At 70.4% G+C, this 115343-nt stretch carries 99 protein-coding genes, 2 tRNA genes and 1 riboswitch (2 of these 102 cut by a window edge); of the genes, 60 read left to right on the top strand and 41 right to left on the bottom strand.

Features of this window, described 5'->3' with window-relative positions; all coding sequences use genetic code 11:
- Positions 1-1143, bottom strand: partial view of a type I polyketide synthase gene (locus D457_RS31685; RefSeq protein ID WP_017578894.1) — the 5' end (the start) only. 1335 nt of this gene lie to the left of the window's left edge; the window shows 1143 of its 2478 coding nt (coding positions 1-1143); it begins with the start codon at positions 1141-1143; the stop codon falls past the left edge of the window.
- A complete protein-coding gene (locus D457_RS31680; RefSeq protein WP_051072833.1) occupies positions 1140-5543 on the bottom strand; it encodes a non-ribosomal peptide synthetase in 4404 nt (1467 codons plus the stop codon). The genes D457_RS31685 and D457_RS31680 overlap by 4 nt, the downstream gene beginning before the upstream one ends.
- Positions 5544-6314: 771 nt before the next feature.
- A riboswitch (adenosylcobalamin (AdoCbl) riboswitch) is annotated at positions 6315-6462 on the top strand.
- Between D457_RS31680 and D457_RS0101625 the strand changes: the two genes are divergently transcribed.
- The 6 genes from D457_RS0101625 to D457_RS0101600 all read left to right on the top strand — a co-directional run bounded on the left by D457_RS0101625 (position 6461) and on the right by D457_RS0101600 (position 12445).
- Positions 6461-7960: a CoA-acylating methylmalonate-semialdehyde dehydrogenase gene (locus tag D457_RS0101625; RefSeq protein WP_017578892.1), complete on the top strand. Its 1500-nt coding sequence runs from the start codon at positions 6461-6463 to the stop codon at positions 7958-7960. (Overlaps the previous riboswitch by 2 nt.)
- On the top strand, positions 7957-9099 hold the full coding sequence (locus tag D457_RS0101620; RefSeq protein ID WP_017578891.1) for an acyl-CoA dehydrogenase family protein: 1143 nt from the start codon (positions 7957-7959) through the stop codon (positions 9097-9099). Before D457_RS0101625 ends, D457_RS0101620 begins: the two co-directional genes overlap by 4 nt.
- A complete protein-coding gene (locus D457_RS0101615; RefSeq protein WP_017578890.1) occupies positions 9099-10226 on the top strand; it encodes an enoyl-CoA hydratase/isomerase family protein in 1128 nt (375 codons plus the stop codon). The genes D457_RS0101620 and D457_RS0101615 overlap by 1 nt, the downstream gene beginning before the upstream one ends.
- A complete protein-coding gene (gene mmsB, locus D457_RS0101610) occupies positions 10223-11158 on the top strand; it encodes a 3-hydroxyisobutyrate dehydrogenase (RefSeq protein WP_017578889.1) in 936 nt (311 codons plus the stop codon). Before D457_RS0101615 ends, mmsB begins: the two co-directional genes overlap by 4 nt.
- A gap of 156 nt (positions 11159-11314) precedes the next feature.
- A complete protein-coding gene (locus tag D457_RS0101605) occupies positions 11315-11746 on the top strand; it encodes a hypothetical protein (protein ID WP_017578888.1) in 432 nt (143 codons plus the stop codon).
- A 207-nt stretch (positions 11747-11953) separates the two neighbouring features.
- The gene (locus tag D457_RS0101600) at positions 11954-12445 is read left to right on the top strand and encodes a hypothetical protein (protein WP_017578887.1); all 492 of its coding nucleotides are present in this window, start codon (positions 11954-11956) and stop codon (positions 12443-12445) included.
- Between the two features lie 87 nt (positions 12446-12532).
- Here D457_RS0101600 and D457_RS0101595 read toward each other — a convergent pair whose 3' ends face one another.
- On the bottom strand, positions 12533-13711 hold the full coding sequence (locus tag D457_RS0101595; protein ID WP_017578886.1) for a beta-1,3-glucanase family protein: 1179 nt from the start codon (positions 13709-13711) through the stop codon (positions 12533-12535).
- A 141-nt stretch (positions 13712-13852) separates the two neighbouring features.
- Positions 13853-14896, bottom strand: coding sequence for a methyltransferase (locus D457_RS0101590; RefSeq protein WP_017578885.1), 1044 nt, complete (start codon positions 14894-14896; stop codon positions 13853-13855).
- A gap of 172 nt (positions 14897-15068) precedes the next feature.
- Here D457_RS0101590 and D457_RS0101585 point away from each other — a divergent pair, with 172 nt between their 5' ends.
- Positions 15069-15953: a dienelactone hydrolase family protein gene (locus tag D457_RS0101585; protein ID WP_017578884.1), complete on the top strand. Its 885-nt coding sequence runs from the start codon at positions 15069-15071 to the stop codon at positions 15951-15953.
- 67 nt (positions 15954-16020) lie between these two features.
- Here the strand turns inward: D457_RS0101585 and D457_RS0101580 are convergent, their stop codons facing one another.
- Positions 16021-16701 (bottom strand): class I SAM-dependent DNA methyltransferase, encoded by a 681-nt coding sequence (locus tag D457_RS0101580; protein ID WP_017578883.1) that lies wholly within the window; start codon positions 16699-16701, stop codon positions 16021-16023.
- A 416-nt stretch (positions 16702-17117) separates the two neighbouring features.
- Here D457_RS0101580 and D457_RS0101575 point away from each other — a divergent pair, with 416 nt between their 5' ends.
- Positions 17118-18128, top strand: coding sequence for a CPBP family intramembrane glutamic endopeptidase (locus D457_RS0101575; protein WP_152514107.1), 1011 nt, complete (start codon positions 17118-17120; stop codon positions 18126-18128).
- 281 nt (positions 18129-18409) lie between these two features.
- Here the strand turns inward: D457_RS0101575 and D457_RS0101570 are convergent, their stop codons facing one another.
- The 4 genes from D457_RS0101570 to D457_RS0101555 form a co-directional block, all read right to left on the bottom strand.
- The gene (locus D457_RS0101570) at positions 18410-19348 is read right to left on the bottom strand and encodes a hypothetical protein (protein ID WP_193374414.1); all 939 of its coding nucleotides are present in this window, start codon (positions 19346-19348) and stop codon (positions 18410-18412) included.
- Between the two features lie 120 nt (positions 19349-19468).
- Entirely contained in the window at positions 19469-20749 is a 1281-nt protein-coding gene (locus tag D457_RS0101565) for a hypothetical protein (protein ID WP_239645977.1), read from the bottom strand.
- A 21-nt stretch (positions 20750-20770) separates the two neighbouring features.
- Positions 20771-21433 (bottom strand): hypothetical protein, encoded by a 663-nt coding sequence (locus tag D457_RS33960; RefSeq protein ID WP_152514106.1) that lies wholly within the window; start codon positions 21431-21433, stop codon positions 20771-20773.
- A 69-nt stretch (positions 21434-21502) separates the two neighbouring features.
- Positions 21503-22252: a hypothetical protein gene (locus D457_RS0101555; RefSeq protein WP_039830861.1), complete on the bottom strand. Its 750-nt coding sequence runs from the start codon at positions 22250-22252 to the stop codon at positions 21503-21505.
- A 324-nt stretch (positions 22253-22576) separates the two neighbouring features.
- On the opposite strand from D457_RS0101555, the gene D457_RS0101550 reads away from it, so the two are divergent.
- The 3 genes from D457_RS0101550 to D457_RS0101540 all read left to right on the top strand — a co-directional run bounded on the left by D457_RS0101550 (position 22577) and on the right by D457_RS0101540 (position 26042).
- Positions 22577-23908, top strand: a complete 1332-nt coding sequence (locus D457_RS0101550) for a GAF domain-containing protein (protein WP_017578878.1) — start codon at positions 22577-22579, stop codon at positions 23906-23908.
- 200 nt (positions 23909-24108) lie between these two features.
- Positions 24109-25632, top strand: a complete 1524-nt coding sequence (gene exaC, locus D457_RS0101545) for an acetaldehyde dehydrogenase ExaC (RefSeq protein ID WP_017578877.1) — start codon at positions 24109-24111, stop codon at positions 25630-25632.
- Entirely contained in the window at positions 25632-26042 is a 411-nt protein-coding gene (locus tag D457_RS0101540) for a DUF779 domain-containing protein (RefSeq protein ID WP_017578876.1), read from the top strand. Before exaC ends, D457_RS0101540 begins: the two co-directional genes overlap by 1 nt.
- A 75-nt stretch (positions 26043-26117) precedes the next feature.
- Here the strand turns inward: D457_RS0101540 and mnhG are convergent, their stop codons facing one another.
- The 6 genes from mnhG to D457_RS0101510 are packed head-to-tail and all read right to left on the bottom strand — an operon-like array spanning position 26118 to position 32897.
- Positions 26118-26528: a monovalent cation/H(+) antiporter subunit G gene (mnhG, locus tag D457_RS0101535; protein WP_017578875.1), complete on the bottom strand. Its 411-nt coding sequence runs from the start codon at positions 26526-26528 to the stop codon at positions 26118-26120.
- Entirely contained in the window at positions 26521-26844 is a 324-nt protein-coding gene (locus D457_RS0101530) for a monovalent cation/H+ antiporter complex subunit F (protein ID WP_017578874.1), read from the bottom strand. The genes mnhG and D457_RS0101530 overlap by 8 nt, the downstream gene beginning before the upstream one ends.
- Positions 26841-27452 (bottom strand): Na+/H+ antiporter subunit E, encoded by a 612-nt coding sequence (locus tag D457_RS0101525; RefSeq protein ID WP_017578873.1) that lies wholly within the window; start codon positions 27450-27452, stop codon positions 26841-26843. The genes D457_RS0101530 and D457_RS0101525 overlap by 4 nt, the downstream gene beginning before the upstream one ends.
- Positions 27449-29110, bottom strand: a complete 1662-nt coding sequence (locus tag D457_RS0101520; protein ID WP_017578872.1) for a Na+/H+ antiporter subunit D — start codon at positions 29108-29110, stop codon at positions 27449-27451. Before D457_RS0101520 ends, D457_RS0101525 begins: the two co-directional genes overlap by 4 nt.
- A gap of 2 nt (positions 29111-29112) precedes the next feature.
- Positions 29113-29943, bottom strand: coding sequence for a Na(+)/H(+) antiporter subunit C (locus D457_RS0101515; protein WP_017578871.1), 831 nt, complete (start codon positions 29941-29943; stop codon positions 29113-29115).
- Positions 29940-32897, bottom strand: a complete 2958-nt coding sequence (locus tag D457_RS0101510; RefSeq protein ID WP_017578870.1) for a Na+/H+ antiporter subunit A — start codon at positions 32895-32897, stop codon at positions 29940-29942. The genes D457_RS0101515 and D457_RS0101510 overlap by 4 nt, the downstream gene beginning before the upstream one ends.
- Positions 32898-33145: 248 nt before the next feature.
- Here D457_RS0101510 and D457_RS0101505 point away from each other — a divergent pair, with 248 nt between their 5' ends.
- The 3 genes from D457_RS0101505 to D457_RS0101495 all read left to right on the top strand — a co-directional run bounded on the left by D457_RS0101505 (position 33146) and on the right by D457_RS0101495 (position 35105).
- Positions 33146-33661: a MarR family winged helix-turn-helix transcriptional regulator gene (locus D457_RS0101505; protein WP_017578869.1), complete on the top strand. Its 516-nt coding sequence runs from the start codon at positions 33146-33148 to the stop codon at positions 33659-33661.
- Between the two features lie 173 nt (positions 33662-33834).
- Positions 33835-34497 (top strand): ClpP family protease, encoded by a 663-nt coding sequence (locus tag D457_RS0101500; RefSeq protein WP_026116221.1) that lies wholly within the window; start codon positions 33835-33837, stop codon positions 34495-34497.
- Positions 34494-35105 (top strand): ATP-dependent Clp protease proteolytic subunit, encoded by a 612-nt coding sequence (locus D457_RS0101495; protein ID WP_017578867.1) that lies wholly within the window; start codon positions 34494-34496, stop codon positions 35103-35105. The genes D457_RS0101500 and D457_RS0101495 overlap by 4 nt, the downstream gene beginning before the upstream one ends.
- A 127-nt stretch (positions 35106-35232) precedes the next feature.
- Here the strand turns inward: D457_RS0101495 and D457_RS0101490 are convergent, their stop codons facing one another.
- Positions 35233-35667: a helix-turn-helix domain-containing protein gene (locus D457_RS0101490; protein WP_017578866.1), complete on the bottom strand. Its 435-nt coding sequence runs from the start codon at positions 35665-35667 to the stop codon at positions 35233-35235.
- 165 nt (positions 35668-35832) lie between these two features.
- On the opposite strand from D457_RS0101490, the gene D457_RS0101485 reads away from it, so the two are divergent.
- Both D457_RS0101485 and D457_RS0101480 read left to right on the top strand, forming a co-directional pair.
- Positions 35833-36780 (top strand): ABC transporter substrate-binding protein, encoded by a 948-nt coding sequence (locus tag D457_RS0101485; RefSeq protein ID WP_017578865.1) that lies wholly within the window; start codon positions 35833-35835, stop codon positions 36778-36780.
- A gap of 872 nt (positions 36781-37652) precedes the next feature.
- A complete protein-coding gene (locus D457_RS0101480; protein ID WP_017578864.1) occupies positions 37653-37919 on the top strand; it encodes a GlsB/YeaQ/YmgE family stress response membrane protein in 267 nt (88 codons plus the stop codon).
- A gap of 38 nt (positions 37920-37957) precedes the next feature.
- On the opposite strand, the gene D457_RS0101475 is transcribed toward D457_RS0101480, so the two are convergent.
- Positions 37958-38893, bottom strand: coding sequence for a Gfo/Idh/MocA family protein (locus D457_RS0101475; RefSeq protein WP_017578863.1), 936 nt, complete (start codon positions 38891-38893; stop codon positions 37958-37960).
- Positions 38894-39516: 623 nt separating this feature from the next.
- On the opposite strand from D457_RS0101475, the gene D457_RS33955 reads away from it, so the two are divergent.
- Entirely contained in the window at positions 39517-40707 is a 1191-nt protein-coding gene (locus D457_RS33955; protein ID WP_017578862.1) for a tetratricopeptide repeat protein, read from the top strand.
- A gap of 203 nt (positions 40708-40910) precedes the next feature.
- On the opposite strand, the gene galK is transcribed toward D457_RS33955, so the two are convergent.
- The 4 genes from galK to D457_RS0101450 are packed head-to-tail and all read right to left on the bottom strand — an operon-like array spanning position 40911 to position 44880.
- The gene (galK, locus tag D457_RS0101465) at positions 40911-42092 is read right to left on the bottom strand and encodes a galactokinase (RefSeq protein WP_026116219.1); all 1182 of its coding nucleotides are present in this window, start codon (positions 42090-42092) and stop codon (positions 40911-40913) included.
- Positions 42093-42103: 11 nt separating this feature from the next.
- Positions 42104-43066, bottom strand: coding sequence for a UDP-glucose 4-epimerase GalE (galE, locus tag D457_RS0101460; protein WP_017578860.1), 963 nt, complete (start codon positions 43064-43066; stop codon positions 42104-42106).
- A gap of 3 nt (positions 43067-43069) precedes the next feature.
- Positions 43070-44095 carry a galactose-1-phosphate uridylyltransferase gene (gene galT / locus D457_RS0101455; RefSeq protein WP_017578859.1) on the bottom strand — a complete coding sequence of 342 codons (1026 nt, stop codon included), beginning with the start codon at positions 44093-44095 and terminating at the stop codon, positions 43070-43072.
- Positions 44092-44880 (bottom strand): DeoR/GlpR family DNA-binding transcription regulator, encoded by a 789-nt coding sequence (locus tag D457_RS0101450; RefSeq protein ID WP_017578858.1) that lies wholly within the window; start codon positions 44878-44880, stop codon positions 44092-44094. Before D457_RS0101450 ends, galT begins: the two co-directional genes overlap by 4 nt.
- A gap of 203 nt (positions 44881-45083) precedes the next feature.
- Between D457_RS0101450 and D457_RS0101445 the strand changes: the two genes are divergently transcribed.
- Positions 45084-47270 (top strand): alpha-galactosidase, encoded by a 2187-nt coding sequence (locus D457_RS0101445; protein ID WP_017578857.1) that lies wholly within the window; start codon positions 45084-45086, stop codon positions 47268-47270.
- A gap of 24 nt (positions 47271-47294) precedes the next feature.
- Here the strand turns inward: D457_RS0101445 and D457_RS0101440 are convergent, their stop codons facing one another.
- Together D457_RS0101440 and D457_RS0101435 are read right to left on the bottom strand one after the other, a co-directional pair.
- Complete coding sequence (locus D457_RS0101440) at positions 47295-48254, bottom strand: EamA family transporter (protein WP_017578856.1); 960 nt, start codon at positions 48252-48254, stop codon at positions 47295-47297.
- Positions 48251-48526 carry a nitroreductase family protein gene (locus D457_RS0101435; RefSeq protein ID WP_017578855.1) on the bottom strand — a complete coding sequence of 92 codons (276 nt, stop codon included), beginning with the start codon at positions 48524-48526 and terminating at the stop codon, positions 48251-48253. The genes D457_RS0101440 and D457_RS0101435 overlap by 4 nt, the downstream gene beginning before the upstream one ends.
- A gap of 90 nt (positions 48527-48616) precedes the next feature.
- On the opposite strand from D457_RS0101435, the gene D457_RS0101430 reads away from it, so the two are divergent.
- Positions 48617-49123, top strand: coding sequence for a MarR family winged helix-turn-helix transcriptional regulator (locus D457_RS0101430; protein ID WP_017578854.1), 507 nt, complete (start codon positions 48617-48619; stop codon positions 49121-49123).
- A gap of 99 nt (positions 49124-49222) precedes the next feature.
- Here the strand turns inward: D457_RS0101430 and D457_RS0101425 are convergent, their stop codons facing one another.
- From D457_RS0101425 to D457_RS0101415, 3 genes are all read right to left on the bottom strand, one after another.
- Positions 49223-49417: a CsbD family protein gene (locus D457_RS0101425; RefSeq protein WP_017578853.1), complete on the bottom strand. Its 195-nt coding sequence runs from the start codon at positions 49415-49417 to the stop codon at positions 49223-49225.
- Between the two features lie 110 nt (positions 49418-49527).
- Positions 49528-50331 carry a bifunctional hydroxymethylpyrimidine kinase/phosphomethylpyrimidine kinase gene (gene thiD, locus D457_RS0101420; protein WP_017578852.1) on the bottom strand — a complete coding sequence of 268 codons (804 nt, stop codon included), beginning with the start codon at positions 50329-50331 and terminating at the stop codon, positions 49528-49530.
- A 181-nt stretch (positions 50332-50512) separates the two neighbouring features.
- Positions 50513-51811 carry a flavin monoamine oxidase family protein gene (locus D457_RS0101415; RefSeq protein ID WP_017578851.1) on the bottom strand — a complete coding sequence of 433 codons (1299 nt, stop codon included), beginning with the start codon at positions 51809-51811 and terminating at the stop codon, positions 50513-50515.
- Between the two features lie 175 nt (positions 51812-51986).
- Between D457_RS0101415 and D457_RS0101410 the strand changes: the two genes are divergently transcribed.
- From D457_RS0101410 to D457_RS0101390, 5 genes are all read left to right on the top strand, one after another.
- Positions 51987-52622, top strand: a complete 636-nt coding sequence (locus D457_RS0101410) for a TetR/AcrR family transcriptional regulator (protein ID WP_017578850.1) — start codon at positions 51987-51989, stop codon at positions 52620-52622.
- Position 52623: 1 nt separating this feature from the next.
- Positions 52624-53835: a DUF418 domain-containing protein gene (locus D457_RS0101405; protein ID WP_017578849.1), complete on the top strand. Its 1212-nt coding sequence runs from the start codon at positions 52624-52626 to the stop codon at positions 53833-53835.
- A 134-nt stretch (positions 53836-53969) separates the two neighbouring features.
- Positions 53970-55070 (top strand): hypothetical protein, encoded by a 1101-nt coding sequence (locus D457_RS0101400; protein ID WP_026116218.1) that lies wholly within the window; start codon positions 53970-53972, stop codon positions 55068-55070.
- A 420-nt stretch (positions 55071-55490) separates the two neighbouring features.
- Positions 55491-55883, top strand: coding sequence for a hypothetical protein (locus tag D457_RS0101395; RefSeq protein WP_017578847.1), 393 nt, complete (start codon positions 55491-55493; stop codon positions 55881-55883).
- A 101-nt stretch (positions 55884-55984) separates the two neighbouring features.
- On the top strand, positions 55985-56710 hold the full coding sequence (locus tag D457_RS0101390) for a DUF6882 domain-containing protein (RefSeq protein ID WP_017578846.1): 726 nt from the start codon (positions 55985-55987) through the stop codon (positions 56708-56710).
- 22 nt (positions 56711-56732) lie between these two features.
- Here the strand turns inward: D457_RS0101390 and D457_RS0101385 are convergent, their stop codons facing one another.
- Entirely contained in the window at positions 56733-57548 is an 816-nt protein-coding gene (locus tag D457_RS0101385; protein WP_017578845.1) for a TIGR03084 family metal-binding protein, read from the bottom strand.
- A gap of 160 nt (positions 57549-57708) precedes the next feature.
- Between D457_RS0101385 and D457_RS0101380 the strand changes: the two genes are divergently transcribed.
- Genes D457_RS0101380 through D457_RS0101370 form a run of 3 tightly spaced genes read left to right on the top strand, consistent with a single transcriptional unit; the run spans position 57709 to position 60069 of the window.
- On the top strand, positions 57709-58872 hold the full coding sequence (locus D457_RS0101380) for an acyl-CoA dehydrogenase family protein (protein ID WP_017578844.1): 1164 nt from the start codon (positions 57709-57711) through the stop codon (positions 58870-58872).
- 40 nt (positions 58873-58912) lie between these two features.
- Positions 58913-59563 carry a TetR/AcrR family transcriptional regulator gene (locus D457_RS0101375; RefSeq protein WP_026116217.1) on the top strand — a complete coding sequence of 217 codons (651 nt, stop codon included), beginning with the start codon at positions 58913-58915 and terminating at the stop codon, positions 59561-59563.
- Between the two features lie 44 nt (positions 59564-59607).
- Complete coding sequence (locus D457_RS0101370; protein WP_017578842.1) at positions 59608-60069, top strand: DUF2000 domain-containing protein; 462 nt, start codon at positions 59608-59610, stop codon at positions 60067-60069.
- On the opposite strand, the gene D457_RS0101365 is transcribed toward D457_RS0101370, so the two are convergent.
- Positions 60044-60901, bottom strand: coding sequence for an AraC family transcriptional regulator (locus tag D457_RS0101365; RefSeq protein ID WP_017578841.1), 858 nt, complete (start codon positions 60899-60901; stop codon positions 60044-60046). The two genes, D457_RS0101370 and D457_RS0101365, sit on opposite strands and share 26 nt — an antisense overlap.
- A 539-nt stretch (positions 60902-61440) precedes the next feature.
- On the opposite strand from D457_RS0101365, the gene D457_RS31665 reads away from it, so the two are divergent.
- On the top strand, positions 61441-62832 hold the full coding sequence (locus D457_RS31665) for a heparan-alpha-glucosaminide N-acetyltransferase domain-containing protein (protein WP_152514102.1): 1392 nt from the start codon (positions 61441-61443) through the stop codon (positions 62830-62832).
- Between the two features lie 115 nt (positions 62833-62947).
- On the opposite strand, the gene D457_RS0101355 is transcribed toward D457_RS31665, so the two are convergent.
- Positions 62948-63406 (bottom strand): GNAT family N-acetyltransferase, encoded by a 459-nt coding sequence (locus D457_RS0101355; protein ID WP_017578839.1) that lies wholly within the window; start codon positions 63404-63406, stop codon positions 62948-62950.
- Between the two features lie 261 nt (positions 63407-63667).
- On the opposite strand from D457_RS0101355, the gene D457_RS0101350 reads away from it, so the two are divergent.
- Positions 63668-65065 (top strand): CoA transferase, encoded by a 1398-nt coding sequence (locus D457_RS0101350; RefSeq protein ID WP_017578838.1) that lies wholly within the window; start codon positions 63668-63670, stop codon positions 65063-65065.
- 92 nt (positions 65066-65157) lie between these two features.
- Here the strand turns inward: D457_RS0101350 and D457_RS31660 are convergent, their stop codons facing one another.
- From D457_RS31660 to D457_RS0101335, 3 genes are all read right to left on the bottom strand, one after another.
- Positions 65158-67509 carry a WD40 repeat domain-containing serine/threonine protein kinase gene (locus tag D457_RS31660; protein WP_017578837.1) on the bottom strand — a complete coding sequence of 784 codons (2352 nt, stop codon included), beginning with the start codon at positions 67507-67509 and terminating at the stop codon, positions 65158-65160.
- A 112-nt stretch (positions 67510-67621) separates the two neighbouring features.
- A complete protein-coding gene (locus D457_RS0101340; RefSeq protein WP_017578836.1) occupies positions 67622-68617 on the bottom strand; it encodes a small ribosomal subunit Rsm22 family protein in 996 nt (331 codons plus the stop codon).
- Positions 68618-68729: 112 nt separating this feature from the next.
- Positions 68730-69542 (bottom strand): hypothetical protein, encoded by an 813-nt coding sequence (locus D457_RS0101335; protein WP_017578835.1) that lies wholly within the window; start codon positions 69540-69542, stop codon positions 68730-68732.
- A 315-nt stretch (positions 69543-69857) separates the two neighbouring features.
- Here D457_RS0101335 and D457_RS0101330 point away from each other — a divergent pair, with 315 nt between their 5' ends.
- Together D457_RS0101330 and D457_RS0101325 are read left to right on the top strand one after the other, a co-directional pair.
- Positions 69858-70139: a cory-CC-star protein gene (locus tag D457_RS0101330; protein ID WP_017578834.1), complete on the top strand. Its 282-nt coding sequence runs from the start codon at positions 69858-69860 to the stop codon at positions 70137-70139.
- Positions 70130-71089 (top strand): ArsA family ATPase, encoded by a 960-nt coding sequence (locus tag D457_RS0101325; protein WP_017578833.1) that lies wholly within the window; start codon positions 70130-70132, stop codon positions 71087-71089. Before D457_RS0101330 ends, D457_RS0101325 begins: the two co-directional genes overlap by 10 nt.
- Here the strand turns inward: D457_RS0101325 and D457_RS0101320 are convergent.
- Positions 71051-71536: an Lrp/AsnC family transcriptional regulator gene (locus D457_RS0101320; RefSeq protein WP_017578832.1), complete on the bottom strand. Its 486-nt coding sequence runs from the start codon at positions 71534-71536 to the stop codon at positions 71051-71053. The genes D457_RS0101325 and D457_RS0101320 overlap by 39 nt on opposite strands.
- Before the next feature lie 65 nt (positions 71537-71601).
- Entirely contained in the window at positions 71602-72174 is a 573-nt protein-coding gene (locus D457_RS0101315; protein WP_017578831.1) for a GNAT family N-acetyltransferase, read from the bottom strand.
- 261 nt (positions 72175-72435) lie between these two features.
- On the opposite strand from D457_RS0101315, the gene D457_RS0101310 reads away from it, so the two are divergent.
- The 8 genes from D457_RS0101310 to D457_RS0101275 all read left to right on the top strand — a co-directional run bounded on the left by D457_RS0101310 (position 72436) and on the right by D457_RS0101275 (position 79399).
- Entirely contained in the window at positions 72436-72981 is a 546-nt protein-coding gene (locus tag D457_RS0101310) for a hypothetical protein (protein ID WP_026116215.1), read from the top strand.
- 74 nt (positions 72982-73055) lie between these two features.
- Entirely contained in the window at positions 73056-73853 is a 798-nt protein-coding gene (locus D457_RS0101305) for a DUF4097 family beta strand repeat-containing protein (protein WP_026116214.1), read from the top strand.
- 28 nt (positions 73854-73881) lie between these two features.
- On the top strand, positions 73882-74847 hold the full coding sequence (locus D457_RS0101300; protein ID WP_017578828.1) for a daunorubicin resistance protein DrrA family ABC transporter ATP-binding protein: 966 nt from the start codon (positions 73882-73884) through the stop codon (positions 74845-74847).
- On the top strand, positions 74844-75632 hold the full coding sequence (locus D457_RS0101295) for an ABC transporter permease (RefSeq protein ID WP_017578827.1): 789 nt from the start codon (positions 74844-74846) through the stop codon (positions 75630-75632). Before D457_RS0101300 ends, D457_RS0101295 begins: the two co-directional genes overlap by 4 nt.
- An 86-nt stretch (positions 75633-75718) precedes the next feature.
- Complete coding sequence (locus D457_RS0101290; RefSeq protein ID WP_394297027.1) at positions 75719-76897, top strand: cytochrome P450; 1179 nt, start codon at positions 75719-75721, stop codon at positions 76895-76897.
- Positions 76898-77127: 230 nt separating this feature from the next.
- On the top strand, positions 77128-77790 hold the full coding sequence (locus tag D457_RS0101285; protein WP_204367436.1) for a TetR/AcrR family transcriptional regulator: 663 nt from the start codon (positions 77128-77130) through the stop codon (positions 77788-77790).
- Positions 77738-78490, top strand: coding sequence for a maleylpyruvate isomerase family mycothiol-dependent enzyme (locus tag D457_RS34410; protein ID WP_083926629.1), 753 nt, complete (start codon positions 77738-77740; stop codon positions 78488-78490). The genes D457_RS0101285 and D457_RS34410 overlap by 53 nt, the downstream gene beginning before the upstream one ends.
- A 99-nt stretch (positions 78491-78589) precedes the next feature.
- On the top strand, positions 78590-79399 hold the full coding sequence (locus D457_RS0101275; RefSeq protein WP_017578823.1) for an MBL fold metallo-hydrolase: 810 nt from the start codon (positions 78590-78592) through the stop codon (positions 79397-79399).
- Between the two features lie 157 nt (positions 79400-79556).
- Here the strand turns inward: D457_RS0101275 and D457_RS0101270 are convergent.
- Positions 79557-79641 (bottom strand) — tRNA-Leu (locus D457_RS0101270).
- Positions 79642-79777: 136 nt separating this feature from the next.
- Between D457_RS0101270 and D457_RS0101265 the strand changes: the two genes are divergently transcribed.
- The 6 genes from D457_RS0101265 to tmk all read left to right on the top strand — a co-directional run bounded on the left by D457_RS0101265 (position 79778) and on the right by tmk (position 90825).
- Positions 79778-81100: a M20/M25/M40 family metallo-hydrolase gene (locus D457_RS0101265; RefSeq protein WP_017578822.1), complete on the top strand. Its 1323-nt coding sequence runs from the start codon at positions 79778-79780 to the stop codon at positions 81098-81100.
- 244 nt (positions 81101-81344) lie between these two features.
- On the top strand, positions 81345-82397 hold the full coding sequence (locus D457_RS0101260; RefSeq protein ID WP_017578821.1) for a hypothetical protein: 1053 nt from the start codon (positions 81345-81347) through the stop codon (positions 82395-82397).
- 157 nt (positions 82398-82554) lie between these two features.
- Entirely contained in the window at positions 82555-83163 is a 609-nt protein-coding gene (locus tag D457_RS0101255; protein WP_017578820.1) for a chaplin family protein, read from the top strand.
- A 320-nt stretch (positions 83164-83483) separates the two neighbouring features.
- Positions 83484-84863: a hypothetical protein gene (locus D457_RS0101250; protein WP_017578819.1), complete on the top strand. Its 1380-nt coding sequence runs from the start codon at positions 83484-83486 to the stop codon at positions 84861-84863.
- A gap of 693 nt (positions 84864-85556) precedes the next feature.
- The gene (gene topA, locus D457_RS0101245) at positions 85557-88403 is read left to right on the top strand and encodes a type I DNA topoisomerase (protein ID WP_017578818.1); all 2847 of its coding nucleotides are present in this window, start codon (positions 85557-85559) and stop codon (positions 88401-88403) included.
- 304 nt (positions 88404-88707) lie between these two features.
- Entirely contained in the window at positions 88708-90825 is a 2118-nt protein-coding gene (gene tmk, locus D457_RS0101240; RefSeq protein ID WP_017578817.1) for a dTMP kinase, read from the top strand.
- Positions 90826-90943: 118 nt separating this feature from the next.
- On the opposite strand, the gene D457_RS0101235 is transcribed toward tmk, so the two are convergent.
- Together D457_RS0101235 and D457_RS37875 are read right to left on the bottom strand one after the other, a co-directional pair.
- A complete protein-coding gene (locus D457_RS0101235) occupies positions 90944-91720 on the bottom strand; it encodes a hypothetical protein (protein WP_017578816.1) in 777 nt (258 codons plus the stop codon).
- A gap of 410 nt (positions 91721-92130) precedes the next feature.
- Complete coding sequence (locus D457_RS37875; RefSeq protein ID WP_239645976.1) at positions 92131-93441, bottom strand: hypothetical protein; 1311 nt, start codon at positions 93439-93441, stop codon at positions 92131-92133.
- Positions 93442-93676: 235 nt separating this feature from the next.
- Between D457_RS37875 and D457_RS0101225 the strand changes: the two genes are divergently transcribed.
- From D457_RS0101225 to D457_RS0101195, 7 genes are all read left to right on the top strand, one after another.
- Entirely contained in the window at positions 93677-94849 is a 1173-nt protein-coding gene (locus D457_RS0101225) for a DNA polymerase III subunit delta' (protein WP_017578814.1), read from the top strand.
- Positions 94850-94992: 143 nt separating this feature from the next.
- Complete coding sequence (locus D457_RS0101220) at positions 94993-96540, top strand: alpha/beta hydrolase (RefSeq protein WP_017578813.1); 1548 nt, start codon at positions 94993-94995, stop codon at positions 96538-96540.
- 92 nt (positions 96541-96632) lie between these two features.
- Positions 96633-96705, top strand: a tRNA-Thr gene (locus D457_RS0101215).
- Between the two features lie 140 nt (positions 96706-96845).
- Positions 96846-98489, top strand: coding sequence for a right-handed parallel beta-helix repeat-containing protein (locus D457_RS0101210; RefSeq protein ID WP_017578812.1), 1644 nt, complete (start codon positions 96846-96848; stop codon positions 98487-98489).
- Positions 98490-98584: 95 nt separating this feature from the next.
- Positions 98585-101914: an AAA family ATPase gene (locus D457_RS0101205; protein ID WP_017578811.1), complete on the top strand. Its 3330-nt coding sequence runs from the start codon at positions 98585-98587 to the stop codon at positions 101912-101914.
- Between the two features lie 197 nt (positions 101915-102111).
- On the top strand, positions 102112-105510 hold the full coding sequence (locus D457_RS0101200) for a right-handed parallel beta-helix repeat-containing protein (RefSeq protein WP_017578810.1): 3399 nt from the start codon (positions 102112-102114) through the stop codon (positions 105508-105510).
- Positions 105511-105824: 314 nt separating this feature from the next.
- A complete protein-coding gene (locus D457_RS0101195) occupies positions 105825-106178 on the top strand; it encodes a hypothetical protein (RefSeq protein WP_017578809.1) in 354 nt (117 codons plus the stop codon).
- 11 nt (positions 106179-106189) lie between these two features.
- On the opposite strand, the gene D457_RS36340 is transcribed toward D457_RS0101195, so the two are convergent.
- Together D457_RS36340 and D457_RS0101185 are read right to left on the bottom strand one after the other, a co-directional pair.
- Complete coding sequence (locus D457_RS36340) at positions 106190-106345, bottom strand: hypothetical protein (RefSeq protein ID WP_017578808.1); 156 nt, start codon at positions 106343-106345, stop codon at positions 106190-106192.
- A 120-nt stretch (positions 106346-106465) separates the two neighbouring features.
- The gene (locus tag D457_RS0101185) at positions 106466-107299 is read right to left on the bottom strand and encodes an exonuclease domain-containing protein (protein WP_017578807.1); all 834 of its coding nucleotides are present in this window, start codon (positions 107297-107299) and stop codon (positions 106466-106468) included.
- A gap of 165 nt (positions 107300-107464) precedes the next feature.
- On the opposite strand from D457_RS0101185, the gene D457_RS0101180 reads away from it, so the two are divergent.
- Both D457_RS0101180 and D457_RS0101175 read left to right on the top strand, forming a co-directional pair.
- Positions 107465-107680, top strand: coding sequence for a hypothetical protein (locus D457_RS0101180; RefSeq protein WP_017578806.1), 216 nt, complete (start codon positions 107465-107467; stop codon positions 107678-107680).
- A gap of 58 nt (positions 107681-107738) precedes the next feature.
- On the top strand, positions 107739-108128 hold the full coding sequence (locus D457_RS0101175; RefSeq protein ID WP_017578805.1) for a hypothetical protein: 390 nt from the start codon (positions 107739-107741) through the stop codon (positions 108126-108128).
- A gap of 142 nt (positions 108129-108270) precedes the next feature.
- Here D457_RS0101175 and D457_RS0101170 read toward each other — a convergent pair whose 3' ends face one another.
- Complete coding sequence (locus D457_RS0101170) at positions 108271-108831, bottom strand: hypothetical protein (protein ID WP_017578804.1); 561 nt, start codon at positions 108829-108831, stop codon at positions 108271-108273.
- Positions 108832-109382: 551 nt separating this feature from the next.
- Between D457_RS0101170 and D457_RS0101165 the strand changes: the two genes are divergently transcribed.
- Positions 109383-109673: a hypothetical protein gene (locus D457_RS0101165; protein ID WP_017578803.1), complete on the top strand. Its 291-nt coding sequence runs from the start codon at positions 109383-109385 to the stop codon at positions 109671-109673.
- Between the two features lie 136 nt (positions 109674-109809).
- A complete protein-coding gene (locus tag D457_RS0101160; RefSeq protein ID WP_017578802.1) occupies positions 109810-110418 on the top strand; it encodes an RNA polymerase sigma factor in 609 nt (202 codons plus the stop codon).
- Positions 110419-110486: 68 nt separating this feature from the next.
- Here the strand turns inward: D457_RS0101160 and D457_RS0101155 are convergent, their stop codons facing one another.
- Positions 110487-111014, bottom strand: coding sequence for an inorganic diphosphatase (locus D457_RS0101155; protein WP_193374412.1), 528 nt, complete (start codon positions 111012-111014; stop codon positions 110487-110489).
- Positions 111015-111090: 76 nt separating this feature from the next.
- On the opposite strand from D457_RS0101155, the gene dacB reads away from it, so the two are divergent.
- The 4 genes from dacB to hpt form a co-directional block, all read left to right on the top strand.
- The gene (dacB, locus tag D457_RS0101150; RefSeq protein WP_017578800.1) at positions 111091-112446 is read left to right on the top strand and encodes a D-alanyl-D-alanine carboxypeptidase/D-alanyl-D-alanine endopeptidase; all 1356 of its coding nucleotides are present in this window, start codon (positions 111091-111093) and stop codon (positions 112444-112446) included.
- Positions 112447-112867: 421 nt separating this feature from the next.
- Positions 112868-113947, top strand: a complete 1080-nt coding sequence (locus tag D457_RS0101145; RefSeq protein WP_026116211.1) for a zinc-dependent metalloprotease — start codon at positions 112868-112870, stop codon at positions 113945-113947.
- A complete protein-coding gene (gene tilS, locus D457_RS36605) occupies positions 113944-114921 on the top strand; it encodes a tRNA lysidine(34) synthetase TilS (protein ID WP_017578798.1) in 978 nt (325 codons plus the stop codon). The genes D457_RS0101145 and tilS overlap by 4 nt, the downstream gene beginning before the upstream one ends.
- A gap of 108 nt (positions 114922-115029) precedes the next feature.
- Positions 115030-115343: the 5' portion of a hypoxanthine phosphoribosyltransferase gene (gene hpt / locus D457_RS36600; protein ID WP_017578797.1), read on the top strand. Its footprint extends 241 nt past the window's final position; 314 of the gene's 555 nt are visible here — the first part of the coding sequence; the start codon lies at positions 115030-115032; its stop codon lies beyond the right edge, outside the window.

Here is a 115343-nt window from a genome sequence, read left to right as displayed (position 1 = left end):
GTCCGAGAGGCGCTTGAGGACCACCGCGCCCACGCCCTCGGAACGGGCGATTCCGTCGGCCTCGGTGGAGAACGACTTGCATCGGCCGTCCGGGGCCAGCACCCCGATCTGGGAGAACCACACACTGGTGTGCGGCTCCAGGATCAGGTTGACCCCGCCCGCCACCGCCATGGAGCACTCACCCCTGCGGAGGCTCTCGCAGGCGTCATCGACGGTGATGAGCGAGGAGGCGCACACCGCTGTCGTGGTCACGCTGGGCCCGCGCAGGTCCAGGGTGTACGAGACGCGGTTGGCCGGGCCGTTGAGCGAGTTGCCCGCACCGAAGTGCGGGCCGATCGCGGAAGGGTCGACCCCGAACCGCGCGGCGTAGTCCACCGAGAACATGCCGGTGAACACCCCGGTCGCGGAACCGGCGAGGGAGTCGAAGGGGACCAAAGCGTCCTCCAGGGCCTGCCACACCACCTCCAGGAAGATTCTCTGCTGGGGGTCGGTGGCGGCCGCCTCGGCGGGGGAGAGGCCGAAGAAGGCGGCGTCGAAGGACTCCACGTCCTTCAGGAAGCCGCCCTCGCGGGAGGCGATCCGGCCCGGCTCGCCCGGTGCGCCGGCCAGCATCGCCTCCGCGTCCCAGCGGTTCGCGGGGATGGGGCCCGTGGGGTCGGTGTCACCGGTGAGCAGGTTCCAGAAGGCGTCCTTGCCGTCGGCTCCGGGGAAGCGGCAGCCGACGCCGATGATCGCGATCGGTTCCGGCGCGTCCGCGGAACCCGTGGTGTCCTGTTCCGGTGTCGTTCCGGCAGAGGCCGCGGGGGCGGCGGGCGCGCCGGGCCGCAGGGGTCCGGGATCGTTTTCGGGTGTGGCGGCGGCCGTCGTATGCGCGACGATCTCGGTGATGGTCGGATGTGTCCAGGTCAGGGTGTCCGGGACGGGTGTCCCTAACCGCTCCTCCAGGTCCAGCGCCAACTCCACGGCGTGCACCGAGTCCACGCCCAGCGACGACAGCGACGCCGTCACGTCCACCTCACGCTCGGCCAGGCCCGTCGCCCCGGCCACCCAGGCGATCACGAAGGCCCGTACCTCGTCCGGGTCCGCTACCCCGTCCGGTCCGGTGCCCGTCGGCCCGTGACTGCTCTCCCCGTGTGCGCTCATGCGCCCGTTCCTCCTTCACGCGGCGCCGCCGTCGGTGCGCCGTCCAGGTGTGTGTTGATCTCGTTGGCCAACGCCGCCACGTGTGGCGGGGCCAGGATCGTGTGGTGGGTGCCGGGGACCGGAGAGGTGCTCGCCGTTCCCCGGGTCAGCCGGGACCACCCCCAGTCGGGGTCGGCCCCGTGCGGGTGGTCGGCGAACTCGCTCACACGGCCGGTGTCCGCGCGCAACAGGTGGATACCGGCGTCGACCGGCTCGGGTCGGTAGGACCAGCACGCCGATACCACGCGCTCGAAAACCGTGAACAGCGCGCCGAGCCGCTCGCGGTCCACCTCTTGGCCCGACACCCCGCCCACGGCCTCGTGCAGGACGTCGAGCCGCTCCCCCAGAGAGTCCGCTGAGGCCAGGCGCCTCCCCAACGTGGCGTTCGTGGCGCCGGTCCCGGCGCCCAGGTCCTCCAGGAACCACAGCAGCAGCGTGATCTGGTCGAACCCACCCCCGGGGCCGGGTTCCAGGGGCGCAGGCGCGTCCATCACCAGCAGCCGTTCCACGATCTCGCCGGCCTCCTCGAGACGGCGGACCAGCTCCAGGGCGATGACCGCACCGGAGGACCAACCGGCGATCACGTAGGGGCCCGAGGGCTGTTCGGCGCGCAGGGCGGCCAGGTAGACGTCGGCGAAATCCTCGACGCGGTCCGGCACCTTCGCCCCGGTCAGGGGGTCGGGGGCCTGGAGTCCGTAGCTCGGCCGTCCCAGCAGCTCGGCGAGTTCGCGGTAGCAGAGCACGTTGCCGCCAGCGGGGTGCACGACGAACAGCGGCGCCCTGCGCGCGGGGGTCCCGAGCGCCGAAGGTTCGGTGTGGGCCGAGGGGCCAGTCTGGGCCGAAGGAGCGCCCGCGACCCCTTCGCCGAGGGCTACCAGCGGTGACCACGCACCACCCCCGCTCGTCTCGATGAGTGCGGCCAGCCCGGCGACGGTGCGTTCGGACAGCAGCGAGCCCAGGGTGATCTGGGCGCCCAGCGTCTGCCGGACCCTCGTCACCACCAGCAGCCCGGCGAAGGAGTGCCCGCCGACGGCGAAGAAATCGTCGTGCGCCCCGATGGGCCCGTGTTCCAGTACCGCTTCCCAGATCGCCGCCAGCTCCCGCTCCAGCCGGGTGCGTGGGGCGGTGAACGGTGGACGCTCCGCCTCCTCCGCTCTTGCCAGCCTGCCCAGAGCGTCTCGGTCGAGCTTGCCGTTGGGGGTCACGGGCAGTGCGTCGATCAGTGTCAACGACGAGGGCACCATGTAGTCGGGGACGTTCAGCGCGAGCGCGGCGCGCAGGGCCGCCGGGTCGAGGCCCTCGGCGCCGGGCCGAGGAACAACGAACGCGGCCAGTCGCTTCCCGGCATCCGCCCCGGTTCCGGAAACGGCCACCACGGCGGCGTCACGCACACGCGGGTCTGAGAGCAGGTGGTACTCGATCTCCCCCGGTTCCACCCGATAACCCTGGACCTTGACCTGGAAGTCGGCCCGGCCCAGCAGTTCGATGGTCCCGTCGGGCAGGTATCGGCCCAGGTCGCCGGTGCGGTAGATCCGCTCTCCGGTGCGCGGGTGGCGGACGAAGGCCGTGTCCGTTCTCTCCTTGTCGCCCCAGTAGCCCAGGGCCAGGCCCACGCCCCCGATGTGCAGGTGGCCGGTGGTCCACACCGGGCAGTCCCGGCCGCTCCCGTCCAGGACGAACCACGGCTGGTTGGTGAGCGGTCGCCCGTAGGGAATGCTCGTCCAGGCCGGGTCCACCTCGTCGATCGGATGGTGGATGGACCAGATGGAGGCCTCCGTGGCCCCGCCCAGGCTGATGACCCGCGCGTTGGGAGCGATCTCGCGGATCTGGTCCGGCAGGGTCACGGGGATCCAGTCACCGCTGAGCAGCACCGTCCGCAGGCCGGGCAGGCGCGTCCCGCTGGCCTGGGCGGCGTGGACCAGCAGCCGCATCAGGGGCGGCGCGGAGTTCCACACGCTGACCCGGTGGCGGAGCATCAGCTCCAGCCAGGCCTGGGGGGTCCAGTCGGTCGGGTCGGGCAGCACCAGGGTCGCACCCGCGTCCGCTGTCCCGAACACGTCGTACACCGACAGGTCGAAGCAGAGCGAGGAGACGCCCAGCACCACGTCGTCGGGGCCGATCCCGTGGCGCCGGTTGATGTCGGAGTTGGTGTTGACCGGTCCTCGGTGGTCGATGGCCACACCCTTGGGGCGGCCGGTGGACCCGGAGGTGTAGATGATGTAGGCGAGGTCGTCCGGAGCGCGGGTCTGGCCGTTGGGGACGTGAGCCCCACCCGGGGCGGCGCCCGGCGGGTCGAGCACGGTGACACCGTCGTAGCCCTCCGGGTTGATTGTCGATTCGGCCACGGCCACCCGTGCTCCGGAGTCGGTGAGCACCGATCGCACCCGCTCCGCCGGCCACGCCGGATCCACGGGGACGTATGCGCCCCCGCAGGCCAGGACTCCGTGCACCGCAATGATCTGGGCGAGGCACTTGGGCAGCACGACCGCGACCCGGTCGCCCGGTTCCACCCCCGCCAGCCGCAGTCGCTCGGCGAAACGGTCCGCGGCCCGGGAGAGCCCGGCGTAGTCCATCTCCCCGTCGGCGGCCACGAGCGCCCTCGCCCGAGGGCTGCCGGTGGCGGCTGTCCGCAAACCCGAGTGCAGCGGGCGGTCGGGCACGGGCGAGACGGGAACGAGTGACTCCCGCAGGGCCGGGGTGTGTTCGGGCAGCAACTCCAGACGCGGTTCCTCCCACAGCCGGGGTGTGTCGGCGAGCCGGTTCAGCAGGGTCTCGTAGGCGGCACACAGGTCCTCGAAGAACCCCTCGGGGAACGCCTCCTCAACCACGTCCCAGACGACCCACAGTCCGCCGTCCGGCAGTTCCCAGAACTGGTGGTCCGCCAGCGCCTGCGGGGTCTCCAAGCGACTGAACGAGGTCTGCGGCATGGGGGTGCCCGCCAGGCCCGGGGCGACCACGAAGGGGCAGGCGGCGGTGCCGGGGGAGCGGCGTCGCCGGTTCAGTTGCTCCAGCACGGCGACCCCGCCGACGTGCAGGTGCTCCATGTCCTCGCGAGCCCGTCGCTGGAGGGCCAGGGCGCGTTCGCCCAGCGGGGCCTCGCCTCGCCAGTCGAACTCCAGCGGGTACATGGACGAGAAGTTGCCGAAGGCCTCGGCCATCTCCTCGGGAAGGAGCAGTCGCCGGGTGATCTGGTTGTTGAGGATGAAGTGGTCCGAACCGCTCCACCCGCTCACAACCTCGCCGTACACGGCGAGCAGGGCGTAGACGGGGTTCAGTCCGCGTTGCCGGGCCGCTCGGCCGAAGGCCTCCCAGCGTTCGGGGGCGAGGATCACTTGGCGGCGGCGGAGTTCGTGCCCCAGGGCGTTCCCGCCTCCTGTCCCGGGGCGCCTTGGCAGGTCGGGCGGGCCGGGCATGGTTTCCACGCGTCGGGACCAGTACCGGCTTGCACGGGACCCCAGAGGGGACTCGGCTAGCTCGGCGAGGAACCGCGCCGCGTCACGAGCGCCGTAGGGGCGCGGGGCCGGCTCGGATCCGGGGGAGGCGTAGCAGGCCTCGATGTCGGCGAACAGGGACAGGCCTGAGGGCAGGTCCATGAAGAAGTTGCTCATGTTGGCGTGCAGTCGGCACTGTCCCTCGCCGTACAGGCTGAGCTGGAAGTCCACCCAGGGCCAGCGGTCGAACGGCAGGGGCGAGCCGGCCAACCGCTCCCTCAGCCGGTCCATTTCCCGCTGTTGTTCGGCGGTGGTGAGGCCGCGCAGGTCGTGGACGCGGACGAGGGGTGGGGTGAACTCCGGTAGCGGATGCAGGCGCAGGTCGTCACCGAGGGTGGCGAGCGAGTCCATGCGGTGCCGCAACGCCTCGTGAACGGCCTCACGGAAGCGTTCGGGGTCCAGCCCGGGGCGTTCCTGTTCGGCGTAGTAGTGCGGTTCGACGGTGAACTCCATGCCCGCACTCGCGCCGACGGCGAGCATGCGCTGCATGTCGGTGAGGTCGTAGGGACCGGTTTCGGTGGAGAGCGGGGGCGGGGGCCCGGAGGGCGGTGCGGCGCGCCGGCCGTCGGCCCGGGTGAGCACGAGCGCCACCAGGTCGTCCAGGGTGTCCTGGGAGAGCACTTCCTGGGCGGTGAGGTCGGCATCGAGGTCGCGCTGGATGAGGAAGCGCAGTCGCACGGCGGTGAGCGAGTCGAGCCCCAGTTCGCTGAGCCGGTTGTGTCGGGCGCGGACGGCCAGGTCCGCGGCCTCTTCCTCGCCGAGCCCGGCCAGGTGGGCGGTGTGTTCCACCAGGGTTGTGCGGACGTCCTCGGCCGAGTGGGGTGAAGCGTCGTCCCGGGGGTCCGCCGTCGCAGTCGTGTCAGACGCCATCCCCGAGGCATGGATCTTATCAATGTTCATTGGCAAGTATTCCGCCTCCCATGTATTGCCTGAGCGTAATAGCAGATGCGCTATTAGTGATGAATCAATGAAAATGGGAGGTGGTGGGGGGTGCATGGGAATCCATGCATCACTCGGGGCTGGGAATAGCACTCCACCACTCCATGGGGATGGACGCTACCAGGCAGTAGTATTACGTGTCCAGGGATTCCTTCGTGCCTTCTGGGGGTGGGAATGGGGAATTATTTGATTCTCCCTCGGGGTGAAATGCGAAGACTTGGCTGATTCTTTTCCCTGCTGTTCGCCGGAGTCTCATGGGCTTCATGCCGCTCCTGTGGCCCCTGATATGCCGGGCATCACGAATTTCCTACTAATCCGATCTACTTTACTTGGAATTCGGGTAGTGTTGCGCCTGTGTGGCTGGTCGGATTGTTGGGGTCTCTAGGGGATGGTGGCGGAAAAAATTCTCTCGCAGGCCCTGGCGGAAAAGGTCTTTCTGCTTGTTTTGCGAGACAGAATAATTTTTCTGTGCTCGTCTTAATGATTCTTTTGGCGAACTGTTTTCGCTGTTTTCTGATGCTCCTGGCGGATGATGATCAAGGAGGTCGTGGGGGAGAATTCCCAGATCAGCGGGAGTGTCCGGGTCGGTTCATCGCGACATGTGTACGTACTCTGCGGCGGCCACGCTTTTGCCCTCCGGTGGTGGAGGCGGGGCTTCTTGGCATGTTCGGTGTGTCGAGGGCTAGATTTAGTAGGACGTCCAACTATATGGTGAGGGTGCCGAGGAGCGGGGAAGCTGGTGCGAATCCAGCACGGTCCCGCCACTGTGACCGGGCAGAACGTCCGGAAGTCAGGCCACCGCTCGCGGCCCGAGAGTCGTGTGATCCACGAGGATGGAGTGAACACGTATGGTCAGCGAGCTGACGCATTTCGTGCATGGCAAGAACGTCCCCGGCCGGACCGGCCGCTTCGGTGACGTGTACGACCCCAACACCGGTCAGGTGCAGGCGCGTGTCCCCCTGGCGGACCGGGCGGAGACCGAGGCGGTCATCGCCGACGCCGTACAGGCCCAGGTCGAGTGGGGTTCCTGGAGCCCCCAGCGCAGGGCCCGGGTCCTGCTGAAGTTCCTCCAGCTGGTCGAACCCGAGCGTGAGGCCATCGCCCGAACCCTGTCCGCCGAGCACGGCAAGACCGTCGCCGACGCGCACGGCGACCTCCAGCGCGGACTCGAGGTCGTGGAGTTCGCCGCCGGTATCCCACACCTGATCAAGGGCGATTTCACCGACAACGCGGGATCCGGGATCGACGTCCACTCCCTGCGCCAGCCCCTGGGCGTGGTCGCGGGCATCACCCCCTTCAACTTCCCCGCGATGATCCCGCTCTGGAAGGCCGCCCCCGCGCTGGCCTGCGGCAACGCGTTCATCCTCAAGCCCTCCGAGCGAGACCCCTCGGTGCCGCTGCGGCTGGCCGAGCTGTTCCTCGAGGCCGGGCTGCCCCCGGGCGTGCTCAACGTGGTCAACGGCGGCAAGGAGACGGTGGACACCCTGCTCACCGACCCCCGTGTGGCCGCCGTGGGCTTCGTGGGCTCCACCCCGATCGCCGAGTACGTCTACTCCACGGCCACCGCGCACGGCAAGCGCGCCCAGTGCTTCGGCGGGGCCAAGAACCACATGATCGTCATGCCCGACGCCGACCTCGACCAGGTCGCCGACGCCCTCATCGGCGCCGGTTACGGCTCTGCGGGCGAGCGCTGCATGGCCATCTCCGTCGCGGTCCCGGTGGGCGAGGAGACCGCGGACGCCCTCGTCGCCAAGCTCACCGAACGCATCGCCAGGCTGACCGTCGGCGCCTCGGACGACCCCGACGCCGACTTCGGCCCCCTGGTCTCCAAGGACGCCCTGGAGCGGGTCGACGCCTACGTCGGGCTGGGCATCGAGGAAGGCGCCGAGCTGGTCGTGGACGGGCGCGGTCACAAGGTCAAGGGTTACGAGGACGGCTTCTTCACCGGGGCCTCGCTGTTCGACCGCGTCACCCCGGACATGCGCATCTACCAGGAGGAGATCTTCGGCCCGGTGCTCTGCGTGGTGCGCGCCGACGACTATGAGCAGGCCCTGCGCCTGCCCAGTGAGCACGAGTACGGCAACGGCGTCTCCATCTTCACCCGGGACGGCGATACCGCCCGCGACTTCTCGCAGCGGGTCAACACCGGCATGGTCGGCGTGAACGTGCCCATCCCGGTGCCGGTCGCCTACCACACCTTCGGTGGCTGGAAGCGGTCCGGGTTCGGCGACCTCAACCAGCACGGACCGGACTCCATCCGTTTCTACACCCGCACCAAGACCGTCACCTCGCGCTGGCCCTCCGGGGTCAAGGAGGGCGCGGAGTTCACGATCCCGGTCGTCCGGTGACCGCTGCGATCTCCGACGAACAGCGCGCGCTGGCCGAGACCGCGCGCGGGTTCGCCGACGAACACCTCGCCCCGTTCGCCGTGGACTGGGACCAGACCAAGCACTTCCCGGTCGACGTGCTCCGCAAGGCCGCCGAACTCGGCATGGGCGGCCTCTACGTCCGCGAGGAGTCCGGCGGAACCGGCCTGAGCAGGCTCGACGGCGTCCTCGCCTTCGAGGCCCTGGCCACCGGCTGCCCGTCCGTCGCCGGGTACCTGTCCATCCACAACATGGTCGCCTGGATGGTCGACCGCTACGGCGATCACGAACAGCGGGCCCGCTGGCTGCCGGGCCTGTGTTCCATGCAGACCCTGGGCAGCTACTGCCTCACCGAACCCGGGGCCGGGTCCGACGCCGCCGCGCTCAGCACCCGCGCGGTCCGCGACGGGGATGACTACGTCCTCACCGGCGCCAAACAGTTCATCTCCGGGGCGGGAGCCTCCGAGGTGTACGTGGTGATGGCCCGTACCGGCGGCGATGGCGCCGCGGGAATCTCCGCGTTCGTCGTGCACCGCGACGACCCCGGGGTGTCCTTCGGCGCCAACGAGGCCAAGATGGGCTGGAACGCCCAGCCCACCCGCCAGGTCCTCATGGACGGGGTCCGTCTGCCCGCCGACCGGCGCCTCGGCGCGGAGGGTGACGGCTTCCGCATCGCGATGAACGGACTCAACGGCGGCCGCCTCGGCATCGCCGCCTGCTCACTCGGCGGGGCGCTGGCCGCGCTGGAGGGCAGCACCGCTTACCTGGGCAGCCGTGAGGCCTTCGGCGCTCCGCTGATCAACGCCCAGGCGCTTCAGTTCCGGCTCGCGGAGATGGCCACCGATCTGGAGGCCGCCCGCTCCCTGCTGTGGCGGGCCGCCTCCGCCCTGGACGAGGGCGACCCCGAGGCCGCGCATCTGTGCGCCATGGCCAAGCGTTTCGCCACCGAAGCCGGGTTCACCGTGGCCGACCAGGCACTCCAACTCCACGGGGGGTACGGCTACCTCACGGAGTACGGCATTGAGAAGATCGTGCGCGACCTGCGGGTGCACCGAATTCTGGAAGGAACCAACGAGATCATGAGCCTCATCATCGCTCGCCGACTCACCGGGGCCGCCTGATGACCAGCGACGCCACCCCCACTGGGCAGACCCCGGACGACGCCACGGTGCTGCTGCGAGTCAACGGCGCGCTCGCCCACGCCACGCTCAACCGGCCGCGCGCGATCAACGCCCTGGACCACGGGATGGTCCTCGCGTTCGCAGACGCCCTCACCGCCTGGGAGAAGGACGAACGGGTGGCCGTGGTGCTGCTCGACGGCGCCGGAGAGCGGGGCCTGTGCGCGGGCGGCGACATCCGCGCCATCCGGGCCAGTGCCACGGACGGTGACCGCCAGGCCGCTGACTTCTGGCGGGACGAGTACCACCTCAACGCGCAGATCGCCCGCTACCCCAAGCCCTACGTCGCCCTCATGGACGGCGTGGTCATGGGCGGCGGCGTGGGCGTGTCCGCGCACGGCGGCGTCCGCGTGGTCACCGAGCGCTCCAAGGTGGGCATGCCGGAGACCACCATCGGGTTCGTGCCCGACGTCGGCGGCACCTACCTGCTGTCGCGGGCGCCCGGCGAGACCGGCACCCACCTGGCGCTCACCGGTACCCCGGTCGGTGCGGCGGACGCGGTGTACACCGGGATGGCCGACCACTACGTGCCCTCCGAGCGTCTGCCCGACCTGATCTCCGCGCTCTCGGAGGCGAGCACGGAGACCGGTGTCGCCGACGCGATCGGCCGCTTCGCCGAGATCGTCCCGACCGGGACCCTGGAGGGCCAGCGGGCGTGGATCGACGCCTGCTACGCCGCGGACACCGCCGAGGAGATCGTGGCGCGGCTGCGCGGGCACGGCGACCCGGAGGCGGCCAAGGCGGCTGACACCATCGAGGCCAAGTCGCCGACCTCGGTCAAGACCACCCTGGCGGCGTTGCGCCGTGCCCGGGAGCTGGCCACCCTGGAGGAGGTCCTGGAGCAGGAGTACCGGGTCTCCACGGCCACGCTGACCTGGCCCGACCTGGTGGAGGGCATCCGGGCGCAGGTGATCGACAAGGACCGTAACCCGCAGTGGTCCCCGGCCACGCTGGCGGAGGTCAGCGACGCCGACGTCGCTCGCGCCTTCGAACCGGCCCCGGACGGCCCGCTCGGCCTCGCCGAAGCCGGTGCGGCCAACAGTGGCAGCGACTCCGGAGGTGCGCAGTGACCGCGATCGCTTTTGTCGGGCTCGGCAACATGGGCGGCCCGATGGCCGCCAACCTTGTCGCCGCCGGGCACGACGTCACCGGGTTCGACCTGGTCCCCGAAGCAGTGGAGAAGGCAGCCGGGGCCGGGGTCCGGGTCGCGGGCTCCGCGGCCGAGGCGGTGGCCGAAGCGGACGTGGTCATCACCATGCTGCCGAGCGGCCGCCACCTGATCACCGCCTACCAGGGCGCCCCGGACTCGGCGGGCGGAGGGCTGCTGGCCGCGGCCCGTTCCGGCACGCTGTTCCTGGACTGCTCCACGGTGGACGTGGCCGACGCCCGCACGGCCAACACCGCCGCGGTCGAGGCCGGACACCGGGCCATGGACGCCCCGGTCTCCGGGGGAGTCGCGGGTGCCCAGGGCGGCACGCTCACCTTCATGGTGGGCGCGGAGGAGGCCGACCTCGCCACGGCGGAGCCGCTGCTGAACGTCATGGGAGGCAAGGTCGTGCACTGCGGTGGTGCGGGCGGCGGCCAGGCGGCGAAGATCTGCAACAACATGGTGCTGGGCGCGTCGATGCTCGCGGTGAGCGAGGCCTTCGTGCTGGGTGAGCGGCTGGGCCTGACCCACCAGGCGCTGTACGACGTGATGTCCACGGCGTCGGGGCAGTGCTGGTCGCTGACCTCCTACTGCCCGGTTCCGGGGCCGGTCCCCACCAGCCCGGCCAACAACGACTACAAGCCGGGGTTCGCGGCCGCGCTGATGGCCAAGGACCTGGGCCTGGCCGCCAACGCGCTCGACCAGACCGGGGTGGACGCGCTGATCGGCAGCCACGCGGCCGAGATCTACCGGGCCTTCGCGGACAGCCTGGATGGTGAACCGCGCGATTTCTCGGCGATCGTGGAGTCGGTGCGCGAACGCTCCGGCCAGGTACCGGAGCCCGCTCCGGAGTGAGTTCGGGGTGAGCTCAGTCGGATGGGTGAGGGCCCGGGCAACCTGTGGGGACGGGGAGCCCGGGCTTTTCACCGCGAACCCCGTCGGTACCTGAGGCGTCCCAGCGGCCAGGAACGGTGATCGAGCCCCTTCAGCCCAGGACCAAGGAGCCCCCCCATGTCGCACATCTTCCCCCAGCCCTTGTCCACCGTGCGGGTCCTGCTGTTCGTCAGGTACGCGTTGGCCACCCTGGCCTACGTGTTCGCGCTGATCGTCCTTGACGGTATGAGCTGGTCGGAGACGGACGACGCCTACGGGATGACCAAGGGATGGTCCGCGTTCCTGCTGGTAGTCGGGCTGACTATGGCGATCTTCGACTTCTACGTGGCGGCCACCCTGAAACGGGGCGGGAACCGTGCGCGGATCCTGGTCCGGGCGGCGGTCGGGGTCGGCTTCGCGGGTGTGCTGCTGAACGTGGTCCTCGGCTGGTGGATCGGTGCCGTCGTCGCGCTGGCGCTGGCCGTCGCGATCCTTGTGTCGGCTGAGAAGGAGCCGTCCCGCGAGTGGTTCGAGACCACCCAGCGCGGAGCGAAGTACAGCGGCGGGTGAGGGCGTCGCACGAGGAGTGGAGTCCCGGGGCCGGAGCGGCTCGGGCGAAGCGGCACGAGGAACCCCGCACTCGGTGTCCTGTGCTCCCGGCCCTGACCAGAAGGTTCCGGCAGTGCGTCGCTATCCTGCCTTTTCGGCGCAGACAGGTCCTGTCCGCGGTCCTGCCGCCCGGCGGTTCCATCGCCGCCACCCGAGGAGGAGTCCCCCATGAGTGCGAACCCCATGCCCCTGACGCTCAGAGTCGCGCGAGCGCTGCTGTACATCACAGCCATCCTGGGACTCCTCATGATGTCCTTGATGCTGATCGGGGTCGTGGTGATGACCGAGGACGAGGTCGTCCGGGAGATGGGCGTGGGCAAGGGCGCGACGTTCGCCTTCATGGTCCCCCCCGTCGCCTTCTACGTCTTCACGTTCTACCTCGCCGCGACCCTGCGCCGGGGCGGTCGCCTCCGCCAGCTGCTCATGCGCGTGCTGGTGGCCCTGCTACTCGTCAACGCTTTGGTCAGTGTGCTGATGGGGGATCTCGGTCCCCTCCTCGACGCTCTGAGCGCCACTGTTGTCCTGATCCTCCACGAGAGCCGCTCCGCCCGTGCCTGGTACCGGTCCCAGGCGCCGTCCGAGGCAGCGGCCGGGAGCGGCCCCCAGGCCCCCGAGACCGGGGAAACCGCACCCGAGGCACCCGGGGTACCGACCTCCTGATGTGCGGGCGCGCCCCGGGTACCCCCGCTCCCATCAGGCTTGGGGTGTCCGGGGCGCGCGTCTGCGTGCCGCCCTTGTGTGCGGGCCTTAGAAGGGCGTCAGGGTGATCTCCAGACCCGAGGGGCCGTGGTCCTGAATGTAGGACGCGAAGTCCTCGACGTCGTCGAAGGCGAACCCGTACGCCTTGCCGTCCTCGGTGTGGTCGTGGAAGACCCCGGCGTAGCGGTTGGCGATGTCGGCCTGGTAGAACTCGGCCGGGTCGTTGGTGGGCTGCTGGGCGGTGTCCAACAGGGTGGAGCGGTTGAGCGCCGCGCCGACAATCGCCGCGACCGGGCCGGTGATGCCGTCGTTGGGCGCGTCCAGGGCGCCGTCGCAGAAGAACACGTCACGGGTGCTGGGCCGGGGGATGGGGGACACCCCGCCGTCGAACAGCAGCTGGTCGCCCTCCACACGGCCGGTGAAGGTTCCGGCGTTGGTGGTGACACTCAGGTCGGTATCCGTGTAGTGCGACCACACCCGGTCCACGTACGGGTCGTAGTAGTCGGTGGGGAAGATCCCGGCGTCGAGCGCGTGGCCCGGTGCGATGATCCGGTGGTCGTCGAAGACCAGCACGGAGAAGTCCGGGTCGGCGGCGAGCGTCTCGAAGATCGCGTCGCGGCCGCCGGGCAGGAGGAAGCCGGTGCTCTGGTCGTCGTCCCCGGTGAGTCGGATGCCGATCGGCGCGCTGAACTGGTCCACCATCGAGGTGTTGCAGAACATGCCGGCCTCGTTGTGGGTGAACTCCACCGAGTCGTGCAGGACGTCGAAGCCGTGGTCGTCCTCGACCCAGCCTGCCGGAAGCTGGAGGGCGGGGTTGCCGTTCCCATCCTCGACGATGCGGATGCCGAGCTTGCCGCCGAGGGCGAAGTAGATCCGGCCGGACATGTACGGCAGCGTCATGTCGGCGGGGAACGCGCCCAGGGGGATCGAGTAGTCGGTGTACCCGTCGTCGGTGTTGTCGTCCACGCTGACCGGGTGGGGCGTGCCGTTGGAGTCGACCCAGCAGTGGACATCGTCCACGAGATCGGTGCCGACGATGTACACGAGGACCTCGTCGTCCCCGTAGCGGCCGCTGCTGTTGGTCACGCTGACCGGGAGCGCTCCCACATTGGCCGCGCCGGAAGCGGGGGTGATGCTCTGGGGTCTGGTGGCGCAACCGGCTGCGCCCAGCAGCGGAACCCCGGCGGCGAGCGTGACGCCGCCCAGGAAGAGCCTGCGGTTGATCATGCTGAGAACTCCTCAGTAGCGGGTGTGAAGAGGTGCGCCCCATGGAGCCAGGCGGGAGGTGTCCGCGTCAACCGGGGGAGGCGGGTGGATTCGGGTGTTGTTCGTGTTGCCCGTGGTGACAGAAGTGTGGTGTGACTCACATCACCTTGGATGGCCGACGGTGAACTCCAGGAGCCTGATCCCGTGTGATTCGTGGTCTCCGGCGAGACTCAGTCCCGCTTCTGCCGCCAGGGCCGCCAACTCCTCGCCGTCGCGCTCCCGGCCGTTGAAGTACGCGAGCATCCGCACGTCGAGCTCGGACATCTCGGCGCCGCCGCCGTACTCGGCGACCAGGACGGTCCCGGTCGGCCCGGCCGCCTCGGCGCAGCGGCGCAGGATCGTGCGGGCCGAGGCGTCGTCCCAGTCGTGCAGGACCCAGCACAGCAGGTAGGCGTCACCGCCCTCGGGCAGTGGGTCGAAGAAACTGCCCTCCACCGCCCCGGCACGGTCGGCCAGAGCGGCCCGGCGGAAGGTCTCGCGGGCTGCCGCCACAGGGCCGGGCAGATCGACCACGGTCCCGCGCGGCCGGGAGAAGCGCTCCAGCAGAGTGCGCAGCAGCGTGCCGTCCCCGCCGCCCACGTCCACCACGTGCTCCAGCGCCTGCCACTCGTACATCCCGGCCAGGGTGCGCGCCTGCGCCGCCATGCGGGCGCCCATGATGTCGTCGAAGGAGGCGGACAGGTCCGGGTCCGCGGACAGGTCGTCCCAGAACGTGGACCCGCCGAAGTGCAGCCCGTAGGCGGGCTCCCCGGTGCGCAGCGCCTCGGTCAGCTCGGCCAGGCAGAGGTCGGCGCGCCCGTGCGCGCTGTCGGCCGCGAACCAGCCGATCCGCGAGTAGGGGTGGTCCGAACGCAGCGCGGCACCGGTCCCGGTGAGCGAGAAGCGGTCGTCCTCCAGGGTGAACAGGCCCTCGCCCACCAGGTGCCTCAGTACCCGGGCCAGGGCCTCGGGGCGTGCGCCTACCGCCTCGCCCAGTTCCTGAGCGGTGCGCGGCCCCTTCGCCAGGTGGTCGGCGACCCGCAGCGTGGCCACCGCCCGGATCGCCATCGGGGTGACCAGGCTGGCCTTGGCCCACACCCGTGCCGCGGCTTCCCGCGCCTCCTTGCCGTCCCGGTGTTCCCCACGTTCTTCAGCCACTCCACCCATCGAGCACACTCCAGTCCTCGAGCCGGCCTGCCTTCTCCGCAAGGAGGCTACCCAGGTGTGCCGGTTGAGGCTCCCCACCGCCGGGATATTCTGCCGATCCCCTTCCCAACGGCGGCAGGGTGTCTAGAGTCAGTGGAAACACTGGCCCGGGGCGGACGATCGGGAGACAGCCATGCCGGAGATCGACCTCAGCGACCTGACACAGGGTGGTGACGGTTCGCCCAACCTGCGCGCCTACCTGGCCCGACCCGAAGGTGAGGGGCCGTGGCCCGGGGTGGTGGTGGCGCACGAGGCCTTCGGGGTCGACGAACAGATGCGCCTGCACGCCGACAGGATGGCCCGGGCCGGATATCTCACCGTGGTCCCCGACCTCTACAGCGACGGCGGTATGCTGCGCTGTGTTCGCGGGGTCATGCGCGCCCTCAGCGACGGACACGGGCGGGCCTTCACCGATCTGCTCGCCGGACGCGAGTGGTTGCGGGCCCAGCCCGACTGCACCGGCAAGGTCGGGGTGATCGGCTTCTGCCTCGGCGGCGGCTTCGCGATCGCCGCTGCGCCCGACTTCGACGTCTCGGCGCCCAACTACGGGTTCCTGCCCCAGGACATCCAGGCGGTCGCCGCCCGCTCCTGCCCGATGGTCGCCAGTTACGGGGCCAAGGACCGCCAGCTGAGCGGGGCCGCCAACAAGCTCCGGGGTGCCCTTTACGACGCGCGGGTGCCCAACGACGTCAAGGAGTACCCGCACGCCGGGCACTCCTTCCTCAACGAGGCACCCAACGGGCCCAAACCGCTGCGCGTGGTGTTGCGCGCGATGGGCACCGGACCGCACCCGGAGTCCGCGGCCGATGCCTGGCAGCGGATCGAGGCCTTCTTCGCCGAACACCTGGGCGAGGAGAAGGGCGCGGAGGATAGCGGCGGTGGGTTCGGCGGCAGACACCGCGGGGACAGCAGTGGCGGGATCGGCGAGGTCCGTCGTCCCGAAGCGAACGGCGCCAACACGAGCGGTCATGGCGCGAACGGCCAGGGCACCAAGGACGAGAACCTCCCCGAACTCTGAGCCCTCGTTCCCCGGCCGCCGAACGCCCTCGCTCCAGAAGCGATGCTTCCGGTGCACCGACGGGCGGCTACTCGCGTCGCTCGCCACCGTCTGCCGGTGCGCGCATCAGTAGACGGCCGCGGCGGAACCGCTCTCCCCCGATGGGCGAACGCAGCAGTCGGCCGATCTCCGCGAACCCGGCTTCGCCAGCGAGCCCCGCGAGGTGGTCGATCGGCCAGCGGTAGGCCGGGGCCACCCGGTGGTCGAATTCCGTGACCGGGTCGTCCTCCGATTCGAAGAAGGCCAGCAGCAGGTGGCCGCCGGGGGCGAGCACCCGGCGGAACTCGGCGAGGTACGCGGGCAGCTCCTCCGGCAGGGCGTGGATGACCGAGTACCAGGCAACGACACCGGCCAGCTCACCGTCGGGCAGATCCAGATCGTCCATGGCACCGACCTCGAAACGCAGGTCGGGGTAGGTCTGCCGGGCGATGTCGATCATCACCGGCGACAGGTCGACCCCGAAGACCTCCAGACCCAGGTCCCGCAGGAGCGCGGTGATCCGACCGGAACCGCAGCCCAGTTCGGCGACGGTCCCGGGCTCGACATCGCTGACCTGTACGTGTTCGGCGAAGGCGGCGAGCAACCCCCGGTCCAGCGGATGGGCGTCTAGCTCGTTCCGGGCGAGCTCGGTGTACAGGGCGGCCACGGAGTCATAGGCGCGCGCCGTCGCGGTTGCCGACGGCCGGGAGCAGGGCAGTGGTTCGGTCACGGCAGCGACAGTAGAGCAGGGGGACGACCACCCACGCTTTGCGTGCCTGGGTCGACCCCGCACAGGAACGGCGTGCCCGCGGTATGTCAGAGGCGGTCAGTAGCCTCTGGCGCCATCAAATCCTCCTGAGGGGACCACCGGCTAAAGCTGGTGGTCCCCTCAGGAGGATTTGATGGACCCGAAGCAGAAGGCGCCGTTCGAGGAGTTCCTCGCCCGACAGCCCCCTGTCGGCAGGCAGTGACGCGCGGCCCCCGTGGTTCCACCTCGGCCCTCCCAGACCGGGCTGGGGCACGTGAGTCCGGCTCCGGGCCCCGAGCGTCCTGAGGTTGTCCGCAGGGTGCCGGGTGGGGTGGCCGCAGGTCGGTTCGGAGGGCAGCCGCATACCGGCTGAGGGCCCTTCTTCCTAGCGTCGAAGGATGAACTCCCCGCCTGTGAACTCCGGTCCCGGTCGCGGCAAGGCGCCCCTCCGCGAGATCTCGATCTTCGTGCTGCTCGCCTTCGGGCTGGCCTGGCTCGTCTTCACCCCGCTCATCCTGAACGGCACCCCGCCGACCGATCCCGCCTTCGGGACCGCCACGCACATCTACGTGTTCACCCCGGCGGTCGCGGCGCTCCTGGTCACGCTCTTCGTGTGGCGGCCGGGGAACGTGGCTCGTGCCCTGGCCCTGACCCCGTTGCGGCCACTGCGCAGGGTCGCGGGGTACTCGCTGCTGGGCTTCGTGGTGTTCGTGCTCCTGCCCGGGCTGGCCCTCCTGGCCGCCGTCGCGCTCGGCGTCGCCCCGCTCGACCCGGAGAACTTCTCCGGCCTGCGCGAAGTGCTCGCGGAGAGGGCCCCGGACGCGGTACTGCCGGAGACCGGTTTTCCCACCGAGGTCTACCTGGCGGTCTTGGGCGGGCTCCTGCTCTTCTTCCCGTTGACGTTCCTGCTGTACTTCGGTGAGGAGCTCGGCTGGCGGGGCTACCTGCTGCCCCGTCTGCTCCCGCTGGGAGTGTGGCCGGCACTCCTGATCAGCGGCCTCATCCACGGGTTGTGGCACAGCCCGCAGCTGTACATCCACACGACGCTCGGGGACATGCCTCTCGTCGGTCACCTGTCATTCCTGGTGAGCGTGGTGCTGTACGGGATCATTCTCGGCTGGCTGCGGTTGGCCTCCCGTTCGGTGTGGCCGGCGGTGTTCGGGCACGCCGCCACCATCGCGTTCCTGCCGGTCTTCGGAGCCACCCTGATGCACGCTGACGGCCCGACCCACCCCGGCCTCTACCCCGGCGGCAACGGCGGCCTGATCGGTCTGGTCGTCGTGGGCCTGGTCGCCCTCGGTACCACCCTGCTGTTGCGGAACCGCGTTGCCGGAGACGGTGTCCCGCCCGGTGATGACGACGCGGTCATCTCGGGCGGGGAACCACGGGGGGCCGCTTCGGGAGGGTGACCGAGGACGGGCGGTCGGCGTCGTGCAGCACCTCGAAGCCGACCGCCCGCATCTGGTCGGTGAGCTGGTCCGCACGTGGACACGGGCGCGGATCGGGCCCACCCACAGGTCCTCGGGCAGGTGGCCCCGGCCGCGCCCCGAGCTTAGCCACTATGACCCCGCCCGCAACGCTCCGGTTCCGGCCACTTCACGCAGGCGCGGACGGGCACGCAGCGCCCCCGGCCGGTGGGGTACCGGAAGGGGCGCTGCGGGTGGGGCTGCTTCGGGAGCAGCACGGATGATCAGTGCTGTGCGCCGCCCGGCGCGCTGCCGCTGGGCGGAGGCCCCTGCGGGGCGGCGGAGGCCGACAGCCGCTCTCGGATCAGTCGGGAGCGGTGCGAGGACCGCCGGACCCCGGTGACGATGAGGATGACCGCGCCCGCGATGAAACTCACCGGGGCGAGGATGACCAGGACCAGCGTCGCGGTGATCAGCTTGGCCTCGGCGGAGGCGGTCTGCTCGAGGGTGCCGATCCCATAGGTGCCCGGATACAGGTCATCGCAGTGCAGGACGTACTCACCGGGCTCGGGGGTGGAGAGTCCAGCGGCGAGCCGCCAGCCGTCGTAGGCCGTGCCGCTGTAGGAGTGCGGTGCCGTTTCCAGGTTGTCGTTCCCGGATCCGGGGCCGGAGGGTGTGTCGAGTACGCAGGCCAACCGGTTGCCGGGGCCCTCGACGTACAGCCCCCAGTAGCCTTCCTGTCCTTCCTCGACCTGGAAGGTGGCACTGTCGCCGCCCTCGAACTCGGCGACGAGTTCGGGTTCGGCGGTCGCGGAGAGGAGCAGGCCGACGAAGACGAGTACGGCGACCAGGCCTCCGACTGGGATGGTCAGGCCACCGATCCAGTACCAGCGGGAGTGGGGGCGCAGTTCCTTCCCGTCGATCACCGGCATGGGGCGGGGCGGAACCTGCTGATAGTAGATCGGGGCCTGGTGGTACTGGGCCTGCGGGTACGCGTGAGGCTGTTGCTGTTGCGCGTACTGCTGCTGCTGCGGTGCATGCGGGGACGGATACGGGGTGCCATGAGCGGCCTGGGGAGTGTGCCCGGGCTGCGCGGGCTCGGAAGAGTGACCGCTGCCGTACCCAGGGGGCAGCTGCTGGCCCTGCTCGGGGGCTTGTTGTCTGCCCTGTTCGGGGGGCCCGGACTGGGCGGGGTTCTCAGAAGAAGGGGAGGAGTGCGACATGGCTGACCTTTTGTCAGTTGTAGGTAGTTGACCGTGATGGGGGGCTCGGTGGTGCCGCTTTCGGGACGGGGAGGCGGCACCACTGTGTGCCTGGGGGCGCCGTGTGTTCGGGGCCGGGGATCAGGTCGGATAGTGCTGGGGAGCGCTCTGATCCCGGGCCTGGGCCCAGGTCTGGAACATCCGGGCCTGGTGTTCGCGGGTCAGCCGCTTGCGGTGGGCGCTGCGCCTGACCCCCACCGTGACCACGACGGTCAGCGACACGAAGAACCCCACGAAGCAGGACAGCAACACCATCCCGAACGAGGCCAGCATCGCCTCGTCGTAGGCGACGGCGACGTCAGTGTCCGCGATCGCGAACTCCAGGGTGCCCGGGCCGGAGCAGTCCAGCGTGTAGGTGCCGGGGAAGGTGACCACCGCGGACTCGACCAGCCGCCACTCGCCGTGGCTGTAACCGACCGGCTTCTCGGCGAACCCGGCGTACGAGGGCCCGGACAGGTCGCAGGTGAAGCTGTTCTCGTCGTCGGGCCCGCCGGTCGAGTACAGGCCCAACGAGCCCACCTGGTCCTGGCTCACCTGGAAGCTGACGCTGCCACTGCCCTGGATGATCCCGGAGGCGAACTCGGGGGAGGCCTCGGCGGCGCTGCTTCCGAAGGTCCAGAAACCGGTCATGCCCAGGACAAACGCGAGCGGGAAGATGAGCGCGCCGACCGCCATCCATCGGCGCCGGGGACGGATGTCCTTCGCGGGGATCTCGACCGGCGGCATGTGCGCGACGAGCGCCTGCTGCGCTGCATAGCCCGGTTGGGCCGCGGGGATGCGCTGCCCGGGGTAGGGCATCGGGATGCCGTCCGGGGACACGGGCACGCCACTGGCGGCCACCCGCGCACGCCGGGCCTGCTCCGTTCGACGAGCGGAGATCCTAGTGGTGCGGATGACCATCACGGTCAGGCAGCCGATCAGGGAGATCATGAAGGTCAGGATCGGGGTCATGATGCCGCTGACGATCAGCGCCGGGGAGGCTCCGGGGTTGTCGCTGAGCAACAGGATGCTGATCAGCAGATTGACCGGGAAGATCGCGCCGAACACCCAGTACCAGAGCCGGGCGGGCTTCACCTCGGGGAGGGAGGCCTCGGCGCTCGGTGCGGCGGGAGCCGGGGGAGCCCCGGGGGAGGCGGTCGGGCGCTGCGGCGGCAGGTACTGCGCGGGCGGCGGGGGAGGGGTACCCCGCGCGGCCGTTGGCAGCTGGAGGTTCTCGGCCCGGGAGGACGGCTGCTGAACCTCACCGGGCGGCGGGGGCGGGGCGCCCTGTGGCGCCTTGGGTAGCCGGAACTCCGGGGGCGGAGAAGGGTGAGAGGGCTGCTGGGCCCCACCGGGCGGTGGGCCTTCCTCGGGGCTGGTCATTCGGGGCCTGGTGCTTTCGGATCAGTGCTGGTGAGGATGCTGCTGGGGAGGAGATTGCGGGGAGGGGTACTGCTGGGGAGGCGCCGCGTGCGGGGCGGGGGTCAGCTTGCGGGCGGAGCGTCGGCGGAGTGCGGTGACCACACCGACCACGATCGCTGCGAGCAGCAGCAGCGGGGTGATTCCCAGGGCGGTGATCTCGGAGCCCACCAAGACGGCACTGCGAAGGTGCAGCGGTCCGGTGTCGCCGAGGGCGAACTCCTCGGCCGTGTTGGAGGAACAGATGAGCGTGTAGGTTCCGGGCTCTGGTGTTTCCAAGGGGCCGACAGCGCCCCAGCCACCGAACGACTGGGAGTGGTGCCAGCCTTCGTCGTCGGGCGGGGTCCGCTCGCCGTTCGGCGGGTGGAGGAAGCAGGGCAGGGGGACGTACGAGCCTCCGGCGGAGTGGTAGACGGCCCATTCTCCGTCCTCGTCCTCCCCGACCTCGAAGGTGATTCGGTCACCGCTGTCCATTCGTTCCACGATGTCCGGCTCTGGAAAGCTCGGGCTCAGCGAGAACAGGTAGACCGCCGTGAACAGCAGCACACCGGTGAGGGTGAGGCCGCCGGACCACCAGTAACCGCGCTTGCCCGGGGCCTTGGCAGGGGCAACGGGATGCGCACCTGGATGCTCAGGGGGATTGGTCATGTACGCAGTGTCGCAGAATCGTGTGACAGGTGAGGAAACGGGTGTCTGTGGGATTGATGACCGTTCGGGTCAGCCCCCGTGGGCCTGTTTCCACTCCTTGAGGAGGTGCTCGTGGACGATCCGTTTGCGGTGCGCGGCGCGCCGGACCAGCACCACGACGACCAGGGTGGGCGGAGTGACGAAGAAGAGCAGAATGCCGAGCAGAGCGCTCAGCCATTCGCCCACCAGGATCCCGGCGACCATCGCGCTCGGGGAGGCCAGCAGCAGGGACAGTACCGCTACGGCGTACCAGAAGCGTCTGGGCCGCAGGTTCCGCGGATCCAGGGGCGGTGAGGTGCGGGGCTGGAACCACACCGGACAGGTCGGAGCGCCGGGGTAGGGCGCGATGTGCATCAGGGTGGGCGGTGGCGGGAGCAGACTCCTGCGGCGGCGCTCGGAGCCGTCACGCATCAGGTAGATCACCACCGGCCAGACCACCGTGGGCAGGAACGAGATGAAGGGCGCCAGCAGCCACGGGCTGGAGAACGGCGCGCCGCCGATCAGGACGCCCAGCGTGGTGATCAGAACGCCCACCGGGAGGAACAGCGCGGTGACCCAGTACCAGTTCAGGTCCGGGCGGACCGGCGGGAGTGCGGGCGGGGGTGCCGCTGGCGGCGGGGAAGCGGGGTGGGCCGTCACGACGTGTGGGGGCACTGGCGGAGCGAAGCCCGGGGCCTGGTGTCCGGGGCTGTACTGGCCGGGACCGTACTGCTCGGTGCGCCGCTGCCCGGAACCCTGAGGCGGGTCCTGCGGGGCAGGGTGTGGCTGGGGCGTGGACATAGGGGGTACTGACGCCTTCCGGGTGGGGACGGAGGGAAAGTGTCCGTGCGCGAAGTGTCGCAGAATCCCGGGACGCGCCGGGAACCGGACACCAGCGGAACCCGGGGTCCGCCGACCCACCCGACCCCAACAGCACTGACAGCCGCACCGGGCCGCCAGGTCCGTGCCCAGGCGACGCGTTGGGGTATATACGTGATGTGGTTGGGCGACTTGTCAGTAGTTCTGGCCGAACCCCTTGTCAAGACTCTCCCGCGCGGATTGACTCGGTGGCCCGAGGAGGACCTGCGCCTGGGGCCTCAGCCGTCGCGACGAAGGGACGCACCGATGTCCAGGGCATGGAACGCGTGGTCATGGGACACCGACCCCGACGCCCTACGCCGGGACGTGGCCGTCGCGCACGAACGCTTCACCGACTCCGGGCGGCTCAGCGCACGGGTCCGGTCGGTGGTGGGTGAGTCCTGGCGCCGCAGTGCCCTGCACGGGGTGGACCCCGACCGCACTCTGCCCCGGCTCGAACTCACCGGCCCGGACCTGGACACCCAGCGCAGCGTGCACCCGCTCGCCGTGGCCATGCCCCTGCTGCGCCGCCTCCTCCTGGACAGCGCGCCCGGCCCACAGATCATGGCGGTCGGCGACGTCTCCGGCCGCCTGCTGTGGGTGGAGGGCGACCACAAGCTGCTCAGCAACGCCGAGTCCATGCACTTCGTCGAGGGCGCCAACTGGCACGAGCGTTCGGCCGGGACCAACGCCCCCGGTGTGGCGCTGGCCGTCGACCACGCGGTGCAGGTCTTCGCCAGCGAGCACTTCAGCCGGGGAGTCCAGCGCTGGAGCTGTTCGGCGGTCCCGCTGCACGACCCCGACACCGGAGCTTTGATCGGTGTCCTCGACCTCACCGGCGAGGACCTCCTGGCTTCCCCGCAGGCCCTGGCCCTGGTCCGGGCGGCCGCCACCGCGGCCGAGATGGAGATCCGGGCCCAGCGCATCAGCGGTCTGCTGCCCGCGCCCCGGACCGGAACAGGGCTCGCGGACCCCGGGGGCGCCGCTGATCCGGCCACCCTCGCCGACTTCGCCGAATCCGTTCCGGGACCGGCCTGCCTGCGCGTCCTCGGCCGCGACCAGGGGCTGCTCGAAGCGGACGGGCGCTCGGTGGAGCTCAGCGGCCGTCACTCCGAAATCCTCCTGCTGCTGGCCCGCCACCCGCGCGGCCTCACCGGGGAGGCCCTCGGCGCCCTGCTGCACGAGTACGACGCCTCCCCGGTCACCATCCGCGCCGAGATGTCGCGGCTGCGCCGCCTGGTGGGCTCGGGGCTGCTCGCCTCCCGTCCCTACCGGCTGTGCTGCCCGCTCGTCACCGACATCGACGAGGTCCGCCGCCACCTGGCCGAGGGCTCCTACCGACAGGCGGTCAACGTCTACGAGGGACCGGTGCTGCCCCGCTCCGAGGCGCCCGGGGTGATCGAGGCCAGGGACGAACTCCAGGCGGAGGTGTGCGAGGTGCTCGCGGCCAAGGCCGACCCTCGGGTGCTCCTGGCCTGGTCGGAGCATCCCGAATGGCGTGAGGACCCCCGGGTCCTGACCGCGGCCCTGCGCGCGCTCGACCCCAGCTCACCCCAGCACGCCGCCCTGCGCGGTCGGCTCCGCTGGCTGGGCGGCTGAGCCCTTGAGCGCCCCGGGCGCCCCGGGCTCCTCCGTGCTCCCGCGCCTGCGAGCACTCGCCCCCTCCTCACGGCGCTTCCTCGCAACGCCTGCAACGTGGTCGCAACCTGGGTGTAACTAGCGTCACATCCCACTGTTCTTCGTGGTGCCGGGCAGGCGTCCCGGCGCACCTGCGCAGCAACACAAGGAGGCAGACCACCATGGCGATCTACGCTCCCCCCGGTGAGTCCGGGAGTGTCGTCCAGTACGCGTCGCGCTACGAGAACTGGATCGGCGGCGAGTGGGTCAAGCCGGTCAAGGGCCGCTACTTCGAGAACCCCACCCCCGTCACCGGGCGCACCTTCACCGAGGTCGCCCAGAGCGGCTCCGAGGACATCGAGCTCGCCCTCGACGCCGCGCACGGCGCCGCCCCCGCCTGGGGCCGCACCTCCGCCGCCGAGCGGGCCGTCATCCTGAACAAGATCGCGGACCGGATGGAGGAGAACCTCGAGAAGCTCGCCGTCGCCGAGTCCTGGGAGAACGGCAAGCCGGTCCGCGAGTGTCTGGCCGCGGACATTCCGCTGGCCATCGACCACTTCCGTTACTTCGCCGGTGCGATCCGGGCCCAGGAGGGCCACAGCTCCCAGATCGACGGCGACACCGTCGCCTACCACTTCCAGGAGCCGCTGGGCGTGGTCGGCCAGATCATCCCGTGGAACTTCCCGATCCTCATGGCGGTCTGGAAGCTGGCTCCGGCCCTGGCCGCGGGCAACGCCGTCGTCCTCAAGCCCGCCGAGCAGACCCCGACGTCGATCCTGGTCCTCATCGACCTGGTCGGCGACCTGCTCCCGCCCGGCGTGGTCAACATCGTCAACGGGTTCGGGGTCGAGGCTGGCAAGCCGCTGGCCTCCAGCGCGCGGGTGCGCAAGATCGCCTTCACCGGCGAGACCACCACCGGCCGCCTGATCATGCAGTACGCCTCCGAGAACCTCATCCCGGTCACCCTGGAGCTGGGCGGCAAGAGCCCGAACATCTTCTTCGCCGACGTCGCGGCCGAGCAGGACGCCTTTTACGACAAGTCGTTGGAGGGCTTCACGATGTTCGCCCTTAACCAGGGCGAGGTGTGCACCTGCCCCTCGCGCGCCCTGGTGCAGAACTCGATCTACGACAGCTTCATGAACGACGCCCTGGGCCGGGTCGGCAAGATCACGCAGGGCAATCCGCTGGACACCGAGACCATGCTCGGCGCCCAGGCCAGCAACGACCAGCTGGAGAAGATCCTTTCCTACATCGACATCGGCCGTAAGGAGGGCGCCAAGGTGCTCACCGGCGGCGGCCGGGCCGAGATGGAGGACGACCTCGCTGGCGGCTACTACGTCGCTCCGACGGTCTTCGAGGGCCAGAACACCATGCGGATCTTCCAGGAGGAGATCTTCGGCCCCGTGGTGTCGGTGGCGCGCTTCGACGACTACGCGGACGCCATCAAGACCGCCAACGACACCCTGTACGGGCTCGGAGCGGGTGTGTGGTCGCGCGACGGCAACACCGCCTACCGGGCAGGACGCGACATCCAGGCCGGGCGCGTGTGGGTGAACAACTACCACTCCTACCCCGCGCACGCGGCGTTCGGCGGGTACAAGCAGTCCGGGATCGGGCGCGAGAACCACAAGATGATGCTCGACCACTACCAGCAGACCAAGAACCTGTTGGTCAGCTACTCGGATCAGGCGCTGGGGTTCTTCTGATGGACGGCCACGGTTCGGACGGTTCGCACGGCGGCGAAGCGACGGTGGAGCGGGTCGCGCTCACGGAGAAGGCGGCGGACCTGCTCAGGGAGCTCACCGCCGACCACGGCCCGCTGATGTTCCACCAGTCCGGCGGCTGCTGCGACGGCAGCTCACCGATGTGCTATCCGCTGGGCGAGTTCCGGACCGGGGCCGCCGACGTGCACCTGGGCGACCTGGACGCGGGACTCCCCGAACCGGTGCCGGTGTGGATGTCGCGGTCGCAGTTCGAGCTGTGGAGCCACACCCACCTGACCATCGACGTCGTCCCGGGACGGGGGGCGGGCTTCTCCGTTGAGGCCCCGACCGGCAACCGCTTCCTGATCAGGTCACGGCTGATGACCGACGAGGAGGCGGAGCGCTTGGAGTGACCGATCCGCTGGAGGAGGGGAAGACCGGGGCCGGGAGGCGACACACCTCCCGGCCCGGCTACGTGTTCCTGACGGCTACGATCCGCCCTCGCCGCTCTTCCTGGCCGCTTCGGCGCGGCGGGTGGCCTCCAGGCGCTCTTCCAGTTCGTCGGTGACCACCAGGTCGTGGCGGATCCGGCCGGTCCGGTACCCCACCCGGGCCGCGATGTGGCCGGCCACGGGAACGGTGATGACCTGGAAGAGCCCGACCAGGATCAGCGTGCCGAAGTCGAACACCCCGGTCTCCTCCACCGGCATGATGCGCAGACCGATACCGAGCAGTACCAGCAGCATGCCCAGCACCTGCGGCTTGGCCGCCGTGTGCATGCGGGAGAGCAGGTCGGGGAAACGGATCAGGCCCACCGCGGCGACGAACGACAACATCGCACCGGCCAGGATGCACAGGATCGCGACCCAGTCCAGGACGATGACGAGTTGCTCATGCATGGTCTTCTCCCTGTTCCGTGGGGGCCGGGTGAATGGTTTCCTCAGGCCTGACGTGCTCCTCGGGGCGTCGGGCGACGAACTTCGAGATGCTGATCGACCCCACGAATCCCAGCAGTGACAGGACCAGGAGGGTGGGCAGGATGGTGGGGTCGCGGTTGAAGGCCGCGTAGGCGCCCAGCCCGGTCAGTGCAGAGGCCAGCAGGACGTCGACGGACAGGGCCCGGTCCAGGATGCTCGGCCCCAGCAGGAGGCGGGCGGTACCGAGTAGCGAGGCCACACCCAGCAGGACGGCGATGACGGTCCACAGCGCGCTCACGCGTTCTCCCTTCCGGCCGGCGTCGCGGCCTCCAGATCGGCGATGTTCTCGCGGGTGCCCACAGCCCGGACGATCCGCTCCTCCAGGGTGAGGATGATCTGCTTGGCCTCCTGAACCTCTGTTTCGCTCTCAGCGCCCAGGACGTGCACGTACAGGGTGTGCTCGGGCTGCGCCACCTCGACGATCACACTGCCGGGGATCACCGATGTGGTGATCGCGGTGCACACCAGCATCAGATCCGAGTCCGTGCGCAGCTGGACGGCCACCACCGAGCTGCGGACCGGCGGACCGGGGCGGAACACCTGGAGTGTGACCTGGGAACTGGCGACCGCCATCTTCCACAGGACGTGGAAGAAGAGGCGAACGCACTGCACCGGCCAGAAACGGAACCCCGGGGAGATCGGGGGCATCGGGAACACCATCATGATCACCGCGGACACCAGAAAGCCCAGAACCGCGATTCCCAGGGACTCCGGTCGGGGCTCGAACCCCTTGAAGAGCAGCATCCACACCACGGTCATCCCCAGGGCGACCGGGATCTGTACTTTGCCGAGGCGGCGCCGGGCCGCGTTGAGCCCCCGCGCCTTCCTGGCCCTCAGGTCGTTCATCGGGAGCCTCCCAGGACCGCTTCGATGTAGGGCCACTGCGCTTGGAGTTCCACGGCCGCCTCGGAGGAGTAACCGATGAGGGGGCCGGCGAACACGGTCATGGCGAGCCCGAACCCGACCAGCGCGATCGTGGCACCGACCATGCTCTTGGGCAGCACCACGGATGTCACGACGGGGGCGATCACCGTCGTGGTGTCGCTCAGCCTGGAGGACGGACCCACGGCCTCCTCCGAGGGGCCCAGTGCCGCGGTCGAGGTGTCGTCCGCCTCGGAGTCGTCCAACACGGTTCCGGGTTCGGCCACCATCCCCTCGGCCGGGGTGCGCCAGAACGCGTAACTCCATACCCGGGCGATGACGTACAGCGTCAGCAGGCTGGTCATGACCGACGCGCCGACCAGCGTGTAGGCGAGCGGCGTGCCCACCTCCACACCGGCCTGCAGCAGACCGATCTTGCCGAGGAACCCGGACAGCGGTGGAATGCCGCCCAGGTTCATCGCGGGGATGAAGAACAGGATCGCGAGCAGGGGCGCGATCTTGGCCAGCCCACCCAGCCGGTCCAGGGAGGTGGACCCGCCACGGCGTTCGATCAACCCGGTGACGAGGAACAGCGTGGTCTGAACCGTGATGTGGTGAGCGATGTAGAACACCGCTCCCGCCATGCCCAGCTCGGTGCCCAACGCCACGCCGAACACCATGTAACCGATATGGCTGACCAGGGTGAACGACAGCAGACGTTTGATGTCGGTCTGCGCCACGGCGCCCAGGATGCCCATCACCATGGTCGCCAGGGCCACCCACATCAGCACGTCGTTGAGCTGGGTCCCCGGAAAGAGGAGGGTCTGGGTGCGGATGATCGCGTACACGCCGACCTTGGTCAGCAACCCCGCGAACACCGCGGTGACCGGTGCGGGCGCGGTCGGGTAGGAGTCCGGCAGCCAGGCGGCCAAGGGGAACACGGCGGCCTTGATACCGAACGCGAGTAGCAGCATCACCTGCAGGACCAGGGCCAGGTCCGGCGAGATCCCGGGCAGGCGCTCGCCCAGCTGGGCCATGTTGATCGTGCCGGTCGCGCCGAAGATCAGGGCGATGGCGATCAGGAACAGTACCGAGGAGACCAGCGAGACCACCACGTAGATGGCGCCCGCCCGCATCCGCGACTGGGTGCCGCCGAGGGTCAGCAGCACGTAGCTCGCGGTCAGCAGGATCTCGAAGCCCACGTACAGGTTGAAGAGGTCACCGGCCAGGAAGGCGTTCGAGACACCGGCAACCAGGATCAGATAGGTGGGCTGGTAGACCGACAGCGGTGCGACCTCGGCCTTGCCAGCCATCCCCTGGCCGATCGAGTAGACCAGAACGGCGAGCGTGATCGCGGCCGAGACCGTCACCATCAGCGCGGACAGCCGGTCGGCCACCAGGTTGACACCGACCGGTGCCTGCCAGCCGCCTACGTGCACGACCTGGGGTCCGAACATGTCGGCACCCACCATCAGCGCGGCACCGATCACCAGCACCAGCGCGAGGGAGATCACGCTCAGCCACTGCTGAACCCGTGGCCAGCGGATGCCCATGGCGAGTTTGACCCCGGCCGCGAAGAGCGGCAGCACCACCGGCAGGGGGATGAGGTAGTGCAGGATGTCGGCGAAGTAGTCCCATCCCATGGTCAGTCGTTCCCTTGCAGTTCGCTGTCCTCTGCACGTGCCAGGCGCTCCCGCTCCGCCCGCATGGTCTGGCGGGCCTGCCGCCTCTGGGAGCGGATACGGCGGCGCAGCTCACGCCACAGCTCTCGTTCGGCGGCCCGGTCGGCCCTGCGGTGCTCGCGCAGCCGCTTGCGGCCCAGGCGGATGCGGCCTCGCAGCTCTGCAACCTCGTTGACCATGCTCTGCTGCCGGTCGGTCAGGCGGCGCACGGTCTCTTCGGAGAGCTCGTCGGACCGGCCGTCCTCGGCCGCGACCTCGAATCTGGCCAGTTCGGCCTGCGCCGCCGCGATCTCAGCCTTGATGCGAGCCTGTTCCGCTAGTTCCTGGGCGTCGGCCGCGGCGATGGTGGCCTGGAGTTCGGCCCGTTGACGGCGGATGTCCGCCCTCAGCCTGCGACGTTCCTTGAGGAAGCGCTGCCGCACCGCGCGGCGGCCCTCGCCCTGGGCGATGCGTAGGTCTTCCGCGTCGTCCTGGACCTCGTCGTTGCCCTCCAGCTGCCAGCTCCGGTAGGCCAGTGCCAGGAGGAACGCCGTGATGCCGAGGGTGATGACGATCGCAGTCAGGACCATGAACTGCGGTAGCGGATCGGACATCTCGTCCGCGTCGTTGAACCACAGGATCGGGGGCCCGCCGGGCTGCCCGGCCATGGCCATGATCATCAGGTTGACGCCGTTGCTCATCACGATGAACCCCAGCAGCACGCGGGTCAGGCTGCGCTCCAGCAACAGCACCACACCGACGGCGACCAGCACCCCGATGACGATGACGAGGGTCAGACTTGGTGAATCGTTCACGAGGTGACCTCCTCGGCGTGTGCTCGAGCCTCGACCCTGGATGTCTCATCCGCACGTGCCGCGTCCCGCTCGATCTGTTCGTCGATACGGGCGCCCAGGCTGCGCAGGATGTCCAGGATCAGTCCGATCACCAGCAGGTACACGCCGATGTCGAAGATCAGGGCGACTGTCAGGTGCGCCTCGCCGAGGAAACCGAAGTTGACGTAGGTGTCTCCGCCGGCGAGGACTTCGCCGCCGAAGATCGCCCCTCCCAGCGCTGTGCCGGTGGCCAGCGCCAGGCCGGCTCCGATCAGGGCGCCCGGCTGGACCCACGCGGTGGCGTACAGCTCGAACCTTCCGCCGGCGAGGTAGCGCACGATGAATGCCAGGCCGGCCACGATACCGCCCGCGAAACCGCCGCCGACGTCGGTGTGCCCGGTCAGCAGCAGGTACACCGAGAGGATCATGATCACCGGGAAGAGGAAGCGTGAGACGACCTCGAAGATGATCGACCGGCGCTCGGTCGGGAGGCTGTCGGCCCCTGGCAGCCAGGTGCGGTTCCACAGCGGTTTGACGTGCATGTTCCGCGGCGCGATCCGCAGGTCGCCCAGGTCCACCGCGCCGTGCCCCTTGACGGGCTCCGGTGGCTTGGTGACCGACAGGGCCATGACACCGCCGGGGGCCTTGCGCGGCTGGGCTCGGCGGCGGACGAACATCAGGCTGGCCACACCGGCGGCAGCGGCGGCCAGGACCGAGATCTCCCCCATAGTGTCCCAGGCACGGACATCGACCAGCAGCACGGAGATGATGTTGTAGCCGCCCACCTCTCTGGTGACCGCCTCGTACCCTTCCGAGATCGACGGTTCCTGGCGACCGGCCAGTGCGAACCAAGTCAACACGGCCATCACCACACCGGTGCCCGCTCCGATAGCCATGTTCCAGATTCGGCGGCCCTTGAGCGCGGGGGCCGAGAAGTCCGCCGGGAAGCGGCGCAGTACCAGGACGAAGACGACCAGGCTCACGGTCTCGACGAGGAACTGGGTGAGCGCCAGGTCCGGTGCACCCAGCAAGTAGAACAGGGCGGCCACGCCGTACCCCCCGATACCGACGAGGATGACCGCGAACAGTCGGCGTCGCACGAACAGGATCAGCAGGCAGGTGATCACGATGATCAGGGCCGGGATGATCTGCACCGGGGTGTCCCAGAGCCGGAGATCGGGCTTGGGCCCGGCCCAGATCTGCCCGGTGACCATCGGGATGCCGGTGGCCACGACCAGGACGACCAGGATGGTTCCGAGGTAGACGGGCAGCGAACCGCGCTGGGTGCTACCGGTGACCTGCAGTGCCAGGTTCTCCAGCCCGGCGAGCATCCGCCGGTAGTTGCGCTCGGGGTTGACGAAGGCCAACCGGGTGCCCAGCCACGCCACACCGTTGCGGAAGTAGAAGAGCACCAGGCCGCCGACCACGCAGATCGCGGACAGCAGGAGCGGCAGCTCCCAGCCGTGCCACAGCGCGAGGTGGGTCGTGTACTGCTCATACGGTCCCGGCGGGACCGTGTCGGCGTAGACCGCCAGGAACGGGTCCGCCGTGCTGGAGGCCGCACCGCCGACCAGGCTCAACCCGGCCAGGACGGCCGCGGGCGCCAGGAACAGCGCCCCGGGGGCGTGCACCGGGGTGGGCCGCACGCCCTCCTTCTCGAGGAAGGCACCCCAGAGGAAGCGGAGGCTGTAAGCGACCGTGAGGGTCGAGCCCACCACCAGTCCGACCAGGGCCAGGGTGTCCAGAGCGCCGCCGTGGGTGTAGGCCCCGAGGGCGAGTTCCTTGGCGGCGAAGCCCGCGGTGGGGGGAAGGCCGGCCATGGAGGCCAGAGCCACGACCGTGATCCAGAAGGTGGCGGGCATGGAGGTGCGCAGCCCGGACAGCTCGCGCAGGTCCCGGGTGCCGCTGCTGTGGTCGATGACGCCGACCACGAGGAACAGTGTGGCCTTGAACAGCGAGTGCGCGACCAGCATGGCGATACCGGCGAGGGCCGCGGCCCGGGTGCCCGTGCCCAGCAGGGCGATCAGGAAACCGAGCTGGCTGATGGTGCCGTAGGCCAGGACGAGCTTGAGGTCGTACTGGCGCAGCGCCTTCCACCCGCCGAAGACCATGGTGATCACACCGAAGAACAGAGCCATGCTCTGCCAGACGACGACGTCACCGAAGGCGGGGGTGAGGCGGGCGACCAGGTAGACACCGGCCTTGACCATCGCCGCGGCGTGCAGGTAACCGGAGACCGGCGTGGGAGCCTGCATGGCCGCGGGCAGCCAGAGGCTGAACGGGAACAGAGCCGACTTGGACATCGCGCCGATCATGATCAGCACCAGGGCGGCGGTGACCACGGGGCCGGAGGCGGGCGGGTCGGCGACGATCTCGGAGATCACGTAGGTCCCGGCGGTCTCGCCGAGCATGATCATGCCGACCAGCATCGCCAGGCCGCCGAAGGTGGTGACGGTCAGGGCCGTCATCGCCGCCCGGCGGCTCTCCTTCTTCTCGGCCTTGTGACCCACGAGGAGGTAGGAGAAGACCGTGGTCAGCTCCCAGTAGATGAAGAGCTGGATGAGGTCGTCGGCCAGCACGAGGCCGAGCATGGCCCCGGCGAAGGCGACGAACACACCGGCGAAAAGCCCGAGACCGGGCTCTGAGTCGTCGAAGTAACGCGCGCAGTAGATCAGGATCAGCGTGCCCACGCCGGCGGCGATGAGCGTCATGATCAGGCCGAGGGCGTCCATGTGGAGGCCGAGCCGGAGTGAGAACTGGGGTGCCCACTCGACGGATTCGGTCAGCGTGCCGCCGTTGAGGACGGCGGGCAGCTGGAAGAGGGCCCACACGGTGGCCAGACCAGGGACGATCGCGAGCGCGTAGAAACCGTTACGGCCCCAGAGGCGCACCAGTAACGGCGCGACCGCAGCTGTGATGAAATGCGCGACCAGCACTGTTGTCAATGCGCCCCTCCCGGACCGGTCCGGGCCCGCCCGGGTGTTCGGGCGGACGTCCACTGCCCCCGCAGCGGACAAGGCCGCCCACAGCCAGATCAGTGGGCGGGGTGTCGCTACCTTTTTGAGGGGGCATGGATCTCTTTGAACTTGCGTGCGCAAGCTATTTAATAGCTAGACTACACAAACGTCAAACCACCGCGCGGGTCAAGGACCCGCGTCACAGCCCAGCCTGCGAGGACCGTTTCGTGCCCGACGAGACCCTTGAGCCCTGTCCTGACCAGCCGGAATCATCCTCTGATCAGCAGGGGTCAACCGAGCCCGACGCGGAGGAACTCGAAGAGTTCCAGCGCGTGTGGACCGAACTCATCAATGCGGCGCTGCATGCCCGCTCCCGGGGCGGGCACGGGCATCGCGGCGCTGAGGAACTCACCCTGACACAGTCGCTGCTGATGGAAGCGGTACGCGGCATGGACAATCCGAGTGTCGGTGCGGTTGCTCACATCGTCGGTGTGTCATCGCCCTCGGCCACCCGGATGATCCAACAGCTCGAACGCAAGGGGATGATGGCCCGGCGCCGCTCCGAACGTGACGAACGCAGCACCGTCGTCACCATCACGGAGGAGGGCGAGCGGGTTCTGGCGGAGCGCCGCAAGTACATGGAGCGAAAACAGCGTCAGGTCTTCGACGCGATACGTCCGTCCCTGCGTCCGGTCGTTCTCGATGTGCTGCGTGACCTGCGGGAGGCGATCAACGAGACCTGAGTGACCTGATCGGCCCGCTGAACCGGGCCTCGTTCGGCCGGGCCGGTCTGCCCACGGCAGATCTGCCCCGGGCCGAAAAGGTGGAGGCGGCGGCGCTCTCGGACGCAGTCTGGGATCACCGGCGGGAGCGGACGAGTGGTCCGTTCCGGAAGACGCCGGGCCGAGGAGTGCTCATGCCGATCCACCACCAGCTCGTCGCGGAGCACGCGACGGGCGGAACCTTCGACGACCAGCTCGCCGCGCGGCTGCTGCGCAGCCGCATCGTGCTGCTGGGGACCCAGGTCGACGAGGACAGCGCCAACCGGGTGTGCGCGCAGATCCTGTTGCTGGCCGATGAGGACCCGCACAAGGACATCACGCTGGCGATCAACAGCCCCGGCGGTGTGGTCTCCGCCGGCCTCGCCATCTACGACACGATGAACTTCGTCCCCAACGACGTGTCCACCCTGGTCATGGGGTTCGCCGCGAGCATGGGCCAGTTCCTGGCCTGCACCGGGACCGCCGGAAAGCGGTACAGCCTGCCGCACGCGCGGATCATGATGCACCAGCCGTCGGGCGGACTGGGCGGGACCGCCGCCGACATCGCCATCCAGGCCGAGAACCTGGCCCACACGAAGCGGACGATGATCCAGCTGATCGCGCGGCACAGCGGCCAGAGCGAGGAGACCATCGCCAAGGACCAGCACCGGGACGCCTGGTTCACCGCGGAGGAGGCGCGGGACTACGGGTTCATCGACCACGTGGTCGCGTCGATCGGGCAGATGGAGGGCGGCGTTCGTCTGGGCGGGAACTCGCCCGGGTTCGTGCGGCAGGGGAAGTCGGGAGGTGCCCAGTGAGCGGGCGTTACACGGTTCCGATGGTGGTCGAGCGGACCCCGCACGGAGAGCGTTCGTTCGACGTGTTCAGCCGGCTGCTGTCCGAGCGGATCATCTTCCTGGGCACCCCGATCGACGACGACGTCGCCAACGTGGTCATGGCGCAGATGCTGCACCTGGACTACGAGAGCCCGGACATGGACATCCAGCTCTACATCAACTCGCCGGGCGGCTCGAACACCGCGCTGACCGCCATCTACGACACGATGCGCTTCGTGCGCGCGGACGTGGCCACGGTCTGCATGGGGCAGGCGGCCTCAGCGGCGGCAGTGCTGCTCGCGGCGGGAACGGCGGGCAAGCGGGCGGCGCTGGAGCACGCCCGGGTGTTGCTGCACCAGCCGTCGACGGAGGGGCGGGGCGAGGCCGCCGACCTGGAGATCCAAGCGGCGGAGATCCTGCGGGTGCGGTCCCAGGTGGAGGAGATCCTGTCCCGGCACACCGGGCAGACCCAGGAGCGGCTGCGGGCCGACACCGACCGGGACAAGATCTTCACGGCGCGACAGGCGAAGGAGTACGGCCTGGTGGACGGGATCATCACGACCCGGGAGGTCGGCCGGGCGGTCGCCTGAGAAGTGTCGAGGTGAAGGGGGCGGCCCCGGGCGGTGGAGCCCGGGGCCGCTGGCATGCGCGGCTGGGATGGGCCGGACGCGATGCCGTCCAGGTGCGGGGGATGTGGGGTGGCGGAGCGGCTTCGGTTCAGGCCGCCAGGGACACGACCCGGGGCTGGTGGGCCTGAGGGCTCCGGGCGGGTAGGGGCGCGCGGGTATGGGAGAGGTGGGCCCGGCGTTGGCCGACCACCTCGAAGCGGGCCAGGTGGGTGCGCTGGTACAGCTCGCCGAGGACGTCGACGATGCTCAGGCCCAGGGATCGGTAGATCGCGGCGAGGACCTCGGAGGAGGCCTCCTTGCGGCCGCGCTCGACCTCGGAGAGGTAGGGGAGGGAGACCTGGGCGTCCTCGGCCACCTCGCGCAGGGTTCGGCCCTGCTCTGTGCGGGTGCGGCGCAGCAGGTCACCGATGAGGTCTCGCATCAGGGGCTCGTCAGGGCGCTCCTGGGGGAGTTCCCGGGCGCGCTCGTGGGAGCGGTCGCCTCTGCGGGCCTCGTCCAGCGCGTGTAGGACGCTTTCGGGCATCCGTGCCTCCCCTGTTGGCCGTGTCCCGACTTTTCGAGCCTACGCCGCGGGAATGCCTTAAGGGGAGGGATATCGGTGGCCTTATGCGGACGGCAGAACCGGGTGCGAGAGGACTCGGAAGCGTTGAGTAAGGTGTGGCTTGCCTAACTTGAGGAGGTTCCGCGCATGGTCAACACACTGACCGCCCCCGCCGTCCCGCCCATCGTCAACCGGATGACCCGTCGCCAGTTCGGTCTGGCAGGCGCCGCCGTTCTGGCTCTGAGCGCTTGCGGCACTGAGGGGCAGAGCGATGGCGGCACGGGTGACGAGGGCGCCGGAGGCCGTGAGGTCGAGGACGCGATGGGCAGGGTCACCGTCCCCGAGCAGGCCGAGCGCGTGGTCGCCCTGGACAGCCTGGTGCTCGACACCGTCGTCGCCCTCGGGGCCCCGTTGGTCGGCGCGGCGCGGGCCGGATCGGCCAACAGCCTTCCCGAGTACCTCGGAGACGGGATCGAGGGGGTGGAGGCGGTGGGCGAGATCATCGCGCCCAACGTGGAGGCGATCGCCACTCTCGGCCCTGACCTGATTCTCGGCACCAAGCTGCGTCACGAGGAGTTCCACGAACAGCTCTCGGCGGTCGCGCCCACGTTCTTCATCGCGGAGCCCGCCATCGGCTGGCAGGACAACGTGCTGCTCATCGGTGAGGCGCTGGGCCGGGCCGAGCGCGCGGAGGAGGTGCTGGGCCAGATGCTCGCCGAGGCGGTGGACGCCGGTCTGGCGGTCGGGGCCGACGGGAAGACGGTGCACGTTCTGCGCCGCGTGGACAACGGGGTGCGGCTGCACGGGCCGGGTACGTTCTCCGGCTCGCTCCTCGGGGAGATGGGCTTCACCGTCCCGGAGAAGGACTGGGACTCCAACGACATGGTCGAGCTGTCCTTCGAGAACCTCGACCAGATCGAGGCGGACGTGGTGTTCGTGACCGACGACGTCGACCTCGACGACGCCCTTCTCGCCGGGGTTCCGGCTGTTGCGGCCGGTAACGCGTACAGCGTCAACGACCGCGTCTGGATCGCGGGCATCGGCGTCCTCGGCGCGGAGCGGATCATCGCCGACGTACGCGAGTTCCTGGGCTAGCAGGGGGACCTGGTTCCTGGGCTGGCCGGGGGCGGGCAGCGGCCGATCGCGCACCCCGACGGACAAGCGGCAGCGAGGGCCCCGGTCTCCACAGCCCGGTGGGTAACGGGGCGCGTGTCGTGGCCGGTCACCCGTGCCAGCGAACAACAACCGCGACCCGCCAGACCCCGAGCACGGTTTCGGCCCCCTCCCCGAAGATGATCTTGCTACCAGAAGCGAAATCGGCGCCGAACTTGCTCCTGGTAGCAAGATCACGGGGGGTACAGGGGTTTTGGAAGCAACGGACAACTCCCAGAGCGGGTTACGGACACCACGGCTTCCCCAGGGCCAGCACCGCAGCGCTGAACCCAGCCTTCGCCGCCCCTGATCCGTCGGCACGAGTGACCGGCCGCGACACGCGACCCGGTCCTCGTCGGGCTGGGGAGCCCGCTTCCCTCGCGGGCCACGTCCCGGTGCAGCGCCTCCAACTGGCGGAACTCGGCTTCGCGGTTGGTGAAGAGGCGTGGCGGTACCGGTAACTGTCGGGGGACGGGCACACCCGCGGGAGTGTTCGGCTCGCCGTGCAGGTGAACGGAGCCGTGGACGGTCCCGACCTGGACGACGGTGCCGCTCACGTCGCTGGCGCAGGCGTGGTGTGCCGCGCCTGGGTGTTCACCTTCCGGAGGGGGCATCAGGGGGCTTCTCCCGATGTGGACAGAGACGGAGTCCTGCCCCATACCGCACGGGTTAATCCAGACAAAAAGGGATGCACGGGTAGTAGCAAGTGCTCATGCACATGAAGATTCCACTTGGGGGCAAAGCTTTCTCCGTGGGCGGTGTCCGTGACCTGCGGAGCGGGAACAGGGGGAAAGCGTCTACCTGGGGGAGGCTCTGTGGAGATCACTGGAATCATCAGCGCGCTCATCGTCGGTCTGATCATCGGCGCGCTCGGTCGTCTTGTCGTACCCGGAAAGCAGCATTTGCCGATCTGGCTGACCCTGCTCCTGGGTATTGTCGCGGCGCTCCTCGGCGGTTGGCTCGCGGCCGCGGTCTTCGGTCTGACCAACTTCCTCCTGGTGTTGCTTATCCAGGTCCTGGTAGCCGCTGGCATCGTCTACCTGGCCGACGGCATGTACTCCAAGAACGCTAGTACGGCCTGACCGGAGGCCTGACGGTTTGGCCGCCAGACGTCACCGGCTCAACCCGAGGCCACCGGATCCGAACCGGTGGCCTCGGCCACGCGTACCGTCCGGCCGGAGCGCGCGGAGGCCTCCGCCGCCCTCAGGACGGCCACGACCTCGCGGCCGAAGCGCACGTCACAGGGGTCGCCGTGGCCCGTGCGGACCTGCTCCAACAGGCGGTCGACGGCCGACCCGAAGGCCTCCACCGCGCTGCGGTCACCGCCCGGTACCGACCGCCAGCCGTGCTCGCCGTAGAGGTCCACGGAGAAGGCCCCCGCCTCCGGGGCCGCGTCCAGGGTCACCGAGAGCGAACCCACGGCCCCGTCCCGGTGCCGGGTGAGCACGTGCACGCTGTCCCGGGGACCGGCCACCGCGGTGACCTCCTCGACCGGACCCAGGACGGGCAGCACCACCGAGAGCACGTGCGGTCCCACGTCCCACAACCCGCCCTTCTCGCGGCGCCAGGGCGAGGCCCCGTAGGGGTTGCCCGGTTGGAAGATGGAGGCGAACAGGGTCGCCCGCACCCCGTGCCAGCCGCCGTCGGCGGCCGCCTGGCGCAGGAAGTCGTTCACCCCGTCGGAGAAACGGCTGGTGAAGAAGACCACGGAGGCCAGCCCGCGCGCCTGGGTTTCGGTGACGAGGGCGTCGGCCGCCTCAGTGTCCAGGGCGATCGGTTTGTCCAACAGCAGGTGCTTCCCGGCTCTGGCCGCGCGCAGGGCCAGTTCGCCCTGGACCTGCGGGGGCAGCGCGATCGCGACGGCGTCGACGTCGGCCAGGAGAGCGTCCACGTCCTCGTAGGGTCGTGTGTCCAGTTTGTCCGCCAGCTCCGTAGCCTTGGCCGGGTCGCGCCCCCACACCCCGACCAGCGTCGCCTCCGGGTGCGCGGCCAGTGCGGCCCCCTGGGTCTCGGTCGCCCAGAAACCCGTGCCCAACAGCCCGAACCGCAGTCCCATGGATGGACCCTCCCGTGTCAGTAGTGCTTCTCGTGGGTGTTTTTCTCCCCAGGTAACCCTGGCCTATGGGAACGCTCCCATCAAGGGTTTCCGTGCATCGGCCCCGTAGCTCAGATCGCCTTCTTCGGCCCGATAAACCCCGGACACGTCAACCCCAGACACGTCAACCCCGGACACGTCAACCCCGGGCTCGGCCCGGCTGCCGCGGACACCGTGCAGGAGGTCCTGTGGCAGCGCCGAACCGGGTACCTGAGCGCACCCGAACCGGTCTGCGGAAGCAGGCCGGAACTCGACCGGTCATACCCGAGAACAGGGACGACCGCCCATCGGGCGTGGCCAGGTCCGGACGCGCGACCCAGCACCGGATTCGGCGATTTCGCTGGTGGAGCGGTCTTTTTCCCGTGGGGAAATGAGTTCGCGCCTTCGGGCGCGTCGAAAAACTCCTGGTCATTTATTCCGAGCTCACGCATGATGGGCCACCTGAGGGACTGCTCGGGGTGTTGGAGCGCACGGAGTTCTCCGCTCGGCTCGGGCCAGTTGCCGACCCCCTCAGCGAGGGGTGCCGACGCGGGTGTTCTGCCGTGCCATGCACATGCGCGCTTCCCGTGGGAGGGGACGAGACGGTGAGACCTGACCCGACTGACCTGGACCTGATGGACGGCGAGACGGCCTCCGAGTATCTGTGCCGGCAGCTGCCCTCGGAGTGGTTCGAGACCGACGCCGCCCACAAGACCGCCCGCTTGGTCACCCTCTGCCCGGTAGGCGCCGAACGGGCTGTTCCGGCCGTACAGGAGCTCTCCGAGGAGGAGCGCGAGGCGGTTCTGTTCCGGTTCGTCCACTACGTGTCCGAGGGTGCGATCCGTGCCGCCGCTTTCATTGCGTCCGACTGGACTCTCGCCCGACCGGACGCGAACACGGACCTGAGCCTGCCCGCCTTCGGTTCGGTCGACGAGGCCAGGGACTGGATGCGGGCCAACTCCGGGTTCCTGGCCAGCTGTGCGGCCTGGGCGCGGAGCCGCGGTAGGCACGAGACAGTCTGCCGCACGGTGGAGTCCGCCGAGGCCTACATGCGGGAGACCGGTGAGTTCGATGCCCTCGTCGGACTGTTGAGGGTGGGGCTGGACTCGTCCCGGGCCCTGGGCGACACGGTGTGGCAGGCCCGGATGCGCAACCTGGTGGGCCTGGCACTCCTCACGGACGTGAGAACGAAGAGTGCGAGAACGCTCGACGAGGCTGACGGGGAATTCGCTGCGTCCTACGCGTTGGCTGCTGCCGATGGCGACGACCGGGGCCGTGCGTCCGCCCTCGAGGGCAGGGGCCTGATCGCTTTGGCTGACGACCGCCACGCCGACGCCCTGTCCCTGTTCACGAGGGTCCGACCGCTCAAGGAGGCCGTGGGGTGCCCGCGCGGCCTGGCGGGCCTGGACCTGTTGGTCGGTCGCACCCTGATCAACATGGGACGCTTCGACCACGCTCTCGAATACCTGGACGCGGCTCTGGAGTTCTTCGTGGCTCCGGGCGATGGCAGCCCGGTGGACGAGGTCAACATAGCCAAGGTGCGGCAGGAGCGGGGGCGTGTGCTGGTCGCCAAGCGCAGATGGTCCGAGGCCCAGAGGGAACTGGACCTGGCCCTGATGGGGTTCGCGGCCAGAGGGCTCGTCCACCAGTCGGCCCGGGTGCGCGAAATGTTGGCCGGACACGCCCAGCTGACCGGTGCGCAGGACTGGAAGACCCACCTCGTGGAGGCGGAGCGGCTGTACCGGGAGAACGGCAACGAGGCTGAGGCCAGGAGACTCCGCACCTACCTGGAGTAGCTCTGGTGTGCGTTGGTCACGGTCAGCGTGTACTCGTCTCCGGCCCGCACGCGCAGACCGGACTCGGCTGAGCGGATCCGCAGGTCGGGCGTGGTGAAGGCCAGCCCGTGGTGGACAAGGGCGGGCAGCTGGACGGCCGCTCTGACAGGCGGCCCGGGCTGGTTGGTGCCCGGGCCATCCGAGGGGACCGGCCGCCCGGGGCCTCAGCTCAGGCGGCGGGCTCCGGCGGAGGGCAGGGCGGTGAACACCACCGGTTCGTCGAACCCCTGATCGGCGAAGGCCGCGCGCACCGCTTTGCCGCAGCCCGCGGCGTTTTCGGTGTCCACCAGGGCGATCACGCAGCCGCCGAACCCGCCGCCGGTGATGCGGGCACCCAGGGCCCCGGCGGAGAGCGCGGCCGTCACCGCCGTGTCCACCTCGGGCACGCTCACCTCGTAGTCGTCGCGCAGGGAAGTGTGCGAGGCGGTGAACAGCGGCCCCGACTCGCGGGGCCGGCCGGTCCGGAACAGGTTCACGGCTTCGAGCACACGCGCGTTCTCGGTGACCACGTGCCGCACCCGGCGGCGGGAGAGGTCGTCCGGGAGCGCGGCCAGGGCCTCGGGCAGTTCCCCGACCGAGACGTCCCGCAGCGCCCGTACCCCCAGGATCCGGGCGGCCTCCTCGCAGGAGTGTCGGCGCTCGGCGTAGGCGCCCTCCACCAGGCGGCGCGGGGCCCGGGTGTCCACCACCAGCAGCGACATCCCGTGCGCGGCCGGGTCGAACGGCACCTGCTCGGTCTCCAGGGAACGGCAGTCCAGGAAGAGCGCACGCCCCTCGTCGGCCAACATCACCGCGGACTGGTCCATGATTCCGCAGGGCATCCCTACGAAGTCGTTCTCCGCGCGCTGGGCCAGTCGTGCCACCTCGGCCGGAGCGGGTTCGCCAGGGGATCCGGACGAGGACTTCGCGCCGTACAGGCCGGTGGCGGCGAGCACCGTCGCACAGGACACCGCCGCCGAGGTGGACAGCCCGCTTCCTGTGGGGATGTGGCTCTCCACGAGCAGGTCCAGCCCGCCGATGTCGTACCCCTCGTCGAGCAGCGTCCACAGCGCCCCGGCCTGGTAGGCGGCCCAGCCGGGTACACCGCCCGGGGACAGGTCTACCAGGCGAACCTCGAAGGCGCCGTCGAACTGGCGCGAGCGCAGCCGGGCGACGCCGTCCGGGCGGCGCGCGGCGGCCACGGTCAGCGAGTGGGGCAGGGCGATCGGCAGGGCGAAACCGTCGTTGTAGTCGGTGTGCTCACCGATGAGGTTGATTCGCCCCGGAGCGGTCCACACCCCCTCGGGGGCCGTACCGAACAGCTCTCGGAAGTCCTCCGCGATGTCATTCGCGCGCTGCTCGCTCATGCGGTGGTCGCTCACTTGGCGGTCTCCCCCTTGCATGTGAAGGCCCAGGCGTCTGCCACGATCTCGTCCAGTTCGCGCACGGGCTCCCAGCCCAGTTCCGTGCGGGCCCGTTCGGTGGAGGCCACCAGTACTGCCGGGTCGCCCGCGCGCCGGGGGCCCTCGACCACCGGGACGGGGTGCCCGGTGACCTGCCGCACCGCGGCCAGGATCTCGCGCACCGAGTACCCGCCGCCACCACCCAGGTTGTACACCCGGTGGGCGCCCGGCTCGACGTGTTCCAACGCCCGTAGGTGGGCGTCGGCGAGGTCGGCCACGTGCAGGTAGTCGCGGATCGCGGTGCCGTCCGCGGTGGGGTAGTCGGTACCGAAGAGCGAGGCGTGCGGGACCTGCCCGGAGGCCACCCGCAGGAGGTTCGGGATCAGATGGGTCTCGGGGTCGTGCCGCTCGCCGAACGTCCGGTAGGCGCCGGCCACGTTGAAGTACCGCAGGCTCACCGCGCCCAGCCCGTGGGCCCGGGTCCATCCGGCCAGCATGTGGTCGACGGCGAGTTTGCTCGCGCCGTAGGGGTTGGTGGGTACGGCCGGGTCGCTCTCGCGCAGCGGTGCGTCCGAGGGCGGGTTCCCGTAGGTGGCGGCGGTGGAGGAGAACACGAGGCGCTGCACCCCGTGGGTCCGGGCCGCCTCCAGCAGGGCGAGTGTGCCGCCCACGTTGTTGGCCCAGTACGGCCCCGGGTCCTGGACTGACTCGCTGACCAGCGACTTGGCGGCGAAGTGCAGGACGGCGTCGAAGGTCGGGTCGAGCACGTCGGCGGCGGCGTGCAGGTCCTCCTCGACCAGGGTCGCGTCCGAAGGGACGGCGTCCCGGTGTCCGGCGGAGAGCACGTCGAGCACGGTGACCTCGTGCCCGGCCTCCAGCAGGAACGCGGTGACGACACTGCCGACGTAACCGGCGCCGCCGGTGACGAGGAGCTTCACGGATCAGGCCTCTCGGAGTCGCTGGGCGGTGGTCTCGGGGGCCACGTCGTTGCTGAACACACCCGCGCCGGACTCGGTTCCGGCCAGGTACTTGAGTTTGCCGGGGGCGCGGCGCACGGAGAACAGTTCCAGGCGCAATCGGGCGAGCCCGCGGAGCTCGGGGTCGTTGACGGGGGCCTGGTGCCAGGCGGAGATGTAGGGCAGTGGGGTGTCGTACAGCCGGTCCGCGCGGCTGAGGAGGTCGCCGTAGAGCTCGGCGAGGGCGGTGCGCTCGGCGTCGTTCAGGGCGGGTAGGTCGGGCACGGCCCGGTGCGGGTAGACGTGGACCTCGACCGGCCAGCGGGCCGCCTCGGGGACGAAGGCCGTCCAGTGCTCGTTGCGCAGGACCACGCGGGGACCGGCGCTCTCGGATTCCAGGATGTCGGCGAACAGGTCGCGTCCAGTCCCGTCCCGGTGCAGGCGGGCGGATTCCAGGTCGCGTTCGGTCCTAGGGGTGACGAACGGGAGCGCGTAGATCTGCCCGTGCGGGTGGTGCAGGGTCACCCCGATCTCCGGACCCCGGTTCTCGAAGACGTACACCTGGTTCACCTCGGGCCGGGCGGACAGCTCCTCGGTGCGGTCGGCCCAGGCGTCCACGACGGTGCGCAGGCGTTCGGGGCCGAGTCCGGCGAGGGAGGTGTCGTGGTCGGAGGAGAAGCAGACCACCTCGCAGCGGCCCTGGGATCCGCTGAGGGCGGGGAAGCGGTTCTCGAAGGCCACCACGTCGTAGGAGGACGAGGGCACCTCGGTCAGCCGGTCGCCCTGGGAGGGGCACAGCGGGCACTCGTCGCTGGGCGGCAGATGGGTGCGGCCCTGGCGGTGGGCGGCCAGGATGACGTGTTCGCGGCGGAGCGGGTCCCAGCGCAGCTCCGAACCGGAGGCGGCGGGCGGCAGGTCCCGCAGGTCAGGGAGTTCCTGGCGGTCGCCGTGCCCCTCGTCGTAGTAGATGATCTCCCGGCCGTCGGCCAGGCGCGTGGCGGTCTTCCTCATCGTTCCTCCCGGGGGACGTCGGCGACCACGAGGCGGCCCACGCGGTCCTGGAGGGTCTCGCGTGCGTCGGGGGTGAGGCGGTCGTCGGTGACGAGCACGTCGCAGCGGTCCAGCGGGGCGATGGTGCTGATGCCGACCGTCCCCCACTTGGTGTGGTCGGCGGCGACCACGAGGGTCTGGGCCGACTCCACCAGGGCCCGGTTGGTCTCGGACTCCGTCAGGTTGGGCGTGCTGAACCCGGCCCGCTCGTGCATGCCGTGCACGCCCAGGACCAGGGTGTCCAGGTTGATCCCGCGTACGGAGGCCAGGGCGAGGGGGCCGACGAGGGCGTCCGAGGGGGTGCGGAAACCACCGGTCAGCGCCACGGTCTGGTCGGTGCGCTCGGACCGGTAGAAGACCTCGGCCACGTGGATCGAGTTGGTGATGACGGTGAGCCCGGGGGTCTCGCGCAGGTATTCGGCGACCAGGGCGGTGGTGGTCCCGGCGGACAGACCCACGGCGCTGTGGGGCTCGACCAGCTCGGTGACGGCGCGGGCGATCGCGTGCTTCTCCGCGGACTGGCGGGTGGACTTCGCCTCGAACCCGGGCTCCTCGGTGCGGGCCCCCTCGGGGGCGACGGCGCCGCCGTGGACCTTGCGCAGTTCGCCCCGGTGCTCCAGGGCGTCGAGGTCGCGCCGGACGGTCATGTCCGACACGGCGAAGGCCTCGACGAGCTCGGTGACGCGGACGCCTCCGTCCCGCCGGACCTGTTCGAGGATCAACTCCTGCCGTTGCGCGGCCAGCATCCGCCCTCCAGAGCGATAAATGTTGGATTCTGTTTGATTAAGGTGCCCTGTCGGGTCGTCTGCTGTCAACAGCCCAGGTCTGGCTGCGAGTTTTTGTTGGTATCTGTCTGGGAGTGTTGACAGGGGCGGGGTCGTCTCCCGAAGCTGGTGACTCCGGCGGGGAACACTCCGCCGCCGGGCCGACCCCTGGGAGCGAGTAAGGGATGACCCACCACCGGACCATCGAACTCCGTGCCGCCGGGACCGCGCTGGTGCTGGGGGTTCCCGACTCCGGGCTGCCGCACGTCCTGCACTGGGGCGCCGACCTGCCCGACCTTGGGGGACTGATCGCGGCGGCCTCGCCCGCGGCGGCCAACAACGGGGTGGACACACCCGCCTGGATCTCACTGCTGCCCACCCAGGGGGAGGGCTGGCGCGGCCACCCCGCACTGTCCGGACACCACGAGGGCCGGGTGACCTATCCCCGCTGGGACCGGGTCGAGGTGGTCGTCGACCCCCTGGAGGGCGCAGGCACCGGTGCGGACGGCGCCGCAGGTGCGGGTGACGGGCCCGGAGCAGGCGGCCGGGCCACCGTGACCGCTGAGGGCGGCGGTCTGCGGATCCGGTGCGAGCTGCGGATGGAGGCCTCCGGGCTGGTCCGGGCGCGCAACACCGTCACCAACCTCGACCCCGACCCGTGGACCCTGGACGCCCTGCACGTGACCCTGCCGCTGCCCCGGGAAGCCGAGGAGGTCCTGGACCTGACCGGGCGGTGGGTCCGTGAACGCTCCCCGCAACGGCAGCCGCTCAGCATGGGCACCCGGATGCGGGCCTCCCGGCGCGGCCGCTCCGGACACGACGCCCCGCTGCTGCTCACCGCGGGCAGCCCCGGCTTCGGGTTCCGGCACGGCGAGGTCTGGGGCGTGCACACCGCCTGGAGCGGCGACCACGTCCACCTGGCCGAACGCCTCCCCGAGGGCGCCGGACAGGCCGACGCGGTGATCGCGGGCGGCGAACTCCTCCACCCCGGTGAGGTCCGGCTGGCCCGAGGCGAGTCCTACAGCACCCCCTGGGTGTTCCTGTCCTGGTCGGACCGGGGCCTGGACGGCATGTCCGCCCGCGTCCACCGGTGGCTGCGGGCCCGCCCCGAACACCCCTCCGCGCCGCGCCCGGTCGTGCTCAACACCTGGGAGGCGGTCTACTTCGACCACGACCTCACCCGGCTGACCGAGCTCGCCGACACCGCCGCGCGGATCGGGGTGGAGCGCTTCGTCCTCGACGACGGCTGGTTCCGGGGGCGGCGCGACGACACCGCCGGGCTCGGCGACTGGACCGTGGACCCCGACGTGTGGCCGGACGGCCTGCACCCGCTCTTCGACCACGTTCGCGCCCTGGGCATGGAAGTGGGGCTGTGGGTCGAACCGGAGATGGTCAACCCCGACTCCGACCTCGCCCGCGCGCACCCGGACTGGCTGCTCGCCCCCCAGGACCACCTGCCCCCGCCCAGCCGCAACCAGCAGGTCCTGGACCTGGGACGGCCCGAGGCGCTGGAGTACGTGTTCGGGCGGCTGGACGCGCTGGTCGCCGAGTACCGGCCGGACTACCTCAAGTGGGACCACAACCGCGACCTCATGGAGGCGGTGCACCGACCGACCGGGAGCGCCGGGGTGCACGGCCAGACCCGCGCGGTCTACGCGCTCCTCGACCGGCTGCGTGAACACCACCCCGGGCTCGAGATCGAGTCCTGCTCCTCCGGTGGCGGCCGCGTGGACCTGGGCGTCCTCGCCCGTACCGACCGCGTGTGGGCCTCGGACAACAACGACCCCCTGGAGCGGCTGGCCATCCAGCGGTGGACCGGCCTGCTGCTGCCGCCCGAGCTGGTCGGCAGCCACGTGGGCGGGCCCGAGTCGCACACCACGGGACGGGTCACCGCGCTGTCCGCCCGGCTGCTCACCAGCCTGATGTCGCACGCCGGGATCGAGTGGGACGTCACCGGCTGCTCCGGGGACGAGCTCGCCGCGCTCACCTCGTGGATCGGGCTGTACAAGGAGCTACGGCCGCTGCTGCACTCCGGCGACCCGGTGCACGCGGACCCCGCGGACCCCGCCGAACAGCTCGACGGGGTGGTCGCACCAGATCGCGGCGAGGCGGTGTTCCGGTACGCCCGACTGGCGTCGTCCGCGCGCGCCCTGCCCGGGCGGGTCCGCCTCCCCGGACTGGGGGAGGACCGCCGGTACCGGGTCACCTGGAGGCGGGAGGCGGGGTGGCCGTCGACCATGCAGCAGGTGATGCCCGAATGGTTCGTCAAAGGCGAGGCGGTGGTCTCGGGCTCCGTGCTGGTCCGGTCCGGTCTGCAGATGCCGGGGCTCAACCCGGCCCAGGCGCTGCTGCTGCACCTCAGGGAGGTCTGAGGGCCCCGCTCGCCTGCGGCCTCACTAGAGGCGGCTCAGCTGCTGAGGCCTGCCGGGCCGCTCTTCCTCCTGGGACGTGGAGGACGCGCTGCCGGGGGCGGTCTCCTTCTCGCCGGGCGGGCGGTGTGAGGTGAGTTGGACCAGCAGGACCGCGCCGACGGCCGCGAGGGCTCCGACGCCCTGAACCGGGGTGAGGGTCTCGCCGAGCACCAGGAAGCCGAGCAGGGTCGCGGTGAGCGGGCTGGCGAAAGACAGGAAGGACACCGCCAGGGCCGGGAGACGCTCCAGGCCGCGGAACCAGAGCACGTAGGCGAGCAGGGCGCCGATCAGGCCCAGGTAGGCGAACCCGGCCAGGTTGGTCGGGGTGAGGCTGCCTGGCAGGCCCTCGAAGAGCAGGGTCGGGGGCAGCAGGACCAGGCCGCCCGCGGTGAGCTGCCAGCCGGTGACGCCGAGCAGGCTCACACCCTCGGGACGGCCCCAGCGTTTGGCGAGCACGATGCCGCTGCCCATGGAGACCGCGGCGGCGAGCCCGGCCAGGACACCGACCGGGTTCAGGGCGGCCTCCGGGCCCACGACCAGCAGTCCCACGCCGAAGGCGCCGAGCGCGCAGGCCAGGAGGTGGACCAGCCGGAGTCGGTCGCCGAGCAGGAGGGCGGCCAGGAGCATGACGATCACCGGTTGCACCGACATCACCAGGGCGGCGACCCCGCCGGGCAGCAGGTAGGCGGCGACGTAGAGCAGGTAGAGGAAGGCGCCGATGTTGAGGGTGCCCAGGACCAGGGAGCGCCACCACCACACGCCGGCGGGCAAGGCCCGGGCGAACAGCACCAGGAGCAGCCCGGCGGGCAGCGCACGCAGGAGGGCGGCCAGGAAGGGGCGGTCCGGGGGCAGGAACTCTGTGGTGACCAGGTAGGTGCTGCCCCAGATCATCGGGGCCAGGGCGGTGAGCAGGGAGTCGGCGGCGATCCGTCCGCGGCCGGTCACAGCGACTCCCCGTAAAGGTCACCGAAGGCGACGCGGTGCAGTGGCAGGCGGCCGGAGTGGAGGCGCTGCTCGGCCGGGTAGCCGACGGAGAGCAGTAGGGCGACGGGGTCGCGCACGGCCACCACGGAGCGGGACTGGAAGTTCCAGCTGGAGGGCGCCTCCATGGTGAGTTCGAGCAGCTCGTTCAGGAGAGTGGCGGGGACCTGGTCCGGGCGGAAGCGGCGGACGCTGCGCCGGTGGCGGATGGCCTCGGCGACGGTGGGGGGTGTCATGGGAAAATCTTTCGACGTCGAAATATTCGATGTCGAAAGATTATGTGAGGGTTGCCGAGGGAGTCAAGGACGCGGCGCTATGCTCTCCGGATGAACGACGCCGTCGACCTCTTCCTCGCCCAATGGGCCCGTGAGCGGCCTGACCTCGACACCGCCCCGATGGGGATCATCGGCCGGATGAACCGCCTCCAGCAGATCCTGGGCCGGGGGGTCGGTGACCTCCTGGCCGAGTACGACCTGGAGCGCTGGGAGTTCGACGTGCTGGCCACCCTGCGGCGGTCCGGTCCGCCCTACCAGCTGAACAACAAGGACCTGGTGCGGATGATGATGGTGGGCTCGGCCGCCATGACCAACCGGGTCGACCGCCTCGTGCGCAAGGAACTGGTCCACCGCGAGGTGGACCCCGCCAGCCGGCGCCGCATCCTGGTCAGCCTCACCGACAAGGGCCTGGACCTGGTGAACGGTGCGGTCGAGGGGCACGTGGCCAACGGGGCCCGCTTGCTGGAGGGGCTGAGCGCGGAGCAACAGGCCCAGCTCGCCGACCTGCTGCGCACACTGCTGCTCTCCCTGGGCGACAGCGCCCCCGATGAGCCCTGATCCCACTCCGGACACGGCAAAGGGGAGGCCCCGAGTTCGGGACCTCCCCTTGGAATCCTGTTCGGGGCACCGGGCCTCAGGGCCGGTGCCCGTCGCGGACTACTGCCCCTTGGGCTTGTCGTCCGGAGTCAGGGCGTCCTTGACCTTCTCGCCCGCCTGCTTGAGCTTGGACTTGGTCTGCTCGGCCTTGCCCTCGGCCTGCCACTGCTCGTTGCCGGTGGCCTTGCCGGCGCCCTCCTTGGCCTTGCCCTTGAACTCGTCGAACTTGTTCTCAGCCTTGTCACTCTCGGACATGCGAGCCTCCTTCGATCGGTTCCACCCATAGCCCTAGCCAATCTGAGCGGGACCTAATCATCTTTCGGGAGGCGGATGTGGCTGAAGTGGCGTGAATCACCTGCTGAGGCCTAGGCCTGGGCGGGGGCGATCGGCACGACGGAGGCGAAGGGGGCACGGGTGGTCAGGCGCTCGGCGATGCCCTCGCGGACCATGGCCTTGGCGGTGCGCACGGCCTCGCCCACCTCGGTGCCCTTGGCGAGTTCGGCGGTGATCGCGGCGGCGAAGGTGCAGCCCGCGCCGCTCACGCGCTCCTCACCGATCTTCGGGGCGCTCAGGACGGTGACCTCCTCGCCGTCGAAGTAGACGTCGACGGCGTCCGGGCCGGGCAGTTCGGTGCCGCCCTTGACGATCACGTGCCGGGGGCCGAGCTCGCGGATGCGGCGGGCGGCCTCGATGAGGTCGTCGACGGTGTCCAGCGACTCCATCCCGGCGAGGGTGCGGGCCTCGAAGTGGTTCGGGGTGATGACGGTGGCCAGCGGCAGGATCTGCGCGGTCAGGGCCTTGTCGGTGTCCAGTGCGGCGCCGGGCTCCTGGCCCTTGCAGATCAGGACCGGGTCGAGGACCACGTGCCGCCACGGCTGGCGCCGGAGGGCCTCGGCGACCACGTCGATGGTGTCCGGGGTGCCGAGCATGCCGATCTTGACGACGTCGAGGTCGTGGCAGGCGGTGGCCGCCTCGATCTGGTCGGCGATGACGCCCGGGTCGACCGGGACGAAGCGGTGGCCCCAGCTGTTCTTCGGGTCGAAGGAGACGATGCAGGTGATCGTCCCGGCCCCGTAGACGCCCAGTTCCTGGAAGGCCTTGAGGTCGGCCTGGATCCCGGCGCCGCCGGTGGCCTCCGAACCTGCGATCACGTACGCGCGGTTGGTCATCGCCAACCTCCCTCTGGCTTGTTGTGCTGTTGCGCGGTGCCGGAGCCCGCACGGGTCACGAAACCCTTGGTTATTGCATCACAAATGAACAATTCCGGCATATCGGGCAGATTTGCGGCTTCGGCGGGTTCCGGAAGATCGTGCCCGCTGCCTCGCGAGTCTAGGCGGCTCGGCCCGGTACTCACAGGTTCGTGAGCAGGACGTCCGTGGTGTCGTAGCCGTTGGCGTAGGCGCCGTCCACGGTGTTCTCGCCGGTGGTCGGCTCGCCCGCGAAGTACACGACCCCCTCCAGCGGCACCGCCAGCGCGTCCGGCGCGTCGTGCGCGCCCGGCGGGACGAACAGGTAGGCGCCCCGGCTGAACTCGTCGGCCGCCCAGTCGTGGGTGGTCCAGGCGACCGGCTCGGGGACCTCGGCGCCGAGCGCCTCGGACAGCGCCGCCAGCCCGGTCGCGAACCGCTCCCCGGTCGGCATGCCCTGGAGCTCGCGGGCCTGCTCGCCCGCGGCCCAGGCGACGACCACCTCGGGGTCCTCCCGGGACACGCACCAGAACACGAACCCCGAGTCCTCGTCCCAGCCCAGGGCATCCTCGTCGGCGGGGAAGACCGCGCGGTCAAACTCGTACACGAGCTTGAGGGCGTCGGTGCGGTCCAGGGCGTCGACGGCGTTGCGGTGCCCGGCGGGGAGTTCCGGTTCGAAGTTCACGTCACCGGCCTTGAGGACGCCGATCGGCAGGGTGACCACGCAGCGGTCCGCGTGTACCTCCGTCCCGCCTCCGGGGCCGGACACGTCCAGTCGTACGCCCCGGCCGGACCAGCGCACGCGGTCCACGGTGTGCTCCAGGCGGATGTCCAGGTCGTAGGAGAGCGGCGGAAGGAGGCTGTCATAACCGCCGACCACCCGGAAGTTCTCGCGCGGAACAGCCCACCAGTCGAAGAGCCCGTACTCGCGCATCCACACCGCGCTCCACCGCTCCAGCGACTCGTTGTCGATGGACACCGGAGGCCATCGGTCCTCGGAGACGCCCATCCGGCGCAGGTAGGCGGCGGCGTCCTCGTCGTCCCGGGGCGGCTTGGGGGTCGTGAGGGGTTCGACCGCCCCGTTTCCGGCGCGGACCGGGACGGTCTCCGCTCCGGCCTCCGCCACCAGTTCCCAGGTGTGGGCCTCCCGGCCGTGGATCAGCCCGGCGCCCAGTTCGACCGGGACCGAGCTGAAGGTGTGGTCGGTGTACAACTGGCCGCCGATCCGGTCGCGCGCCTCCAGGACGATCACGGACAGCCCGTGGTCGGCCAGGTTCCGCGCGGCCGAGAGGCCGGTCACCCCGGCGCCGATCACGGCCACGTCCCAGCGTTCCCGGGAGAGGTGGGCCGAGGTGCCCAGGGCCACCGCTCCGCCCAGGAGTACACCCCCGCCGACCAGCAGGGATCTCCGGCTCACCGTCGTCGGCGGGTTGCCGTCCGAACCCCGTCTGCCCGAGCCCACGCCGCCTCCTGAGTTCCCGCGCGGCCCCCGGTCCGAGGGACGCCACACCCGCATTATCCGGGCACCGCCGACTGGACCGGGCCCGGGGGAGCACCTGAGCAGGGGTCGGGTCGGGCAGCGAGGCCGGAGGCGGCCAGGAGTTGCGCAAATAAAAATATGTTCCTAATATTTTTATATGCCACGCACCGCGGACCACGACGAGAGAAGGCGCCAGGTCGCCGAAGCCCTGCTGCGCGCCATCGCCCGCAAGGGCCTGGCCAAGACCACCTTCGCGGACGTCGCCGACGAGCTCGGAGCCTCCGTCGGCCTGGTCCAGCGCTACTTCCGCAGCAAGGACGACCTGCTGCGCTTCGGGGTCGAGCACCTCTACAAGCGCGGTGAGGAGCGGATCGCCGCGGTTGAGCGCACCCTTCCCGTCCGCGACCTGCTGTTCCGGGTCGCCCGCACCCTGCTGCCCCTGGACGAGGAACGGCGGCGGGAACTCACCGTGTGGCTGGAGTTCCTCCCCGCCACCGTCCACGACCCCGAGATGGCCGAACTCCACCGGTCCGCCGCCCATGAGCTGATTGACGGGCTGGCCGAGGGGCTCGCCGCCGCCCAGCGCCACGGTGAGCTCTCCGCCGGCCTCGACCCGAGGGCCGAGGCCCTCGCCCTGGCCGCCTTCGTCGACGGGCTCACCATCCACCGACTGGCCACCGCGGACCTGTTCGACGACGCCACGGCCGAACGCTCGCTCCGCCAGTACTTCACCAGGCTCTTCTCTGACCCCGAGGGGCTCGACCCGACCCACTCCCCGACGGAGGAGAGCTGACGTGATTGGCACCGGAACCCCTGCCGAACAGGGGGCCGAACAGGCAGAACAGGCACGCGCGAGAGGGCGTCTGCCCCTGCTCGACGTCCTGCGGGGCGTCGCCATCCTGGGCACACTCGCCACCAACGTGTGGCTGTTCACCGGGCCCGGCGGAGAGTCGGCACTCCTGTACGGCAACGACGGGCTGAGCCCGTTCGCGCCGTTCCTCGCCGACCCCTCCGCCGCGAACCTCGCCGAGGGCGTCTTCCGGACCGCCGCCAACGGCAAGTTCCTCGCCCTGCTCACACTTCTGTTCGGCGTGGGCCTGGCCATTCAGTTCCAGTCGGCGGCCAGACGGGGTACGCACTGGCCGGGGCCCTACCGGTGGCGGGCACTGTTCCTGTTCGTCGAGGGGACGGTGCACTTCACGCTGGTCTTCGCCGCCGACGTGCTCATGGGGTACGCGGTGGTCGCCCTGCTGGTCGCCTGGCTGCTCACCCGCTCCGAGCGGGTCCGGGGCGTCGTCATGTGGGTGTCGCTGGCCCTGCACCTGGCCCTGATGACCCTGCTCACGGCCGTGCTGGCGACCGACTCCGCCGCGCACCCCGCCATGCCGCCCGAAGCCGTCGATCTCTACGCCCACGGCTCCTACCTGGACCAGGTCGCGTTCCGTCTGGACAACGCCCTGGCCATGCGTGCCGAACCGATCGTCACCTTCGGCCTGATGGTGTTCATGTTCCTGCTGGGCGTGCGCCTCTTCCGGGCCGGTGCCTTCGCCGACGACGCCGCCGGCCGCCGGATCCGCGCCCGGCTGCTCGGATGGGGGCTTGGCCTGGGTGTTCCGCTCACCGTCGCCGCGTCCCTGGCCGGTCCCGACTGGTTCCTCCTGGACCGCTACGCCGCGGCCCCGCTGGTCGCCCTGGGTCTGATCGGCCTGGTCGGCTGGGTGCTGGACCGGGTGAAGGGCACCGGGCCCGTGGTCACCGGGGTCTCCGCGCTCGGCCGGATGGCGATGACCGGCTACGTCGCGCAGAACGTCATCCTCGTGTTCGTCTGCTACGGCTTCGGCCTCGGCCTGGCCGACCGGATGGCGGGCGCGGACTCGTGGTGGGTGATGGGCCTGTGGGCGGCCGTGTCGCTCTTCCTGGTCACGGCGTCGGTGCTGTGGCTGCGGCTCTTCCGGCAGGGGCCGCTGGAAGCCCTCCAGAAGAAGGTCCTGTCCCGGGCCCGCTAGAGGAGTGAGTCCGATGCGTGAGCAGGGAACGTGAGGTCCGGCTGGGGGCTGAGGGCTGGGGGCGGCCCCGCCCCGGCACTGCGCCGTGCCGCGAACGGGTAGGCTCCCCCGAGAACCGGTCGAGGGTGAGGCATGTGTCCAAGGTGGAAGACTTCTCCGGGGAAGTGCCGGGGGAGGCCGCCTCGGACCACGGTTTCACCTCCTTCTTGACCGGTTACGCGTATTTCGCGATCGGTTGCGGGTACATCGTTGGTTTGTTCGCGTTCTTGGCATGGCTCGGTGTCGCCTTGACCGGGGCGTTCTCCGACCCTTGGGCGGGACCCCTCCTCCTGTCGGTCTTCGGCCTGTCCATGGCCGCGGGGACAGGCCTGATCTGGTTTCTGCTGCGTCCACGGGGGGTCCGACGGTCGTTGTCGGCGGCCGGGGCGCTGACCGCCGCGGCGGTGATCCCCCTCCCACACCTGTACTTCGGTAGCCCGTGGGTGACCCAGCTGTCGCAGGGGCCGACCGCGCACACGCTGCAGTGGGTACCGTTGCTCGCCGTCGCTGTTCCCTTGGCGCTCGTGGTGAATCGCAGAGTCGGGGCGGTCCTGGCCGTGCTCGTGGTGGTCGCCGTCGGATCTTGGCGGTTGGTCGGCGAAGGCCGCGTCCACGCGGAGCCGCGCGAGAGGACCCTGGCTCAGGTGTCGGCGACGATTGAGGGCCGTGACGAACCCTTCCTCGTACTCGACGCTCCCGGGTGGACGGTGATCGGCGCGTCGTCGGGAGGCGCGGACGCGGAGCGGGCGGGCTTTCGGCTCGAATACCTGCGGACCGATGCCGAGGACGCCTACAACGCCTACGCGGCGCGTGACGTGATCGACATCGGGATCGTGGACGGCGCGGACGGATACCCCTGGGACGACTCCATGCTGTCGGACTGCGCGGACCTGCGCCGATTTGAGTGTTCACGGTTCACCTGGCCGGACGGCGGAGAGGTCCTGGTCAAGTGGTGGGTCTCCGAGCGGGGAGATGTGCGCCGGGTGTCTGCCGCGCGCACCGAGTACGAACCCGGGACCGTGGTGGAGGTCAAGGCCATGGACGGGCTCGCGGACCCCGAGGTGCTCGGGGAGATCTTCGACGGGCTGCGCTGGAACACCGTTGAGGATCGGGAACGGATCATCCACGAGGCGGTCGACCATACGGCGCTGATGATCGCCCGCAACCGCGACCATCCGTTGACGCACACGCCGTGAAGCCGCGCACCGCTGGCACGGGTGGCCATGGGGTCAGGCCGGTCCAGCGAGCTCGCGGATGACGGGTATGCCCTTGCGCGGACCTGGAGGGCGCGCTCATCGGCGGCCCGGGCCGCGCCGAAGCCGGTGGCGCGGCCTTCGCGAAGAGTTTCTCGGCCTCGCGCAGGACCCGCTCCGGGATCTCGCGGCCGCGCGCGGCGGCCAGGACCCTCCCCAGGACTTCGGCCTGTTCCCCGTCCCCGAGACCGGCTTCCCTGATGGAGGCGCGCAGCAGTGCGGGCAGGTCAGCCGGGATCGCCGCGCCCGAGCCGCTCCATGCGTCCAGTAGACGAACGAACTCCCGGTGGGCCTCCGGTGGCGGGAACAGCGCGACGAGTCTGCGCCGGTGGACGGCCAGCTCTGCTGTTCGAGGTTTCCCGCATGGACCTCCGAGGCGCCGAGATCGTGCATATCGGCCTCGGCGGCGGCTTCTACGTGGGTTCGCAGCTGTACGCCCTGGACCGCCATCTGGGGGAGGCCCCGCACGGTGCCCTCGTGGTCTTCCCGTCCCCACCGGTGGTGATGGCGCACGTCCTGGGGCAGAGCGAGCAGCCGGTCATCGCGATGAACACCCTCCAGGAGGTGGCGAGCCGCTACACCGCGGACACCGACAAGCCCATCACCGACAAGCTGTTCTGGTGGCGCCCGGAGTCCGTCCGGGACGGGCGGCCCCGACTGGTGGAGGTTCAGGTGGAGTTCGACCAGGAGTCCGGGCGGGTGGGCGTGTACACCGAGGACGAGGACTTCATCACCGTCATGAAGTCACTGGGCTGAGCCGGGGCGCCCGGCCCGTCGCAGGCCGCCCCGGGCCGGGCCGCACCTTTCGGAACTGGGCGTCTCGCCGGATGTCGCCTGTGCCCGCTAGTGTCCGGCGCGTGCAGAACTCACTTACTCTTCTCGACCTCCTCAACGACGCCGCGATCCTCTCCCTGGAGCATCAGCTCCACCTGGAGACGGTCGTCGGGAACCGCGACTGGCACGCGGATCTCGCCGAGCCCAGGTTCGACTTCTCCGGGGCCGGGGAACCGGATCTGGTCTGCGAGCGCTTTCACCTGCTGGGCAGTGCCGCTCCGGGTCCGGGGTCCTGGCTGTGGGCCTGGGCCAACCCGTCCGGCTTCCGCCCGGAGACCATCGAACTCGCCGAGTCCGTGCGCGACCTCGGCCGCAAGTACGGGGTGCCCGAGCTGGCCGAGGCCGAAGTGCCCTTCGCCGCCCTGCCCGGATCCCCGGAGGAACCGCACCAGGTCCTCTCGCTGCTCACCGATGCCGCGAAGGTCCTGACCGGGCGCTGGTCCGCCTACAACGGTCCGGTCGGCGGCGGCACACGCGCCGCCTTCCTGCTCGAGCACTCCGGTTTTCTGCTTCCCCAGGCCACCCCGATGCATGTCGTCAGCGTCATCCAGCAGGCGGTCTCCGGGGTCCCCACCATCACGGACCACCGCCGGGCCGTGTACAGCTACGGCCGACTGCGCGGACTCGACCCGGAGTTCTCCGCCGACGGCCGGACCCTCGCGCTCAAGGCCTTCGGGATCGAGCTGGGCTTCGACGAGCTGAACCGGCTCACCCGGATCGAGGGTTCCCTCACGCCGGACTCGATCTGACAGTTTGATCAACTCTGGTCGGTCAACCTCGACCGTTCGGCGTGCGGGCGGGGAACTGGCCCGGCTGGCGGCCCTCGCCGGGGCCGCCCGCGTAGGTCTGGCCGACTTCGAGCCATTCCCGGGCGGCCGCTCCCTCGGTGGTCAGGGACGTGTCGGCCACGTGGCGGCGCCGGGTGAGGACCAGGCAGAACTCCTCGGCGTCGCCGCGCACCGCGTCCGCGGCGTCGTCGGGGCCCATCCGCCACAGCCCGCCGTCGGGGGCGGTCAGCTCCACACGGACCGCAGCCTCGGGTGTGGGAAGCCCGTGGGCGAAGTAGCTGTAGGGCCGGGCGCGCAGGGCGATGTGGACGATGTGCCGCAGCCGCCCGGTGGGGGTTCGGGTGAGTCCGAGAGTGTCCACCACGTCCTGACCGTGCGCCCAGGTCTCCATCAGCCGCGCGGTCGCCTTGGAGGGCACGCTCATCGGCGGTCCGAACCAGGGCACCCGGGTCCCCGGAGGGGCCTCGGCCAGGGCCTCGCGCAGCGCCGCCGAGACCCGGCGCCACTCCGCGAGCAGGTCGGCGGGGGCGAGGGCGGCCAGCGGGGCCGCCGCGGTGTCCACGTATCCCTCGGGGTCGGCCAGGGCCGCCTCGATCATCTTCGCGAACCCGTCCGCGTCGGTCAGTGCGGTCAGCGCCGACCGGTCGAAGAAGGCCAGGTGGGCGACCTGGTCGGCGATGCTCCAGCCGGGCGAGGGTGTTGCCCTGGTCCAGTCCGCGGCGTCGAGGCCGTCGAGCAGCGCGGCGAGCTCCTCCTGCTCCGCGCGCAGGTCCGCCAGCAGAGCGTGTGTGTCGACCACGAATCCTCCTCGGGGGTCGTCCCCCGGTCTTCCAACGGATGCCAGCCAACAGTTCCGACAGATGTTGACTGACTTGTCATGTTCGGCGCACCATAGCAAAGTGTGACCTGGCTCTCCCAGGCCCCCTGGCTGTCCCCGAGACGGATGCGAGTGTGCGTACATGACCGCGACCGACACCCCCCGGACCGACCGTTGGAACACCCCCGAGCGCGCCGCGCTCCGGGAGACGGTGCGGACCTTCGCGGCCAAGGAGATCCTTCCGCACGTGGAACGGTGGGAGGACGAGGGAGAGCTGCCCCGTGATCTGCACCGGGCGGCGGGCCGCCTCGGACTGCTCGGCCTCGGCCTGCCGGGGTCCGCGGGCGGCGACGGCGAGATGCTCGACCAGCTCATCGTCTCCGAGGAGGCCGTCCTGGCCGGGGTGCCCACGGGGGTCCTGGCCTCGCTGTTCACCCACACCATCGCGCTGCCAGCCCTGATCGCGGACGGCCGAGAACACCTGCTGCGCGACTACGTCCGCCCCGCCCTGGCCGGTGAGCTGGTCTGCTCACTGGGCATCACCGAACCCGACGCGGGCTCGGACGTGGCCCACCTACGCACCAGCGCGGTCCGCGACGGTGGCGAGTGGGTGCTGAACGGGTCCAAGACCTTCATCACCTCCGGCTACCGGGCCGACTTCGTGACGGTGGCCGCCCGCACCTCCGACACCGGGCACGAGGGCATCTCGCTGTTCGTGGTGGAGCGCGGCACCCCCGGGTTCACCGCCGCCCGCAAACTGGACAAGATGGGCTGGCGCTCCTCGGACACCGCCGAGCTGGCCCTGGTGGACGTGCGCGTGCCCGCCGACCGGCTCCTCGGCGAGGTCGACCAGGGCTTCTTCCAGATCATGCGCCAGTTCGCCAGCGAGCGGATCGGGCTGTCGGTCCAGGCCTGCGCGATGGCGCGCCGCTGCGTGGACCTGTCACTGGAGTGGGTCCGCGAACGCGAGGCCTTCGGGAGTCCGCTCTCGCGCCGCCAGGTGCTGCGGCACCGGCTGGTGGAGATGCACCGCCGCACCGAGGTGGCCACGGCCTACGTGCGGGGCATCGCCGAGCGGCTCCAGGACGGCGAACCCCTCATCGCGGAGGTGGCGATGGCCAAGAACACCGCCACCGAGGCCATGGACTACGTGGTGGACAACGCCGTCCAGCTGCACGGCGGCATGGGTTTCATGCGGGGCACCGAGGTGGAGCGCCACTACCGGGACGCCAGGGTGTTCAGCATCGGCGGCGGTACCTACGAGATCATGAACGAGGTCATCGCGAAGTTCCTCCCGCTGCGGTGACCGCGAGGCGCGTCGGCGGGAGGGGAGCCGAGGGGGAGCAGTGGGAAAACAGACGCTGACCGGGCGGCCGCCCACGGAGCGCGGACGGCGTAAGCGGGGTGTGCTCGTCCAGGCCGCCCGCGAGGTGTTCGAGGAGTCCGGGTTCGAGGAGACCAGGATCGCCCAGATCACCGGTCGGGCCGGGATCGCCTACGGGAGCTTCTACACCTACTTCGACTCCAAGGACGCGGTCTTCCACGAGGTCGCCAAGGGGGTGGCCGGGGAGATGTTCGACGCGGCCCGCTCCGCCGCGCCCCCGGGCACCGCCCCGGTGGACCGGATCAGGCACGCCACCGAGCGCTTTCTGGCCGCCTACCGGGACAACGCGCGCATCATGCAGGTCATCGAGCAGATCTCGCCGCGGCACCCCGTGTTCCGGACCCTGTTCTTGGAGATCCGCGGGCTCTTCGTCGACCGGATCATCTCGGGCACCCGCCGCCTCCAGGAGGAGGGGTTGGCATCGTCCGACATCGACGTGGAGGCCACCGCGAGCATGCTCGGCGGGATGGTGGAGCACACCGCTCGGATGCTGTTCCTGTACGGGGAGGAGCATGATCCGGAGGTGGTGGTGGAGACCGCCACCCGCCTGTGGGCCCGGGGCATCGGCCTGGAGTACGAGCCGCCCGGAGCCGGGGAGTCCACGGCAGGTTAGGAACGTACAAGACCGGGGGCCGGACCCGCGGCGAGGATGCGGGCATGGAGAACACCGACGCCGCGAAGGCTTCCGAACCGACTCCCGCCAAGGGCAAACACAGTGACACGAAGATCGCTGTCCTGCTCCGCGACGACCTGGCCGTCTGGCAGCGGCTCAACGTGACGGCCTTCCTGGTCAGTGGACTCGGCAGCCGGGTGCCAGAGCTGATCGGCGAGCCCTACGAGGACGCGGACGGCACCGCCTACCTGCCGATGTTCCGCCAGCCGGTCATGGTCTTCGAGGCAGACAAGGAGACGCTGACCAAGGCGCATACCCGGGCCGTGTCCCGGGCCGCCGACCTCGCCGTGTTCACCTCGGACCTGTTCGCCACCGGCAACGACCGGGACAACCGGGCGGCGGTGCGGGCGGTGGGCCGGGACTCCCTGGATCTGGTGGGTCTGGCCGTGCACGGGCCGAAGAACGGCGTGGACAAGATCGTCAAGGGCGCACGGATGCACCGCTGAGGTCGGTGCCGCTGCGCAGGGCGCGCGCGTACTGGCCGGGCGGGAGGCCGAGTACCCGTTTGAAGTGCCGGTTCAGGTGGGCCTGGTCGTGGAAGCCCGAGTCCGCCGCCGCTTGGGCCGGGGCCCGACCTTCGAGGATCAGCCGCCGGGCCAGGTCCACCCGCCGTCCCACCAGGTACTGGTGCGGGGGCATCCCGAACCGGCGGGTGAACGCCCGGGCCAGGTGGACGGGGTGGGCGTGCAGGAGCGCGGCGGCCCCGGCCAGGGAGATCCCCTCGACGGTGTGCACGTCCAGCAGGTCCCGCAGGTGGTCGGCCAGGCCGGGATCGTCGGTGACCGGGCCCGCCTCCAGGTCGTCGCGCAGGTGCTGGCGCAGCCGCTCGGAGACCAGTGCCAGACGGCTCTCCGCCTCCAGCTGTTCCCCCGGCTGGAACAGGGCGCCGTGCAGCTGGTGGATGCGGTGGCGGAGCAGGGGGTCGTCGAACATTGGGTGGTCCACCGCGGTGCCCACCAGGTCCGAGTCGATCTGCTCCGGCTCCAGGTACAGCACACGTTTGCGCAGCCCCTGCTCGGTGGTGGGGGTGCCGTTGTGCGGGACGTGCGGCGGCAGCAGCGTCACCGTCCGGTCGAGGGCACCGTGCTCGTGGCGGCCCAGGTCGTAGCGGACGGTCCCGGAGTCGATGATGAGCAGGGCCCAGGACCGGTGCGTGTGCATCGGGTAGGCGTGCTGGCGCATGTGGGTGTGGAACACCTCGGCGATGCCGTCGATGGCCGGTTTGAGGACCACGGTGTCCGCGTGGCCGTCCCGCTCCGACCCCCTGCCCGCACCCATACCCGAAACTCTACGCTGCGCCGTCGCGGGTTTCGGCTCCCTCCCCGAAGATGATCTTGCTACCAGGGGCGAGTTCGGCGCCGATTTCGCTCCTGGTAGCAAGATCATCCGGGATGTGCGGGGTGGGAATCTTCCGTCTTCTGGGCCGCTGTTCCGGAGGTCGGCATGATCGGCTGCGGTGCGGAGAGTGTCGAGCACGGGAGTGCGGAGGGCGCCGGCCCCAGGCCGTGTTCGGGAGGCGGACCGACGGCAGCGCGACCGGACCTGGGATCCCAGGTCCCAGGGCCCGGATTCGGGATCGAACTCAGAACAGGCCGGCCGCTTGTGCTGTCCGGATACCCGCGTGGGTGATGCTCGCGTGGGTGAGGAACAGGGGCTGTCCCTCGGGTGTGACCCATGCCGCCCTGACGCGCCCGCCCGCACCGAACCTCTGGCTGAGTAGGCGGCGTTAGCAGTCCTGCGACAGCGCGGGCAGCGGTCACGAGACCGTGCCGTACCGCCGCTGGTCGCAGAAGAGCTCAGCCAGAGAGGATCATCCCTTGAGCCTTGTAGCCGATCGCCAGCCAGGTACGGACGACACCGTACGGCGGCGCTCACCTCTCACCAGGTGGCGCGACTTCGGTCGGCCGCCGCGCCTGATGGGGGTCGATGTCGCGCGCGGGATCGCCGTCTTCGGAATGATCGCCGCCCACGCCGGTATCGCGGCCTCTCTCGAGCTGCTCGACCCCCGCACCTGGGTCGCCCTGGCCGAGGGCCGCTCGTCGATCCTGTTCGCGGTCGTCGCCGGAATCTCGATCGCCTTCGCCGCTGGAGCCGGGAAGCGGCCGACGGGCGAAGCACTGCGCTCGGCGCGGCTGCGTATGGCGGGGCGTGCGATCGTGGTTCTGGCGATCGGCCTCCTCCTCGAACTGCTCGGCAGCAGCATCGTGGTCATCCTCTCGGTCTACGGCGTGCTGTTCCTCCTCGTGATTCCGTTCCTCGGACTACGGCGCCGCACTCTCGTCCTCACGGCCATCGCGCTCGCCCTGACCGGGCCGACCCTCGTCGCGGTCGTGCAGACGCTCACGCTCGGGTCATGGGGCGAAGGCGTGGATTTCCTGATCAACGGGGTGTATCCGGTCACCGTGTGGCTGCCGCTGATGCTCACCGGAATCGCCGTCGGCCGTTGCACGCTCGGCGAGACGAGAACCGCCGTCGCCGTCCTCGGCGTCGGGGGGATCCTCGCCGCTGGCGGGTACGCCCTCGGCGGACTCGTCAGCGATCTGGACGGCGAGTCGGGCTTGTACGGGAGTTCGTCGATCGAGATGTACGGGTCGGTCGAGGAGTACGAGGAGCCGGAGGAGGTGCCGGGCGAGGACGTGGACCTGAGCGGCAAGGTCTGCGTCGAGGACTTCGACGGGTGGGTCACTTGCTTCAGCGAGGAGTGGAGTGATGAGAACTGGGGCGAAGACGAAGACAGCGGCGAAGGCGTCGAGGAGGATGACGGCTACTTCGAGTCGATCGCCGAGTCCGACCTGGGTGCGGCGGTGCGAGCGGCCTGGAGCAGTGATCCGCACTCGGGCGGCACCCTCGAAATCATCGCTTCGGGCGGCTTCGCGCTCGCCGTGGTCGGAGCGTGCCTACTGCTCGCCGCCCCGCTGCGCTGGATTCTCATTCCGATCGCGGCGGTCGGCACCATGCCGCTGACCGCCTACGCGGCGCACGTGGTCTCGTTCGCTGTGTTGAGCGATCCCGTCAACCTCGCCCCGCAGGTTCTGGAGTGGGGCCCTGGCGGGACTGGAACGGGCTTGTGGCTCGTGTCCGTCGGCGTCCTCCTGCTCGGGTGCACACTGTGGGCCCTGACCGCCGGGCGCGGCCCCCTCGAACGGATCACTGCCCGGGCCGCGCTGGCGATGGACCGTCCCGCTGGGTCCGAGGGGGACCAGCGCTGACAGAGTGAAGGTCGAACGAGGGCGGGCAGCGGTTGGAGCATCCCGAGACGCCCTCGTTCGACCTTGCCAGGCCAGGACCGTCAAGTGCGGGAAGCGGTCCTGGTGCGGTAGCGGTTCAGCGGCCCTCCCGATCCACTCGCTTCCACGGCCAGTCGGTGGCCATCCAAGCGGCGACGGCGTCGGCGAGGGGGCCGTCGAGGTCGGCGCGGTCGGCGCGTACCCAGGACTGGACGGTCACGTCGTAGTCCGGGGAGCGGGTCGGATACAGGTACACGCAGCCGATGACGTCCCCGTCGCCGGGGTCGAGCACGGTGAAGGTGAAGCCCTTGCGCGCCGCGAAGTCGTCCGCGTGGCGCTGGAGGTCGGCGGAGTTGGCCTCCGGGGACATCCCCTCGAACGGTGGCCAGCTCCCGTCCGGATAGCCCGGGGTCGCGCGGATGTGTTCGATGCTCGAAGTCCAGGCGGCGAGGTCCGCCTCGTTGTGTTGGGGGCCGAGTGGTTCGAGGCGGAACCGCTCGGTGGTCAGGGAGGTCGGCGGCTCGAAGTCTTCCGGTACGAACGCGTCAGAGGCCATGGCGTGATCCTAGTCCGCGTCGGTCGGGGCGTAGCGGGGGAGCTCCATGGCGGCAGAGGAGCCCCTCCGACCTTGGCCAGGAGAGCGGCACTTGCCGCCGATCAAGGGGGCGGAGCCGATGTCCTCGGCCCCGGACCGAACGCCCGAGTTCCAGCAGCGGCCCACGGCAGCGGTCACGACCAACAGCTGTGACCGGCGGTAGTTGTCCACAGCCTGGGGCCGCCCGATGCGACCGGTGCGCCGGGTGGGCACAATGACGCCATGACGACCAACCCCAGCGGTGTACCGGACCGGACGACAACCCAGGCGTGGCAGGCGATCGGAGGTTCCGCCGACCTCGTGGAGCGGGTCTCCTACCGGGGCGCTGGGGAGGTGCTCCCCGCCGTGCTGCCGGTCCGCGAACTGGCGCGGGCCACCGTGGGGGCGTGCTCCCTGGCCGCCGCCGAACTGCTGGCCGCGCGCGGCGGCGGAGCGGTTCCGGAGGTGGCGGTCGACGAGGGTGCGGTGGTCACCGCCTTCATCAGCGAACGGCACTTGCTGGTGGACGGCCGCAAACCGACCCCGTTCGCACCGCTGTCGGGGTTCTGGCAGGCCGCCGACGGCTGGGTGCGCACCCACGCGAACTACCCGCACCACCGGGCCCGGCTGCTGGCCGCGCTCGGACTCGACGCCGAGGCGGGCCCGGAGGAGCTCAGCCGGGAACTGGCCTCCCGGTCCGCGCGCGAGGTTCAGGAGAAGGTCTACGCCGAGGGAGGCCTGGCGGTTGCCGTGGCACCTGCGCCGGAGGAGGGCGGGGAACCCGGCGCGGCTGGTGATTTCAAGGCGGCGGGGTTGCCGCTGGCCGAGTCCGAGGCCGTGGGTTCGGCGGGTGAGCGTCGACTGGCCGGGGGCGAACTGCCTGCCAGCGGGGTCCGGGTCCTGGACCTGACCCGGGTCATCGCCGGACCGGTCGCCACCCGGACCCTGTCCCTACTGGGCGCCGACGTGCTGCGGGTGGACTCCCCGAGGCTGGAGGAGGACCCCGACAGTCACACCGACACCGGCTTGGGCAAGCGCTCCACCCTGCTGGACCTGGACACCGCCGAGGGGCGGAGCGTCTTCGAGGAACTGCTGGCCACAGCGGATGTGGTGGTGACGGGCTACCGTCCGGGCGGCCTGGACCGCCACGGTCTGGCGGCCGAGGAGCTGATCGCCCGCCGCCCGGGTCTGATCGTCGCGCAGCTGTGCGCCTGGGGCTGGACCGGGCCGTGGGCCGGGCGTCGAGGGTTTGACAGCCTGGTACAGGCCGCGAGCGGGATCGCCGCCATCGAGGCGGGTTCCGGGGACCGACCGGGGGTGCTGCCTGCCCAGGCCCTGGACCACGGCACCGGCTACCTGCTGGCCGCCGGGGTACTGCGTGCACTCACCGACCGCCAGACGGATGGCAGGGGTCGCCACCTGCGGTTCTCCCTGGCCGGAACGGCTGGCTGGCTGGTGAACGACATCGCCCCGGAACCGGTCCGGGGCGAGGGGTACGATCCCGCCGTCTGGCTCACCGAGGGCTCGTCCGACTACGGGAAGCTGCGCTACGCGGTCCCGCCGGTGGCGTATGAGGTCGGCCCGGGAGATTGGGCCAGCGCTTCCACGCTGTGGGGAAGTGACAAGGCCGCCTGGCTCTGAGCGCCCGCGCCCCCGCTCGCTGAAACGGCGGCGCGGTAGCTCATCTCTGCTAACACCCGCTGAGCCCGGGCACCGGATTCGGGGTCACGGGCTCAGCGGCGGGGCACGTGGAACGTCTCGACGGGTTCCAGGTTTCCGCCCAGGATCATGATCTGGTCGCTCTTCTTGTTCAGCGCGTAAGTGGAGACCAGGACACGGTCGTCGTCCGGGGAAGCGGTGAGGGAGGTGTACTCCTGGCGGGGGTCTCCCTCCGCCAGGACCTCACCTTCCAGGTCCCAGGTGATGAGGAAACTGCGGCTCGGACTCTTGTTCTGGCCCGAGGCCGTGATCCGGGTCTCGCCGTTTCCAAGAGCAACGTTCTTCACCCTGAGGCCCGTGCTCGCTGACCTGGCGTCGGTATCCATGAGCTCCTCGGGCAGGGGGATCGCCTTCGGGTCCTCATCTGAGGTGAGGTCCCACAGGAGAACACCCAGGGGAGCGGCTGCGGCAACGTACCGATCACCGATCGCCGCCGTGCTGGCGAAGTCAGCGCGCCACTCCCGTAGTTCCGGGTGGGAGGGGTGCGGTTCACCCGTCGCGGCGTCCCACACCGCGATCCCGGTGTCCAGGGCGGCGACCAGCAAGTCCCCGCCCTGGGCGGTGTCCACGGCGACGATCGATGCCCGCCGGGAGGTGTCCGTGCTGTCGTCGGTGCGCGGTTCCGCCGGGACCTCCACGCTGTAGAGCTCCTCGCCGTCGCTGACGCGGTAAGCGCTCACCGTGGGCTCTTCCTCGACGTTCTCCCCGAAGTACACCGTTTCGCCGTCGGGGGAGAGCGCGAGGTATCCGCCGCCGCCCGCGTCGGCGAGTTCGATGACGTGCCGTTCCGATGCTTCGAGATCCCAGACGTGGATCGCCGCCTCGTGGAGCGTGGTCTTATTCGACCTCGCGGCCACCAGGGAGCCATCGGGGGTCGTGACCAGCTCCGTGGAACTGGAGAGGCTGACCTCGTACGAGTCGGTGACCTGTTCGACCGCACTGGTCTTGCCGGCCTCGAAGATGTTCACCCCGGTGCCGGACAGCGTCGCGAAGCGGTCGGTCCCGTCCAGGAAGACGCTGTCCGCGACCTTTCGTCCGCGCACTTCCGCTTCATCGAGCTTGGGTGCGAACGGTGCTGGTTGGTTGGACTCGCTCGCCTGACTGTTGTCGCCCGCTCCAGCTTGCGGGGCGATTCCACCGGTGGCGTTGATGACCAGGGCCAGCGCGGTCACCACCGCCACGGTCGCGGCCCCGAGGAGCCAGAGCGCCCGTGAGCTGGAGGCTTCGGGGTCACGGCTCCTGGGAGCTTGATCGGGAGCCCGGTCGGCTTCGGAAGGCGAGGCCTCGGATGGGGCTTCGTCGGCCAGCTCGGCGGGAGCGGACGGCTCCTCCGGCGCCACGTCCTCCGGGGCCGCCTCTTCCTGAACCGGCTTCTCCTGAACCGGTTCCTCCTGAACCGGCCCCTCCGCCGAGACCTTGCTGGTGACGGCGAGGGTCGGGACGACCTCGGTCGCGGCGGCGGTGGTGCTCAGGACCTTGGTGGCCACGGCCTCGGGCAGCCACTCGGTGGGGTCCTCGTCCCCCCGGGGCAGCGTGGTTCCGGTCAGGTCGGCCAGGACCGAAGCCAGCTCCGGCCGGTCGTCCGGGTTCTTGGCCAGACAGGCCGTGATCAGGGGGCGCAGGGCCTCGGGTACCCCGGTGAGGTCGGGTTCCTCGTTGACCACCCGGTAGAGCAGCGCGTGCGCGTTGCCGCTACCGAAGGGTTGGCGGCCGGTGGCGGTGAACAGCAGCACTCCGCCGAAGGAGAACAGGTCGCTGCGCGGGTCCACGACGGACCCGACGGCCTGTTCGGGCGACATGTAGGCGGGGGTGCCCAGGGCCTGCCCGGTGCGGGTGAGCGCGGTGGCGTCGGTGGCGCGGGCGATGCCGAAGTCGATCACCTGCGGTCCGCGCGGGGACAGCAGGACGTTGGAGGGCTTGAGGTCGCGGTGGACCAGCCCGACCCCGTGGATGGCATTCAGTGCCTCGGCCAGACCGGCGGCCAGTGCCAGCAGCGAGGGTTCGGGGAAGGGGCCGCTGTCGCGCACCGCCTGGTGCAGGGAGGGGCCGGGGACATACTCGGTGGCCAGCCAGGGCTTGCGTCCTTCGGTGTCGGCGGCCAGGACCCGAGCGGTGTAGGGCCCGCGGACCCGGCGGGCCAGCTCCACCTCACTGGCGAAGCGCGCGCGGAACTCCCGGTCTCCGGAGAACTCGGGGCGGATGGCCTTCACCGCGGCGAGGTCGTCTCCGGCAGCCGACCCGGTGCCGTCAGCGGCGCCCTCGGTGGAGACCGCCAGGAACACGACGCCCATGCCGCCCTCGCCGACCCGGCGGAGCAGGCGGAAGTGCCCGAGCTCTCGGGGATCGTCAGGGTGCAGGGGCTCCACGGGGGTTCTTTCCAGGCTCGCGGGGATTCATCCGAAGCGTAACGGATGTCCCCCGGAGCGTGGCCAGAGGTCGGGCGGGGCAACACCTGGGGGCGGACCCGGCCGCCTCCGGTCAGCGGTCGGGGTTCTCCGGCGGCGGCCAGGGGTCGCCCCAGTCGGTCTTGCGGGCCGCCCGGTAGGTCTCGCCCTGGCGCTTGGACACCACCCGGTCCTCGAGCCCGTCGGCGGTGCACAGCCGCAGCGAGACCAGGCCCTTGCGTTTCTGCGGATGGCGCAGCACCCGGCCGGCAGGGCGCTCGACCGGCTCCGAGGTAGCAGCAACGAACGCGTACTTCTCGTCCTCGAACCCCAGGCGGGCGAACTTGAGCCTGCGCTGGATACCGGAGCGGTTGAGCCGCTCGGCGAAGTGACACCAGTCCTCACCGGGGGTGATGGGGCAGGTGCCGTCGTGCGGGCAGGGTGCGGCCACGCTCATCCCCTCGGCCAGGAGGTGCCCGCGGGCGGTGATGATCCGCTCGTAGCCCTCCGGGGTGCCGGGTTCGAGCAGGACGACCGTCCGAGCACGCCTGGCCAGGGAGCGCACGACCTCCTCCTGCACCTGCGGGGTGAGCTCGTTGAGCACGTAGGACATGGTGGCCAGATCCACGCGGGGACCGTCCGGGACGGCGCCGGTGAGCCGGAAGCGTTCCCACTCCGAACCCTGAACCGCGGTGCCGGTGGACCGGCGGGCGAGCCGTTTGCCCAGCTTGATGGCGGGCGCCGACTGTTCCAGCACCGTGGTCGAGCGCAGGGACGGCCAAGCGGCGGAGGCGGCCCACACGGCCGCGCCCATGCCCCCGCCCACGTCCAGGTGGGTGGCCGGGGCGAACCCGGGCATCGCGGCGGCGGCCGTCTCGAAGGCCGACCGGGCGGCGGCGAAGGTGGCGGGAAGCCGGTAGGCGGCGTAGGCGATGACGTCGGTGTCCGAGGCCAGGACGATGTCCCGGGGGTCGACCTTCCCCCGGTACTTCTTCATAAGTTCCTGGACTGACACGGCCAGATCGTGCTCGTTGGCCCCGTCGGCGACGCTGTCGATCGCCGCGAAGAGCTCGCTGTTCAGATTCCCCATGCACGCTTCTTCTCGTCCGGCGGTACCGGGGAATTCTATCCGCCGTCCTGCCTGGTCCCGGGGGTTCGCTCACGGTCGCGGACCGGGTCGGTGCGGGTTCGGCAGCGCGGGTTCAGGAAACCTTGCGTGACTCGGCCCTGCGGATGGCGGTGCGGCAGGTGCGGGCCAGGGACCGGTGGTTGGTGAAGCGTTCGAGCAGGCTGTAGGGCGACAGCGGGCCGGACGGGTCCTCACCCGTGGGGGCGCCTTCGACCTCGTTGACCAGGAGGGACTCTCCGGTGAGGTGCCCGGAGCGGGACCAGCGCTCCCAGCGTTCGAAATCGGGGCTGTACTGGTGCGAGAACACGAACACCGGTTCCCGGGCGCCTTCGAGCAGGCCGCCACCTCGGGACCACAGGGTGATGCTCTCGGCGGTCTCGTCCGACCAGTCCTCGGCCGTGACCACGTCCACCTCCGGGCGGCCCGCGCGGTCGCGCACCAGGAGGGCGTCGCCGGAGCGGGTGCGCGGGTGGAGTTCGTGCTGTTCCTCGACCACGGTCAGAAACACGAGCACGCGCGGGACCCACCACCAGTTCTCCCTGCGTCCCATGAGGCTGTCCGTGCGCAGCCGGGTGGGCGGGTGCTTGAGCGCCTCCTGCTCCGCCATGTGCTCCAGGAACTCGTTGCCCTCCAGGTCCTCGACCACCTCGACCGGGCCGCTGCCGACCACCGCCGTGCTGCCGCCCGCGTCCGCGTCGCTCACGCTGAACGCGACATGCCGACCGCGCAGCGACAGGGCGGTCTCGGCCATGGAGTAGGGGAGCGCCGTGCAGGGGCGGTCACGCCACATGAGTGGAACCACGGGGATACCCGAAGGTCCGGCGGAGGTGGTCCAGCTGAGTTCGGCGACGGTCGATCGCTGCCAAACCGTGATCAGGTCAGTCAAGGTCAGGCCTTATACGTGAGGAAAGTTACATGCTAATTTCTGGTGACTTTAACCCATCCGCCGAATCGCACGCGATCCCCCGGCTGGTGGAGGCCCGGGTGGCGACTCGGGCCCCGAGCGTGAAAGGTGGGCCACGGCTGTGCCCGCACCCCTGGTCCACTCGGGCCGGTGGCGAGCGCCGCTCCCATCGCCGGTCCGGACCCCTCCCCAGGCCGCGGAAGATGGTGCCGAGTCGAGGGTGCCAGCGCGGAGAGCACCGGCCCCGAGGGGCCGCCGAGGCCTCCGACAGCACCGGCCCGAAGGAGAGGTGACACCGTGGACCCGCTGGGTGCGCTCTTGCGTGCGCGTGATGTCTGGAAGCGGGTGGAGGCCTTCCACGATGCGGTCTTCGCCTCACGCTGGCGCCAGGAGCTGCTCCGGGAGACACGCACCCAGGAGGACACCCTGCGGGCCCTGTTGCTCCTGGAGACCCTGGGAGTGGAGGGGCCCGTCTCCTATGAGACCCTCGACCTCATCCCGTACATGGTGGCCGACCTGCACGAATGGCACCAGCGCATGGGGCGCGACGATTTCGGGGGGCCGGGGGTGTGCTGTTGAGGTTCGGCAAACGGCGCGGTGACGCCACCGGGCGGACGCCGGAGGACGCTTCGGTCTCTCCCATCGTCTTCTTCGGCGGTAAGGGAGGGGTCGGTAAGACCACCATGGCCGCCGCGCACGCGCTGCGCCTGGCCGACGAGGGTCTGCGCACGCTGCTGATCTCCACGGACCCGGCGCACTCGCTCGGCGACGCGCTCGGTGTTCCCCTGGGCGATACGCCGGTCCAGGTCAGCGAGAACCTGTGGGCGCGCGAGCCCGACGCGGACGCCGCGCTCAAGCGCAGGGTCCGACAGATCAGCGACGACGCCGGCGCGGCCCTGCCCCGGGAGATCCTGCCCGCCGTCACCCGCCACCTGGACCACGCCGCCGCCGGTCCCGGGATGGCCGAGTCCGCCCTGGCCGACCTGCTCATGGACGCCATGGAGGAGGTCCCCGGAACGTGGGACCGCCTGGTGGTGGACAGCGCCCCCACCGGCCACCTGTTGCGCCTGCTCGACCTGCCCGAACTACTGACCCCGTGGGTCCAGGGCCTCGTGCGCCAGCGCGAACGCGTGGTGGACGCGGACCGCTTCGCCGCGGGTGTGGTCGGTGGTGGTTCCGACGGGACACCGGACGACCCCCTGCTGGAGAGGCTGCACGCCCGCCGCCGCAAACTGGACCGGGCCGCCACGCGTCTTCGCGAGGACGCCGAGGTCAGGCTGGTACTGGTGCCGCGCCGGATGGTGTTGGCCGAGACCGACCGCGCCGCAGCCCAGCTGGTCCGCACCGGATTCCGGCTGGGAACGGTGATCGTGAACCAGGTCCCTGCCGATGTCGACCCCGAGGTCCTCAAGGCCGTCCGCGAGCGCTTCGCCCCGCACGGGACGGTCGAACTCCCCCTGACCGGAACCGAGCCCTTGGGCTTGCAGGCGCTACGAACCCTCGCCGCGGAGACGGGCGGATTCGGGTAGGCCCTCCAGTACGTGTTTCTGGCTGCTCTCGTAGATGATCTGGCTGCGGAAGCTCACCACCTCACGGCGCTGGCTGAGCCGGTCGATGAGGAAGTTGTGCAGGTGGTCGAGGTCCCGGGCCGATACGTGGATGAGGAAGTCGTCGTCCCCGGCCACCACGAACACCGCCGATACCTCGGGGAGGTCGATCAGCGCCTTCTTGAACCCGTCGATGACGGGCCTGCTCAGCGGGCGCAGCCGGGCGGAGACGAAGGCCTCGACGCGACGGTTGAGCGCGGCCGGGGCGATATCGGCGTGGTACCCGCGGACCACCCCGCGCTCGACCAGCGAACGTACCCGTTCCAGGCAGGTGGAGGGCGCGATTCCGACCAGCCGGGCCAGCTCCCGGTTGGTCTGCCGTGCGTTCAGTTGGAGTTGGCGGATGATCGCCGAATCAAGTTCGTCCATTCAGTCAACCTAGCGAGCACACCGAACCCGTGCAGCTGATCTCCCGCAGTCGGTCCGAGGAGAAGTCAGCGCAGGTCCCGGCGCATCAGGACGCGGGGGAAACCCGACAGGACCGAGGTCGTGTCGGCGGCGTGGGTGAACCCTGCGCGCTCGAAGTTCCGCCGCAGGCCCGGGTAGGCCATCGTCGTGTCCACCCTGCCGTCCCCGTTGTCCAGGGGGTAGGCCTCGATCGCGGGTGCGCCGTGCGAGCGGGCGAACTCGACGGCCCCGGTGATCAAGGCGTGGGAGATCCCCTTCTTGCGGTGGCCGGGCCGGACCCGGATGCACCACAGCGACCACACGGGCAGGTCGTCGACGTGTGGGATTTTCCGGCTCCGGGCGAAGGACGTGGCCGAGCGCGGTGCCACGGCGGCCCAGCCGACCGGCTCCTCGCCGTCGTAGGCGAGAACCCCGGGGGCGGGCTCTCCGCGGCACAGGTCGGCGACGTACTCACCGCGGGCCGGGCCGCGGAGCTCGTTGTTGAGCTTGGACGGGACCCGGTAGCTCAGGCACCAGCACACGTTGGCGGTGGGCGACTTCGGACCCACCAGGGTCCGAACGTCATCGAAGACCGAGGCCGGGCGTACGTCGATGGTCATGGCCCCAGGGTGCCACGCGGCAGTGACAATTCCGAGTCAAAGGGCCCGGGCCGCAGAAGGCGCGGGGCAGTCCTCGGGGAGGGGCGGCTTCCCGCGGGTTCTTCCGGGAGGCTTCCCGGGGGACGCGGCCGCGGACGCAGGCTCTCGCCCTCCGTCCGGTTCACCGCGCACACGTGGCTGCTGTGGGTCGGGTAGCGCTTGACGTCGACTTCGGGCAAGGGGTGCTTGACATGACGTCACTTGTGGAGTCATTATGACGTCATGGATTTGACGCCGTATGCCGACGAACTCCGCCGACAGCTCCTGGCGGCCGCCGAGGCCGGGGATGAAGAGACCCGAGCTACTGCCGAGCGCCTCAGTGTCTCGTTGGAACCCGCTGCCCGACTGGCCCTGCTCGATGTGCTCTCCGCTGCCGCGGACGAGATCACCAGGGACATGGCCCCTGGTTCGGTGGAGGTGCGCCTGCGCGGACGGCAGGCTGACTTCATAGTGACGTCACCTGAGTTCGAGGGGGTCGGCGAAGGTGGCATCGCGACATCACCGGGTCACCAGGGCGAAGCCGCAGGCTCCGGCCGTACACCCGCGGAGCAGGCCCTGATCGAGGGCGAGGACGGAGGAACCTCACGGATCACCCTCCGGCTGCCCGACCAGCTCAAGCAGCTCGTTGAGGAGGCCGCCCGCGGTGAAGGGCTGTCGGTGAACGCCTGGCTGGTGCGCGCGGTCGCCGCATCGCTCGACGGCGGCCCTCGGCCCGACAACCGGCGGACACGCCAGATCGGCCGCGGCCACACCGGTTGGGTCCGCTGACCCGGACCGACCACCTGAGCACCGCGTCTCCCGGAAGCGGAGACGACCACCGACGCCACACCAGGGAGACGAACGTGCCGACCTTCAACACCCCCGAACCGATCACCGCCGACATCACCGTGGTCTCCGGAAACCTCCAGATCATCGCCGGAGACCGCACCGAGACCACCGTCGAGGTCCGTCCGCGCATCGGCGACAAGGACAACGACGTACGCGCCGCGGAGCTGATCGAGGTCGACTACGCCAGCGGCCGCCTCGAAGTACGCGACCCCCAGCCCTCGGTGCTGGGGCGCATGATCGGGCGCAAGGGCATGGTCGACATCACCGTCGAACTTCCCGCGGGTTCGCGCGTGCACGCCGCGGGCGGGTTCGGCAACATCCGCTGCGAGGGGAGCCTGGGCCCGTCCGAGCTCTCCGTCTCCACCGGCAACATCACGGTGGACCGTGTCAGGGGCAACGCCAAGCTCACCGTGGGCCACGGGTCGATCCGGGTGGAGGAGATCGACGGATCCGCGGTGGTCAAGTCCACCAGCGGCGCCATCACCCTCGGCCAGGTGACCGGGGAACTGCGAGCCAACTCCGCGCACAGCGACATCACCGTCGACCGCGCCCTGGGCCCGGTCACCGCGCGCACCACCCACGGCAGCGTCCGGATCGGCCGGGTTCCGGAGGGCAGCGTCGACGTGGAGTCCTCCTACGGCGAGCTGGAGGTCGGTGTGCCGGAGGGCACCGCGGCCTGGCTGGACGTGCTCTCCACCAAGGGCGTCGTGCGCAGCTCGCTGGAGGCCGCCGAGGGCCCCGCCACCACTGAGCGGACCGTCGAGGTCCGGGCCCGCAGCGTCTGGGGCGACATCCTGATCCACCGTTCCTGACACCGGAGCACACAGAGGCGAGGCAGACATGGCACAGCACGTTCCCCCCGCGGCCATCACCGCCACGGGGTTACACAAGACCTACGGAGACCACCTCGTCCTGGACGGTGTGGACCTGGAGGTCCAGGCGGGGACTGTGTTCTCGCTGCTCGGCCCGAACGGGGCCGGCAAGACCACCATCGTGAAGATCCTGTCCACGCTGATCAGCGCCGACAGCGGCAGGGCCGGTGTCCTCGGGCACGACGTGGCGACCGAGCCCAAGGCGGTGCGCGCCACGATCGGGGTCACCGGGCAGTACTCGGCGGTCGACGGCCTGCTCACCGGGCGCGAGAACCTGATGCTGATGGCGAGGCTCCATCGCCTGGGGCGGGCCCGGGGACAGCGCCGCACCAACGAGCTGCTGGAGCACTTCGACCTGGTCGACGCGGCGGGCAAACCCGCCTCCACCTACTCCGGGGGTATGCGCCGACGGCTCGACCTGGCGATGACCCTGATGGGCGGGCCCCGGCTCATCTTCCTCGACGAGCCGACCACGGGGCTGGACCCGCGCAGCCGCCGGGACATGTGGCAGATCATCCGGGACCTGGTGGCCGACGGTGTCACCGTCTTCCTCACCACGCAGTACCTGGAGGAGGCCGACCAGCTCGCCGACCGGATCGCGGTGCTCGACCACGGCAGGATCGTGGCCCAGGGCGCCGCCGCCGAGCTCAAGCGCCGCGTCCCCGGCGGCCACGTCCGGCTGCGCTTCACCGGGACCGAAGCCCTGGAGTCGGCGGCCCGGGCGCTGGGCGGCGAGACCGACACCGACGCCCTGGCGCTCAGGGTTCCCGGAAACGGCGGGATCGCCTCCCTGCGTGACCTGCTGGAACGCCTGGACGACGCATCCATCCACCCGGAGGAGCTGTCGGTGCGGACCCCGGCCCTGGACGACGTGTTCCTCGCGCTCACCGGCCGCCGCAGCGCGGACGACGACACAAGGAAGGCGAGCCGATGACCACCCTCACCCACGCCCTCGGCGACTCGGTCACGATGGTGGCCCGCCAGCTGCTGCACATGCGGCGCTATCCGTCCATGACGCTGACCCTCATGGGCATGCCCATCGTCTTCCTGCTGCTGTTCGTGTACGTCTTCGGCGGTGCGATGGGTGCTGAGGGAGCCGTCGGTAACCGTGCCGACTACGCCAACTACATCGCGCCCGGAATCCTGCTGATCACGGTGGCCAGCGCTGCCCAGGGCACAGCCATCTCGGTGGCCATGGACATGACCGAGGGGGTCGTCGCGCGGTTCCGCACCATGGCGATCGCCCGGGTCTCGGTGCTGACCGGTCACGTTGTCGGCAGCCTGATCCAGGCGATGCTGACGGTGGCCGCGGTCACCGCCGTGGCGCTGCTCGTCGGATTCCGTCCCAGCGCGGGCCCGGCCGAGTGGCTGGCGGCCCTCGGCCTCCTGGCCGCGGTCTCGTTCGCGCTGACGTGGCTCTCGGTGGCGCTGGGGCTGGTCGCCAAGACCGTCGAGTCGGCTAGCAACCTGCCGTTGCCCCTGGTCTTCCTGCCCTTCCTCGGCAGCGGGTTCGTGCCCACCGAGACCCTGCCGGCGGGAATCCGGTGGTTCGCCGAGTACCAGCCCTTCACGCCGATCATCGAGACCCTGCGCGGGCTGCTGACCGGCACCGAGATCGGAAGCAGTGGGATCGCGGCCCTCGCCTGGTGCGCCGCCATCGCCCTGGCCTCCTACCTGTGGGCGCGCAAGCTCTACGACCGCGACCCCTCCGCCTCCTGAGCGGGAACCGGAGACGACCGGAACGAACACCCAGTACCGGGAGAAGAGGAACGGCCGTGAACAAGACCCCCCACCACCTCACCGCGATGCCCGCGCAACGCCGCCCGGGCTGCCCCTTCGACCCTCCACCGGAACTGGTCGAAGCCCGTGAGCACGGGCCAATCAGCCGGCTCTCCTTTCCGGACGGGCACCAGGGCTGGCTGGTCACCGGGTACGAACTGGTCAGGTCAGCCCTGGCCGACCCGCGGTTCAGCTCACGCAAGGAGCTCATGAGCCACCACCCGCTGATCGACTACAGCGGCATCGAAGTCCCTCCGGCGCTGCCCGGCGAGTTCCTCCTCATGGACGAGCCGCAGCACAGCCGTTACCGCAAGCCGCTGGTGCGCAAGTTCACCGCCCGGCGGATGCGCATGCTCACCGAGCGGGTCGAGCAGATCACCGCCGAGCACCTGGACGCCATGGAAAGGACCGGGCCGCCCGCGGACCTGGTGACCGCGTTCACCAAGCCCGTCCCCGCCATGATGATCTGCGAGCTGCTGGGGGTGCCCTACGAGGACCGGGGCTCCTTCCAGGAACAGGTCGAGTCGTTCATGGACGGTGAGACCAGCGACGAGGACCTGATCGCGGCCTACACCGCCACCCAGGGGTACCTCGCGGAGCTGGTGGCGGCCAAACGCGCGAACCCCACCGACGACGTGCTCAGCGACCTCACCCACAGCGACCTGACCGACGAGGAACTGCAGGGGATGGCCCTGCTCCTGCTGGCCGCTGGGTTCGACACCACCGCGAACACGCTGGCGCTGGGCACCCTCGCGCTGTTGCGCGACCCGGAGCAGCTGGCCACACTGCGCGGTGACCGCGGACTGGCCCCCGGGGCGGTGGAGGAGCTGCTGCGGTACCTGAGCGTCGCCAAGACGTTCATGAGGACGGCGTTGGAGGACGTCGAGCTGGGCGGGCAGACCATCGAGGCCGGTACGGCGGTCGTCCTGTCGCTCAACACCGCCAACCGCGACCCCGAGCGCTTCACCGACCCCCACGTGCTCGATATCCGTAGGCAGGAGGGCGGTCACCTGGCCTTCGGCCACGGAGCCCACCTGTGCCTGGGGCAGCAGTTGGCCCGCGTCGAGATGGGGGTCGCGCTCCCCGCGCTGTTCGACCGCTTCCCGACGCTGCGCCTGGCCGTTCCGGCCGACGAGGTCCGGCTGCGCCCGGAGACCGCGGACATCTACGGGGTGAAGAGCCTCCCGGTCACTTGGGACGCCTGAGGGCGATCGGCTGACCTGGTCCACGGTCGGGGCCGGGCACGTCCGAGGACCCGGAGCGGACTGACCGTCCCGACCAGCTCGCTCCGGGCCTCCAACACCGCAGAGGGGACCCCGTACCCGAGAGAAAGCCCGGACCACCGCCCCACAGGTTCTGTGCCCCCTGATCCCGGGCACGGACCCGACGCCGGAGTGGGTTGACCTTTGCCTAATGGCATTAGATAATCCTAATCATGGTAGGCAAGCCGATGAACGTTAGGCAGGAGAGGCGTCGGGCGGAGACCAGGGCGGAGATTCTGGAGGCCGCCTGGGACGCCGCACGGCAGGACGGTCTGTCCGGTCTGACGCTCGCCGGCGTCGCGCGGCGCGTGGGCATGCGGGCCCCGTCCCTGTACTCCTACTTCGATTCCAAGAACGCCGTCTTCGACGCGATGTTCGCGCAGGGGTGCCACCAGTTCCTCGCCGGGGCAAGCAGCACAGCTGCCGCCGACGATCCGCTGGAGGGGCTGAAGTCGCAGATCCGCTACTTCATCGACTTCTGCACCGAGGACCAGATCCGCTACCAGCTCCTGTTCCAGCGCACGATCCCCGGGTTCACTCCCTCCGCGGAGTCCTACGCGCTGGCCGTGCGGGCGCTCGACATCCTGCGCCAGCGGCTGGCGTCGAGCGGCATCGACACCGACCGCTCCCTCGACCTGCTCACCGCGCTCACCACGGGCATCGTCGACCAGCAGATCTCCAACGACCCCGGCGGCGACCGCTGGACGCGCCTGGCCGACGAGGCGGTGGAGATGTTCTTCTTCCACACTCGGAAACGAGTTCAAGGCCCGGAGGCGGGTACCGATGGACACAGAACCGGTCCCGGTCAGGGATCTGAGCCCCATAGGACGGCGTGAGGCCTTCGGCCTCGCACTGACCGAGAACGCCCGAATGGTGGCGCTCCTGGCCGCGCTCGACGAGTCGGACTGGACCCGGCCGACCTGCTGCTCGGACTGGGACGTCCGGTCGCTGGCCTCCCACACGCTCGCGATGATGGAGGCCGCAGCTTCCCCGCGCGAGTTCGTCCACGTGTTCCGAGCCGGGGCCAAGGCCGCTGGAGAGCGTCCCCGGATCGACGGCATGACCCAAGTCCAGGTGGCGGAGCGCACTCACCTGACTTCGAAGGACATCGTCGAGGCGATGGCTGACACGGCGCCGCGCTCCGCCCGGGCCCGTTACCGGCTGGCCGCGCCGCTGCGCTACCTTCCGATGCCCGAGGAGGTCGACGGAGTGCGGGAGACTTGGCGGCTCGGCTACCTGTTCGACGTCATCTTGACCCGCGACACCTGGATGCACCGGCTCGACGTCTGCCTGGCCACGGGCCGCGAGCCGGACCTCACGCCCGAACACGACGGCCGTATCGTCGCCGACGTCGTGGCCGAGTGGGCCCGCCGCCACGGACGCCCCTTCCATCTCACGCTGGAGGGCCCCGCCGGAGGCGTGTACGCCCAGGGCGACGGCGGTGAGACGATCACCGCCGAGGCGGCCGAGTTCTGCCGTGTCCTGTCCGGACGCGGCCGCGGCGCCGGTCTGATGGCCGGACGGGTGCCCTTCTGACCGTCCGCGGACGGGCCCGCGCATTCGCGGGAACGCCGAGGACGGTCCACCCGGATCCACTCGCGCAGCGGATCCTCCGCACACACATCGGAGACCGTCATGCAGACCCACCGAATCGGACACGACATCACCGTTCTCAGCGACCCCATGCCCGTTCCCGGGGTCGGTTTCCTGCCCGTCAACGCGTTCATCCTGCACGCCGCCCAACCCGTCGTCGTCGACACCGGACTCAGCCTGCCCGACCGGGACTTCGTGGCCACCGTCAGCTCGGTCATGGATCCGCGGGACGTGCGGTGGATCTGGCTCACGCACCCGGACCGCGACCACACCGGCGGGCTCTTCGACCTGTTGGAGGCCGCGCCCCGAGCGCGCGTGGTTACGACCTTCCTCGGCATGGGAATCATGTCGTGTGAGCGCCCCCTGCCGATCGACCGCGTGTACCTGCTCAACCCGGGACAGCGACTGGACGTCGGCGACCGGACTCTGCACGCCTTCCGGCCTCCGCTGTTCGACAGCCCGAGCACGGTCGGCTTCTACGACGACCACTCGCGCGCGTGCTTCACCTCGGACTGCTTCGGTGCCCCCATGGTCAGCGCCGAGATCGCCGCAGGCGCGGACGTGGGCGGGGTCGAGGCCTCCGACCTGCGGGCCGCCCAGCTGCTGTGGGCCACGGTCGACAACCCCTGGGTGCACGGGGTGGAGGAGCGCGCCTACGCAGCCTCGGCGCGGCCGCTGCGGGACGCGGCCCCGGAGACCATCCTCAGCACGCACTTGCCGCCGGCGCACGGCTACGGGGCGACGTTCCTCGACATGCTCGCCCAGGCGCCAACCGCAGCAGCGTTCGTCGGCCCCGACCAGAGGGCGCTGGAAGGGATGCTGGCGGGATTCGAACCCGGGGGCGGCTCCTGACCTCGGCTCGCTCTGGCCGTGCACTGCCCCGCCTCGGGCGCACGTCGATGGCCATGGTCCGAAGGTGTCACGCACAACGGCGCGTGGTGCACCCTCGAGGAGCCCTCGTTGCTACCAGGACAACAAAAAAGGCCCTGCTGAGCAGGGCCTTCGTTTGTGTCCGAGGGGGGACTTGAACCCCCACAGCCTTAACGGCCACTAGCACCTCAAGCTAGCGCGTCTACCTATTCCGCCACCCGGACCGGGCTGTTCGGCGTGTGTCGCTCCGAACAGGTTTAACCATAGCAAAGGTCTGAGGGCTTCCGAACCAGTTTTCCGGCGGGGGGTGGTCGTGACAGGCTCTAGGGCAAAAGGTGCGGCCGGAGACGGGAGAGCCAGATGGTGGATCCAGGTAAGGAACTGAGCGCGGGCGAGGTCGAGGTCGTCGACCTGTGCCGGGAGCTCATCGAGTTCGACACCTCCAACTACGGCGACCATTCCGGGCCGGGGGAGCGCAAGGCGGCGGAGTACGTCGCGACCAAGCTCGACGAGGTCGGGGTGGAGTCGCGGATCTACGAGAAGCACCCCGGGCGCAGCAACGTGGTGGCGCGGATCACGGGTGAGGACTCCTCGCGGCCGCCGCTGCTCATCCACGGGCACCTCGACGTGGTTCCGGCCGCGCCCGAGGACTGGACCCACCACCCCTTCGCCGGTGAGGTCGCCGACGGCTGCGTGTGGGGCCGGGGCGCGGTCGACATGAAGAACATGAACGCGATGGTCCTGGCGATGCTGCGGCAGCGGTTGCGCGAGGGGCGCAAACCGCCGCGGGACATCGTGCTGGCCTTCCTCGCCGACGAGGAGGCGGGCGGTACCTGGGGCGCCCAGTACCTGGTGGACGAGCACCCCGAGCTGTTCGCCGACTGCGACTCCGCGATCAGCGAGGTCGGCGGTTTCTCCTTCACGGTCAACGAGAACCGGCGCCTGTACCTGGTGGAGACCGCGGAGAAGGGCATCGCGTGGATGAAGCTCACCGCGCGCGGCACCGCCGGGCACGGTTCGATGACCAACCGGGACAACGCCGTCACCGAGCTGGCGGCGGCGGTCGCGCGGCTGGGGCAACACGAGTTCCCGGTGCAGCTCACCCCGACGGTGCGGACCTTCCTGGAGGAGATCTGCGAGGAGTTCGGGATCCCCTTCGACGAGAAGGACGTGGACGCCACGGTGGCCCGGCTGGGCCCGATCGCCAAGATGATCGGCGCCACGCTGCGCAACACCCTCAACCCGACGGTGCTCGGCGGCGGCTACAAGGCCAACGTCATCCCGGGTGAGGCCGCCGCTCAGGTGGACGGGCGCTTCCTGCCCGGCACCGAGGACGAGTACTTCGCGAAGATCGACGCGCTGCTCGGCCCGAAGGTCAGCCGCGACTTCATCCACCACCTGCCCGCCGTGGAGACCTCCTTCGACGGCGGCCTGGTGAACGCGATGTCGGAGTCCCTGCTGGCCGAGGATCCGGGGGCCAAGGCCGTCCCCTACTGCCTTTCGGGTGGGACAGACGCCAAGAGCTTCTCCCGGCTGGGCGTGCGCAACTACGGTTTCGCGCCGCTGAAGCTGCCGCCGGAGCTGGACTTCGCCGGCATGTTCCACGGGGTCGACGAGCGCGTTCCCGTGGACGGCCTCCAGTTCGGGGTACGGGTGCTGGACCGTTTCATCGGCATGAGCTGACCAGCTGTGTTGACCTAAATTCCGACGAGGGCTGGCCGAATCTTTCGGGTCCAGCCGCCGCAAAGTCGGACGAACCGCGCCGGGAACTTCTCGGCGCGGTTGGTTTTTTCGCGCACTGTCACTCAGGGTGATGCTACGGTTTCTTTCAGTTCGACGTTGCCCTGTGTTCTGGGGCTTCGTGGAGCGACCGTTCGCGGCACCGCCGCACGGGACCGTTCAGTGACAGCGAAACGAAGGGGCATCCATGGTGCTCGCGAGCCGAGGGTGGCTGGTCTCAGCCAGTCGCGCTGCTCGCAACCCCCGTGGTGCCTACGCCCGTTTGCTGATCCTGTCCGGAATCGTCGCCGTGGCCTGGCTGGCCGGGGGAGTGGGTGTCGCGCACAGCGAGACCTCCGCCGAACCCGGTGGGCTCAGCGGCCTCAGCGGCAGTGTCCTGGGCGTCGGTGAGATTACCGACCGCACGGGGCAGGCCGCCGGAGAGCTCCGGGAGACCCGCCTCTCCGACACGGCCACCCGAGCCGCTTCCTCCACCGGAGCCCTCACCGAGACCGTCGTGCCGCAGGCGTCCGCGCTTCCCGCGAACGCGCTTCGGGAGACCGGTGTCAGTGCGGCCCTGGAGGAGAGCACGGTCGGCTCCGTCGCCAACGAGATCGTGCACGACACTGGCCAGGCTGTCGACGACACCGCACGCGGGGCCACCGGCCTCGTCACCGGGGTCGCCCGCACCGGCCAGGAGGTCGTCGAGTCCACGGACGGGTCCCTGCGCGAGAACGCGCTGGTGGACACCGTCACCTCGGGTCTGGCCGACACGGTCGGCCAGGGCGGGATCGACGCCGTGACCGAGAACGGGGGACCCCTGGGTCTGCCGGTCCTGGGCCCGGCCGAGGACTCTGCCTTCGCCACCTTGCCCGCCGACCAGCGTCCCGACGCCGATGCGGACGAGCGCGAGCGTGAAGAGCGCGATGCCCGGGTGGCGCGTGTGGCCGACGAGATCGCCGCGCACGTGGTGGAGAACTCGTGGCGTGTGGCCGACGAGGCCGCGCGCAAAGCCGAGGACACGGCCGCCGGCGGGGAGTCCGCCGAGCGGATCCGTCTGATCGGCGGCGGTTCCTACCACCAGGTCGGGCCGGACACCACCGGTGCCTCCGCCCCGTCCTTCCAGGCCCCCGGCGCCGCCGGGTTCCTGATGGCCCGCTCCGAGCACATGGTGCTCCGGGCCCAGCGGGTCGCCCTGCCCGGCGACCCCAACCTGGTGGTCCGCGACGCCGCGGACGACCCCTCCTTCTCCCCCGACTAGCCGCGCTCCAGACCGCGGCCGGTCCGTGCGCCCTGCGCACAGCCGCCCCACCGAATCCGGTCGGGCGTGCTCTCTTCCCCAGGCTCCCACGCCGGGAAACCCGTCCGCGGTCCTTGAGGCACCAACAGACCTCTCCTCGTCGACCAAAGGACAGCCGATGACCCAGACAACCCACCTCCGACTCGCCGCGGTCCTGGCAGCCGGATTCATCGTCACCTCCCACGGCGTCGCCCTCGCCGACACCACGACCAGCGGTAACGGGTCGATCGGCGGCGGTAACCAGGTGGTGCTCGACGTCGACGCCCCGGTCAACGCCTGCGGGAACGCCATCGCGGTCCTGGGCGTGGCCGGAGCCAACTGCACCGGCGGCGACGCCAAGGTGACCGAGACCAAGACCCCGAAGGACCCCTACCCCGGCTACGAGGGCTACGACCCGGAGGAGCCCGAGGAAGAGCCCGAGGAAGAGGAGCCGGTCGAGGAGGAGCCCGAGGAGGAGCCGCGCGAGGAAGAGCCCGAGGAAGAGGAGCCGGTCGAGGAGGGGCCGGAGGAAGAAGAGGAGCGCGAGGAGCAGGCCGAGGAGGAGAAGCCCTCTCCCGAGCCCTCCGCGTCCGCGTCTCCTTCCGCTCCGCCCGCCGACGAGAGCCGCCTCGCGGTCACCGGTACCGACCAGAGCGCCCTCGCCGGGCTGCTGGCCGCCGCGGTCCTGGCGGTCGCCGCCGGCGCCGGGCTCCTGCTCTTCGGCAAGCGCCGCAGGGCCCGCGCCTGATCAGCTTCCCGGGCCGTACGGCCCGGGGGTTGACGCGAGTCCCGTAGCACCGGCCAAGGCCATGTGCTCGGGGTTCACGTCAGCCGCCGCCCAACCAGGGCGGAGCTGATCGACGGGGTGCGAACGTCCGCACGCAGCCAGCGAAGACGGACGCGGCCGCACCCGACAGCCCGGCAGACCCGCACCGACCAGGTGCGGAGCCGACCGGATGATCCCCGGCCTTGGCCGAAGGCCCGCGCCCCACCCAGGGGCGTGGAACGGCCTGTGGCCCACAGCACGACACCTTCTCATCTACTCGTTCACTCGAAAGGACTTCCCACATGCGTAAGTGGGCTAGCACCTCCGCGAAGTCCGTGCTCCTGGCGGCCGGCTTCGTGGCCCTGGGCAGCGGCGTCGCCTTCGCCGACAGCGACGTGGCCACCAGCGGTAACGGTTCGGTTCTGGGAGGCAACCAGGCCGTCCTGAACGCCGACGTCCCCGTCAACGTCACCGGCAACGCCGTCGGCGCCGTGGCCGGGATCGCGGGCGCCTCCAGCACCGGCTCCGACGCCAAGGTGATCGACCGCCACCGCAACGAGGTGCACACCTCGGGCAACGGCTCGATCCTGGGCGGCAACCAGCTGGTCGTCGACGGCGACATCCCCGTGAACGTCTCCGGTAACGCGATCGGCGCCCTGGGCGGCGTCGCGGGCGCCTCCACCACCGACAGCGACGCCAAGGTCGTGCACGACGGCCACGGCCACAAGAAGGGCCACAAGAAGGGCCACAGCCCTGACATCGCCACCTCCGGCAACGGCTCGCTCATCGGCGGCAACCAGATCGTCGGTGACCTGGACGTCCCCGTGAACGTCTCCGGTAACGCGATCGGCGCCGTGGGCGGCGTCGCGGGTGCGGCGGCCACCGACGCCGACGCGATCGTCCGGAACAGCCACCACCACGGCGGCCACGACAAGGGCCACGACAAGGGCCACGACAACGGTTACCACCACGAGGTTGAGCACCAGTCTGCTCCGGTGACCACGCAGGACCTGGTCGCCGAAGCCCTCGACAACGTCCAGCTCCTGCCGGACACCTCCGGTGTGGACGCGGGCGTCCTGCGCCAGTCCGCCCCGGTCGAGCACCAGTCCGCCCCGGTTCGCGAGCACCAGTCCATCGCCACCTCCGGCAACGGCTCCGTGCTCGGCGGCAACCAGGCCGTCCTGGACCTGGACGTCCCCGTGAACGTGGCCGGTAACGCGGTCGGCGCCGTGGGTGGCGTCGCGGGTGCGGCCGCCACCGACAGCGACGCCGTGATCAAGGAGCCCAAGCGCCACATCGCGACCTCCGGCAACGGCTCCCTGGCCGGCGGCAACCAGCTGGTCGCCGACGCCGACGTGCCGGTGAACGTCGCGGGCAACGCGGTCGGCGCCGTCGCGGGTGTGGCCGGTGCCAGCGCGACCGACTCCGACGCCAAGATCGTGCGCCAGAGCGCCGAGACCGAGTCGCAGTCCTCCGCCCTGGACAGCATCCCGCTGGTCAGTGAGCTGCCCGAGGTCCCCGTCTCCGAGATGCTGCCGGTCGGCTACGACCTGAGCGAGACCGCCGCCCAGTCGGTCGAGGAGCACGCCCCCGAGCGGGCGCAGGAACTGCCCGAGGCCACCGAGATCCCCTCCGTCGACCCGGTCGGTGACCTGCTGGGCGCCGTGGGCGTGGGCCTGTAGGGACCAGAACGGCTCCGCGAGGGGTCGAGCGGGGGGTGTGCCCAGACACGGCCACCCGTCGAACCAGGGGAGTGCGGCCTCCCGTTCCGTTATGGAACGCGGTGGACTGCGGGAAGCCGGACCCCCGGGCGCGGCGGTGGCGGTGGAAAGGGTCAGTGTCCCCGCTACCGGCACCCAGGTGCCGTAGACGTCCGAAGCACTGTGTTTCGAAGCGCAGGGTGTTCGAAACGCAGGTGGTGAGTCGCCTCCGCCCTCCCGTTCCGTTATGGAACGCGGTGGACTGCGGGAGCGCGGAGGTGGCGACCACCGGCTGAAGGACGTGAGCCGAGTCCTCCCGGGAATATCCGGGAGGACTCGCCGCATTCTGGAGGCAGGGACACCCTGAACCGCTCAAGTGTGATGCAAGTCACTGGGAAAGGGTGTTCCGGGTGCTCGCCAGAGCCGGAAACGGTGCGAAGGAGAGCGCCGCCACGGCCGGTAGCGCACGTTAGGGGCCGGTACCGGTCCGGGTAGCGCTTATTCTGCGGGTGCCGGTGGGTAAGGGCCGAGAGTCCGCGCGGGGTGAGCCCCGAATGAGGGATCAGGCCCGCTCACCGACGGGGGAGTGCCTGTAGTTCGGTTACTGTCGGTTCCCACGGGATCCGAAGGACCGCGGCCGACAGAACACGTAAGGCTAGACGTAGGGGAAACAGCGTGCCACCCACGAAGGGCAGCGCCGGCAAGAACGGCTCGAAGGACAAGGCAGGTCAAGGAGCGGGTACCGCTCTCGTCATCGTCGAGTCACCAGCCAAGGCGAAGACCATCGCCGGTTACCTGGGGCGCGGCTACGTCGTGGAGTCCAGCATCGGCCACATCCGCGACCTGCCTACCAAGGCCGCGGAGATCCCCGCCAAGTACAAGGGGCAGCCCTGGGCCCGGCTCGGCGTGGACGTGGACGGCGACTTCGAACCGCTCTATGTCGTCAACACCGACAAGAAGGCGCACGTCAAGAAGCTCAAGGAGCTCATGGCGGACGCCGACGAACTCCTACTCGCCACAGATGAGGACCGCGAGGGCGAGGCCATCGCCTGGCACCTGCGCGAAGAACTCAACCCCCGGATCCCCGTCCGCCGGATGGTCTTCAACGAGATCACCAAGGACGCCATCCAACACGCCGCGAACAACACGCGCGACCTGAACACCCGTCTGGTCAGCGCCCAGGAGACGCGGCGCATCCTGGACCGCCTCTACGGCTACGAGGTCTCCCCCGTGCTGTGGAAGAAGGTCATGCCGAAGCTCTCGGCGGGCCGCGTGCAGTCCGTGGCCACCCGGCTGGTGGTCGAGCGCGAGCGCGAGCGCATGGCGTTCACCTCCGCCGATTACTGGGACCTCAAGGCGGTCTTCGACGCGACCGACGCCGGTGCCGCCGAGGGGCCCTCCGCCTTCCCCGCCACGCTGGTCTCCGTCGACGGCAAACGCATCGCCGCCGGACGTGACTTCGGTCCCCAGGGCACGATCCGCGCCGACCGTGACGTGCGCCACCTGGACGAGGCGACCGCCCGGGGCCTGGCCGAGCGCCTGGCCGGGGCTGGGTTCGCGGTCAAGTCGGTGGAGCGCAAGCCCTACCGTCGCTCGCCGTACGCGCCGTTCCGCACCACCACCCTCCAGCAGGAGGCGTCCCGCAAGCTCAACCTGTCCGCGAAGCAGACCATGCAGGTCGCCCAGCGGCTGTACGAGAACGGGCACATCACCTACATGCGTACCGACAGCACCACGTTGTCGGACAGCGCGGTCAACGCCGCCCGCAACCAGGTGCGGCGCCTGTACGGCGGCGACTACCTGCCGGACAAGCCGCGCGTGTACGCCAAGAAGGTGAAGAACGCGCAGGAGGCGCACGAGGCGATCCGCCCCGCCGGCGACACCTTCCGTACCCCGAACGAGAGCGGCCTGAGCGGCCCCGAGTTCCGCCTCTACGAGCTCATCTGGAAGCGCACCGTCGCCTCCCAGATGAAGGACGCGGTCGGTGAGTCCGTCACCGTGCGGATCGAGGGGACCTCCACCGACGGCGAGGTCGCCGAGTTCAGCGCCAGCGGCAAGATCATCACCTTCCACGGGTTCCTCAAGGCCTACGTGGAGGGCTCCGACGACCCGGCCGCCGACCTGGACGACCGCGAGCGCCGCCTGCCCGCCATGGCCGAGAACGACCCGGTCAAGGCGCAGAGCCTGGAGGCCGAGGGGCACAGCACCCGGCCGCCCGCGCGCTACACCGAGGCCAGCCTGGTCAAGGAACTGGAAGAGCGGGAGATCGGCCGCCCCTCCACCTACGCCTCGATCATCGGCACCATCCTGGACCGCGGCTACGTGTTCAAGAAGGGCACGGCACTCGTGCCGTCCTTCCTGGCCTTCGCCGTGGTACAGCTGCTGGAGCGGCACTTCGGCAACCTGGTGGACTACGAGTTCACCGCGCGCTTGGAGGACAGCCTCGACGACATCGCCAAGGGCGAGGCCGAGAGTCTGCCCTGGCTGCGCCGGTTCTACTTCGGCGGCCAGGACGCCCAGGGCAATGAGGAGACCGGGCTCAAGGCGCTGGTGGGCGACCACATCACGGAGATCGACCCCAAGGAGGTCAGCTCCATCCCGCTGCCCGGCACCGACATCGTGCTGCGGGTGGGGCGCTACGGCCCCTACCTGGACCGCGAGGGCGTCCGGGTGAACGTGCCGGAGGACCTGGCGCCGGACGAGCTCACCGAGGCCAAGGCCGAGGAGCTGTTCGCCCAGCCCAGCGGGGACCGGGAACTCGGCGAGGACCCGGAGAGCGGCCACATGATCGTGGCCAAGTCCGGGCGCTTCGGCCCCTACGTCACCGAGGTCATCCCGGAGCCGGAGGAGCCCGAGGGCGAGACCAAGCCCAAGGCCAAGAAGGCCGCCAAGGTCAAGCCGCGCACCAGCTCGCTGCTGAAGAGCATGGACCTGGACACGGTCACCCTGGAGGACGCGCTGCGCCTGCTGTCCCTGCCCCGCGTGGTGGGCCAGATCGACGGCGACGACGTCACCGCCCAGAACGGCCGCTACGGTCCTTACCTCAAGAAGGGCACAGACAGCCGCTCCCTGGAGACCGAGGAGCAGATGTTCACGGTCACCCTGGAGGAGGCCCAGGCGATCTTCGCCCAGCCCAAGCAGCGCGGGCGCCGCGCCGCCGCCCCGCCGCTGCGCGAGCTCGGCGAGGACCCGGCGTCGGGCGCCAAGATGGTGATCAAGGACGGCCGTTTCGGTCCTTACGTCACCGACGGCGAGGTCAACGCCTCCCTGCGCAAGGGTGACGAGGTCGAGTCGATCACCGACGAGCGCGCTGCCGAGCTGCTGGCCGAGCGCCGGGCCAAGGCGCCCGCCAAGAAGAAGGCACCGACCAAGAAGCCCGCCGCCAAGAAGACTCCGGCGAAGAAGACGGCCACCGCGAAGAAGACGGCCACCACCACGGTCAAGAAGGCGGCGGCGAAGAAGCCCGCGGCCAAGAAGACCGGTGAGCCGAAGACCACCGCGAAGAAGGCCGCCGAGGAGTAAGCGGGCACAGGGCAAGCAGCACAGAAGTAGGCAGCACAGAAGTAGCCAACACAGAGTAGGCAGATCGCGGTCACACGTACTCACCTGGGCGTTCCCACACGGGGCGCTCGGGTGAGTGGTGTACCGGGGTATCGCAACGGATACGCAACTTCATCCTCTGTTCGGGGATGATCTTCCGTACTACTGTGTGCCTGACGGATGGGGCCACCGAAACGTGTGTGACCCCGAACGTATCCCCCGAATTCCCTGGACAGGTGGTCACGCCTGTCAGTTCCTATCCCCCTCATCGATAATCTTGAGCGCTATGAGCAGATCTGCACCCCTGGGAGCGCCGGCCGAGGCGCAGAACGTCCTCGCGATCACACCCTTCAGAAGGCTGTGGATCTCGCTTTCCCTCTCCAGCCTCGGGGACTGGCTGAGCCTGCTGGCGTTGGTGTCCCTCGCGGCCATCTTCACCGCCGAAAGCTCCACACTCGTCCACTATCTCGCCGTCACCGGCGTCGTCGCCATCAAACTCGCCCCCGCGGTCCTGCTCAGCCCCCTCGTCGGGTCTCTCGCGGACCGGCTGGACCGGCGGTGGACGATGGTCAGCGGCGACGTGCTGCGCGGTCTCCTCTACGTCTCCATCCCGGTCGTCGGGCTGCTGTCCTCCGGCTTCGCGCTGCAGTGGCTGCTGATCGCGAGCCTGCTCGCGGAGATCGTCGCGCTCCTGTGGACCCCCGCCCGGGACGCCACGATCCCCACCCTCGTCCCCAAGCGGATGCTCGGCCAGGCCAACAAACTGACCTTGCTGGCGACCTACGGGGCCGCTCCGGTCGCCGCCCTGCTGTTCGCCGCGCTGGCCTCGGTCAGCAACCTGCTCGGCGCGCTCGTGCCGTCCATGGCCAATCCCGAGGCTGACGTCGCCCTCTACCTCAACGCCCTGACGTTCTTCGTCGCGGCGATTGTCGTCGCCTCGCTGCCGCTGCCCAAACACGCGGTGTCCAAGGGTTCGCTGAGCCCCAACCGGGACGCGAACACGATCCACGCGGTCCTCGCCGGTCGCACCGCGGTCGGCAGCGGCCCGCTGGTCCGCGGTGTGGTCACCGGCCTGGCCGTTACCGCGGCCGCGGGCGGTCTCGTCCTCGGCGTGGGCCGACCGCACGTGGAGAACCTCGGCGCGGGCAACGCCGGTTTCGGCATCCTGGTCGCCGCGCTCTTCCTGGGCCTGGGGCTGGGCGTGGTCTCCGGGCCGCGCGTCCTCAAGCAGTTCAGCCGTCGCCGCCTGCTCGGGGTGGCCGTCGTCCTGGGCGCGCTGGCCCTGCTGTTCACCGGCGCCATCTCCGACATGGTGCTCTCCGCGGTCCTGGCCCTCGTCCTGGGCCTGGGCACCGGTCTGACCTGGGTGACCGGAACTGGGCTGATCAGCGTGGAGGTGGAGGAGGAGCAGCGCGACTCCGCATTCGCCCTCCTGCACGGCACCGGCCGTCTTGCCCTGCTCCTGGGCGCCATCCTGGCCCCGCTGGCCGTCGGGTTCGCCGGTGACCACGAGATCCCGCTGGGCGGACCGCTCACCTACGACCTGTACGGCAGCGGCCTGGTCCTGATGGCGGGCGGCCTGATCGCGGTCATCGCGGCGGTCGTCGCCTACCGGCAGGCCAACACCGGCGACCCGGAGGCCGGGCCCGGCCTGCTCCCCGAACTCTTCGCGGCCCTGCGCGGGGTTACCCCCACGGCCGAACAAGAGGAGGAGGCCCGGCTCACCGGCGCCTTCATCGTGTTGGAGGGCGGCGAGGGCGCGGGCAAGTCCACCCAGGTGCGCGAGCTGACGGTGTGGCTGCGCGACCAGGGCTTCGAGGTGGTGGGCACCCGCCAGCCGGGTGCCACCAAGCTCGGTATGCGGCTGCGCGGCATTCTGCTGGACCGCGAGAACTCGCACATCACCGACCGCGCCGAGGTGCTCCTCTACGCGGCGGACAAGGCCGACCACGTCGAGCAGGAGATCCTTCCGGCGCTGCGCCGCGGCGCCGTGGTGATCAGCGACCGCTACGTGGACTCCCTGCTCGCCTACCAGGGCGCCGGGCGCGACCTGGCGGTGGAGGACGTGGGCGAGATCAGCGCCTGGGCCACCCAGGGCCTGGTTCCGGACCTCACGGTGTTGCTGGACGTGCGGCCCGAGGACGGCCTGTCCCGTCTGGGCGGCCCGGCCGACCGCATCGAGTCGGAGTCGGTGGAGTTCCACACCAGGGTCCGCAAGGGCTTCCGCTCGCTGGCCGAGGCCAACCCGGACCGCTACCTGGTGCTCGACGCCCGGGAGCCGCAGGAGAAGATCACCCGGGAGATCCAGCGCCGGTTGCGTCCGCTGCTGCCCGACCCGATCGACTCCAGCTCGGAGGCGGTCACGGGCATGATCCCGGTGATCCGCCCCGAGCAGGAGGCGTAACAGCACGTGTAGCCGGGCGCCTGACCGGGCGCCGGACAGCGTCCCGAGAACGTACGAAGGGCCCCTCCCCGCGCGGTGGGAGGGGCCCTTCGGGCTGTTCGGTCCGGTACGGGCGGGGTCAGCGGGTGAGCGTCCAGGTGCCGTCCGCGGTGACCGCCAGGATGAGAGTGCCCGCGGTCAGGGTCGTCTGCCCGTCGTAGGAGCCGATCTCGTTGGCGAGCAGGTCGCGGCTGGTGTCGGTGTAACCCCAGATCGCGAAGTTGCTCGAGCCGTCGTGGGCCATGTCCAGGGTGGTGAGCCCCTCAGGGGTCCACTCCAGCTGGACGACGTCGTCGCCACTGCCGGTGAACTCGTCGTCGGAGTCACCCCAGCTAGTCGCGGCCGACAGCGGTTCCAGGGAGATCTCCCAGGCCCCGTCGGCGCTGATCTCCAGCGCGGCCATCTCCTCGCGGGGGCCTCCGTTGTAGAGCACGCTCCCGTCGTAGGAGCCGATCTCGTTGACCAGCAGGTCGCTGTTGCCGCCCTCGGAGTCCAGGGCCCACACGGCGAAGTTCGAGGATCCGTTGTGACTGAACCGTGCGATGCGCGCGTCGTCGTGGAATTCGACCTCGACGACGGTGTCGCCGGTCCCGCTGAACTCCAGGGTCTCGTGCTCGGGGAAGGCCGGTGCCTCCTCCGTTTCCTCCTCCTCGGGTTCCTCGTCCTCCACGGCCGCCTCGACCTCGGCGGTTTCCTCCGCCTGCTCCTCCTCGCTCTCCTCTGCGGTGACCGCGGGGCGGGGGTCGGCTGTGGTGGTGCCGGAGAGCGCTGACATGCAGGCGCCGATGACGGCGAGGACGAGGAGGATCACGAAGAGGGATCCGCAGCCGAGCCCGACCTTGGCGCCGGTGGACATGGATCGTTGCTGCGGTTGCTGCGGCGGGCCGTAGGGAGGTTGCTGGGGGCCCTGGCCGCCGGGGCCGTAGGGAGGCGGAGGGCCTTGCGGGCCGCCTGGGCCGTGGGGAGGTTGCTGGGGGCCCTGTCCGCCGGGGCCGTAGGGAGGCGGAGGGCCTTGCGGGCCGCCTGGGCCGTGGGGAGGTTGCTGGGGGCCCTGTCCGCCGGGGCCGTAGGGAGGCGGAGGGCCTTGCGGGCCGCCTGGGCCGTGGGGAGGCTGGGGCGGGGGAGGGGGCTGGGTCACGTGCGCTCCGAGCTCTCATGGGGGATAAAAAGGTGCACGTTCGCTGAGCGGGGGCGCGTGTCGGTGCCCAATGTAGCCGGGATGCCCGCGGGGTGGGAGCGCGAGTCTCGGCGCCCTGCCGGGCGGGGTCAGCGGGTGATGGTCCAGGAGCCCTGGGACTGGACCTCGATCAGGACGGTCCGCAGGGTCAGCGTCATCTGGCCTTCGTAGTCGCCGATCTCGTTGACCAGCGAACTGGTGGCGGTGTTGTCGTAGGAGCGCAGGGAGAAGTTGCTCGATCCCGTGTGGGTCACGTCCAGCGTGGAGAAGTTGTTCGGGGACCAGAGCAGCTGGACGACATCGTCACCGCTGCCGCCGTACTCCGTCTCGGTGGCCTCCCAGTGGTCCGCGGCCGACAGCGGCTCCAGGCTGATCTCCCAGTCGCCGTCGGCGTGGATCAGCAGGGCGTCATAGTCGTCGATCAGGCTCGGCGGGGCCAACAGGAGGCGCCCCTCGTACCCGCCACCCCGACGGATCAGCTCCCATTGCGTCTCGGCCTCGGAGTCCACGGACCACACGGAGATGCCCCCGGCCCCCTTGTTACTGATGGAGAGGATCCGCGGCTCCTCGTTGGTCTCGATCTCGACGGTGGTCCGGCCGCTCCCGCTGAACTCCTGGACCTCGAAGTCGGCGAACTCCGGCGGGGTGCCCGGGTCCTGGGGTCCGGCCTCGTCCCCGTCTCCGTCTCCGGGCTGGTCCTCGGGGTCCTGCGGCCCGTCCTGCGGCTCCTCCTCTCCCTCGGGCTCGACGGCCCCGGAGGGGGAGGGCGGCGGTTCGGCGACGAGGGAGGTTCCCCCTGGGCGCACCCACACGAAGTATCCGATGAGGATGAGGACCAGCAGGACCGTGCCCGCGGCGGCACCGCCGAGGGCGATCTTGGCGCCGGTGGACAGGCTTTCGGGCGGTGCGGGCGGCCCGTACGGGGACCGGTGCGGGCCGGAGGGGAAGTGCTGCGGTCCGGAGGAGTGCTGTGGGCCATGCGGTGGCTGCGGGGGAGGTGGCTGGCTCACCGGCGCTCCGTGCGGTCGGGGGTGGACGGGTTCATTATCGTAGGACCGGCGCGACCGTGTCCCGGCCGGGGACCCACTACGCCGTCCGCGGTGAGTCCCTTGGCCGTCTGGTAGTCCTTGACGGCGGCCGTGAGCCGCTCGTCGAAGTGCTCGACAGCGTGGAACGACGTCGAGGTAGCCGAAGTCGAAGAGCATGGACTTCACGACCGATACCTCCCAGCGGCCGTCGCCCTCCGAGAGGACGGGCCACGACGCGGCCTCGATGGTGGCGACCACCTCGGGAGGCGTGTTCGGGCCGTCTGCCAGCGCGGCCGGAGCCCCGGCGAGCCCGACCCCCGCGACCATGGCGCCCGACGCGATCAGCATGGTGATCCCGCGTGCCTTCGACACGTGTTCCCCTTCCGTGAGTCGGCGGCGCCTCCCCGTCCGCGGAGCCCGCGTTCACTTTCGGGCCCCTTCTGACCTGGTCCGGCCGTGCGGAAAACCGGAGGACGGGGGGCGCGTCGGTGACCGCTTCACCGGGATGGGGGAGAGGGTCCGGGAAAGGCCTGTGGAAAACGGATCGGGTGTCGGTGCGGGCTCCTATTGTGGAAGCCTGACATTCCATGCGGTCCGGGGGGAAAGCTTGACGGTCTTCGACGACCTCGTCGGCCAGGCGGCGGCGAGCGCACAGCTGAAGCGCGCCGTGGCCGGTGCGGCCGATCTCCTGGCCGGGGGACGCGGCGCCGGCATGACCCACGCCTGGTTGTTCACCGGCCCGCCCGGCTCCGGCCGGGAGGAGGCAGCGCGTGCCTTCGCGGCCGCCCTCCAATGCCCGGTCGGGGGCTGCGGACGTTGCGACTCCTGCCATCAGGTGCTGACCGGAACCCACCCGGACATGCTCTACGTGCAGCCCAGCGGGCTGAGCTTCGGTGTGGCCGCCACCCGTGACCTCGTGCTCCGCGCCGGGTCCAAGCCGTCCGGCGGGAACTTCCGGATCGTGCTCTTCGAGGACGCCGACCGGGCCACCGAGGCCGCCTCCAACGCGCTGCTCAAGGCGGTGGAGGAACCCTCGCCGCGCACGGTGTGGCTGTTGTGCACCCCCACCCCGGACGACCTGCTCATCACCATCCGCTCCCGCTGCCGTCTGGTCACCCTGGCCAGTCCCGGCACCAGACAGATCGTCGACGCCCTCGTCCAGCGGGACGGGGTGGACACGGTCACCGCCGAGGCCGCCGCCAGAGCCGCCGCGGGACGGGTGGACCGCGCCCGGCAGCTGGCCACCGACCCGGAGGCGCGCCGCCGCCGGGAGGAGGTCCTGTCCATCCCGGCCGGGCTGGACGGACTCGGCGCCTGCGTGACCGCGGCCGCGCGCCTGTTCGAGATCGCCGAGGAGGAGTCCAAGGCGCTCACCACCGCCCTCAACGAGAAGGAGAAGGACGACCTCAAGGCGGCCTTCGGCGAGGGTTCCACCGGCAAGGGCGTGGCCAAGGCGGTCCGCGGCGCGGCGGGGGCCCTCAAGGACCTGGACGAACGGCAAAAGCGCAGGGCCACCCGGATCAAGCGGGACTCCTACGACCGGGCCCTGCTCGACCTGGCCGCCTTCTACCGGGACGTGCTCGCCCTCCAGCTAGGCGCGACGGTGGAGCTGTCCACCGCCGAGCGCTCCGGCGACCTGGAGCGGATCGCCCGTTCCGGTACCCCTGAGTCCACGCTCAGAAGGATCGACGCGATCATGGCCTGCCGTGGTCGGATCGCGGCCAACGTGCACCCGCAGATCGCCATGGAGGCGATGACCTCCGCGCTCCTGGCAGGCTAGGCCACGATGCGGGGCCGGGGGCGGATCCCGGCACTTCGGGGCGGCGGGCTCGGGGTACGGGCGGTCGCGGAGCCCGGGACAATAGTGCGGCTACGGGATTCGAGTGAAGGCGGTTACGGGTGGGGACGAGGCTTCGGGGTCCGTTGGCGGTACTGCTCACTGGGGCGGTGCTGGTCTCCGGGTGTACGGCGGGCGGCGACACGGCCGGCGAGGACAGCGGCGGCGGTGACGGCACCCGGGTGGACGTCGCGGAGCAGGAGCTCCTCTGGGAGGAGTGCGACAGCGGCCTGCCCGGCAGCGAGTGCACGGTCTTCGAGGCGCCGCTGGACTACGACGACCCCGACGGGGAGCGGATCGAGATCGCGGTCAAGCGCTTCCCCGCCACCGGCGACGACGTCATCGGCTCCCTGCTGGTCAACCCCGGCGGCCCCGGCGGCTCCGGCTTCGACTTCGTCGACCACGCCCCCTACAGCGTCAGCGAGGCGGTGCGGGAGAACTTCGACGTGGTCGGTTTCGACCCGCGCGGCGTGGGCCGCAGCACCCCGCTGACCTGCCTGGACGCCGAGGAGATCGACGACTACCTCGGAACCGACTACGGCGAGGCCGACGATCTCGCCGACCTCAGCCCCGAGGGGCTCGACCAGATCGAGGCCAAGAGCCGCGCCTTCGTCGAGGCCTGCGAGGAGAACGACCCCGAACTGATGCGCAATATCGGCACCGCCGACGTCGCCCGCGACATGGACGTGCTGCGCGGGCTGCTCGGCGACGAGCAGCTCACCTACCTCGGCGCCTCCTACGGCACGCACATCGGCGCGCAGTACGCCGAGCAGTTCCCGGAGCGAGTTCGCGCCCTGGTGCTCGACGGCGCGGTCGACCCCAGCCAGGACCAGCTGAGCGTGAGCGTGCAGCAGGCCACCGGTTTCGAGACGGCGCTGCGCTCCTTCGTCGAGGACTGCCTGACCAGACCCGACTGCCCCCTCGGTAGCCCGGGGGACAGCGTCGACCAGGGCATCGCGGTTCTGGACGATTTCCTGGCGGACACGGCGGCCGAGCCACTCAGCAGTGCCACCGACGACGACCGCGAGGTCAACCGGGCCCGCGCCGAGCTGGGCGTGCTCGCGGCCCTGTACACCGAGAACTGGTGGCCGCGGGTGCGCGAGGCGCTCACCGACGCCATGGAGGGCGGCGACGGCACCGGACTGCTGCTGCTCGGCGACGACCTGTACGGGCGCGGCGACCTGGCCGAGTACGAGAACTCCACCGCGGCGCTCGTCGCCGTGAACTGCTCGGACTCGGAGGCGCCCCGCGAGGTGGAGGCCTACGCGGAGGCGGCGGCCGAGGCCGCCCAGGAATCGCCGATGTTCGGCCCGATGCTGGCCTGGGGTGCTCTGGCCTGCGCGTTCTGGCCGGAGGAGGCGGTGGCCCCGCTCGCCGAGCTCAACGCCCCGGGCGCCGACCCGATCATGGTGGTGGGCACCACACGCGACTCCGCCACCCCCTACGCCTGGTCCGAGGCGCTCGCCGCCCAGCTGGACTCGGGTTTCCTGGTCACCCGGGACGGCGACGGCCACACCGGCTACCGCATGGGCGATGACTGCGTGGACACGATGGTCGACGACTACCTGCTGGAACTGGCCGTACCGGACGACGGGATGGCCTGTGCCGGTCCTCGCGCGGACGAGGTCGGCTAGCCGTGATCCGGGCGGCCGGGAAAACGGTACGCGCCACTCATCGGAGGCGTTAGACTGGTTTCTGCTTCGGCACGTGCAACACGTGCCGGTGTGCCGCCTTAGCTCAGTCGGCAGAGCGATTCACTCGTAATGAATAGGTCATCGGTTCGATTCCGATAGGCGGCTCAGCCACCTCAGGCCCGTCCGGGAGATCCCGGACGGGCCTGAGGCGTTGACGGGGCCGGTCCCCAGGGACGACGGCACGCTTCCCGGCGGTGGCGCTACGGTACGTAGCGCACAAAGTCCCCCGAACCGGGAGCATTCGGATGTACACCGCTCGGGTCTCACAGACCGACCCCCACGCGTTCGCCTCACTGCGGGCGGTCCTCCGGGATGCCCGGTACGCGAACACGGACCTGTACCTCCACGTGGAGCCGGGCCGGTACGCGGAGCCCTACGCCCTGGAGATCACCTCCAGGGTCATGATCGTTCCGGTCGAGGGGCCTGGCACCGTGGAGATCTCCGTGGCGGCGGCGGACAGTGTGTTCGTCGTGAAGGGGGACCGGGGCGCACTGGAGCTGTACGGGATCCACGTGCGGGGCAGGGCCGACATGCCGGACTCCCCGACGGTCCTTGCGGAGCAGGGGACCCGGTTCAAGGCCGTCGACAGCGTGTTCACCTCCGGCACCGAGGTCGAGGTCAACGGGGACGGTACCGAGGTGGTCAACTGCCGCTTCGACGGCTGCGATCTCTACTGGAAGCGGGGGACCGGCGGCTTCGTGCGCGACGCCGTCTTCCGAGGGGCGGGCCTGACCTTCTGGCGCGCGGTCAACCCCACAGTCAGCTCGGTGCGGTTCAGCGACTATGACCAAGGTTCCCTGACCATCGCCGACTCCAGCGTGATGGTGACCGACTGCGTCATGTCCAGCTTCGGGAAAGCCAAAGGCGGTTCGCTCATCGTCAAAGACGGGTCCGACGCCCGGTTCAACAACCTCTCGATCACCGGCAGCCCGGACTACTCGGTACTCGCGGTCGGCGAGGGCACCCGTGTCGCCTTCAACGGATTCAGCCTGACCGCATGGACCAACGAGAAGTCCGGGATCGCCATCGGCCTGGGCGCCGAGGTCAGCTTCGCGGCCAGCCGGATTGATGCTGTCGGTGCCGCTTCCACCGCCGTGACGGTGAGCGAGGGAGGAACGGTCACGGTCGAGGACCTGGTCGTCGAGAACACCGGAGCACAGGCCTTCTTCGTTAAGGAGAGCAGACTCTCGGGCCGCGGGCTCGTCTGCAGACGACTGGGTTCGTACGCGATCGCGGCTCTCCGGAGCCGGATCGAGCTGGCGGACGTCGAGTTCACGGCCAGGCTCCCCGGTGCCGAAAACGATGCCAGCGGCTTCTACCTGTCGGACAGCCGGTTGGACGCGGACGGGGTCAGGGCTTCGGAGCTGACCGGAACGGTGATCCTGACTTCCGACGACTCCCAGGCGACCCTGACGTCGGTCTCCGCTGAGCGCGTGTGGAAACCGGTCATGGCCCTCGGGATCAGCACGGTCAGGGTGCACGGCGCGCGGGTCACCGAGAGCGGGGCCGCGGCTTTCAGCACGAACGACAGGGGTTCCCTGACGGTGGTGGACGCCCTGGTCTCCGGTACCGGGGACACGGCGGTGTGGTCCCGGGGCGGCTCCCTCAACCTGACCTCGGTGACGGTCAGCGGTACTGCCGGGGCCGGGGCGGCGGTCGAGGAGGGCGCTGAGCTGACCCTGGAGGACACCGTGGTCCGGGACGGGCACGGCGTCGGGGTCAGCGTGCGCGGCGCGAAGAGCCAGGTGAAGCTACTCCGTTCCCGGATCACCGGCAACGCGCTGGCGGGCGTCCAGGCACACTCGGACGCGGTCGTGGAGATGCGCGACGTCGTCCTCCGGGACAACGGCGGCGGAGACTGGGTGTACTTGGCGGAGGGGGCGGAGTGAGCGCTACCGTACATAGCGCACACATGCCCCTTGTGCCCGTAATCCCCTGAGTACCCCTCCCTTCGTACCCCCACGTACCCCCGAGGAGCCGCCGCATGTACACGGTCCGTGTGTCGAAGACCGATCCCCGAGCCTTCTCCTCCCTCGGGGACGCGGTCAGGGACCCTCGGTACGCGAATCTGGACCTGTACCTCCAGGTTGATCCGGGCTACTACATCGAGCCCCGGGGCGTCGGGGTGCAACGGAAACTGGTCGTGGTGCCGGCCCAGGGGCCCGAGACGGTGGTGGTCGCGGGGCCCCAGGAGGGCAACGTCTTCAACGTCAAGGGTGAGCTGGAGCTCTACGGCGTCAAGATCGTCGGCAACAGCTCTGAGTACCCGTCGCTGTACACGCACGAAGGCAGCCGGTTCAAGGCGGTCGACTGCTGGTTCGAAGGCAGCGTCCGGATAGAACTGAACGGCCGCACACAGGAACTGCTGAACTGCACCTTCGTGGGGGCCGGTGTCCGCTGGTTCGAGGGCGGCGGTCAGATCAGCAACGCCACCTTCCGCAGGGCCGTACTCCGCATCGAGAAGAACGCTCGTCCGGAGGTGAACGCGGTCGAATTCAGCGGCGGGAACCCCGAGTGGAACAGCCTGACCGTTGACGGCGCCTCGATCACGGTCACCGACTGCGTCATCAAGGACGGCGGGAGCGAAGCCGGGGCAGCGGTGGCCGTGCTCGGCGGTGCCAAAGCGCGGTTCACCAACATCTCGCTTCCCGAGCAGAGGTGGTTGCCGATCATGGTGCGGGGCAGGGACACCCGCGCGGAGTTCAGCAATCTGTTGGTGTCCGGCGGGGAGGAAGACCACCCCTCGATCAGTTTCATCGAAGGCGCTTCGGGGAGCATCGAGGGCGCGCGGATCAGCAACATGAGTTCCGCGGCCCTGAGCGTGAGCGACGCGGCCCTGACGGCGAACGGTCTCGCCTGTGAGGACCTGACGGGCATCGCTCTTCACGTGACGAAGGGCAGCGTGACCGGCGGCGGGCTCACCTTCAGCCGACTCGGGAACCATGCGGTCTTCGGTGTCGACGCACAGATCGATCTGTCCGACATCGAGATGCGGGACCCCCTCCCCAGTACTAACGAGGGCCTCGCCGGTATCTCCATGTTGCGCTCCCGGCTCCAGCTCAACCGGGTGCGGGCGTCCGGATCGAGGGGACCGGTGGCCATCACCGTGAAGTCCGACGCGACCCTGACCGACATCACCGCCGAGGGCGGTTGGGGCGGGCTCGTGGTCAAGGACGACAGCACGGTCAAGGTACGCGGCCTGCGGACCGCCAAGGCCGAGAGCAACGGCATGCTGGTGATGTCGGGTGCGTTCGTCGAGGCCGAGGACGTCGACATCTCCGAGGCCGCCTACGATTCCGTCTACGTCGAGGGCGCACGCCTCACGCTGCGCTCGTCCACGGTGAGCCAGAGCAAGGGGCAGGGGGTCGGGGTCCTGCAGGGCGGGAGCGTCACCCTGGAGGACTGCACGATTCGGGACGGCGCACAGAACGGGGTCTGGGTCATCGACGAGAGCAGCCGGGCCCGGCTGCTCCGGGGCGAGATCACCGGCAACAAGGGCTACGGGATGGACTCGCACGAGGACGCCACCGTCCAGGTCGACGACACCACCTTCACCGACAACAAGGTGAAGGAGCAGGTCCAGGCGCACGTGGCGGGGGAGGACGCCTCCGTCGGACCGGACACGCCGGAGGGGGAGGCCAGGCCCCTGGAGGAGCTCCTCGCGGAACTCGACGCGATGGTCGGGCTGGACGGGGTCAAGAAGGAGGTCCGCTCCCTCGTCAACCTCCTGAAGGTCAACGCGAAGAAGGCCGCGGCCGGGCTCCCCGTGCCACCCATGAGCCGCCACATGATCTTCTCGGGGCCTCCCGGTACCGGCAAGACCACGGTGGCCCGGCTGTACGGGGAGATCCTGCGGTCCTTGGGCGTGCTGTCGAACGGGCAGTTCGTCGAAGCGGCCCGGCAGGACCTGGTGGCCGAGCACCTGGGCGGGACCAGCGCCAAGGTCACCGAAGTGGTGGAACGGGCCCGGGGCGGGGTGCTGTTCATCGACGAGGCGTACGCGCTGTCCCGGCAGTTCGGTTCCGGCTCCGACTTCGGCCAGGAGGCCATCGACACCCTCATCAAGTTCATGGAGGACCTGCGCGACGAGATCGTCATCATCTTCGCGGGCTACTCCAGCGAGATGCGGACCTTCCTCGACTCGAACCCGGGGCTGAGCTCCCGGGTGTCGAACACGATCGAGTTCGAGAACTACTCGCCCGAACAGCTCACCACCATCTTCGAGCGTCTGGCGGCCAAGCAGAGCAACGAGCTCGGCGAGGGCGTGCGCGAGACCCTGGTCCAGCACTTCCAGAAGCAGAAGCGGGACGAGACCTTCGGCAATGGCCGGGAGGCGCGGCGGCTCTTCGAGGAAGTACTCCAGGCCCAGGCCGACCGGCTCGCGGATCTGGACGACATCAGCGCCGCGGACCTCTCCCTGATCCTGCCCGCCGACCTCGAGGGCGTGGTGGACACGGGCCTGTCCGCCCGGGTCGGCGCGCCCAGGGACGCCGACCAGACCCAGGCCCTGCTGGCCAAGCTGGAGGGGATGGTCGGGCTGGCCGGGGTCAAGAACGAGGTGGCCGGCATCATCACCCGTATCGCGGCCGCCCGGCGCAGGCAGGAGGCCGGGCTCAGCGGTAACATCCCTCCGCAGCATCTGGTGTTCTCCGGGCCTCCCGGTACCGGTAAGACCACGGTGGCGCGGATCTACGGCGAGCTCCTGGCGGCGCTGGGCGTCCTAGCCCAGGGGCAGGTGGTCGAGGTGGCCCGGGGCGACCTGGTGGGTGCCTTCGTGGGGCAGACGGCGCAGAAGACCAAGGACGTGTTCGAGCGGGCCCGGGGTGGGGTGCTGTTCATCGACGAGGCGTACACGCTCGCGCGCGAGGGGGCCTCCGGTTCCGACTTCGGTCAGGAGGCCATCGACACCCTCCTCAAACTCATGGAGGACCACCGCGACGAGGTCGTGGTGATCGCGGCCGGCTACACGGACGAGATGGCCGGTTTCATGGCCAGCAACCCCGGCCTGGACTCGCGGTTCTCCGGGACGGTGGAGTTTGAGCCCTACGGCCGGGACGACCTGGTGGGGATCTTCACGGGGATGGCCCAGGGCTCCGACTTCCTGGTGCCGGACCAGACCCGTCAGGCACTGGCCGGGGTGTTCGAGCGGGGCGCGGCGCTGTACGCGCAGGGCAACGGCCGTGAGGTCCGCAAGCTCTTCGAAGCGGCCCAGGGCAAGCAGGCGTGGCGGCTCAACGCGCAGGCGCAGGCGGGGCACACGGTCGGCAAGGAGGACCTCCAGCTGCTGCTGCCGGAGGACGTCGGCGCGCTGTGAGACCCGGCGGAGACACTGTGTGATCGGTGAGTGGCCAGGGGGTCAGCCCAGCCCGGACCTGCGGTTCCGGGGGTGTTGACCGACCCTGGCCACACGTGTGTGCGCTGTCCCGGGTTCCCGGCGGCCCAGGTGGATACGGTACTTAGCGCAGACTCTCCGGCGCGGCGCCGGGGCCGATACCCCTTGGGAGTCGATGGATGATCACGGTCCGCGTCTCGAAGACAGACCCCGCCGCCGTTTCCTCGCTGGGGAAGGCGGTGCGGGACCATCGCTACCGGGCGTCCGGGATCCACCTGGTTGTGGACCCGGGGGAGTACGTGGAGCCGCTGGTCATCGGGGTGCAGCGGCGCGTGGTCATCACCCCAGCCGAGGGGGCCGGAACGGTGACGGTCGTCGCGGCCAACGAGACCAACGTGTTCAACGTCCACGAGGGCGGCGCACTCGAGATCCACGGGATCTGCGTGCGCAGCTCCTCGGCGGAGTACCCGCCGCTGTACGTGCAGAAGGGCGCCCGGCTCAAGGCGGTCGACTGCGTCTTCACCGCGCCCAGGAGGGTCAACGTGGTGGGCGCTCGCGCGGAGATCGTCGGCTGCCGCTTCGAGGACAGCGGGCTGCTGTGGGACGGCAGCGAGGGCAACGTGCGCGAATGCTACTTCGCCGGTGCGGTGGTCGCCGTCCAGGGCAAGTGCGCGCCGAAATTCAGCGGGACGGTCTTCACCGGGGCCCACGACGACTGGCACACCCTCTACGTCGCCGACTCCGCACCGGAGTTCGTCGACTGCGCGCTGGTGGACGGCGGAGGGGTCTACGTGCGGGACCGGGCCCGGCCGGAGTTCACGGACCTAAGGGTGACCGGTTCCCACGACTGGCCGGTGCGGGTTTACGAGCGCTCTAAGGCGACCTTCACCCGCATGGTGGTGGAGGGTGCTCGGAAGAAGGACACGGACGCGGTCTTTGTCCACGGCGACTCCGAAGCAGCCCTGAACGACTGCGAGATCACCGGCGCCACCCGTACCGGGGTGGCGATCGAGGGCGGCAGGCTCACCGCGCAGGGGCTGACGGTGACCGGCGCCGCCACCGACGCCGTTCTCGTGGACGGCGGCGAGGCGACCATCACCGATCTGCGGTGTACTCGGATCGGCAAGGCCGCGCTGCTGGTCGCCGACGGGGCCAGGGTCACCGTCTCGGGGATGTCCGTGGCTGAGAGTGGGGAGAAGGAGCGGGGCGCGATCGCCGCTGTGCGCTCCCGGTTCGAGGTGAGCGACCTGCGGGTGAGCCGCTGGCACGGACCGATGGCCATCGTGGTGGGCGGCCGCGGGTTCTTCGAGGACATCGTCGGCCACGACGTGGGTTCGGGCATCCACAGCCGTGAGGACGCCACGCTCACGGTGCGTGGCATGGTGCTGCGCGACGCCCGCGAGGACGGCCTGAACATCCTCGACGGCACCGAGATCCAGCTGCACCACGCTGACCTGTCCGACTGCGGGGAGGACGCGGTCTACGTCCAGGGCGGGCACGTCACGCTCCGCTCCTGCACCCTGTCCGGCAGCGGGGAGCGCGGCGTCCGGGTGGGGGAGGGCGGGGTCGCCGCCCTGGAGGACACTGCCGTCCGCGACGGTCGTGGCGACGGGATCATGGTGGAGGACGGCGGCCGGGTGCGCTTGGTGCGGTGCACCGTGTCCGGGAACGAGGAGGAGGGCCTGTGGGCCGCGGGCAGCGCGTCGGTGTACCTGGAGGAGAGCACTTTCAGCGGGAACCGGGGCGGGGACGGCGACCAGGCCGGTTCGAGCGTCCCGGGTGCGGGCGCGGTTCAGCCGGGGGGAGGCGCTGCGGCCAGGGGGCCGGGTGAGAGCGCGGTCCGGGACCGGGCGCGACCGTTGGAATCGCTGCTCGCCGAGCTGGAGGGGATGGTGGGGCTGGAGCGGGTGAAGAAGGAGATCCGCTCCCTCGTCAACTTCCAGCTGGTGAGCGCCAAGCGGGTGGAGGCGGGTTTTCCGGCGCTCAACGTCAGCCGCCACCTGGTGTTCTCGGGCCCGTCCGGGACCGGGAAGACGACCGTGGCCCGCCTCTACGGGGAGATCCTGCGTTCGCTGGGGGTGCTGAGCAAGGGGCAGCTGCTGGAGGTCTCGCGGGCGGACCTGGTGGCCGAGCAGCTCGGAGGGACGGCGCGCAAGACCGCCGATCTGGTGGAGCGGGCGCGGGGCGGGGTGCTGTTCGTGGACGAGGCCTACGAGCTCCTGGACGACGGTGTGGGTGCGGCCGGTGCGTGCCTGGGCCCTGAGGGCGCCAGCGGGCAGGAGGCCGTGGAAACCCTCATCAGGCTCATGAAGGAACTGCGTGACGAGGTCGTGGTGGTCTTCTCCGGGAGGACCGGGCCGATGCGGGACTTCCTCGAAGCTAACCCGGCGCTGCGGGCCCGGGTGGCGCGCACCATCGAGTTCGAGGACTACTCGCCGGAGCAGCTGGGCGGGATCTTCGAGGGGATGGTCGAGGCCCAGGGCTACACCCTGGGGGAGGGCACACGCGACCTTCTGGTTCGGCACTTCCGGGGGCGGCCGCGCGGGGAGGTTTTGCGCGGAGAGGGTTTCGGTAACGGCAGCGAGGCGCGCCGGGTGTTCGAGGAGGCGCTGCGGGCCCAGGCGGGCCGGATCGTGGCGGGCGACTACCAGACCGTGGAGGACCTCACCCAGCTCCGGCCCGCCGACCTGGAGGACGCGGTGGCCGCCGGGCCGGGCGGGTCGCGCGACGGGGCCCGGGTGCGCGCGCTGCTGGCGAGTCTGGACGGCATGGTGGGCCTGGCCGAGGCCAAACGCCAGGTGCGGGGGTTCGCGGATCTTCTGGCGTCGGCGCGGCGGATGGAGGGGGAGGCCGTGCCCGCCGCACGCCACCTGGTGTTCCTGGGACCGAGCGGGACCGGGCGGAGCACGGTGGCGCGGCTCTATGGCGAGCTGTTGGCGGCGCTGGGGGTACTGGCCCGGGGGCACCTGGTCGAGGCCGGGCCGGGGCACCTGGTGGGACCGCCGGGGCAGCGCGGGCCGGGGCAGGTGGCGCAGCGCACGCGTGAGTTGTTCGAGCGGGCGCGCGGCGGGTTGCTGTACGTGACGGACGCGGATGTGCTGACCAGGGACTTCACCGGTGGCCGAGGGGTCGGTCAAGACGTGGTCGACACCCTGCTCGAACTCATGGAGGAGCACCGCGGTGAGGTCGTGGTGATCGTGTCCGGTCGCCCTCGGGAGATGTCCGGGTTCCTGTCGGGCAGCCCCGAGCTGGCCTCGCGGTTCTCCGGGACGGTGGAGTTCGCTCCCTACGGGCGGGAAGAGCTGGTGGGGGTCTTCGCGGTGATGGCCGAGCGGGCCGACCTCCGGGTCCCGGAAGCGACCCGGCGGGCGCTCGCGGAGATGGTCGGGGCGGACAGCGGGCGGTTCACCGAGGAGAACGGGCACCGAGTGCGGGCGCTGTTCGAGGCGAGCGTGACCCGGCAGGCGCGGCGGATCGAGGCGGCGGCGCAGGCGGGGGACAGCCCCGACGTGGCCGAGCTCCAGACCCTGCTACCGGAGGACCTCCCGGAACGGGGCGTGGGGGGTGTTGCGCCGTAGGTGTCCGTTGAGGGTGGTGGTGGGTGACGGGGAGGGGGGTGCTGCGCCGTAGGAGTCCGTTGAGGGTGGGGGTGGGTGACGGGGAGGGGGGGGTGCGCCGTAGGTGTCCGTTGAGGGTGGTGGTGGGTGACGGGGAGGGGGGTGCTGCGCCGTAGGTGTCCGTTGAGGGTGGTGGTGGGTGACGGGGAGGGGGGTGCTGCGCCGTAGGTGTCCGTTGAGGGTGGTGGTGGGTGACGGGCGGGCTTGGGAGAATGATTACTCCGCGTGTATCGGTGTTGAGCCTGCCGTGTCCGAAGTGTGGGTAGGTGGGCGATATGAGTCTGTTGTTCATGTTGTTCGCCCTGATGGGCGCGGTGATCGTGCTCGGCGGTGGTTCCTACGCCCTGCGCCGTGTCCTGGCCCACATGGAGGCGCGCGTCGCCGTGGCGGAGCCGGAACCGCCCCCGAGGGCCGAACACGGAAACCACGTGGGCGGGTACGTGCCGATCCAGCGGGATGCCGACGAACTCCCCGCCGAGGTGCTCTCCCGGGCGCGCAACCTGGTCGCGCTGGGGCGCGCCGACGAGGCGGTCCGACTGGTCCGGACGCGCCTGGGCGGTGACGAGAGCCGGGCGCGGCGGGTCGTGCGGCGCCTGGGTGAGGAGGGGCGGCCCGCGCTGGAACCCTGAGCTGGTGCTGGTCAGGTGCGCTGGCGGTTCTGCAGCCAGCCCCACACAGCGGTTGCGACGAACAGCAGGCCGCCGATCACGGCCAGCCAGAACAGCCCTCTGATCACGATGCCGAGGATGGCGAGGATCAGCCAGATCGCCAGCAGGACGAGGATGAGGTAGACCATGTGCGCTCCTGGTCGGTCGGCGTGCTTCGGGCTGACCAGTGACCTACCCCGCCGGCCCCCTCTCCATACCGGCCGGCACGGCGCGGCCTGATCCGGGGCGTGCGCCCCGGATCAGGGGGGTCAGGGCCAGGTGCCGTCGACCACCGTTCCGTGGTCCGGCTTCTCCCGGTCCAGCCACTCCTGGCGCCTGCGGGCGAACTCCCCGGCCCACTCCACCTGCCGCCGGTGCAGTTCCGGCAGGGTGAGCGCCGCCGCCTCGGGGTGGCGGGCACCGATCTCCTCGGCCAGGGCCAGCGCGGCCGCGGCGTCGCCCCCGGCGGTGTGCGCGTCGGTCAGCGCGACCCCGTAGTACTCGCACAGGGCGCCCAGCGTGCGCTTGCCGCGCCGGAAGGGCTCCAGGCCCCGGTCGATCACCAGCGGGTCCACGACGGGCTCCACGGGGCCGCCGAGGACCTTGGAGAGCGGTCCCAGGCCGTGCCTGCGCCGCTCGGCGTCCAACAGTGTGAGGTCGTAGGGCGCGTTGAACACGACCAGCCCTCGGCCGCCATCCAGGTGCCCGGCCAGGGCCGCGGTGATCTCCTCGAGACACTCCGCCGCCGGACGCCCCTCGGCGCGGGCCCGCTCGGTGCTGATGCCGTGGACGGCCACCGCCCCGGCGGGGATCTCCTTCTCACCGGGGTCGACCAGCCAGGTGCGCCGACCGCCGTCGAGGTCCACCACGGCGGCCGAGACCAGGAAGGCGGTGGCGGGGTCGGGGGAGGAGGTCTCGGTGTCGAACCCGGCGAGGTCGGTGGTGTGCCAGCCGGTGTGGCTGCCGCGTGCGGGAGGGGCCGGGCGCGGTTCGTGGTCGGCGCAGTGGGTGCGCCAGCGCCCGCCCTCCTTGACGACGAAACCCGCTCCGTTCTCCACCCGGACCGAACAGGTGACGCAGGTGCCGGGGTAACGGTTGCGCATGGGTTCCTCTCCGGCCGGGCGGCGGCCCGGTACGTGGCTGGCCGCTGTGAGCAGCGGCGATTCGGGACCATCGTAGGTCCGGGCGGTGACAGTCCGGGGCGGGCCGGGGAAGGGGCTGGTGGGGCGGGTGTGTGCGAGGGCCTTCTTCTGGGGAAGTGAAGGGACATGAGTTTGGAAGAGGCATCACGTCAGCTGGAAGCCGCTATCCACGATGCGCGGGTCTCGTTCGACTGCATCCTGTTGGAGGAGCTGGACCGGGCACACACCAACGCCATCACCGCCCGGGCCGCCGTGGATGCGGCCGAACAGGCGATCCGGGTGGAGTTGGAGAGGCGGACGGCCGAGGAGACGGACAAGGAAGAGGCCGACAGCCCCGACTGATCGGAGGAATCCCCGATCTCGGGGCTGTGGATATCGAACATGTTTTCGAACAACGGGTATGCTGTGTGGTATGCCCGATCAGTCCCTGACGCCGGACTGGCCCGCGAGTGTGCACCCACCCGGGTCGGACTCCTTCGAGCGGACGGCCCTGGAATGGTTGTTCGACCACGTGCCGGCCGATTACCGGTTGCACGGGGTCCTGCGGCGCCACCCCGTGGCCCTTTCCCGGCTGGCGCGCCAGTACGTCTCCGCGGCACTGGAGGCGGCCCGGGAGGGGTACCGCACGGCCCGCGTGGACCTACGCGACCAGTTGCCGCCGCACGCCCTCGACCAGGTCATGAACGCCTACCTCGCGGAGGGGCAGCGCACCGCGGACGTCCTCCGCGCCGTCGAGGCGGTGGACGGGGCGCTGCGCGCCTCGGTCCCGGACGGGGGCCGCCATGAGTGAGTCCCCGCGTGATTTCCCGGACGGGTCTCGCAAGCGGCCTGTCGGTTCGCTGGAGTGTTCGGGCGGTTCTCCGCAACGGCCAAGCGGTTCCCCGAGACCACCAGGCGGTTCGCCGGAGCGCTTAGGCGATTCCCTGAGACAGTCAGGCGGTCACCCGGACCAGGACGGCCACCTCGTCGCCGGTGTTCACCAGGTAGTGGTGGTCCTGCGCGGCGATGCCGGTGCCGCTCACCACGCGGGTCCGCCCGAGGGCCAGCTCGGCGGCCGAACGCATCTGGCCGTCGGCGCCGGAGGTGATCAGGTGCGCCCGACCACTGACCAGGTGCAATACCTCCAGAGTGTGCGGGCGGTCGGAGCGCCGGGCCGGGCCGGGCACGAAGCTGTTGGGTTCGAGGGCGACCGTGGTCACCCGGAACCGGCCGCTCACGTGCCGCCGGGCGCTGCGCGGGGCGGGCTGCCAATGGCCGCGCCGGGTCGGCCACAGGGTCGGCCGGAGCAGCGAGGAAGCGGCGCCGCGGGCCGCGGAGACCAACTGTCCGAGAGTGGGCAGGCGGCGTTCGCTCAGGTGGGCGTAGCCGGAGGTGCGACCCGCGTCGATCACGTCGCCGATCCCGTCGAGCGAGACGGACGCGGCGCGCGGTCGGGGGGTGTGCTCGGTCGTGCCGGGGCGGAGGGCAGTCGTGGCGGAGGCCTGCTGGGGCATCGTGAGAAGATCCTTCACGTGTACGCGGCCGGGTCGTGTGACCGGGGCCGCGGGTATGTCGTCAGGGGGCCCCGGCAGTGCCGGGGCGGCAGGGGCGGTCGCTCCGAACGTGCGTTCGGAGGGGAGAATCACCCAGGTGGAGCTCGCTCGCGGGCCCGTCACACCAGAGGGTGGAGGCCGCTCACGGACTGGTCGGGCGGGGTCGGTCGACTCAGACCCCTCGGCTGCGACTCAGTGACGACAACACGGACACGCCGCACGGGCCAGGTGGCAGGAGACCCAGGGGGTCGTACGAGCCGTGGCGTCGGTGCGGGTGCGCGGATACATGAAAGTAAGGAGACCAGCAAAGCCGGTCGTGCGTCAAGCGAACGCCGGAAAACGTGCGTGTCGTACAGCTCACCGGTCCGCCCGGAACATGTTGCGGGCGGCGCCCGGTGGTGGTGACATGTGGAACCCGAGAACACGGCGCGTCTGCCGGTCCGGGACCCATCCCCCAGTACAGCCGTAGCGACAGGAGTGGCCGTGCAGCCGTCCGTCCCCAGAGGGCAGCCTTGAGCCCCCAGGCACAGGGCCTGTGGGCGCGTGTACTGGTGCGTGCCCTCGTCGTGGTCGCCGCCGGTGTGATGGCGCTCGGCTTCTTGGGGCCCGAGGCAGCGCTGCTGGTCGCCTTCCTGACTGTGCTCACCTACGTGCTGCTGTGGGCGCGTTCCCGCTACGCGGGCTTCCTGTTCGTCGACCCGGGGCCCGACCCCGGTCCCGAAGCGACCGAAGATCCCGCCATCGACCCGGACGGCCCGACGGACCCGCCGCGCGGCCCCCGCCCTCGGAACCCACCGGACTGAGATCACATTCCCCGCGAGGACGGCGCGGAGAAGAGCGCCCCGTGCAGCTCAGAGGCGCTGCGGGGAGAGCAGGAAGCGGCGTGTCTTTCACCGAACCGGGGGGTAGCACCCCGTCCGCGGCGTAGATTCTAGGGCTATGACGGACCGGGATCTTCTGTACGTGCTGAGCTCCGGCCGGGTCCCGCTGGCGGACGCCTACAGCAGGCTCCTCGATGCCTATGGAGAGGAGCTGTACCGGCGTTGCATCCTGGTCCTTCGGGACAGGGACGCCGCGCACGTCGTCCTCAGAGACACGCTGATCGTCGCCCGCGCGCACATCGGCCGACTGCCGGACCCCGAGCTCCTGGGGGAGTGGCTGCACGCGGTGACGGAGGTCGAGTGCGTGCGGTACCGGCAGCTCCGCGCGCCCTGGCCCGGCGACTGCCGGCCCCTGTCCCTGCCGCAGCGGACGGAGATGGTCCGGGCCAGGGTCCTCAACGGGATGAGTGGCCCCGAACTGGACGGCTACCGCATCCACGTCGCGGCCCGGGCCGACCGCTTCGGCGATGACGGCTTCCCGCTGCGGCCCGAAACTCCGCGGTTCCCGGCCGGGCTGTCCCCAGTGCCGCTGATCGTCGCTGTGCTGTGCGCGCTGCTGGTGCTCGCGCTGGCCGGTTACGCGCTGGTCCGCGACCCCGTCCACGAACTGGGCACGGACGACGTGCTCCTGAGCTGTGGAGACCCGCAGGGAGTGGCTCGGGCATGACGAAGGCCCGGCGGGGAAAACCTGCCGGGCCTGACAAAGGCAACCGAGACGTGTGGTGGCGTCGGTGGTTACTTGTCCTCGTTGGTGATGATGTGCGAGGAATCGCCGTGCATGCCGGCCTCCTCGGCGCGCTTCACCGAGGCGATGATCTCCTGCTCGGCCTCGTGGCGGCCGACCCAGCTGGCGCCCTCGACGGACTTGCCGGGCTCAAGGTCCTTGTACACGGTGAAGAAGTGCTCGATCTCGAGGCGCTCGAACTCGTTGACGTGGTGAATGTCACGCAGGTGCTCCTGGCGCGGGTCCGTCGCCGGAACGCACAGCAGCTTGTCGTCGCCGCCCGCCTCGTCACGCATGCGGAACATGCCGATGGCGCGCGCCCGGATCAGGCACCCCGGGAAGGTCGGGGCCTTGAGCAGGACAAGAGCGTCCAAGGGGTCGCCGTCCTCGCCGAGGGTGCCCTCGACGAAGCCGTAGTCGGCGGGGTAGGTCGTGGAGGTGAACAGCATGCGGTCGAGACGGATACGACCGGTCTCGTGGTCCACCTCGTACTTGTTGCGCTCCCCCTTGGGGATCTCGATCGTAACGTCGAATTCCATGCTGATCTCGGCTCCCAATGCGACTAATGTCGCCGTATAACTACAACGTCAGACCGCGACACCGAAGGAAGGGCAGGTGCCCCGGGTGCGACGGGTACGAGGCGAGGCGTTCCTCGCGCTGGCCCTGCTCAACATATTCGTGCTGATCACCGGGTTCGTCGCCCTGGACGTGATCGAGGCACGACCGCTTCCGGCGGTGCCCAACCCCGTCACGCACGCCGACGGCGTGGCGGCGGTTGCACCCGCGGCCCCGACTCCGGCGGACCCGGCTCGGATCGCGGACATTCTTGATGATCCCATGTCATCCTCCGGGCTTGAGGAGGGCCTCTCCGGTTACGTGGTTGACGGCGTGACGGGAGAGACACTCTTCGAACGGGACGCGGACACCCCGGTGACCCCGGCGTCAACGACGAAGATCGCCACGGCGGTCACCGTTCTGGACGCCGTCGGCCCCGACCACGTGCTGCGGACCGAGGTCTATTTCGACCCCGGAGCGAACCGCGTGGTGCTGCGTGGTGGGGGCGACGCGACACTGACCGCGACCGCCGAACCCGCAGCATACCCGCAGGCAGCGACCCTGTCGGAGCTCGCCGAGGACACCGCTGCCGCCCTCGCCAGCCTGGGGTTGGACACGGTCTCGGTCGGCTACGACGACTCCCTGTTCACCGGATCAGAGACCGGACCCGGTTGGAAGCCCAACTACGTCACCGAGGGCAGCACGGCGACCATTCACGCGCTGATGGTCGACAGCGGCCGGGTGGACCCGGACGTGTCCACCCGCTCCCCGAACCCGCCGCTGGCAGCCGCGGAGGCCTTCGCCGACCAGTTGGAGCGGGCCGGGCTGACCGTCGAAGGCTCCCCGGCCGAGGCCGAGGCCTCGGGCGATCCCGTGGCCTCCGTGGACTCCATGCCGATGAGCGCCCTGGTCGAGTTCATGATGCTGGCCAGTGACAACAACATGGCCGAGTCCATGAGCCGGATCGCCGCCCTGGAACTGGGTGGAGAACCCTCCTTCGCGGGAGGCGCGGCCGCCACCCACCGGGTGATGGACGACCTGGGCATCGAGGGGGTCAGCCTGTCTGACAACAGCGGCCTGAGCACCGAGAATCGCATCACGCCGCGTGCCCTGGTCCAGCTGGTCAAGGCGGCCGCCGACGAGCCCCGGTTCAACGCGGCCGTCACCGGCCTGCCCACCGCCAACTCCACCGGCACCCTGGCCGGGCGCTACTCGGAGTTCTCCAGCTCCCACGACGCGGCGGGCCTGGTCCGCGGCAAGACCGGAACCCTGGACGGGGTGAGCACCCTGGCCGGGACCATCCACGACCAGGAGGGCAACGTGTTCGTGTTCGCCCTGATGGCCAACAGCGCCGGAGCCTCCGGCCCCCAACTCGACACGCTCGCCGCGGCCCTCAGCCGCTGCGGTTGCTCGTGACATTTTGGGCCTCCGCTTCGCTTTGGCCCGCCCGTCGCCCGCCACCGCCCTCAACGGGCGCGCTGGCGCGCGACGGTTCTTCCGATGTTCTCCGCCTTTGCGGAGGGATTGGGTTCGGGCAAGCACGGCATCCTCGCCTGCGCCCACCCGTCGCCCGCCACCAACCCTCAACGGACGCCTGCGGCGCAGTCTTGTCTCTGGCTCGTTCCTCGCTAGCGGCTTGTCTCGTCTTGCACTGTGTTGCAGAAGATTGGCCTCCCCGGCGAACGAACGCAAAAGAACCCCCCTTGGGGCGAGCGTCTGCGCAGGCCATGGGGTCGGGGCTTTCGGTCGGTCTCAGGGGAATCCCTGGGCCTGCCCTGAAATAGCGCCCTGATCCCCGTGCTCACAGGCGACGCGTGGGTAGGCTGGCCGTGTGACTGTGATCGACTGGGACGTAGCCGTCAACACCGGTGTCCGCCTCGTGCGCCCTGGGCCGCAGGTGGACCTGTCCGACGCACGGCAGGCCGTGGCGCAGTTGCGCGAGCTTTCCACCGTGGCGGCCGGGCATGTGCGCGAATTCACCGGAATGAACCCCCTCGAACCCTCCGGGCCCGCGGTCATTGTTGACCGCCCGGGGTGGATTCGGGCCAACGTGGACGGGTTTCGGGTTGTTCTCGAACCCGTGCTGGAACAGATGGGCGCCGAGAGGCTGAACAACAGCCCGGCCGGGAACCTGACCTCCGCGGTCGGTTCGCGGATCACCGGGGTGCAGCTCGGAGCGGTCCTCTCCTACCTGGCCGGGCGGGTCCTCGGCCAGTACGAACTCTTCCTGCCACCGGACCCGGACGGCAGTTCGCCGACCGGTCGCCTGACCCTGGTGGCGCCCAACATCGTCAACACCGAGCGCGAGCTGGACGTCGACCCGCGCGACTTTCGGCTGTGGGTCTGCCTGCACGAGGAGACCCACCGGATGCAGTTCACGGCCACGCCGTGGCTGCGCCAGCACGTCCAGGAGCTCATGCAGGAGCTCCTGCTGTCCACCGAGATGGACGCCTCCGACCTCATCGACCGGCTCCGGCAGGCGGGCGAGGCCGTGGCCGACGCGGTGCGGGGCGGCGAGGGCAACCTGCTCACCGCCTTCCAGACCCCGGAGCAGGGCGAGCTCATGGATCGCATCACCGCGGTGATGAGCCTGGCCGAGGGACACGGCGACTATGTGATGGACGCCGTCGGCCCGGAGGTCGTGCCCTCGGTGGAGACCATCCGCGCCCGTTTCCAGAAGCGGCGCCAGGCGCCCAACCCGCTCGACCGGGTCATGCGCCAGCTCCTGGGCATGGACCTGAAGATGAAGCAGTACGAGGAGGGTGCCACCTTCGTGCGGCAGGTCGTCGCCCAGGTTGGGATGGACGACTTCAACAAGGTGTGGACTTCGCGCGAGACGCTGCCCACGCTGGCGGAGATCCGCAGCCCTTCGCAGTGGATCGAACGGGTCGTGCGGCCCGCCGCCATCACGGAGTGAGCGGTCCGCCCCCCGCCGTGGCCGCCGTCCGTTCGGCGGTCCGGCGGGTGCTCTCCGACCTGCCTCGGGAGACCACCGTGCTGGTGGCGTGCAGCGGCGGGGCCGACTCGCTGGCCCTGGCCGGCGCGGTGGCCTTCGAAGCGCCCAAGCTGGGGATCACAGCGGGCGGCGTCACCGTCGACCACGGGCTCCAGGAGGGTTCGGGCGATCGCGCCGAGAAAGTGGCCGAAGTACTGCGCGGGCTGGGTCTAGACCCCGTCCGGGCCGTCGCGGTGCGGGTCGGCGGGGGAGGCGGTCCCGAGGCCGCGGCCCGGCGGGCCCGTTACGACGCCCTGGACGAGGCGCTCGCCGAGCACGCCCCCGCGGTGGTCCTGCTCGGCCACACCCTCGACGACCAGGCGGAGACCGTCCTGCTCGGGCTGGCCCGCGGTTCGGGCGCCCGCTCCCTGGCCGGGATGGCCCCGCGCACCGGCGACTACCTGCGCCCCCTGTTGGACCTGGACCGCGCCACCGTCCGCGAGGCCTGCTCCCTGATGGGTCTGAGCCCGTGGGAGGACCCGCACAACCACGACCCACGCTTCGCCCGCTCCCGGGTGCGCCACGAGGCGCTGCCCGCCCTGGAGAGCACCCTGGGCCCGGGGATCGCGGCGGCCCTGGCCAGGACCGCCGCCCTGCTGCGTTCGGACGCCGACACCCTGGACGCGCTCGCTGACACCCTCCACGAACAGGCCCAAGAGGGCGCAGCCGACGGAAGCCTGGCCGTGGCGCCGCTGGAGCGCGCCGAACCCTCCCTGCGCACCCGTGTGCTGCGCCGCGCCGCCCTCGAGGCGGGCTGCCCGGCCAGCGCGCTGAACGCACGCCATGTACGTGAGCTGGATCGCCTGGTCACCGCATGGCGGGGACAGGCCCACATCGACCTGCCCGCCGGGATCCGGGGGCGCCGCGCAGCAGGTCGCGTCCGCTTCGAACGCTGAACCGGGCGCCGACTCCGCGGTCCCGGGCAGCCCGTCGGGCACCGTGACCTCGTTCGGCACGTTTATCCTGGTTGCCGCAAACGGGGAACCCAGCAGCGAGGAATCAGCGTGGACGCTAAGGACATGGGCCAGGACCTGGAGAAGGTCCTGGTCACCGAGGAAGAGATCAAGGCTCGCCTGGCTGAGATGGGCGCGCAGATCGACGCGGACTACGCGGGCAAGGACCTGCTGATCGTCGGAGTGCTCAAGGGCGCGGTCATGGTCATGGCCGACCTCGCGCGGGCGCTGCACAGCCCCGTCGCCATGGACTGGATGGCCGTCTCCTCCTACGGGGCCGGAACCACCTCGTCGGGCGTGGTGCGCATCCTCAAGGACCTGGAGACCGACATCAAGGACCGCGACGTCCTGATCGTCGAGGACGT

It is taken from the genome of Nocardiopsis valliformis DSM 45023 (assembly GCF_000340985.1).
In the GTDB taxonomy this organism is placed as follows: Bacteria; Actinomycetota; Actinomycetes; order Streptosporangiales; family Streptosporangiaceae; genus Nocardiopsis; species Nocardiopsis exhalans.
The sequence above is the reverse complement of the archived record's forward strand: the minus strand, read 5'-3'. Positions and strand labels throughout refer to the sequence as shown.

What these genes read in the sequence shown, in the direction of transcription:
- D457_RS0101565 (WP_239645977.1), bottom strand. Translation starts at nt 20,749, where the DNA reads ATGACCAGCCCCGAGGAAGGCCCACCGCCCGGTGGGGCCCAGCAGCCC.
- D457_RS0101340 (WP_017578836.1), bottom strand. Translation starts at nt 68,617, where the DNA reads ATGGGGAATCTGAACAGCGAGCTCTTCGCGGCGATCGACAGCGTCGCC.
- D457_RS0101290 (WP_394297027.1), top strand. Translation starts at nt 75,719, where the DNA reads ATGCCCGCGCAACGCCGCCCGGGCTGCCCCTTCGACCCTCCACCGGAA.
- D457_RS0101175 (WP_017578805.1), top strand. Translation starts at nt 107,739, where the DNA reads ATGCTGTGTGGTATGCCCGATCAGTCCCTGACGCCGGACTGGCCCGCG.
- D457_RS0101430 (WP_017578854.1), top strand. Translation starts at nt 48,617, where the DNA reads ATGAACGACGCCGTCGACCTCTTCCTCGCCCAATGGGCCCGTGAGCGG.
- D457_RS0101475 (WP_017578863.1), bottom strand. Translation starts at nt 38,893, where the DNA reads ATGGGACTGCGGTTCGGGCTGTTGGGCACGGGTTTCTGGGCGACCGAG.
- galK (WP_026116219.1), bottom strand. Translation starts at nt 42,092, where the DNA reads ATGAGCGAGCAGCGCGCGAATGACATCGCGGAGGACTTCCGAGAGCTG.
- D457_RS0101260 (WP_017578821.1), top strand. Translation starts at nt 81,345, where the DNA reads ATGGTGCTCGCGAGCCGAGGGTGGCTGGTCTCAGCCAGTCGCGCTGCT.
- D457_RS0101180 (WP_017578806.1), top strand. Translation starts at nt 107,465, where the DNA reads ATGAGTTTGGAAGAGGCATCACGTCAGCTGGAAGCCGCTATCCACGAT.
- D457_RS36340 (WP_017578808.1), bottom strand. Translation starts at nt 106,345, where the DNA reads ATGGTCTACCTCATCCTCGTCCTGCTGGCGATCTGGCTGATCCTCGCC.
- D457_RS0101520 (WP_017578872.1), bottom strand. Translation starts at nt 29,110, where the DNA reads ATGGGATGGGACTACTTCGCCGACATCCTGCACTACCTCATCCCCCTG.
- D457_RS0101185 (WP_017578807.1), bottom strand. Translation starts at nt 107,299, where the DNA reads ATGCGCAACCGTTACCCCGGCACCTGCGTCACCTGTTCGGTCCGGGTG.
- D457_RS0101540 (WP_017578876.1), top strand. Translation starts at nt 25,632, where the DNA reads ATGGACGGCCACGGTTCGGACGGTTCGCACGGCGGCGAAGCGACGGTG.
- D457_RS0101575 (WP_152514107.1), top strand. Translation starts at nt 17,118, where the DNA reads ATGAACTCCCCGCCTGTGAACTCCGGTCCCGGTCGCGGCAAGGCGCCC.
- D457_RS0101625 (WP_017578892.1), top strand. Translation starts at nt 6,461, where the DNA reads ATGGTCAGCGAGCTGACGCATTTCGTGCATGGCAAGAACGTCCCCGGC.
- D457_RS0101320 (WP_017578832.1), bottom strand. Translation starts at nt 71,536, where the DNA reads ATGGACGAACTTGATTCGGCGATCATCCGCCAACTCCAACTGAACGCA.
- D457_RS0101265 (WP_017578822.1), top strand. Translation starts at nt 79,778, where the DNA reads ATGGTGGATCCAGGTAAGGAACTGAGCGCGGGCGAGGTCGAGGTCGTC.
- D457_RS0101585 (WP_017578884.1), top strand. Translation starts at nt 15,069, where the DNA reads ATGCCGGAGATCGACCTCAGCGACCTGACACAGGGTGGTGACGGTTCG.
- D457_RS0101285 (WP_204367436.1), top strand. Translation starts at nt 77,128, where the DNA reads ATGGTAGGCAAGCCGATGAACGTTAGGCAGGAGAGGCGTCGGGCGGAG.
- mnhG (WP_017578875.1), bottom strand. Translation starts at nt 26,528, where the DNA reads ATGCATGAGCAACTCGTCATCGTCCTGGACTGGGTCGCGATCCTGTGC.
- exaC (WP_017578877.1), top strand. Translation starts at nt 24,109, where the DNA reads ATGGCGATCTACGCTCCCCCCGGTGAGTCCGGGAGTGTCGTCCAGTAC.
- D457_RS0101255 (WP_017578820.1), top strand. Translation starts at nt 82,555, where the DNA reads ATGACCCAGACAACCCACCTCCGACTCGCCGCGGTCCTGGCAGCCGGA.
- D457_RS0101570 (WP_193374414.1), bottom strand. Translation starts at nt 19,348, where the DNA reads ATGTCGCACTCCTCCCCTTCTTCTGAGAACCCCGCCCAGTCCGGGCCC.
- D457_RS0101435 (WP_017578855.1), bottom strand. Translation starts at nt 48,526, where the DNA reads ATGACACCCCCCACCGTCGCCGAGGCCATCCGCCACCGGCGCAGCGTC.
- D457_RS0101395 (WP_017578847.1), top strand. Translation starts at nt 55,491, where the DNA reads ATGGACCTCCGAGGCGCCGAGATCGTGCATATCGGCCTCGGCGGCGGC.
- D457_RS0101205 (WP_017578811.1), top strand. Translation starts at nt 98,585, where the DNA reads ATGTACACGGTCCGTGTGTCGAAGACCGATCCCCGAGCCTTCTCCTCC.
- D457_RS0101595 (WP_017578886.1), bottom strand. Translation starts at nt 13,711, where the DNA reads ATGATCAACCGCAGGCTCTTCCTGGGCGGCGTCACGCTCGCCGCCGGG.
- D457_RS0101615 (WP_017578890.1), top strand. Translation starts at nt 9,099, where the DNA reads ATGACCAGCGACGCCACCCCCACTGGGCAGACCCCGGACGACGCCACG.
- D457_RS0101370 (WP_017578842.1), top strand. Translation starts at nt 59,608, where the DNA reads ATGGAGAACACCGACGCCGCGAAGGCTTCCGAACCGACTCCCGCCAAG.
- D457_RS0101380 (WP_017578844.1), top strand. Translation starts at nt 57,709, where the DNA reads ATGACCGCGACCGACACCCCCCGGACCGACCGTTGGAACACCCCCGAG.
- D457_RS0101555 (WP_039830861.1), bottom strand. Translation starts at nt 22,252, where the DNA reads ATGTCCACGCCCCAGCCACACCCTGCCCCGCAGGACCCGCCTCAGGGT.
- D457_RS0101525 (WP_017578873.1), bottom strand. Translation starts at nt 27,452, where the DNA reads ATGAACGACCTGAGGGCCAGGAAGGCGCGGGGGCTCAACGCGGCCCGG.
- D457_RS0101300 (WP_017578828.1), top strand. Translation starts at nt 73,882, where the DNA reads ATGGCACAGCACGTTCCCCCCGCGGCCATCACCGCCACGGGGTTACAC.
- D457_RS0101550 (WP_017578878.1), top strand. Translation starts at nt 22,577, where the DNA reads ATGTCCAGGGCATGGAACGCGTGGTCATGGGACACCGACCCCGACGCC.
- D457_RS0101235 (WP_017578816.1), bottom strand. Translation starts at nt 91,720, where the DNA reads ATGTCCACCGGCGCCAAGGTCGGGCTCGGCTGCGGATCCCTCTTCGTG.
- D457_RS34410 (WP_083926629.1), top strand. Translation starts at nt 77,738, where the DNA reads ATGGACACAGAACCGGTCCCGGTCAGGGATCTGAGCCCCATAGGACGG.
- D457_RS0101210 (WP_017578812.1), top strand. Translation starts at nt 96,846, where the DNA reads ATGTACACCGCTCGGGTCTCACAGACCGACCCCCACGCGTTCGCCTCA.
- tmk (WP_017578817.1), top strand. Translation starts at nt 88,708, where the DNA reads ATGAGCAGATCTGCACCCCTGGGAGCGCCGGCCGAGGCGCAGAACGTC.
- D457_RS0101200 (WP_017578810.1), top strand. Translation starts at nt 102,112, where the DNA reads ATGATCACGGTCCGCGTCTCGAAGACAGACCCCGCCGCCGTTTCCTCG.
- thiD (WP_017578852.1), bottom strand. Translation starts at nt 50,331, where the DNA reads ATGACCAACCGCGCGTACGTGATCGCAGGTTCGGAGGCCACCGGCGGC.
- D457_RS0101425 (WP_017578853.1), bottom strand. Translation starts at nt 49,417, where the DNA reads ATGTCCGAGAGTGACAAGGCTGAGAACAAGTTCGACGAGTTCAAGGGC.
- D457_RS0101295 (WP_017578827.1), top strand. Translation starts at nt 74,844, where the DNA reads ATGACCACCCTCACCCACGCCCTCGGCGACTCGGTCACGATGGTGGCC.
- D457_RS0101445 (WP_017578857.1), top strand. Translation starts at nt 45,084, where the DNA reads ATGACCCACCACCGGACCATCGAACTCCGTGCCGCCGGGACCGCGCTG.
- D457_RS0101410 (WP_017578850.1), top strand. Translation starts at nt 51,987, where the DNA reads ATGCCACGCACCGCGGACCACGACGAGAGAAGGCGCCAGGTCGCCGAA.
- D457_RS0101315 (WP_017578831.1), bottom strand. Translation starts at nt 72,174, where the DNA reads ATGACCATCGACGTACGCCCGGCCTCGGTCTTCGATGACGTTCGGACC.
- D457_RS0101500 (WP_026116221.1), top strand. Translation starts at nt 33,835, where the DNA reads ATGCCGATCCACCACCAGCTCGTCGCGGAGCACGCGACGGGCGGAACC.
- galT (WP_017578859.1), bottom strand. Translation starts at nt 44,095, where the DNA reads ATGAGGAAGACCGCCACGCGCCTGGCCGACGGCCGGGAGATCATCTAC.
- D457_RS0101600 (WP_017578887.1), top strand. Translation starts at nt 11,954, where the DNA reads ATGAGTGCGAACCCCATGCCCCTGACGCTCAGAGTCGCGCGAGCGCTG.
- D457_RS0101365 (WP_017578841.1), bottom strand. Translation starts at nt 60,901, where the DNA reads ATGGGTGCGGGCAGGGGGTCGGAGCGGGACGGCCACGCGGACACCGTG.
- D457_RS0101155 (WP_193374412.1), bottom strand. Translation starts at nt 111,014, where the DNA reads ATGGAATTCGACGTTACGATCGAGATCCCCAAGGGGGAGCGCAACAAG.
- D457_RS31680 (WP_051072833.1), bottom strand. Translation starts at nt 5,543, where the DNA reads ATGGCGTCTGACACGACTGCGACGGCGGACCCCCGGGACGACGCTTCA.
- D457_RS33960 (WP_152514106.1), bottom strand. Translation starts at nt 21,433, where the DNA reads ATGACCAATCCCCCTGAGCATCCAGGTGCGCATCCCGTTGCCCCTGCC.
- D457_RS0101450 (WP_017578858.1), bottom strand. Translation starts at nt 44,880, where the DNA reads ATGCTGGCCGCGCAACGGCAGGAGTTGATCCTCGAACAGGTCCGGCGG.
- D457_RS0101195 (WP_017578809.1), top strand. Translation starts at nt 105,825, where the DNA reads ATGAGTCTGTTGTTCATGTTGTTCGCCCTGATGGGCGCGGTGATCGTG.
- D457_RS0101590 (WP_017578885.1), bottom strand. Translation starts at nt 14,896, where the DNA reads ATGGGTGGAGTGGCTGAAGAACGTGGGGAACACCGGGACGGCAAGGAG.
- D457_RS0101250 (WP_017578819.1), top strand. Translation starts at nt 83,484, where the DNA reads ATGCGTAAGTGGGCTAGCACCTCCGCGAAGTCCGTGCTCCTGGCGGCC.
- D457_RS0101160 (WP_017578802.1), top strand. Translation starts at nt 109,810, where the DNA reads ATGACGGACCGGGATCTTCTGTACGTGCTGAGCTCCGGCCGGGTCCCG.
- D457_RS0101605 (WP_017578888.1), top strand. Translation starts at nt 11,315, where the DNA reads ATGTCGCACATCTTCCCCCAGCCCTTGTCCACCGTGCGGGTCCTGCTG.
- D457_RS0101485 (WP_017578865.1), top strand. Translation starts at nt 35,833, where the DNA reads ATGGTCAACACACTGACCGCCCCCGCCGTCCCGCCCATCGTCAACCGG.
- D457_RS0101170 (WP_017578804.1), bottom strand. Translation starts at nt 108,831, where the DNA reads ATGCCCCAGCAGGCCTCCGCCACGACTGCCCTCCGCCCCGGCACGACC.
- D457_RS0101355 (WP_017578839.1), bottom strand. Translation starts at nt 63,406, where the DNA reads ATGGCCTCTGACGCGTTCGTACCGGAAGACTTCGAGCCGCCGACCTCC.
- D457_RS0101350 (WP_017578838.1), top strand. Translation starts at nt 63,668, where the DNA reads ATGACGACCAACCCCAGCGGTGTACCGGACCGGACGACAACCCAGGCG.
- D457_RS0101275 (WP_017578823.1), top strand. Translation starts at nt 78,590, where the DNA reads ATGCAGACCCACCGAATCGGACACGACATCACCGTTCTCAGCGACCCC.
- D457_RS0101490 (WP_017578866.1), bottom strand. Translation starts at nt 35,667, where the DNA reads ATGCCCGAAAGCGTCCTACACGCGCTGGACGAGGCCCGCAGAGGCGAC.
- D457_RS0101310 (WP_026116215.1), top strand. Translation starts at nt 72,436, where the DNA reads ATGGATTTGACGCCGTATGCCGACGAACTCCGCCGACAGCTCCTGGCG.